Here is a 112,963-nt window from a genome sequence, read left to right on the forward strand (position 1 = left end):
GCCGGGCTTGGTCAGGAAGTACCGGAAGTTCGTGGTCGAGTGCCGGGCCTCGATCTCCCAGGTGAAGGTCTGCTGAGCGCCGGCCGTCACCTTGGTGGTCGGCCAGGCGCCGTTGCGCGGGTTGTCGAGCGGGGCCCAACGGGCGTCCGCCCCCGCGCAGATGGTGCCGTCCGCGGGACCTCGGGTCGGGAAGCCCTTCGGCCCCTCGACGCTCTGCGGCTCCCACTGGATGTCGCCGCAGTTCTTGACGACACCCGCACCGCACAGGGCCGAGCGGCTCGGCGGCAGGTTGATGAATCCGTGCGAGTTGGCCGGGACGGCCATCGCGAGCGGGACGGCGACGGCGGCCAGCGCCGCGCCGACGGCAAGACGTTTGCGCATGATGCTCCTCCGTGGGGGGATGGAGAGTGCGCCCGGCCCAGGACGCGCGCGTGGGGGTGCGCCGACCAAGGGGATCTTGGCATGCCTGCGCCAGGTGGATGCCCATACCGTAGGCAGCGCGCAGCCCCTCGTCAATGGTCTGGACCACTTGGTCGACGAACAATCAATCCGCCTGCACGACAGGCTGGTTGGCGCCCGACAGGCGGTGAAGTCCGAGCCAGTCGGCAATCGCCCGGCCGATGGCCTCCGGCCGGTCCTCGGGGGCATGGTGCCCGGCCGGGCCGCAGTGCTCCACGGTGAGCGCGGCGACGTGCTCGCGGGCCCAGGCGACCACTGCCTCGCCGACCAGCAGGGTCGGCGAGGAGTCGAAGGTCAGCAGCAGCTTCGGCACCTCCGCACTGCCGGCCAGCCACCCGCCGTACGCCTCCATCCGGGCGACCACCTCGGCCGGGTCGCCGTCGATCGGCGTCATCCGGGACCAGGCCAGCATCGGGCGGCGACTCTCCGGCGTCGGGAACGGCTCGCGGTAGGGCCGGACCTCGTCCTCGTCCAGCGGGTGGAGCACCCCGCCCTTGAAGGCCGTCTCGATGAAGATGTTCTGCTCCAGCACGAGTTCCTCGCCGACGCCGGGCGTACGGAACGCCTCCGCGCGGGCCCGGGCCGGCGGTGGCAGCTCCTCGGCGGCCAGCGGCTTGAGGAAGGTCTCCAGCAGCACGACCCCGGCCACCCGGTCCGGATACCGGGCGGCCCGGTCGAGGGCCAGCGCGCCGCCCCAGTCGTGGCCGACCAGGACGACCCGGTCGAGGTCCAGCGCCTCGAACCAGGCGTCCAGGTAGCGGGCCTGGTCGTCGAAGCCGTAGTCGACGGCCGGCTTTCCGGACGCGCCCATGCCGATCAGGTCGGGCGCGAGCACCCGGGACCGGTCGGCCAGGTGCGGGACGACGTTGCGCCAGAGGTGGGAGGAGGTGGGATTGCCGTGCAGGAGCACCACGGGCGGGCCGCCCGCGTCGGTTCCGGCGTCCAGGTAGGCGAGATGGGAGTCGATCACGGGGACGGTGGGCATCGGGGCGGTTCCTCTCGTCGCACGCGGGGCACGGCGGGGCGCTCGACCACCTCCGCCGAATCCGTTAGTCGCACTAACAGTCTGGGAGGCACGACGTTACATCGTTAGAGTGACTAACACAACGGCTAGACTGCGGGCGTGAAGAACGACGAGACGCCCCGCCACACCCCGGGCGCCATGACCGGCCACGCCGCCCCGGCCCGGGTCCGCGGCCTGCCCAGCCGGCTGCTGGCGGTCAACGCCCTGCACGCCGACCACCTGGTGAACGACGGCCTGGCGGCGGAGGGTGCCCGCAAATGGCACTTCGCCGCCCTCACCGCCCTCACCGAGGGCGGCCCGGCCAGCCAGTCGGACCTCAGCCGGCGCACCGGCATCTACCGCAGCGACATGGTCGCGGTGGTCAACGAACTCGCCGAACGCGGCCTGGTCGAGCGCACACCCGACCCGGCCGACCGCCGCCGCAACGTCATCACGGTGACCACCGAGGGGCGCGCCCACCTCCGGCGACTCGACACCGTGGTCGACGCGGCCCAGGACGCCCTGCTCGCCCCCCTCGACGCCGACGACCGCGCCCTCCTGACGGACCTGCTGACCCGCCTCCTGGACCACCACGAGCGGACGGCCGCCGTCGGGTCGGCGGCCGACGACGCCGATTCCTGATCCGGTTGTCGGCCACGTCCGGCCGGGCCAGTGGCCGTCAGTCGGCCGCCGACTCGACGGTCACCGCGACCGAGCGGCGACCGAGCGCGGCGGCCATGAGCTCCATCTCGACCAGCGTGCCCGTCAGCCCGGTCGTCATCAACTCGTCGGCCAGGGCACGTGCCTGCCCCAGCGACAGCCCGTGGGTCTCTCGCAGGGCCCGCAGGACGGCGACAGTACTCGCCCCGGGCACTGCCGGACGCAGGCGGGCAGTGCCGTGCTCCGCCAGCAGCGCCTGCCGGATCCCCTCCGGAGTCACCGCGCCGGTGTCCTGCTCGCACCATGCGTGGGGACAGGTCCGGCACCGCCCCTCGGTGCCCCACCACAGCTGTCCGCCGTCGATGAACTGGCCGATGTCGCGGATCAGCACACCTCCGCAGTCCTCGCACCGCGTCCTGACCGTCACGCCCTGAGTGATCACCGCACTCCCCCGCCTTCGGTCCTCGGTCTGCGGATCCTCCCGTATCCGGGTCCGCCCGTCGACCGTGATTTCTCGCGGAGCCGGCCTGCTCAAGCCGTGAGCGGGGCGGACGGGCCGGGTGTGCGGCCCGAGTCGGCGATCGCCATCGCCCAGGCCCGGAAGGCGGGGAAGCGGTCGGGCCCGACCCGGTACCGCTCCGGGGTCGAACCGCTGGTCGCGGCGTCGAGCAGGTCGGCCAGGCCCAGGTGGAACCAGTCCCGGTGAAGGGAGTTGTAGGCGAGCACGAGCGGGCCGACCTCGGCCCTGATGCCGGCCACGGCCGTCTCGTCGAGACCGACCCTCGCCAGCGCCTGCGCGGTCACGGCCCGGCGCCGGGGGGTGAACTCCGTGTCGAGGAAGGGTTCGAGCAGATCCCCCCACACGTCCGGCCTGGACACCAGCGGGATCCCGTGGGACCGGCAGAAACCCTCCAACTCGGCCTTCCGGGCGGCCGGGAAGAAGAGCGTCTCCCCCGTGACCGTGCGGACCTCCGGCGGTGTCGCCGTCGGGTCGGCGTCCCGGACGGCCGCTGCCGGGACGACGTCCGCGGGGGCGGTGGCACCGCTGCGGGCATCCGGCGTCGGACGAAGGATGTGGTCACCGGCGAGCACGCTGTGCAGCATCCCGCCATCCTCGCCGACGGTCGGCCGGAGCGGAACCCCGGCCGAGCGGCGGACAGGCGGTCAGGCGGTCAGGCGGTCAGGCGGTCGGGCGGTCAGCGGCGGATCGTCGGGACGGACTCGCCGTAGACGCGCAGGCGTTGGACGGCGTGCAGCCAGCGCAGTTCGGTGCCGCAGGCGCGCAGGGCGGTGCCGAGCGCGTGGCGCATCGCGGCGTCGACCGCCGCACGGGCGGTGGCGGCGGCGGGTGCCTCGGGGCGATCGCTGTCGGCCAGGTCGGCGAGTCGGCGGGACGGGTTCCAGCCGAGGTCCGCCGCGCCCACCGCACCCGGGTCCTCACCCGGGCCCGCAGCCGGGTCCTCGGCCGACGGGCACGGTGCCAGGGTGATGCCGGTGCCGCCGAGGTGGGCGGCGAGCGGCAGGCCGGCGAGCGCCGTGCTGCGCCGGAGAGCGTCCAGCAGGGCGGCGGGGACACCGAGTTCGGCCGGAGTCGGCCCGGCGGGCCGGGCGGCCAAGGCCCGGGGCGGGACGCGGAGCCCGGCGGCCGGGAGGGCCGGCGGGGCGACCCGCAGTTCCCGGCCGGAGCCGTCCCGGGCGGCCTCCAGCCCGAACGCCGGCAGGAACTCGGCGAGCGCGTTCTCCATCGCCGTCCCGACCACCTCGCGGGCCGGGCCGGCCGGTTGTCCCGGTTCGGCCATCGCGGCGGCGCCGGTCAGCCGGGGGGACGGCAGCCAGTCGAGCGCCGCCGCGCCCGCGCACCGGTCGGCGTCGCCGGCGGGCCGGGCCGGACGGATCCGCACGCCCGGTCCCTCCTCGCCGAAGGCGACCGGGAGCCCGGAGAGCAGTACCGCGTCGGTCAGGCGGTCGGCCAGGTCGGGATCGACCCGCCCCGGTGGCGGAGGAGTCAACGGTCCTGGCCCTTCGGTCGGTTGCTTCGACGCATTGTCGAACTCCCGTTCCCCGACCGCGCCGTGCCCAAACGCGACTCCGGCGCTCGGGCCGGCTCGACACTCAGTTGGGAGCCCAGCTCGCTGAACCCCAGCGCGACCGCGACGTTCCGCGAGGCCGGGACCCTGGCCCACCACTGCGGCAGCAGCCCCTGCGCGAGCGCGTGACGCACCGCCGAGGAGCCGGTCGCGCGCGCCAGACCCCGGCCGCGCCAGGCAGGCGCGGTCAGGACACCCACGTGGGCCGCGCGCCCCGGCCATTCCCGGTAACCGGCAGCGGCGACCACCTGGCCGGCCGCCCGGACGACGAACGCGGGAGAGGACATCTCGTCCAGCCCGGCCTCGTCGGCGTCCGCCGCTCCGGCCGCCCGTTCCAGCCCGGCCAGATCGACGGACCCGGCGGCGGCTTCCTCGACGCGCAGGCCCGTCGGCGGCGCGGCGGGCCGGAAGCCTTCCTCGGCGACATAGGCCAGCACCGCGGGCCCGAGCACCTCACGGGTCGGGAGCACTCCCCCGACCGATTCCGGATCGGTCAGCCGGTCGACCGGCAGCCCCGCCACGGCCACGCGGACGCGGTCGGCGGCCTCCCGGCTCGGAGCCGTCACGATGGCGGCCCCGCCCAGGAGCACGATGCCCACCCACCCGGGCGGGCAGATCCTCGACCCGGGCGACACGACGACGTCGATCTCGCCCGCCGTACCGAACGACACCGGCACCGACACCGAGCCCAGCTCCCGCCACACACCCTGGGCCCTGGCCAGTAAGGGATCTTTCGACATGGCCCGATCCTGCCAGCCGCACGGGATCGCACGCTCCCGGGATTTTTGGGTCGATCCTTCCTCGGAGGCGGCGGGGATCCGGCCGGATCCCCGAGCTGCGCGGCCCGGCGGTTAGGCTCACCGCGACCGGCACCGCGACCACGTCGGCGTCACGCATTGTCACTGACAGCAACGCCGGAGCGGCACCGGACAGCGTCCGGGGCCGGACCGGCGGGCGCCCGGCGGAGGCCGCGCGCGGGTCGGGTGGGGGCCGGGTGGGGGTCGTACGCACGGCCCCGCGCAGCAATGGGTAGTGGCCCCCATTGATCCCCGTACCATTCCGGGAGTCCGCTGGGTATCGGCCCGGTGGCCGCCGGGACTCGCCCCGGCCCAGCCCCTCCCCCACCTGCCGCCCGGTGCCCTCCGCCCCCACACGCACAGTGACCAGAGCCAGGTGAACGGCATGTACGACCTCCACCGACCGGCACGTCCGACGATGCGGCGGGCCGCGATGTACCTGCGGTGCCGGCCCTACGACGCCCGGGAGGCCGACTACATGCGGACCGCCATGGAGCAGCTGGCCGACCGGTTCGGGCTGCCGATGCCGGACGTGTACAGCGACCACGGGCTCAGCACCGACGGTCCGCTGCCGGCGCTGGAGAACCTGCTGGTCGCGGCCGAGCGCGGCTGGGTGGACGCGGTGCTGGTCCCGGGCCCGTTCGTGTTCGCGCTCGACGACCGGGCGGCCGAGGAGATCGTCCGGCGGTTCGCCCGGGCGGGCTGCGAGGTGATCGAGGCGCCGGGACGGGTCGTCCGGCCCGTCGGGGTGACGCGGCTGTCGGCCGTCCCCGGCTTCGGCCCGGTCCGGCCGCCCCGTCCCGCGCCGGACGAGGGCCCGGCCGCGTACCAGGCGGTCTAGGGATCCTCGAACCCCAGGCCGGGGGAGCCGCCCGGAGGGCGAGCGGGCGGCTCCCCCGGCCTTCGGCGTCCGACGAGCGGCCGGCGTGGGGGTCTCCCGGCCGAGGGCCGGGGTCCTGCGTAACCCCTCCGTCGCCCCGCGGGCGCGGGTTCGACGACGCACCCCTGGGCCGGGCCGCCGGCCGCTGCCCGACGCCGGACACCGGCCGACCCGACCGACCCGGCCGATGCCGCCGGGCCGGGCGCGGGCATCATAGGGGTATGCCCGCTCAGACTGGATCCGCCCCGCGCCGGGGTGCCGACGGCCGCGCCGGGCGTGGCCGGGCGCGGCGCCGATGAACCGGCCGTTGTCGCCGACCGCGCCGGAGGGGGGAGCCCCGGGGGCCGCCTTCGTGGGTCGGGTCGGCGCACTCGCCCGGCTGACCGATGCGCTCGCCCGGCCCCCGGCCGTCCTGCTCGTCGAGGGCGAGGCGGGCAGCGGCAAGTCGCGACTGGTCGCCGAGGCCGTCCGCGCCCTGGACGAAAGGTCCGGGAACGGGACGGCCCGGACCGGGACGCCCGCGCCTTCCGGCGACACCGCACCCCGCCGGCCGGTGCTGCTCGGCCGGTGCCACCCGCTGCGCGAACCGGAGCCGTTCGGACCGGTGGTCGACGCCCTGCGGGACGCCGCCGCGCTACTGCCCCCGCCCGCCGAGCTGCCGCCCAGCACCGGGGCGCTGCGCCTGGTGCTGCCCGATCTCGCCGCCCAGCTGCCGGCCGCGCCGCCGGACGGCGGGACGCTGCTGTCCGCGCGCCGGCTGCTCGCCCAGGGGGTGCGGGCGCTGCTCACCGCGCTCGACGCCCCGGTGCTGGTGGTCGAGGACCTCCAGTGGGCCGACGACGCGACCCTCGACCTGCTGGTCCGGCTGGCCCGTGACCTGCCGCCGCGGCTCGCGCTGGTGGTCACCTACCGCCCCGAGGACCTGCCGCCCGGCGCCCCGGCGCCCGGCGCGGCCTTCCGCCCGGCGCCCGCCCGGACCGGCGGACACGGGGCCGGTGCGGGGCACGGGGCCGTCGGCGCCCCGGTCCGGCTGGAGCGGCTGGAGCCCCTGGACGAGCGGGAGGTCACGGCGCTGGCCCGGTCGGTCCTGGGCCCGGCGGCGACCCCCGAACTCGCGCGGGTCCTGTACGAGCGCAGCCAAGGCCTGCCGCTGGCCGTCGAGGAGGACCTGCGGACCCTGGCCGAACGCGCCCCGAGCGAACGCACCCCGACCGGACCCGCGGCCGCCGGATCCGCCGCGACCGGAGCCACGGCGATCGAGCGGACCGGCGTCTCCGGCGGCCGTACCGCCACCGGCGACCTCGCCGCCGTCCTGGCCGCCGCCGAGGTCCCGCGCGGACTGCGCGACGCGGTGACCGAGCGGCTCGCCCGCCTCGGCGGCGACGGCGCGGCCGTCGTCGCGGCGGCCGCCGTCCTCGGCGTGCCCGCGGACGAGGCGCTGCTCACCGCCGTCGCCGGGCTGGACGCCGAGGCCGGGGCCGACGGCCTGACCGAGGCGCTGCACGCGGCCGTCCTGCGGGAGACCGCGCCCGACCGCTACGCCTTCCGCTCCCCGTCGGCCCGGCAGGTCGCGCAGGGGCGGGTCGCCGGGCCCCGGCGCCGGGTCCTGCACCAGCGGGCCGTGGCCGCGCTGGGGACCAGGGAGCCCCGGCCGCTCGCCCGGATCGCCGAGCACACCCTGGCCATGGGCGACCGCCCGGCCTGGCAGGACCTCGCCCAGGCCGCCGCCGACCAGGCCGCCGCCCTCGGCGATCCGGGCGGTGCCCGGCGGATGCTGCGCGGCCTGCTCGACGAGCCCGACCTCGACCCGCGCCGCCGCGGCCGGGCGGCCCTGGCGCTGGCCCGGCTCGCGGCCGACGACGTCGACCCGGCGGCCAGCGTGCAGGTGCTGAGCGGCATGGTGGCCGACCCCCGGCTGCCGGTCGCCGACCGGGGCGAGATCCGGCTCGCGCTCGGTTTCCTGATGGCGGTGCACAGCGGCAACCGGGCCGGTTTCGACCGGATCCGGGAGTCCCTGGAGGAGTTGGAGGAGCGCCCCGTGCGGGCGGCCCGGGCCATGGTGGCGATCGCCATGGACGAGCGGGACGGCGCCGGCCGCCGGGCCGGGGAGTGGCTCGCCCGGGCGGAGGGCCTGCTGGCGGCCAACCCGGACGAGGACGTGTCCGCGGCGGTGCGGGCCACCACGCTGACCTTCCAGGCCCGGGACGGCGATCCGGCGGTCTGGGACCGGCTGGACGAGCTGCCGCGCGACTCCGAGCGTCCCGAGGTGATGCGGCAGACCACCCGGGCGCTGTACAACGCGGGCGAGATCGCGATCGAGCTGGGCTACGACCGCCGGTCCGCGAACCTGCTGGAGGAGAGCCGTCGGCTGGCCCGGCTGACGGGCATTCCGTACCTGGAGTGCTACAGCCGACTCGCGCTGATCCGGCTCGACATGCTGGCCGGGCGCTGGGACCTGGTGGAACCCCGGTTCGCCCGGCTGGGCGCGGAGTTCGACGACCTGGCGATGGCCGGTGCCGAGCGCTCGCTGCTGTTCGGGCGGCTCGCGGCCGGGCGGGGCCGGCTGGCGCTGGCCCGGGAGGAGTTCGAGATCGCCGCCCGGTTCGGCCAGCGGGAGTCGCAGGTGACGGTGGCGCTGCGGGCGGCCGCCGGGCTCGGCGGCCTCCAACTGCTGGAGGGCGACACCGCCGGGGCCGCCGGCACGGTCGGGCCCGCGCTGGCCACGGCCCGGCAGGCCGACGCGTGGGCGCGCACCGCCGAGCTGCTGCCGGTCGCCGTCGAGGCCCTGCTCGCGACGGGCGGGCGGACCGAGGCCGGGGAGGTCACCGAGGAGGCGGCGGAGTCGCTCACCGACCGGGGCGCGCCGGCCGTGACGGCGTCGCTGCACCTCGCCCGGGGGCTGCTGCTGGGCGCGGACGGCGATCCGGAGGCGGCGGAGGCGTTCACCCGGGCCAGGGACCACTGGCAGGACATCGGGCGGCCGTACGAGGCGGCGCGGGCCGACGAGCGCATCGCGGCGGCACTGGCCGCGCGCGACCGGGCGCGGGCGGCGGAGCGGATGGCCGCCGCCGAGCGGGTCTACCTGGAGCTGGGGGCCACCACGGACACCGCCCGCTGCCGGAAGCTGCGCCGGGACCTCGATCTCGGCGGGATCGGCTCGCCGGGCCGCCGGGGCTACGGCAAGCGGCTGTCGCCTCGCGAACGGCAGGTGGCGGAACTGCTCGCCCAGGGGACCGGCAACCAGGACATCGCCCAGGCCCTCTTCCTGTCGCCGCGCACGGTGGAGCACCATGTGGCGAGCGTGCTGGCGAAGCTGGGCACCGGCCGGGCCGGGACGGCGCAGGCGCTGGCCCTGGCGGACGCCGAGGACGCGGCGGGCGAGGGCGGCGGGTGAGGCGGCGGGCAAGGGCGGCCGCGGGTCGGAGGGCCGGGCGCGGGTCGGAGGGCCGGGCGCGACGGGCCCGCGCGGACGCCCCGGACGGGGCCGGTGGGTGCCGCACGGCAGGCGCCCCCAGCGTTCCCGCCGGCCGATAGGTAGTCACCCGCATTGATCCGGCCGGTCCGGGCCGGTTCCCTGGTGGTCATTGGCGAGCGAGCGGGGCAGCCGCTCCCCGACCAGGAGGGATTTCGAGTGATGAGTGCACGTCACCACGCGCCGAGCGCGACCGCCGGACCGGCGACGGACGGCCCGGACCGGGCCGAGGCCACGGTCCGGCTCTCCCCCTCCCCCCGCAAGGCCGGGCACCACCCGGTCGCCCTGGTCCGTCTGGCCCGGCTCAGCCGGTCCGGCCCCGGACTCCACTGGGCGCACTGAACACCGGCCGGGACCGTGTGGGCGGTTCCCGGTCGGGAAGCGGGGGGAAGCGAGCGCCGGGACGGCCGGGAACGGCCCGGAACGGCTGACGCACCGAAGGAAACGGGCCCTGCCTGGCCGACCAGGCAGGGCCCTTTGCCGTGCGGACGTCTCTGCGGGGATCAGCAGGAAGCCGCGACGGAGAGGGTGACGGCGGCCGGCGGCCACCCCCACTGGGTGGTTTCGAGGGTCGCCTCGGCGGTGGAGCCGCACGGCAGGACGCCGGAGATCCGGCCCACCGGAGTGGCGGACCAGCTGACGTTGACGGTCGGCGTGACGGTGCCGAGCTCCGCGCCGTCGACGATCCTCGCGGTGAGGCGGAACGGCACCTGGCGCGGGGTCCAGCTGACGCTGGTCGGCGTCGTCCGGCCGTGGAAGGTCACCTGGTCGCCGCTGACGATGGCGCAGATCTCGTTGACCACCACACCCCGGTAGCTGGTGGCGCAGGTCCCCGGGACGCTCGGGGAGGCGGCCGCGTCGGCGGCGAGCGCGGTACCGGGGAGCACACCGGCGACGGTCAGGGCGGCGCTGGTGGCGAGGATGGCGAGGGGCCGATTCATCGGGTTTTTCCCGTTCGTGGGTAGGGACGGCAGAGTGAAGCCATGTGACATTTCATGCTTCACACCTCACATGGTGCCATCGATTCAAGCGGAGGATTACCGTCCAGCCTTCTCTTTGAAGCCGATTGCTGATTTCAGCCTTTCAATGACTGAATTTCATCGGTCCGGTCGGCCGGGCGACCACTCGACCGAGCGGGCGCCCGACCGGCCTTCCGGTCAGCCGCCCGAGCGCGGCTCCATGCGCAGTCCGAAGGCCGCCGTACCGGGATCCAGAGCGGTCACCCCACCGTCGACCGTGAGCACCGCGCCGTTCACATAACCCGCCGCCGGGGAGAGCAGCCAGCCGATCGCGGCGGCCACCTCCTCCGGCTCCCCCGGCCGGCCCGCCGGGGTCAGCGCCGTCGCCTCGCGGTATGCCTCCTCGACACCGCCGGCCAGCTCGGCCTCCTCGGCGAAGCGCGCCATCCTGCGGTCCGCCATCTCGGTGCGCACCCAGCTCGGACAGACGGTGTTGGCCCGCAGGCCGAGCCGGCCGTAGTCGACGGCCAGCGAGCGGCAGAGCTGGAGCAGCGCGGCCTTCGAGGTCGCGTAGGCGGCGCTGCCGGCACCGTTGCGCAGCGCGGAGACGGAGGCGACCGCCACCACCGCGCCGCGCGCGGCCAGCAGGTGCGGCAGCGCCTCGCGCAGCAGGAGGAAGGGGCCGGTGAGATTGGTCCGCATCACCAGCTCCCAGTCCTCCAGTGTCACCTCGCCCACCGAACCGCCCCGGCCCACACCGGCGTTGAGCACCAGGCCGTCGATCCGCCCGTAACCGGCGACGGCGGCCGCGACCAGGTCGCGGACACCGTCCGGCTCGGTGGTGTCGGAGACGTGCGCGAGCGCCCCCGTCTCCCGGGCGATCCGCTCCAGCGGCTCGCGCCGACGGCCGGACACCACCACGTGGTGGCCCTCGGCCCGCAGCAGCCGCGCGGTGGCCGCGCCGATGCCGCTGCCTCCGCCGGTGACGACGACTACACGCTGGTCCGACATTCCTGTGACCTCCGGGATCGATGTTTCGTGAACCGTCGATCCTAGGCGGAGCGACCCGACAGCCCGTCAGGACCGCCCGGTGGCAGCCTCGTGGCAGCCCCGGGGCCGTGGATTGTCGGAGGCGGGCCGTAGATTCGGCGCGACCGAGCACCAGTTGAGCGATTCGCGGACAGGACAGCGAGCCCCGATGAACCCCGTGACCCCGATCCCCCCGACCGCCGAGCACGGCATCGCGCTCACCGAGCGCGTGATCGCCTCCGTCGAGGCGGACCCGCACCGGCCGATCCTGGCCTACAGCGCGTGGGCCGGGCCGTGGTTGACGGGCGAGCCGCAGCCGCTGCCGGCCGGGCCGCTGGCCGAGGCGGTCTTCCCCAGCGGCCGGCCGCTGCCGCCGAGCCTGCGGCGCTGGCTGGCCTTCGACACCGGGCTGCTGCGCCGGTTCGGCTGGCTCGACGAGGACGACCGCTTCACGCCGAGGCCGTTGGGCGAGCTGGCGCGGGACGAGCTCGGCGAGCTCTGGGGCTCCTGCTTCGACGGCGTCTCGGACCGCTTCGACGAGTGCTTCCTGCTCCCGGGCGGTTCCGACTCGCGCCGGGTCCTGGCGACCGGTGCGGGCGACGCGCACGGCGAGTACCCGGTGCTCGCGCTCGACGTGGACGACATCCCGTGCGTCGAGCTGATGTACCCGGGGCTGGACGTCTATCTCGCCGACACCTGCGGGCTGCTGACCGTCGAGGGCGACGGCTACTCCGCCCTGGCCCGGAACCCGGTCTACGCCCGCCGGATGCTCACCCACGCGCACCAGGTGTTCGGCGGGGAGTTCGCCGAGGAGTGCTTCCCCGACCTCTGATCCGGCGGGGACGACGGCGGACCGGCGCGGACCGACGCGATCCGCCCGGGCACCGGCCGACCGGCGCTCCCGACCGCCCGCACGCCCCCGTCACCCGCTCCGCGCCGCTCCCGCCGCCGCCCCGCGGGTTCGTGCCAGACTGGCCCGCCATGGGAGAGAGCAGGACGGGCGAAACCGTCCCCGAGCTGCCGCTGCTCGTGGTGGACGGCGCCAACGTGGTGGGTTCGGTGCCCGACGGCTGGTGGCGGGACCGGCGCGGTGCGGCCGAGCGGCTGCGGGACGCGCTCGCACCCGTCGCCGGCCACGGGGTCCCGGGCGAGCGGGCCGACGTCCCGGACTGGGCGCGGACCGGCCCGCTGGAGGTGCTCCTCGTCGTCGAGGGCGCGGCCCGGGGCGTCACGGCCACACCCGAGGTACGCGTCGAGGCCGCCGGCGGCAGCGGTGACGATCTGATCGTCGCACTCGTCGCGGCGGCCCTCGCCGCCCGCCCCGGACGGAGCTGCCTGGTCGTCACGGCGGACCGGGGCCTGCGCGACCGGGTCACCGCGCTCGGTGCCGCCGTGACCGGCCCCCGCGCCGTCCGCCCCGCCTGACACCTCCCGCATCCTCTCCCGGCTCCCTGCTCCCGGCCCCTCCCGCCGGTCGAGCGGGCCCGCCAGCCTCCCCCGTCACCCGGCCGGCGGGCCCTCGACGGCTCATCATTTCGGTGGACACGGTCCGGCCCGCGCTGACGCCCCGGGTACCGCCCCCCACCGCCCGGATCCGGGCCCTAGCACGAAGTGCCCCTTGCTCGGGGCAAGTTCACCCGGAGACCGCTCGCATTGGCGAACCGGGCGCGAGCGCCGGTTCGGGGCGCGCGGGGCGCGGTAAACCTGGTGCCATCACCGGCCCGGCGACGGGCCCGGTCCGCACGACCAGCTCCCGCCACCGGCGTGCGCCCGCCGTCCCCGGGCGCCGCACGGCGGAGGCCCACCGTGCCGCGCACCACCCGCGCGCCCCCGCCCACCCCACCGCTCCGCTCCGAACCCCCGAGGCCCACCGGCCACCCGTCCCGTTCCCCCACTCTTCCGATCGTTTGAGGATTCTGAATGCATGGTGCTGGTTCGTCACCCGGACGCCGGCGCTCCGCCCCCGTGCTCGTCTGGCTCCTGCCCGCCGTCGTGACGGCCGCCGTGGCCGCCGCCGCCGTGGCCACGGCCACCCCCGACTCGCGCCTGCGCGTCGCCGTCTGCGCGGCGGTGGGCACCCTGGCCGTGGTCCTGGTCGCCGCCGAGGCCGCCCGCCGGGGCCGGGCGACGGAGGAACTGCGCGCACGGGCCGTCCAGCGCGAGGGTGAACTGATCCGCCGGCTCACCCGGCAGGAGACCGAGTACATCCGGCTGGCCAAGTCCGTCCTGCCCGCCGCCATGACCCGGCTCACCCGCGGCGAGGGCCTGGAGGACCTGGTCCACGCGTACGCCCTCCAGGACGTCACCGTCGGCGCGGAGTTCCGGGCCGCGCAGCAGACCCTGCTGCGCGCCGTACTGGAGACCGTCGAGAACGAGGAGGCGCTGCGCGAGTCGGCCCGGAACTCCTTCGTCAACATCGCCCGCCGCGTGCAGGCGATCGTCCACCGGCAGGCCGCCGAGCTGCGCGTCATGGAGCACCGGCACGGCAACGACCCCGCGGTCTTCGACGACCTGCTGCTGGTCGACCACGGCAACGCCCTCATCGGCCGCCTGGCCGACAGCATCGCCGTCCTCGGCGGCGCGCGGCCGGGCCGCCAGTGGAACCGGGCCGTGCCGCTGTACAGCGTCCTGCGCGGCGGCATGTCGCGGATCCTCGACTTCCAGCGGGTCGAGCTGCACCCGGTCTCCGACGTGGCGGTGACCGGCCCGGCGGTCGAGCCGCTGATCCACGCGGTCGCCGAGCTCCTCGACAACGCCACCCGCTACTCGCCCCCGCACACCAGCGTGCACCTGACCGCCGTCGAGGTGCAGACCGGCATCGCGATCGAGATCGAGGACGGCGGGCTCAGCCTCAGCGAGGAGGGCCGGGCCCGCGCCGAGCGGATGCTGCTGGAGGCACAGGCCGGCATCGACCTCAACGATCTCGGCGAGACCCCCCGGCTCGGCCTCGCCGTCGTCGGCCGGCTCTCCCGGGCGTACGGCTTCCAGGTCTCGCTGCGCCCCTCGGCCTACGGCGGGGTGCGGGCGGTGCTGGTCGTGCCGCAGGAGCTGATCACCACCGCGCCCGCCACCGGCCGCGCCCACGGCATCGGTGTCACCGGCTCGTCCGGTCCGGAGCCGGTCGACGACCGCCGTCCGCACACCTCGCCGCCGCCGCGGCGACCGCTCTCCGGCTCGCTGCCGGGGCCGCTCGGCGGTGGTGGGGAGGACGTCCCGGTGGTGACGGAGCGCACCGCCACCGGTCTGCCCCGCCGGCGCCGGCACGCCGCGCCGACCGCCCGGATCGGCGTCGCCCAGACGACCCGCACCACCACCGCCCGCTCCGGCGGCACGACCGGCCGGACGGCCGCGAGGGGCGGCGCGACGGGCCCGAACGGCACCTCGGCCGCGAACGGCGCGTCCGCGGTCAACGGCGCTTCAGCGGTGAACGGCCCGGCGGGCCCGAACGGCTCCGTGGCCCCGAACGGCCCGGCGGGCCCGACCGGTCGCGCCGACGGGTCCGGAGGCCCACCCGACCGGCCCGGTGCCGATCCCTCCACCCCGGCGGGGGCGGTGCAGCCGGGCCTCTGGCTGGCCGCCTTCACCGAAGGGGTCAACGGCACCGGCTCGGCCGACCACGACAACGGGGACCAGACGGGGAAGGACCAGCGGTGATTCAGCCACGGACCAACATGGACTGGCTGCTCAAGCAGCTGGCGGACGAAGTCCCGCACGTCCGGAACGTCATCGTGCTCTCCGCGGACGGACTGCGGATGGCCCAGCACGGCACCGAGACCGACACCGCCGACCGGCTCGCCGCCGCCTGCGCCGGGCTGCAGAGCCTGGCGGCGGCCGTGGGCCACGAGTTCCCGCACGGGGACGGCCGGATGCGGCTGGTGGTGATCGAGATGGGCGGCGGCTTCTTCTACCTGATGGCGGCCGGCGCCCGGGCCTACCTCGCGGTACTGGCCGACGAGGGCGTGGACGCCGGGCTGATGGGCCAGCGGATGCGCGACCTGGTCGCCCGGATCGGCGAGCACCTCAGTACGCCTCCCCGAAGGGGCGAGCCCGTCGCATGAGCACAGCCGGCCGGGACTGGGGCGAGGACGCCCCGGAACGCTTCTACGTGATCACGCGCGGCCACACCCAACCGGCCGGACGGGCCGCGTTGGACCTGGTCACGCTGATCGTCTCCCGTGCGGAGCCCACCCCCTCGATGCCGCCCGAGCACGCGGCGATCCTGCGTCTGTGCGGATCGCCGCTCTCGGTGGCCGAGATCTCCGCCTACCTGCGGCTGCCGGTCAGCGCGGTCACCGTGCTGCTGGCCGACCTCGTGGCCGAGGAGCGGGTCGAGGCACGCGCCTCCGTCCCGGCCGCGCTTCTCCCCGACCGTGCCCTGTTGGAGGCGGTGATGCATGGACTTCAGCGCCTCTGACACGGTGCGCGGGCCGGCCGACGAGGACCTGCTGCCGGACTCGGCCACCGCGGCCGTCAAGGTGGTCGTCGTCGGCGGCTTCGGCGTCGGCAAGACCACCCTGGTCGGCGCGGTCAGCGAGATCCGCCCGCTGACCACCGAGGAGACGATGACCCAGGCCGGGGCGGACGTCGACGACCTGGCCGGGATCGAGCGGAAGTCCGAGACCACGGTCGCGATGGACTTCGGCCGGATCAGCATCAGCGACGAGCTGGTGCTGTACCTCTTCGGCACCCCCGGGCAGGAGCGGTTCTGGTTCCTGTGGAACGGCCTGTTCGAGGGGGCGCTGGGCGCGGTGGTGCTGGTCGACACCCGCCGGCTGGAGGTCAGCTTCGACGTGATCGGGCGGCTGGAGGACCGGGGCGTGCCGTTCGTGGTCGCCGCCAACGCCTTCCCCGGCGCGCCCGCCCACCCGGACGAGGAACTGCGGCTCGCGCTGGACCTGCCGCCCGAGGTCCCGATCGTCGCCTGCGACGCCCGGGTCCGCGAGTCCGGACGGGACGTGCTGCTCGCGCTGATGCACTACCTCTACGACCTGGCGGGGTCTCGGACCGCGCGGTGAGCGCACCGCCCGTCCCCGCCCCGCTCCCCCACTCCCCCCGCCCGTCCGACCTCGTCCCGCCGACGACGACCCCCGGAGACACCGTGACCACCCCGTTCCGCGACGACGCCCCCCTCGCCCCGCCGGCCGGCTGCCCCGCCCACGGGGCCGACACCCCGGGTACCGACACCCCGGCGCTCGGGATCCCGAGGCCCGCCGGTCCGGCGGACGCCGAACCGGGGAGCGACCTGCCCTGCCTCGACGAGCTGCCCGTCGCCGAACTCCGCCGCCTCTACGGGCCCGAGGCCGAGGCCGACCCGTCCGGCCTGTACGAGAAGCTGCGCGCCGAGTACGGCGAGGTCGCGCCCGTCCTGCTGCACGGCGACCTGCCGGCCTGGCTGGTCCTCGGCCACTCGGCCAACCTCACCGTGATGCGCACGCCCTCCCGCTTCTCCCGGGACTCGCGCCGCTGGCGGGCGTTCCAGGAGGGACGGGTCGGGGCGGACTCGCCGCTGATGCCGGTCATCGCCTGGCAGCCGCTCTGCGTCTTCGCCGACGGCGCCGAGCACCGGCGGCTGCGCGGCGCCGTCACCGACGGTCTGAACGGCACCGACCGGCGTGGCGTCCGGCGCTTCGTCACCCGCTACACCGCCGAGCTGGTCGAGGAGTTCGGACCGGCCGGCGAGGCCGAACTCGTGAGCCGGTTCGCGGAGCACCTGCCGATGCTGGTGATGACCCAGCTGGTCGGCATGCCGGAGGAGTACGGCCCGCGCCTGGTCGAGGCCGCCCGGGACCTCATGAAGGGCACCGAGACCGCCATCGCCAGCAACGAGCACGTGGTGGCGGCCCTGCGCCGGCTGGTCGAGCGCAAGCGGACCGATCCCGGCGCCGACCTCTGCACCCGGCTGATGCAGCACGAGGCCGCGCTGACGGACGAGGAGGTGCTGGAGCACCTGCGGGTCGTGCTGCTGGCCGCGAACGAGACGACGGTCAACCTGATCGCCGACACGCTGAAGATGATCCTCACCGACGACCGGTTCCGGGCCCACCTGTCGGGCGGCCACATGACCGTGCCGGACGGGCTCGACCAAGTCCTGTGGGACGCCCCGCCGATGTCGCTGGTGGCCGGCCGCTGGGCCACCGGGGACACCCTGCTCGGCGGGCAGCGGATCCGGGCCGGGGACATGCTGCTGCTCGGCCTCGCCGCCGGGAACGTCGATCCGATCGTCCGGCCCGACCTGGCCAAGCCGCTGCACGGGAACCGCTCCCACCTGTCCTTCGGCAGCGGCCCGCACGAGTGCCCGGGCCAGGACATCGGGCGGGCGATCGCGGAGACCGGGATCGACTGCCTGCTCACCCTGCTGCCGGACCTCCGGCTCGCCGTGCCGGAGGAGGATCTGACCTGGACCTCGGCCTGGCTGTCGCGCCATCTGGTGGCGCTGCCGGTCGAGTTCACCCCGCGCGAGCGGCAGTCCGCCGAGGACTCCGCTCCGTCGTCCGCCGCGCCCGCCCCTGCCGCCACCGCCACCGCCACCGCCGCCCCGGGCGTCGACGGCCCGCAGCTCCCCCCGGCGGCGTCGGCCCCGTGGGCCGGAGCGACGCCGGCCGGGCCCTCCCCCGACCCCGTCGCCGAGCCCCGGCGCGGCTGGTGGGCCCGGCTCGTCGGATGGTTCCGGTACTGACGGGCGGGCACTGACGGGCCGGCGGGCACGGACCGGCGGACACGGGCGGGCCGACACCCACCGGCCGGGACGGCGTTCACCGGACGGGGCGGCGCCGACCGCTCGGGCGGCGCGCCCCCGGCCCAACCGGTCGGGCCCGGACTAAAGTCGGCGCGAGCCGGACGCGGCCCTTCCGCCGCGCCGAACCCCGCCCGCCCGCCGGAAGGTGCCCCGTGTCCCTGGTCCGCGTCCACAACTTCTCGGTCTCGCTCGACGGCTACGGCACGGGCGAGGGACAGAGCCTGGAGGCGCCGTTCGGCCACGCCGGCGACCGCCTGCACAGCTGGTTCTTCCACACCCACACCTTCCGCGCCATGCAGGGCGGCGAGGGCGGCGAGACCGGCGTGGACGACGCCATGGCGCGGGCCTGGGGCGACGGGATCGGCGCGGAGATCATGGGGCGCAACAAGTTCGGCCCGCAGCGCGGCCCCTGGCAGGACCACGAGTGGAACGGCTGGTGGGGCCCGCACCCGGTGTTCCGCACCCCGGTCTTCGTCCTCACCCATCACCTCCGGCCCACCGTGGAGATGGCGGGCGGCACCACCTTCCACTTCGTCGACGGCACCCCGCAGGAGGTCCTCGCCCTCGCCCGGGAGGCCGCCGGCGGCCTGGACGTCCGGATCGGCGGCGGCCCGAGCACCGTCCGCGCCTTCCTCGCCGCGGACCTGGTCGACCATCTGCACGTGGTCGTGGTGCCCGTCGTACTCGGCCGGGGCGAGCGCCTGTGGGACGGACTGGAGGGCTTGGAGAAGCGCTTCCGGATCGAGTCGGTCACCAGCCCGAGCGGGGTCACCCACCTCACCTTCACCCGGCCCTGACCGCCCGCCCCGGTCCGACCCCTGGGCGCCCCCCGGTCCGGCTCTGACGGACCCTCACCGACCCGACTCCCCCTGGGATCCCGGGCCTGCTTCCCGCTCCGGTCGAGCGGGAGACCGGCCCGGGATCCCAGCTTGCTGGGGGGCGCATCCGCTCCGCCCCCGGCCGTGCTCCCGTGCGCCGGGTTTGCCGCCCCCGGTGGCGGTGCCATATCCGAGGTTCGGGGGTGCGGTCCGGACGCGGCGGCGGGGAGCCGGTCCGGCCCGTCGAAGGGATTCGAAGGAGTCCAGGGATTCGTGGGAGGGGACGGCGGGATGACGGACGTGCGGCGAACGGCGCTGCGGTACACCGCGGACATCACCGTGGAGGACATCGACGGCCTGGCCGGGTTCATCGAGCGGCGGGTGGTGCTGCTCCGGGAGGCGGCCGCGAGGCCCGCCGGCGAGGAAGCCCTGGTCGGGGAGGCCCTGACCCACACGGTGACCGCCCTGACCGGGAGTGCCCGGGAGGTGCTCGGCACGCTCGCCGGGCACGCGGCGGAGGCGGCCGGGGTTACCTCGGGGCCCGACGCGGAGAGCGGGCCCGGCGGGCGGGACCGGCAGGTCAGCGCCTTCGACGAGGAGTTCGAGGAGCTGATGGCCAGGCTCAGCCGGCTCTGGCGGTACCTGCTGACGGCCGCCGAGGCGTGGAGCCACCTGCCCGACTACGACGTGGCGCGCTGGCGGCTGGACGGCCACCTGGACGCGGAGCACGAGGCCCGGGCCCGCTGGTCGGAGGCCGGGGACACCTGGTGAGCCGACCGGCCCGCTGGCCGGAAGGACCGGGTGACCGTCGCGCCCGGGCGACCGGAGAGGCCCGGTGAGCAGGAAGGCCCGTGAGCAGGACGCCGCGTGAGCGAGGAGGCCCGCTGACCGGCCGCGCGGGACCGGCCCCCGGCCCGGCTGGGCAGGGGGCCGGCCGCAGGGCGCGTGCGGCGGGACGGATCAGTTCCAGGGGTTGGCGTTCTGGTCGTTGATGTACGTCCAGAAGCGCACGCCCTGCGGCAGGCTGCCGGAGGCCCAGAAGGTCCAGCCGCCGGTGGAGGAGTAGTTCGGGCCGTAGTGGCCGTCGTGGAACTCGGCCTGCCGCCAGGTGCGCCCGAAGGTCGAGCGGCAGACCTCGTTGGCGGCCGCGGCGCTGGTCAGCTCCGAGCCCTTGACCGGGCGGCTCAGCGCCACGCTCCCCAGGGCCCAGCCGTTGTAGAAGCCGAGGCTGATGCCGGCCGGCGCGGGCCGGCCGTCCTTGTTGAGGCAGAGCACCGGCAGCGAGACCCAGGGAGCGGTGTCGCCCTGGTAGGCGTCGCTGGCCGTGCCGCCGGGGCCGCCGACCTGGACGGTGCCGCTCGGACCGTAGTTGAGGACCTCCCAGGTCATGCCGTAGTGGGTGGCTTCGGAGGTACGGGCCTGAGCGGCCGGGGCGACGGCCAGCGGGACGAGGGCGGCCACGGCGGCGGCGGTCGCGACGGCGGCGAGACGCTTGATGCGGGTCATGGTCCTGTTCCTCCAGGGAACTCCGGGAAAGAATGCGCACGACGCCGGTCGGACTGCGGACCGGCACGTCCCGACCATCTCAACCACGCACACGATTCTGGCATGATCTGGTCATCAGACCGTCACCAAACGCGACGGTCCGACAGCGGCGCGCAAGAACCCTGGGGAGGGGCAGCGCATGGAGTTCGCGATTCTGGGACCGCTGGAGGTCCGGACCCGCACGGGGAACCGGATCCGGCTGGGGGGCGCCCGACAGGAACGACTGCTGGCCGCACTGCTGCTGAACCAGGGCGGCGCGGTGCCGGTGCCCCGGCTGGTGGACGCCGTCTGGGAGGACCGGCCGCCCGCCACCGCCGACCGTCAGGTCCGCAACCTGGCCGGACTGCTCCGCCGGGCCTTCCGCAAGGCGGACCCGACCGGGCCGCCCGTCCTGCTCACCGACGGGCGCGGCTACCGCATCCCGCTCGACGACCACGGGCTGGACTCCCGCCTGTTCGCCGACACCGTCGCCCGGTCCCGCCGGACGGCCGCCGCCGGGCAGCAGTCGGCCGCCGCGGCAGGTCTGCGGCAGGCCCTGTCGCTCTGGCGCGGACCCGTGCTCGACGGCCTGGACGGGCAGTTGATCGACTCGGGTGCCGTGCCGCTGGACGAGCTGCGGCTCACCGCCTGGGAGGACTGCCTCGACCTGGACGCGGCACTCGGGCGGCACCGCACGAGCATCCCGGAGCTGACCGGTCTGGTCGCCGACCATCCGTTGCGGGAGCGGTTCGTCGGGCAGTTGATGCGGGCCCTGCACGCCTCCGGGCGGACGGCCGACGCGCTCACCGTGCACCGGCGGTTCACCGGCCGGCTGGCCGAGGAGCTGGGACTCGACCCCAGCCCCGAACTGCGGCGGCTGCACCTGGCGTTGCTCACCGCCGGCGTCGATCCGGCCCCCGGTCCGGGATCCGCCGAGGCCGGCCCGCCGACGGGACCGCCGGCCGCGGCACCCCGAACCGCCGTGTGCCGAACCGCCGTGCCCCGTACCGCCGCACGCCCGGGCGGGTCCGTCGAGGAGCGGGGCGGAACCGCCCTCGCCGTCGCCAGAGACACCGGCGCGGATCCCGGCCAGGCGGCCGCCCCCGGCGAGGGCGGGCCCGGGTCCCGCCCCGGTGTCCCGGTGCCCGTGCCCGCCCAACTGCCGCCCTCGCTCGCCACCTTCACCGGCCGCGAGGCGGAACTCGCCGCCCTCGACGCCTTCACCGAGGCGGCCACCTCGTCCCCCACCTCGGCCCACGCCCCGCACCCAGGACCGCACCCAGGACCGGGCAGCGCCTCGGCCGCCCGGATCTGCGCCGTGTCCGGCAGCGCCGGGATCGGCAAGAGCGCCCTGGTCGTCCAGTGGGCGCACCGGATCCGCGGCCGATTCCCCGGCGGCCAGCTCTACGCCGACCTGCACGGCTACTCCGCCGAGCCGCCGCTGACCCCGCACGCCGTCCTGGCCCGGTTCCTGCGCGCGCTCGGGGTGCCCGGCGAACAGGTCCCGGCCGTCCCCGAGGAGGCCGCCGCGCTGTACCGGTCGATGCTCGCGGACCGACGGGTGCTGGTCGTCCTGGACAACGCGCGCAGCGCGGAACAGGTCCGCCCGCTGCTGCCCGCCGCCCCGGAGTGCCTGACGGTGGTCACCAGCCGGGCCGGCCTGGCCGGGCTCACCGCCCGGGACGGCGCCCGCCCGCTGACCCTGGACCTGATGCCCGCACCGGACGCCGTCGCGCTGCTGGACCGCGTCATCGGTACCCGGAGGGCCCGGTCGGAGCCCGCCGCCGTCGCCGAACTCGCGGCCGTCTGCGGCCGGTTGCCGCTCGCGCTGGCGATCGCCGCCAGCCGGCTCGCCGAACGCCCCGGCCGCACCGTCGCCGACCACGTCGCCGAGCTGCGGGACAGCGGGAACCGGCTCACCGCGCTGGCGATCGACGACGACGCGGCCTCGGCCGTCCGCGCGACCCTCGACCTCTCCTACCGCACCCTCCCCGCCGCCGCGCGCACCCTGTTCCGGCTGCTGGCCCTGGCCCCCGGCTCCGGTCTGACGGCCGCGGCGGCCGCCGCGCTCTGCGGCGAGCGCGTCGCGGTCGTGCGGCCCGTCCTGGACCAGCTGGCCAACGCCCACCTGCTGACCCACGAGGGCGGCGACCAGTACCGGCTGCACGACCTGCTCCGCCTCTACGCCGCCGAACGCGCGGCCGCCGAGACCGGGCGGGCGGTGAGCACCGCCGCCCGCGAACGCCTCGGCACCTGGTACCTGCACCATGCCGACGCCGCCGCCCGGCTGCTCACCCCGCAGCGGCGGCGGATCCCGCTCGGCGCGCCGGGCCCGTGGTACGAACCGCCGGCCTTCACCACCGCCGCCGGGGCGCAGCGGTGGTGCGAGAGCGAGCACGGCCGGCTGCTGGACCTGGTGCGGTCGGCGGCCGAGCACGGTCCGGACGCGCTGGCCTGGCGGCTGCCGGTCGTCCTGTGGAGCCACTGGTTCACCAGCCCGCACCTGGACGACCGGGAGGAGGCGGCCCGCCTCGCGGTGGCGGCGGCCGTCCGGGCCGACGACCGGTACGGCGAGGGCCAGGCCCGCAACGACCTGGCGACGGCGCTGGGCGCGCTGGGCCGCCATGACGAGATGCTGGCCGAACTCCGGCTCGCCCGGGTGCTGTTCGCGGAGCTCGGCGACCGGGTCGGGGAGGCCCGCACGATCGGCAACCTCGGCGACCACTGTCTCGGCACGGGCGCCCACGGGCAGGCGCGGCTGCACTTCCAGGGGGCGCTCGCGCTGTTCCGGGCGCAGCCGGAGGAGCAGCGCGACGACTGGGCGGTCCGGGTCTGCGAGACCAACCTCGGGGTGGCCGCGATGCTGGCCGGCCGGGCCCGGGAGGCGGGCGAGCACCTGTACCGGGCCCTGGAGCGGCACCGGTCCACCGGTGATCCGGTACTGGAGAGCATCACGCTCCACCACCTGGGCGACCACCACCGACGGCTGGGCCGTCCGGCGGAGGCGGCGGCCCTGCTCCGGCAGTCCCTGGCGGTCCTCGACGCCACGGTCCGGAACCCCCGGCTGCGCGCCGAGGTGCTGGCGGCCCTGGCCCGCCTCGGCGAGGCCGCCGGGCCACCAGACGCCCAGGGCCCGCCCGGCGGGTAGCCCCCGACTGCGCCGCTCCGCCCGCCACGGGGCCCGCCGTACCACGCGCCCGAGCCTCCCGGGCCCGCCGGCGGCAGGTGTCGCCCGCGCGAGTGGTCGTCGCCGTGGGGCGGCACGGCGGGTGACCGGGCGGGGGGTGGTGCGTGGTCGGATGGTCCGTCGGTGGTGCGGGCGGGCGTCGGCCGGTACGGAGAGGCGGGACGGTGCGGCGACTGAGGGTGGTGGCGGCGGTGGCGGCCGTCGCGGTGCTCGCGACGGCGGCGGTCGCGCCCGGGACAGCGCCGCACCCCGGTGACCCGGCGGCCGCCCGACCGGTGGGCGGGGAGGGACCGGCGGCGGGCGGCGGCTTCGACGCGTTCGGGGGCTTCGACGACTTCGACGGCTACGGGGCCGTCGACCGGCCGCCCGGCCGAGGTGGCCCCGGCGGGTTCCCCGGGCCGGGCGGGCCGGGCGCGGGCCGGCTGCGGACGCTGGCCGGAGTCCTGCGGCAGGACCGGCCCGGCAGCGGCTGGTACCTGGTCGGCGGGGCGCATCTGGTGCTCGGTCTGGAGGTCGTGCACGCGGACCACCAGCAGATCGTGCTGCGCTTCCCGCCCGCGCGGCGGGTGGTGTCCGTGCTCTGCGGACCCGACGAGACCTACGCGCCGCTCGGCTACTCCTGCGGCGCCTCGGTGTCCTTGGACGAGGTGCGGGTCCGGCTGGGCCGGAACGGGCGCCCCGCCGACCCGACGGCCACGGCCGCCGGACGGTACGCCAACTTCTGGCTGCTGGGGCTCGTCGAGCAGCGCTGAGGCAGGTGCCGAGCGGCACATCCGGCCCCGGGGATCCGGGGACCGAGGGGCCGGGTGCGCCCGTCAGGCCAGGGTGCCCAGGTGGTCGGGGTGCTGGGCCGCGACGTCGTGGGCGACCCGGACGAAGGCGGCGACGGCTGCGGATCGCGAGGTCTCCGGCCAGGCGACCACGACCGCGCTCGGGCTGAGGCCGGTGACCGGCCGGTAGGCGATGTCCGGGCGCCGGTACCGCTCGGTGGTGGAGCGGGCCAGGAACGCCACCGCCTGCCCCAGCGCGACCACTTCCAGGAGTTGCTCGACACTGGCCACGAGCGGCCCCTCGGGAGTCCCGGCCGGCACCGGGGCCGGGCGGCCGTCGACCGCTCCCGCGCCGTCGTGTCCGGTGTAGTACGCGGTGCTGGAGGGGGCGGCGCCCTTCCAGCGCGGGACCGGTTCGCCCTCCAGGTCGGTCAGCCGCAGCCGTCGGCGTCCGGCCAGGCGGTGCGCGGCGGGGAGGACGGCCAGTCGCGGCTCGACCACGAGTGTCTCGGCGTCCAGCCCCCGGCCGTCGAACGGGCTGCGCAGCAGTGCCACGTCGGCGCGGCCGTCCCGCAGCATGGCGATCGGCTCCCCGCTGCCGCCGACGACGACTTCGGGCGGGGGCAGCCGCGCACCCGCGGCCCGGTAGGCGGCGAGGATCTCCCCCAGCAGCCCGGCGTCGCCTCCCGGTTTGACCGCCACGACGAGCCGGGGTGTCGGCTGACCGGCCCGGCGGGCCCGCCGGGCCGCCGCGTGCACCGCGTCGACCGCGATCCGGGCCTGGTCGAGCAGCACCTGACCGGCGTCGGTCAGCCTGACCTGCCGGGTGGTGCGCTCCAGCAGGCGGACCCCGAGCCGGGACTCCATCAGGGCGATCGCCTTAGACAGCGGGGGCTGTGCCATCCCCAGGCGTTGCGCGGCCCGGCTGAAGTTCAGTTCCTCGGCGACCGCGATGAAGTACCTCAGCTCCCGCACCTCCAGCTCATTCATATCCGTGGACTATAGATCCAGAGTCGTCCGGTCTTTCCCCGCCGCCCCTGGGCGGGGGGAGGCTGGGGCCATGACGACCCCGCAGAAGACTGCTCTGATCACCGGTGCGAACAAGGGCATCGGCAAGGAAACGGCGCGCCGGCTCGCCGCCCTCGGCATCACCGTGCTGATCGGCGCCCGCGACACCGAGCGTGGCGAGGCGGCGGCCGAGGAGCTCCGCGCCGACGGCGCCGACGTCCGGTTCGTTCCCCTGGACGTCACCGACGAGGTCTCGGTCCGGGCCGCCGCCGAGCACATCGACGCCACGTTCGGCCGCCTCGACATCCTCGTCAACAACGCCGCGATCGCCGCCGGGCCGCAGAAGCCGAGCGAGACCCCGGCCGCCGTCGTGCGGGAGGTCTACGAGACCAATGTGTTCGGCGTCGTCGCGGTGACCCACGCCATGCTCCCCCTGCTCCGCCGCTCCGCCGCCGCACGCATCGTCAACATGTCCAGCGAACTCGGCTCCCTCGCCCACCAGGCCGACCCGGGCAGCCCGTGGTCCGCCTACTACTCGATCCTCCTTCCCTACTGCACCTCGAAGAGCGCGCTGAACGCGGTCACCGTGCTCTACGCCAATGAGCTGCGCTCCGAAGGGATCCTGGTCAACGCGGTGAGTCCCGGCTACTGCGCGACCGACCTCAACCGCCACAGCGGGACCCGTACGCCGGAGGAGGGCGCGGCCGTGGCGGTCGACCTGGCGACGGCGGGCGAGGACGGCCCGACGGGCTCCTTCTTCGCGGAGGACGGGCCGATCCCCTGGTGAGACCGCGCCCCCACCGGGCGCGACCGCGGCCAGTGGGGGCGGCCCGTGACCGCAGCCCGTGACGGCGGCCCGTGACGGCGGCCACCGGCGCGGGCCGCCTTGACGGAATGGTCCACGGAAAGGTCTTCTGTACCACGCGGCCGAGCGCCCGACGGCCGCCCCGACCTGCGCGGTGATAGCTCCGGGCCGCATCCCCGGGTGACATCTCCCCGCCGGCGGAAGGGACTTCTACGGTTTCCGGCGACCCCCACACCGTGACCGCAGGAGACCCCCATGCTCCGACGACCCGTCAGGGCCGTGTGTGCCGTCCTGGCCACCGCCGCCCTGGGTCTGACCGCCCTCCAGGGCACCGCCGGTGCCGCCTCCCCCACGCCCGGACCCGCCGCGGCCGCCCGGGCCGCCGCCTCGGCCGCGCCGGAGACCCTCGGTGTCGCCGCCGCGCCCGAGCTGGTCGCGGCGCTGCGGCGCGACCTCGGCCTGACGGACGGTCAGGCCCGCGCCCGGATCGCCGCCGAGGCCAGGGCGGGCGCCCTGACCGGCGCGCTCGCCCAGGCGCTCGGCGGCGGCTGGGCCGGCTCCTGGCTGGAGGGCCCGGACGCCGCTCCGGCCGTCGCCACCACCCGGACCGCCGACCTCGCCGTGATCCGCGCGGCGGGTGCCCGGCCGGTCCTCGTCGACCGCCCGCTCGCCGCCCTGGACGCAGCGCTGGCCGCACTCGACCGGGCCGCCGAACGCGGCCCCGCCGGCCGGGCGGACGCGCTCGCCGCGCCGGTGCGCTACGTCGACGTGACCGCCAACACCGTCGTGGTGCAGGCCACCGACCGGGCCGCCGCCGAACGCCTGGTCGCCGGGGCCGGGCTGGACCGGGCGGCGGTGCGGGTGGAGACGGTGGCCGAGGCCCCGCGTCCGCTCTACGACCTCCGCGGCGGCGACGCCTACTACATCGACAACAGCAGCCGCTGCTCGATCGGCTTCCCGATCACCCGGGGGACCACCCAGGGCTTCGTCAGCGCGGGCCACTGCGGCCGGGCCGGGTCCAGTACGACCGGTGCCAACCGGGCCGCCCAGGGCAGCTTCCAGGCCTCGGTCTTCCCGGGCAACGACATGTCCTGGGTGGCCACCAACAGCAGCTGGACCGCCACCCCGTACGTGAACAGCGCCTCCGGCGCGGTGACCGGCTCGGTGCTGCAGCAGGTCGGGGCCTCGGTCTGCCGGTCCGGTTCCACCACCGGCTGGCACTGCGGCACGATCCAGCAGCACAACACCAGCGTCACCTACGCCGAGGGCACCGTCTCCGGCGTCACCCGGACCAATGTGTGCGCGGAGCCGGGCGACTCGGGCGGCTCCTTCATCTCGGGCACCCAGGCCCAGGGCGTGACCTCGGGCGGCACCGGGAACTGCTCCCAGGGCGGCACCACGTACTTCCAGCCGGTCAACCCGATCCTGCAGAGCTACGGGCTGACCCTGAAGACCGACGGCCAGGGCCCCGGCCCCGGCCCCGGTCCGGGCCCCGGCAACCCGGGCGGCACCTGGGCCGCCGGCACCGTCTACCAGGCCGGCGCCACCGTCACCTACGGCAGCACCTCCTACCGCTGCCTCCAGGGCCACCAGGCGCAGGTCGGCTGGGAGCCGCCGAACGCCCCGGCGCTCTGGCAGGCGGTGTGAGCCATGACCGTCCGCCGCGCCGCGGCCCGGGCCGAGCGGCCCGCCGCGCCCTCGATCGGAGCAACCGGCGGTGCCACGGTGGGCGCACCGTGTGAGACCTTGGACGGGGGGCCAACCCACCAAGGAGGCCCGATGTCCTCGAAGCGTCGCCGCAAGAAGAAGGCCCGTCGCAAGGGTGCCAACCACGGCAAGCGGCCGCAGTGCTGAACCGGCACCGGAACGCCGCCCGTGCCCGGACATCGGTCCGGGCACGGGCGGCGTTCCACCTCCGGAGCCTCGGTCGCACCCCGGCGGGCCTCGGTCACGCCCCGGCGGACTCCGCCGGCTCCGGGTCGTAGTAGAGGCTCGCCATGGTGGCCCGGAGCGTCCAGCCGAGGGTGCTGTAGAGCGCCTTCCCCTCGGGGGTCGCGACCAGGAGCCCGGTCGCGGCGCCGTGGCGGTGCCCGGCGTCCTCCAGCGCCCGCATCACCACCGAGCCCAGGCCCCGGCGGCGGTGCGCGGGCGCGGTCTCGATCTGGTCGGCCACGGCGACGGCCCCGTCCAGCCCCAGCTGGCCGCGCGCGGCGAAGTGGCCGGCCCCGGTACGGACCAGCGCCCGGACCACCCCGCCGCGCTCCCAGGTGGTGAGGGTGTACCCGGCCGGCACGACCGGACCGCCGGCGACGAGCGGCACGGTCATCAGATACCCGGGGACGTCGAACCGCCAGCCCGGCCCGAGCCAGGGACGGACGGTGTCGTCGTCGGTGAACACCTTCAGCCAGGTGCCCGGCGCGCTGGTGGCCGCCACCAGCTTGCGCACGTCGGGCTCGGTCGGCTCCGGCAGCACGTGCCGCGCCACCTGCGCCGACTGGCCGACGTCGACCGTCCAGCCCCACGGCTCGTCCACCGGCTCGGCCGCCCCCCGCGAGACCACCCAGCCCCCGACCCAGCTCCGTACCAGTCCGCTGACGCCGGACTCGCCCATCCTCGACCCCCGTAATAGTCATTAGTGGAGTTTATAGCTTACCGGAAGCCGACCCCCGTAATAGTCCGCTGACGCCGGACTCGCCCATCCTCGTTTATAGCTTACCGGAAGCCGCCGGCCTGCCAACCCCCCGACCTCGACGGGTGACCGCCGGAGGCGGATCCCGGCGCGCACCCGCGGTCGGTCGCACGCCGGACCCGCGGGATCCCCGGGCAGCGCCGAGCGGCCCCTGACTAACGCGCCGCGGGCGGCACGGCGGCGGGCCCGTCGGCCCCGTCAGCGCCGTCGGCCTCGTACGTCCCGTCGGCCCCGTACGTCCCCTCGAAGACGACGCGCCGGCGGGGGCGGCGACCGGGGTGGAGGCGGGTGCCGGCAGGGTGGCCGACGGAGACCAGCAGGGCGATGGCGAGGTCCTCGCGACCCTCGATGCCGATCACCTTCTTGACCTTCTCCTCGTCCCAGCCGTTCATCGGCGAGGTCGCCAACTCCATCGCGGTGGCCGCGAGCATTACGAAGGAGGCGGCGATGACCGCATCCTTGACCGCGTACTCGCGGAGCAGGCCGCGCTGTTCGAGGTCCTCCTGGAACTCCTGCGAGGCGGCCGAGAACATCTCGACGAACTCCTCGCTCCACGCCCCGTTCTGCCGCGCCTGCCGGTAGACGTCGCTGCGGTCCTCCCGCCACGCCTGCGGCTCGGCGACGAAGACCAGCACCACCGGCGCCTCGGTCGGCTGGGGCTGGCCCCCCGTGGCCCAGGCCAGACCGGCCCGGCCCTCCTCGCTCGACACCACCACGATCGAGCGGTCCTGGAGGTTCCAGCTGGTGGGCGCCTCCACCGCCAGGTCGAGCAGGGTGTCGAGCAGTTGCGGGGAGACCGGGTCGGGCCGGTAGTGGCGGACGGTACGGCGGGTGCGGATCGCTTCGGCAACGGACATCGTGCGAGTCGTCGTGTGGTTCGTCATGACGACAACTCTCGGAGAGTCACTCTCTTTCAGGAAGAAGGCACCTGAAAGTGCGTTACTCTCCCCGGATGAACACCACCGTGGCCTCCTCCGGCCTCCCGGCCGACGTCTACTCCGCGAAGTGCCCGACCCGACAGGTCCTCGACCACATCGCCGGCAAGTGGACCGTCCTGGTCGTGGACAGCCTGCTCGACGGCACCCTGCGCTACACCGAGCTGTTCCGGCGGATCGAGGGGGTGTCCCAGAAGATGCTCACCCAGACCCTGCGGCTGCTGGAGACCGACGGGTTCGTCACCCGCACCGTGCACCCGACCGTGCCGCCCCGCGTCGAGTACGGGCTGACCGAGCTCGGGCGCAGCCTCGCCGGACCGATCAGCGCCCTCCGCGAGTGGACCGAGGCCCACATCAACGACATCGAGCGGGCCCGGTCCGCCCGCCCGGCCGACCGGGGGCCACCCCTGACGGCCGGGCGGGCGGACCGGGCGGCGGCGGTCAGGCCTGCGCCAGCCACTCCTGGAGGGTCGGCCCGGCGAGCGTGGTGGCGGGACCGGCGACGAACGCGCCGTTCTCCAGGAGCTCGCGGTCGGGGGTGCCCTCCTCGCTGACCTCGACCACGGTGACGTCCTCGCCGCGGGCCGCGTAGACGAGTTCGGCGGCCTCGGCGAGGTTCTCCTCGCGCGGGCCGGCGATCTCGGGGAACGGCGCCGCGGCGCCCGGCTCGGGCGCGGGGCCCTCGGCGAGGTCGACGAGCGCCTCGGCCACCGCCGCGGCCGCGACGAGCTGGGTGCGCATCAGCGGCACGTACACGGTGTCGCCCTGGCGGCCCCAGCTGACCAGCGGCTCGACGAACTCGTGGAACTGCGCGGCCCGCAGGATCCGGACCGGCAGCGGACCGGCCGTCAGGGCCTTCTCGTGGGCGACCTTGGCGCGGTAGTAGCCGCCGGTCGACGCGTCGATGCCGAGGATGGACACCGAGACGATCAGCTCCACCCCGGCCCGGGCACCCGCCGCGTGCAGGTTGGCGGCGGCGGCGGTGAAGAACTCCGTCGCCACCGTCTCGTCGGCGGAGGGGGTGCCGGAGGTGTCGATGACGACATCGACGCCGGTCAGGGCCTTGTCGAGGCCCTCGCCGGTGATGATGTCGACACCCGCCGAGCGCGAGATCGCCACGACCTCGTGGCCGCGTTCCGCCAGCACGCGGACGACGTGCTCGCCCAGCCGCCCGGTCGCGCCGACCACCGCGACGGTCCTGCGGTTCGACATGGTTGTTCTCCTTCGTGGTGCGTCTGTCGTGGTACGTGTGCCGTCGAGCACGGGATGTGGTGCGTGCGTCGTCGAGCACGGGACGTGGTGCGTGTGCGTGGGACACCGACCCTAGGCGCGCGCGGCGCCGCGGGGTGTGCGAGGCGCGCAAGATCGTTCGTCAATGCGCGCAAGGCGGGCACGGCGGGGGATGTGTGGGATGCGGTCCGTCCGGACGGACCGCCGCCCCGTCCGGCATCACCCGTCCGGCCGCGCTCCCTCGGCCGGTGCCGACGGCTCGATGCGGACGGCGACCAGGCAGGTGTCGTCGTCGGTGTCGGCCGGACTCAGCTCCAGCAGCAGGTCCAGGTACCGCTCCAGGTCGGGGCCCGGCGGGCCCGCCGCCCGGATCAGCTGGTCCACGGACTCCTCGACCGGCCGGTCCCGGCGCTCGACCAGGCCGTCCGTGTAGAGCAGCAGCACGTCGCCCGGGACGAGCCCGGCGGTGTACTCCTCGTACTCGGCGTCCGCCAGCGCCCCGAGCAGCACCCCGTGCGGCAGTGGCAGCACCTCGGCGCCGCCGGGGGCCAGTCTGATCGGCGGCAGGTGACCGGCCCGGGCCCAGCGCAGCGAGCCGTCGTCCGGCCGGAGCAGCACGCAGACGGCGGTGGCGGTCACCTGCTCCGGTTCGCGCAGGGCAACGGTGTTGGCCCACTCCAGCAGTCGGCCAGGGCCCGCGCCGGTGACGGCCAGGCCGCGCAGCGCGTGCCGGAGCGCGACCATGCCGGTGGCCGCGCCGATGCCGTGCCCGGCCACGTCGCCGACGGCCAGCAGTACCTGACGGTCCGGCAGCACCATCACGTCGTACCAGTCGCCGCCGACCCGTTCCCGTTTGGCGGCGGGCCGGTAGCGGACGGCGGCGCGCAGCCCGGGGACGCCGAGCGGCCGCGGCACCGCGGGCAGGATCGCCTGCTGGAGCCGGAGGGCCAACTGCTCGCGCTCGGCGGTCTCCTGCTCGCTGTCGGCCAGCCGGGCCCGGGTGGCGCCGAGGGCGACCTCGGTCCAGTGCTGGGCGGACACGTCGTGGTAGGCGCCGCGGACGGTGTCGAGGCGGCCGTCCTCGTCCAGCACCGGTTCGGCCACCACCCGGGTGTAGCGCTGGGTGCCGTCCGGGCGGACCAGCCGGAACACCGCGGAGGCGGTGCGCAGACGGTGCTGGACGGTGTCCACCAGCCGGCGGACGGCGGGCCCGTCGTCCGGGTGGGCGTGCCGGGCGAGGCGGGCCAGCGGCACCACGGACTCCGGCGGCAGGCCGAACAGCTCGCTCAGTCCCTCGTTCCAGAGGATCCGGCCGCTCCCGGCCCGTTCCTCGAACCCGGCCACCCGGGCCAGGCGTTGGGCCTGGCGCAGCAGGTCGGTCTGCGCGGACTCGCCGGGCTGTTCGGTATCACGCTGCCAGCTGAGCAGGAGGCGCGGACCGAGCGGGGCGACGGCGATCCGCAGGACGGCGGGCACGGCGATCCCGCTGCCCTGGAAGACCAGGCGCAGCCGGTCGCCGGTCCGGGGTTCGCCGGTTTCGTGCGCCCGGAGCAGCGGTGCCAGCAGGCCGGTGGCGCAGGCCATCGGGTAGGTCTCCAGGAGGGAGGTGCCGTCCAGGCCGCTGCGGGGGCGGCCGAGCGGGTCCTGGAACAGCCGGTTGCTGCGCAGGACGGTGAAGTCCACGACGCGGCCGTCCCGCAGGACGGGTTCGAGCAACAGGGCCGGGTCGAGCAGGCCGTCGAGCAGGTCCGCGTCCCGGTCGGGCGGCACGGGGGGCTCCGGGTGGCCGAGGAGGGTGGCGCAGAGGTCGGCGAGGGCGCGGAGCCGGCGGCGCTGCGGGGGGCCGAGGGCGGGCGCGGGGCCGGGCCAGAGCACTTCGAGGGCCCCGAGGCGGCGGCCGTCGGCGAGCAGGGGGAGGACGGCCCGGGAGCTCGCGGTTCCTCCGGCGGCTCCTTCGGCGTTTCCTCCGACGGCGGGTCCGGCGGCGGGCCCGGGCGGCGGAGGTGCGTCCGGCCAGCGGTCCTCGCCGTCGGTGACGGCCTGCCGGGCGGGGGTGTCGACGCCGGGGGGCACCCGGCACCAGGCCTCGGCCTCGGCCAGCGGCAGGCCGGCCTGGGCGGCGAGGGCGAGGCTGCCGCCGGGCAGCCGTTGCCAGACCAGCACGGCGTGGGCGCCGAGCGGGGCGGCGCCCTGCCGGAGGACGGCCTCGACGGCGCCCGCGAGGTCGGGGACGGCGGCGAGCGCCCGGGCGGGGGCCGGTGGGGCGGTGGCGCCGGGTCCGGGCGGGGCGGGCCTGTCGTCCCGGGTGGGCGCCTCGGCCGCCCGGCCGACGATGTCGGCGGCCAGGGCGGCGACCGGCACCCCGGTCTCCTGGGCGAGCGCGGCCAGCCGGGCGGCGGCCTCGGTCGGGGACACGGTCAGCCGTTCGGCGAGCATGCCGGTGGCGAGGTCGACCAGGGCTCGGGTGCCCTCCTCGGCGCGCATCCGCTCCACGGTGTGCTGGAGCCGCCGGAGGGCGCCGGCGAGCTGCCGCGCGACGGCGTCCCGGACCTCGGCCGCGGCGGCGTCCGCCGCCGGGTCGGGGCCGGACGGGGGCGCTGCCGACGAGCCCGGCGGGCCAGGTGAGTCCGGTGGGCCCGGTGAGTCCGGTGGGCCCGGTGAGTCCGGTGGGCCCGGTGAGTCCGGCAGCGGGCCCGGCGGCGACCCCGGCGGGTCGGCCGGTTCCGGGACACCCGGCCGACCGCCGTACCGGGGTCCGTCGGTCATGACACGTCCAGCCAGTGCCGTATCCGCTCCAGCAGCAGCGCGGTGTCCACCGGCTTGCTGACATGGTCGTCGGCACCGGCGGCGAGGCTCTTGGCCCGGTCGGCGGCCATCGCCTTGGCGGTGACGGCGACGACCGGGATCCGGGCGAACCGCTCGTCGGCGCGGATGGCCGCGATGGTGGCGTAGCCGTCCAGGCCGGGCATCATCACGTCCATCAGCACCAGGTCCGTCTCCGGGTGGGCACGCAGCAGGTCGAGCCCGGCGCGGCCGTCGGCGGCGTGCAGGACGGTCAGTCCGTGCTCCTCCAGGGCGGCGGCGAGGGCGAAGACGTTGCGGACGTCGTCGTCGACGATCAGGGCGGTGCGTCCGGCGAGCGGCTCGTCGGCGGGGACGGCGTGCTCGTCGGGCTCGGCCCCGGCCGGCGGTCGGCCGCCGAGCAGGGTGATCAGGCGCTCGCGCAACCCGTCGAGCCCCGAGGGGAGTTCCAGGCCGGCGATGGCCGCCGTGGTGGCACCGACGGGGCCGCCCTCACCCTGGTGGCCGAGCACGGGCGTGCCCTCCGGGAGCGCGGTGAGCAGCAGCGGGGCGAGTTCGCCGGCGTGGGCGAGGTCGAGCACGGCGCAGCGGTACGGGCCGTCGGCGAGGGCGGCGCGCAGGTCCGCCTCGGTGCCGGCGCCGCGGACCGCGACCGGCGGGTCCTCGCCGAGCGCCGCGGCGGCGGTCCGGGCCAGCAGGGTGAGCAGGGCGGGCGGTTCGGCCTCGACCACCAGGATGCCGGTGCCGACTCCCGGCAGGACGGCCGGACGGTCCCGGCGGGCGAGCGGCAGGTAGAAGCTGAAGCGGCTGCCCCGGCCGGGGGTGGAGCGGACGGTGAGGACGCCGCCGAGCAGGCGGGCGAGTTCGCGGCTGATGGACAGACCGAGCCCGGTGCCGCCGAAGCGGCGGGCGGTGGTGCCGTCGGCCTGCTGGAAGGCGCCGAAGATGCTGTCGAGGTGGGCGGGCTCGATGCCGATGCCGGTGTCCTCGACGTGGAAGGCCACGGCGGCCTCGGCCGGGCCGAGTTCGGCCGGGAGTCGGTCGGCCTCCACCCGTTCGACGCGCAGCTCGACGTGGCCCACGTCGGTGAACTTGATCGCGTTGGACAGCAGGTTCCGCAGGACCTGCCGCAACCGGGCCTGGTCGGTGACGAGTTCGCCGGGCACCCGCTCGCCGACGCCGATCCGGAAGGCGAGGCCGCGCTGGTCGGCGAGCGGCTTGAACGCGGCCTCGACGTAGGCCAGCAGCTCCTGCACGGCGAAGGGTTCGGGGCTGAACTCCATCTTCCCGGCCTCGACCTTGGAGAGGTCGAGGATGTCGTTGATGAGCTGGAGCAGGTCGGAGCCGGCCGAGTGGATCACGCCCGCGTACTCGACCTGCTTGGGGGTGAGGTTGCCGGTGGGGTTCTGGGCCAGCAGCTGGGCGAGGATGAGCAGGCTGTTGAGCGGGGTGCGCAGTTCGTGGCTCATATTGGCGAGGAACTCCGACTTGTACATCGAGCTGATGCTCAACTGCCGTGCCCGCTCCTCCAGTTCCTGGCGGGCCTGCTCGATCTCCAGGTTCTTGGCCTCGATGTCGCGGTTGCGTTCGGCCAGCAGGGCGGCCTTCTCGCCGAGTTCGGCGTTGGAGCGCCGCAGCTCCTGCTGTCCGTCCTGCAGTTCCTCGGAGCGGGACTGCAGTTCGGCGGTGAGCCGCTGGGACTCGCCGAGCAGCTCGTCGGTGCGGGCGTTGGCCAGCAGGGTGCCGAGGTTGACGCCGCAGGCCTCGGTGAACTGCTCCAGGAGGTCGCGGTGGACGGCGCTGAAGGGGTGGACGGAGCCGAACTCCATCACGCCGAGCAGCCATTCCTCCAGGGCGATCGGCAGGATCAGCACGGACCGGACGTGGGTGGCACCGGCGCCGGAGCCGATGGTCGCGTAGTCGGGCGGCAGGTCGTCCACGGTGACGACGCGGCGGGAGCGGGCGGCCTGGCCGACCAGCGACTCGCCGAGCCGGACCCGCGCGGGTCCACCACGGTCGTCGGCCGGGGCGGGGTCGGCCGGTGGACCGTCGGCGGCCGCGGTGCCGGCGGACCCGCCGTCGGCCGCACGGCCGTAGGCGCTGATCCGGACCAGGACGGTGCCCTCCGGCCCCTCCTCCGCCAGGTAGAACGCCCCGTACTGGGCCCCGACCAGCGGCGTCAGCCCGTCGGTGATCAGCTCGGCGACGGACCGGATGTCGCGCCGCCCCTGCATGGTGCCGGTGAAACGGGCGAGGTTGGTCTTGAGCCAGTCCTGCTCCTGGTTGGCGCGGGTGGTCTCGCGCAGGGACTCCACCATGAAGTTGATGTTGTCCTTGAGGTCGGCGACCTCGCCGGAGGCGTCCACGGAGATCGAGCGGGTGAGGTCGCCGGCCGCGACCGCTCCGGTGACCTCGGCGATGGCCCGCACCTGGCGGGTGAGGTTGCCGGCCAGTTCGTTGACGTTCTCGGTCAGGCGCTTCCAGGTGCCGGAGACGCCCTCGACCTCGGCCTGTCCGCCGAGCCGCCCCTCGCTGCCGACCTCGCGGGCCACCCGGGTCACCTCGGCGGCGAACGAGCCGAGCTGGTCGACCATCGTGTTGACGGTGTTCTTGAGCTCCAGGATCTCGCCGCGCGCGTCGACGTCGATCTTGCGGGTGAGGTCGCCGTTGGCCACCGCGGTGGTGACCTGGGCGATGTTGCGGACCTGGCTGGTGAGGTTGTGGGCCATGAAGTTGACGTTGTCGGTGAGGTCCTTCCACGTCCCGGCGACGTTCGGGACGCGGGCCTGCCCGCCCAGCGTGCCCTCGGTGCCGACCTCGCGGGCGACCCGGGTCACCTCGCCGGCGAACACCGACAGGGTGTCGACCATGGTGTTGATCGCGTCCGCGAGCGCGGCCATCTCGCCCTTGGCCTCCACGATGATCTTCCGGGAGAGGTCGCCCCGGGCGACGGCCGTGGCCACCTCGGACATCGAGCGGACCTGGCCGGTCAGGTTCGAGGCCATCACATTGACGTTGTCGGTGAGGTCCTTCCACGTCCCGGAGACGTCCCGGACGTCGGCCTGGCCGCCGAGCCGGCCCTCGGAACCGACCTCCCGCGCCACCCGGGTCACCTCGCCCGCGAACGCCGACAGCTGGTCGACCATGGTGTTGACGGTGTTCTTGAGTTCGAGGAGTTCACCGCGCGCGTCGACCTCGATCTTCTGGGTGAGGTCCCCCCGCGCCACGGCCGTGGTCACCTGGGCGATGTTGCGCAGCTGCCGGGTGAGGTCGCCGGCCATCGCGTTGACCGCGTCCGTGAGGCCGAGCCACGTCCCGGCCGCGCCGGGCACGTCGGCCTGGCCGCCGAGCCGCCCCTCGGAGCCGACCTCCCGCGCCACCCGGGTCACCTCCGAGGTCACCCGGGCGAGCTGCTCGACCATGCCGTTGAAGACGGTGGCGATCTCCCCGGGCACGCCCGGCAGGTCGGACCCGAGCCGGGTGCGGAAGTCGCCGTCGCGGACCGCCGTCAGCCCGGCGAGCAGCTGCCGCAGGACCTGGTCCGGCCGGTCGGGCCCGTCCGCACGGCCCGCCGGAGTGTGCGGCGCTGGGTGTTCGTCCATCCGTCCACCGTCCGGATCGACCGCGCGGCCGGACCGCTCCGCGGCGGCTCCGACCGGTGGGAGCGGCGGCGCCGCTCCGCCTCCCACTGTGCCACCGTCCCGCCGCCGGTGACAGACGGGACGGGAGCGGCCTGCGGGGCCCGGGCCCGTTTTGCCCCCGCGCCGCCGGGTAGGCGCCACCCGCCGAGGGCGCGGCCCACGGGAGGAGCGGCGCCGCGCCCCGGGAAACGCCGTGCCCCGAGGGCCGAGCCCGGGCCGCCGACGGCCCGGGGGCGACCCCGAAGCCCGGTACGACCCCGAAGCCCAGTACGACCCCGGCGCCCGGCACAAGCCCGGGGCCCGGCCCAACAGCGGAAAGGAGGCGCGGTCGTCATGACCGTCCCGCCCCCCGTCCATCCGGACATCGAACCGTTCCCGCACCCCGACCCCGTGCCCACGCCGGTGCCGGACCCGGCACCGCCGCCCGTACCGCCCTTCCCCCGGCCGGGCCCCGACCCCGAGCCGCCCGGCCGACCGAAGCCGGGCCCACCGACGGAGCCCGGGCCGCTCGGCGGCTGAGCGGCGAGGGCCCGCCACTGCCCGCCCCGCGTCGTCGGGGCGGGCAGTGGCGGGCCCGGCCGGCCGTGGCGGGCCCGGCGGTCGGTGCGCGCCGGGCGGTCGGTGCGCGCCGGGCGTTCCCGGCCGGGCCGGGCAGCCCGGCTGCCCCTTCAGGCAGAAAGGCGGCCGAACGGAAACCGACCGGGTGAAGTCGGCGGGTCGTCGGGCAAGATGGGGCCCCCGGATCGGATTGGTACAGACCACAGCGGATTCGCTGCGACAGAAACCCACCCCCGGACAGTAGTTGGACTCGTGGCGCACGGAACTCCGCCACGGAGGGTGCCGAGGGGAGCAGTGGATGGGACTGGCGGGGGTGTGGCGCCGGATCAGCCGCCACGGTCTGGTGCTGGCAGCCGTCGCCGTGAGCGTCCTGGTGGCGACGGCGGTGCTGTCCGCGGTGGCCGGGCTGGCCCAGTCGGCGGCCACCGCAGGGGTCCGCCAGCGGCTCGCCGCCGACGCCGGCCGCTCGGTCGAGGTCACCGCGCGCTGGTCGGCCCCGGGCCTGTCCGAGGCCGACCGCGCGGTGCACTCGGCGCTGGTCCGGACGATGGCCGGCACCCCGTTCCGCACCGAGACCGCACAGCGCGGCATCAGCACCGTCGACCTCGCGCTGCCGCCCACCGGGCGTCGCTGGGCCACCGAGACCGCGCTCCCCTCCCTCCTGGCGGTGCTGCCGGACCCCGGCCGCCACGCCCGACTGCGCAGCGGCAGCTGGCCGGACGCGCCCGAGGCCGCCCCCGCCGCCGACGGCGGGCTGCGCGTCGCCCTTCCCGAGGCCGCGGCCGACCGGCTCGGCCTGGACAGCGGCGGCAGCACGGTCGTCCGCACACCCGGAACCGGCGAGCCGCTCAGGCTCACGGTGACCGGTGTCTACCGGCCGGACCCGGACGCCGCCGCGTTCTGGACCGGCCTCGGCGGCGCCGAGGCCGCGAGCCAGCCCCTCGTGCTCGTCGACGGCGCCCGGCTGGCCGGGCTGCCCGGGTTCGCCGACCGCATGCTCGCCGTCTGGGTCGCCCTGCCCGACACCGGGCGGTCGAGCCTCCCCGAACTCGCCGCGCTGCGCGACCGGGTGGCCGCCTTCGCCCGCTCCGACACCGCCCGCTCGGTCTACCGCGGCGCCGAACCGGCCCTGGCCGACACCTCGGTGCGCAGCGGACTGCCCGGTGCGGTCGACGGCCAGGTGGTGCCGGTCCTGACGGCCAGGGCCGAGACCGCCGTACCGCTCGGCCTGCTGGCCCTGCTCGCCGCCGCGGTGCTGGTGCTGACCGCCCGTCGGCTGGCCGACGCGTTCGCCGGCGAGCAGGCGCTCCGGAGCTCCCGGGGCGCCGGCACGGCGCGGCTGCTCGCGACGGCGGCCGGCGAGTGGGCGCTGGCCGCGGTGCCGGCGGCGGTCGGCGGGCTGCTGCTGACCGAGCCGCTGCTCGCCGCCGTGCTGCGCGTCGTCGGCGCGCAGGGCCTGGCCGCGGGCGACGGCCGGACCGCCCGGTGGGCCGCGGGCTTCGCACTCCTGGTGCACGGCACGGCTCTGCTGCTGCCGCTCGCCCGGCAGGCGGTGGACCCGGGTGCCCAGCGGACGCTGCGCGCGCGCAGCCCGCGCCGACCCGGTCTGCAGCGGGCCGGGGCGGACCTGGTGCTGCTCGCGCTGGCGGCCTTCGGCTTCCTCCAGCTCCGCCGCTACGAGGGGGTGGTGGTGAGCAACGCCGACGCCGGGTTCGACTCCTGGGTCGACCCGACGCTGGTGCTGGCCCCGGTGGTCATGGCGGTGGCCGGTGGCGTCCTGCTGCTGCGGTTGCTGCCGGCGGTGGGGCGGCTGCTGGAGCGGGCGGCCGGCCGGGCCCGCGGGCTGGTCCTGCCGCTGGGCGCCTGGCGGCTGAGCCGCGACACCGGCCGCCAGGCGCTGCCGGTACTGGTGACGCTGCTGGCGGTGGCCTGCAGCAGCCTGGCCGCCGGGGTGCTGGCCGCGCTCCCGGCCAGCGACCGCGACCGGGCGGCCTACACGGTCGGCGCCGACCTGCGGCTGTCCGGGGTGTCCGGCGAGCCCGGGCAGCGGCACGCCACGCTGGCCGCCCTGCCGGGCGTGACGGGGCTCACCCCGGTGGCCGAGCAGTCGGCCTTCCTGGGCACCGCCCTGGTCCGGACGGTCGCCCTGGACAGCACGGCGGCCTCCGCCGCGGGGCTGCCGCGCCTGCGCCCGGACCAGGCCGACCGCCCGGTGCCGGAGCTGCTGTCCCCCCTGACCGCCGTGCCCGCCCAGGGGATCGCGCTGCCGGGCGAGCCGGCCGCGCTGGAGGCGACCGTCCAGGCGAGCACCGATCTGCCGGTCCCGGCACCCGGCCTGCTCCTGAAGCTGTGGATCCAGGACGCCGACGGACTGACCGAGCAGCTGACGCTCCCGCTGACGGCCGACGGCCGCCCGCACTCGCTGACCTTCCCCCTGTCCGACGGCGGCCGGCGCGCCCGCCCGCTGACGCTCAGCCGGCTCGGTGTCCACTTCCCCGGCACGGTCGCCCTGCGCTCCACCCTCGACCTGCGCCTGCCGACGATCACGGCCGTCGGCGCCGCCGGCGGGCGGACCGATCTCACGCTGCCGCCCGGGCAGGGCTGGGCCCGCTCCGGCAAGGTCCTCGCGGCCCCGTCCGCGCTCGGCTGCCCCGGCACCGAACGCGGCCGCTCGGAGGAGGTCCCCGACCAGGCCGAGGCCTGCAGCTGGCAGAGCGAGGGGGCCGACCTGCTGCACACGGTGATCCGGTCCCACGAGCCGCCGGTCCCGCCCGACCCGGTGGGCGCGGACGCCGTCCTCGCCGTCCAGCCCGTGACCGGCGGCGCGCCCGTACTCCGCACCCTGCCGGGGGGCGCCGTCCTGCCGACGCCCCCCACGCTGCCCGCGGTCGCCGACCGCGCGCTGCTCGACGCGGTGGACGCCAGGGTCGGCGACACCCTTCCGCTCAACTGGGAGCGCGACGGGCGGAGCACCCAGCAGGTCCTGATCACCGGGGAGGTCGACGTGCTGCCCGGCTACGCCCGGGGCCAGGGCCACCTGTTGCTGGACCTGCGCGCGCTCGCCGCCAACCGCACGCTCACCGGCGCGGCCCCGCCCGTCGCCACCCACTGGTGGCTGGCCAGCTCGGACCCGGCGGCCACCTGGGCCGCCGTCGACGGCCACGGCGGGTTCGGCCGACCGGAGAGCGCCCTGCGGGTCGCCGAGGGTCTGGCGGACGACCCGTTCCGGGCCGGACTGCGCTGCGCCTGGCTGCTGGTCCTGGTCACGGCGCCGCTGTTCGCGGTGACCGCGCTGACCCTGCACGCGGTGGGCACGGTGCGCTCCCGCCGGCGGGAGTTCGCGGTGCTCCGCGCGCTGGGCGTGCGACGCGCCGAGCTGACCGCGCTGCTGCGCGCCGAACAGGTGGCGGTGACCGTGCTGCCGGTGCTGCTCGGAGGGCTGCTCGGCCTGCTGCTGGCGGCCCTTCTGCTGACACTCACCGTGCTGGACGACTACGCGCGCCCGGTCTTCCCGGCCATGGCCGCCGCCCCGGGCCGGCCCGCCGCCGTGCTCACGGCGCTGGCCGGCGGCCTGCTGCTCACCCTCGCGGTGCTGGTCCTCACCCGGCTGCTGGCCCGGGTCGACCTGGTCCGGGCCCTGCGCGCGGGGGACGACGGATGAGCCCGGCGGAGGACCGGCGGCGCGCGGGCCCGTCGCGGCGCGCGGACCTGTCGCGGCGCGCGGAGGGGCGGCGCAGGGTCCGGCGGCGCACGGTCCTGGGGCACGCCGTCCTGGGGCACGCCGTCCGACCGCGCCCGGACGGGCCCCGCGGCGTGCGCGAGGACGGACGCTTCGACGGGGGGAGCCCCACATGCTGACACTGCGCCTGATCCGGCGCGAGGCGCGGATCGCCTGGCCGGTCTCGGCCGTGCTCGCGCTGCTCGCCGCACTGCTCACGGCGGTCCCGCTGAGCTGGCCGCCGCGGTTCGACCGGCTGGCGGCCGACACGCTCGCGGACCGGGTGGTCCGCGCCCAGCGGGACGTGCCGCTGCTCTCCGCCGCCACCACCACCGTCCCGCTGGACGGGCTGGTGCCCCCGGACACCGGCTCGCTCGACCGTGATCTGGACCGGCTCGGCGAGCGGGTGCGCACCGCGGCGGGTCCGGGACTGGCCGCCGTGCTCGGCAAGCCGCAGGCCCGCGTCACCACCCTCGACGTGTCGGCGAGCGGACCCGAACTGCCCAGCCCCTACGGCAAACCGCCGCGTTTCGCTCTGGTGTACGCCCAGCCCGACGGCCCGGGCGGCACGGTCGAGTACCTCCAGGGCCGCGCGCCGCGGCAGCCCAGGGCCGAGCCGCGCGTTCCGTCCGCAGAGGCGGACCCGGTCGAGGTCGCGGTCTCCGAGGGCACCCGGGAGCGGCTCGGCCTGGCGGTCGGCCGGAGGTTCGACCTGTCGGGCCGCGGCTGGACCGCCCCGGTCCTCGTGGTCGGGGTCTTCCGGACCGACCGCGGTGCGGGCCGGCTCTGGCAGCAGTCCCCGATGCTGGTCTCCCCGTGGACCGTGGCGGTGGACCCCGGCCAGCAGCTGAGCGGCCAGCTGCTGACCAGCGCCGACGGGATCGAGACGATCGCGAAGCACGGCCTCGCGATCAAGGTGGCCTGGGAGCTGCCGACGGCCGTCGACCGGTCCGGTCCGGCCGCCACCCCGGCCGGGACCGCCGCCATGCAGTCCGCCCTGCGCGCACTGCGCGCCGCCGGACCGGACCGGCTCTGCGGGTCGAGCCTCGCGGACACCTGCATGCTGACCGGCCAGATCGTGCCCTCGCTCGACGTCACCGAGCGACTCGGCCCGGAACTGGACGCCTTCGCCGTCCAGCGCCGGCGCACCGAGCAGTTGCAGGGCTTCGCGCTCGCCGGACTGCTCGCCATGGTGGTGGCCACCGCGGTCGCCGCCGCCCGGCTCGGAGCCCGCCGCCGGGCCGGCGCCTTCGCGCTGCAACTCTCCCGCGGGGCGGGGCTGCCCCGGATCGCGGGCCGACTGCTGGCGGAGGCCGCGGTGGCGGTCGGCGCCGGGGTCGCGGCGGGCTGGGCGGTCGGCCGCGCGCTCGCGCCGCCGGGCGCCGCCCTCGGCTCGCCGGTGCCCGCCCTCGTCGCCGCCGTGCTGGTCTGGTGCGCGCCGGCCGCGGTGCTGCTGGCCTCCGCCGGACGGACCCGGCCCGCGCCGCGCTCGCGCCGGATCGTCCTGGAGGCCCTGGTGGTGCTCCTGGCCGCCGCCGGACTGCTCGCGCTGCGTACCCGCGGCGCCTACGCGGGCACCGGCACGGACCCCCTGCTCGCCCTCGCACCGGTCCTCCTGGCGCTGGTCACGGTGGGGGTCCTGATCCGGGTGCTGCCCCCGCTGGTGCGCCGGGCGACCCGCTCGGCACGGCGCTCGCGCGGCCTGGTCCCGCTGGTGGCGCTCGCCCGGGCCGGGGCGCAGAGCGGCGCGGCCGCGCTCTCCCTGCTGGTCCTGGTCCTGGCCATGGGCTACGGGGTCTACGGGGGGCTGATACCGCGCACCCTCGCGGACGGGCAGGCGCAGATCGCCGCCTGGCGCACCGGCGGGGCACCCGTCGCCCTGGTCGGGCCGAAGGACCGGCTCTCCGACGAGCTGCCGCCGGTCCCCGCCCTGGGGCACCGGGTGACGGTCACCGGCGCGAGCGGGGAACTCACCGCGCAGGACGACGGCACCACCTTCCCCGGCGCCCGGTTCGTCGGGCTGGACGCCGCCGCGCTGGGCGCCGCCGATCCCTCCTCCCCCGTCGCCCGGGCCCTGCTGGCCACCGCCGGGGCCGACGCGGCGGTCGGGCGGACCGGCACCGGAGGCGACGTCCCCGTGCTCACCGCGCTGGCCGATCCCGGACTCGCCGCCCGGTTCCCCGACGGCACCTTCGAACTGACCGCGCTGGGGACGGGCCGGTCCCTGGTCCACGTGGTCGGTGCCCTGCCCGAGGAGGCGCTGCGCGACCCGGTCCTCGGGCCGGTGCTCGGCGGCGGGCCCCGGTCCGGCGCCCTGCTGGTGTTCACCGGCCCGTCCGCCGAGCGCCTGCCCGCCCAGAAGAACCACGCCTCCGCCCTCCTGCTCTACCCGGCCGGCGGCGGACCGCCCCTGGACCCGGCCGCGGTGCGGGCCGCCGCCGGCGCACAGCTCGCTCCCACCGGCGTGCCCGGACCGCAGGTCGAACTCCGCGACCGGGGCGAGGAGCTCGACGCGCTGCGGTCGGACGGGCTGGCCCGCTCGGCCCGGCTCGCCTTCCGGGCCACCACCGCGCTCGGCCTGCTGCTCGCGCTCGGCACGTTCGCCCTGGACCTGCTGCTCAGCGCCACCGAACGCGCCCGGACCACGTCCTACCTGCGGACCCTGGGCATCGGCAGCCGAGCGGTGCTCGGGCTGCAACTGCTCCAGTTGCTGCCGCTGGCGCTGGCGGCGGCGGTCGGCGGCACCGCGCTCGGACTGCTGCTGCCCGCCGCGCTCGGCTCCGGCCTGCGGCTGGGGGCACTCACCGGCGGGCCGTTCGAGCCCGCCGTGCACATCGACTGGACGATCACCGCGGGCCTCGGCCTCGCGCTGGTCGTGCTGATGACGGCGGCTGCCGTCCTGGAGGCGGCGATCAGCCGCCGGCGCGGACTGGGCGCCGTGCTGCGACTGGGGGAGGCACTGTGACCGTCCGACCGAACGAACGACCCGGGGCCGGGACTGCGACCGGGACACGGACCGGGACAGCGACAGCGACAGCGACAGCGACAGCGACAGCGACAGGGTCCGGGACAGCGACCGGGACCGGAGGACCGATGGTGGCGTGCCAGAGCCTGGTGCGGATCTACCGCACCGGCACCCGCGCCCGTGACGGCGTCGAGGTGCAGGCCCTGCAGGGGCTCGACCTGACCGTGCGGGAGGGCGAGTTGACGGCCCTGGTCGGCGCCTCCGGCTCCGGCAAGTCCACCCTGCTCGGCATCCTGGCCGGCCTCGACACCCCCAGCGCGGGCACCGTCGAAGTGGCCGGCACCGACCTGGGCGGGCTCAAGCGCCGCGAACGGACCGCCTACCGCCGCCGCACCGTCGGGGTGATCCAGCAGCAGACCGCGCGCAACCTGCTGCCCTACCTGACGGCGCGCGAGAACGTGCAGCTGCCGATGGGCTACATCGGCGTGCCGCGCCGCCGCCGCGCCGCCCGGGCCATGGAGCTGCTCGACCTGATGGGCATCGCCCCGGCCGCCGACCGCACCCCGGCCGGCCTCTCCGGCGGCGAGCAGCAGCGGGTGGCGATCGCCGTCGCCCTGGCCAACGAACCCCGGCTGCTGCTCGCGGACGAACCCACCGGCGAACTGGACACCGCCACCTCGGAGGAGATCTTCGGCGCCCTGCGCACCGCCAACACCGAGCTGGGCACCACCGTGCTGATCGTCACCCACGACCCCCTGGTGGCCGACCAGGTCCGCCGCACGGTCCGGATCCGCGACGGGCGCACCTCCACCGAGGTGCTGCGCCACGCGGCCGACACCGGCACGGACGGCGCGCTCACCGCCCAGGAGTACACCGTGCTGGACCGCGTCGGCCGACTCCAGCTGCCGCGCGAGTTCACCGAGTCGCTGGGCCTGGCGCACCGCGTACGGCTGGTCCTGGAACGCGACCACGTCTCCGTGTGGCCCGACCTCGGACCCCCGGCGGCGGGCGCCGGGGCCACCGGTGACGTCGAGGGCGGGGGCGGCCCCGCCCGGAGCACACGTCGGGCCGACGGTTGAACGACGAGTTCAGGAGCGGTGGTTCAGGGGGGACGGCACCTCCAGCCAGACGGTCTTGCCACCGTCCTCGGGCCGGGAGCCCCAGGCGCGGGCGAGCCGGTCCACCACCCGCAGGCCGTGACCGCCCGGCTGCCCCGGGTCGGCGGAGGGGCGCAGCTCCGGGGGGACCGGGCTGGCGTCGCTGACCTCGACCCGCAGCCGGACGGTGTCCCAGCGCAGCCGCAGCTCGCGCGGACCGCCGGGGGCGTGCAGGCAGGCGTTGGTGACCAGTTCGGAGACCATCAGCAGGACGTCCTCGAAGACGGCGACCTGCTCCTCGTCGGGCCAGTCCGCGCCGTCGACGGCCAGCCAGTGCCAGTCGAGCAGGGCCTCGCGGCTGAAGTCCCGGCACCGCCGCACGGCGCCCTCGCTGCCGCTCAGGGTCAGCCGCCGGATCTGGTCGCGATCCGGCGCGGCGACTCCGTGGCCGTTCATCACGGCCGCTCGGGTGCCGCGGGTCCGGGGGGACGGGTGCGGTCGGTCGGGTCGGTGTCCTTCCGGCCGTCGTCCTTCCGGCCGTCGTCCGCCGCCGGCGCGAGGGCGACGCCGGGACGGACCTGCGGGACGGTGTCCGCCCCGGTGAGCGCGAGCAGCCGGACCACGACGGGGCGCGGCCCGGCGAGCTCCAGCGGGACACCGGCCCGTTCGGCGTCCTGCCGGGCCCGCAGCAGGACGTTCGGACCGGTCGAGTCGCAGAAGCTCGGCTCGGCGAGGTCGACCAGGATCCTGGTCGGACCGTCCTCCGGCAGCCCGGCGAGCGCCGCGCGCAGCCCGTCCGCCGAGTCGCGGTCGAACTCTCCCCCGACGGACACGATCCGCACCGGTCCGGCGCGCCGGACGTCGACGCGCAGCTCCCCCTCGTGCCGATCGTCGCCCGCTCCCCCGGCGTCCCCCGCGTCCTCCGCGTCCCCGGCAGGCAGATGCATGGCTGGCTCCCGGTCCGGTCGGAACGGCCTGATGCCGTCCGGACCATGATGCCGCGCGGCCCGTCGGACCGCACGGACGGCGGCCACCGGCCGGTGGCCCGTCCGGCAGGGCTTCCCCGGCGGTGGCCGGGTCGTCACGTCCATGCCGCGCGTTTACCCGGGCCCGGTACGGCTACACGCGAAGTGAAGCCGGGGCGGAGGTGAGCAGGATGCCACCGGGCACCACCGGGCCGCAGGACCCCGCCGCGACCCGCACGGGGCGGCGGGAGTCCGCCGAGGAGCGCGCCGACCGCCGGTGGGACGACCTGCTCCAGGAGGTGCGGGTCGCGCAGACCGGCTCGCAGATCCTGTTCGGCTTCCTGCTGAGCGTCGTCTTCATGCCCCGCTTCGCCCAGTTGGGCGACTTCGACCGGGACCTCTACGTGGTCACCGTGGTCCTCGGCGCGCTGGCCACGGGCGCGCTCGCCGCACCGGTCTCCTACCACCGGCTCTTCGCCGGCCACCGGCTCAAGCCGCAGTTGGTCGATGCCGCGGCCCGGCTGGTCGTGGTCGGCCTGGTGCTGTTGGCGCTCACCGTCGGTTCCGCGCTGCTCCTGCTGCTGCGGGTCGCCACCGGGAGTGCGGCGGCGGCCTGGATCGTGGCAGCGGTGATGGCCTGGTTCGCCGCCTGCTGGCTGCTGCTGCCGCTGCTCCACCTGCGCCGCCACCGCGACGACCGGCGGGACCGCGACGACCGGACCGACCCGACCGACCCGACCGACCGGGGGCCGGTGGACTGAGTCGGGGCCGGGGTCGGGGAGCCTGCCGCCGAGGCCGGTCCCGACCGCCACCGTTCCACCGCCGCGCCGACGGGCGGAACGACCCGACCGACGTACGGAACGACCCGGCCGACGCATGGAACGGCCCGGCGGGGGCAGACGCGGCTCGGGCGGGCACCGGCCCGTCCACCGAAGGGAGGCAGGACCATGGCCACCGACGACAAGATGCGCAACATGGCCGAGAAGGCCCGTGGCAAGGCCAAGGAGGTCGCCGGACGGGCGACGGGCGACCGGACGATGGAAGCCAAGGGCCGCGGCACCCAGATGAAGAGCGACCTCAAGCAGGCCGCCGAGAAGATCAAGGACGCGGGCAAGGACTGACGCTCGCGGACGACGGAGCGCGACGGAGCGCATCGCAGCGAAGCGGAGGTGACCGCCATGACCGACCGCACGACCGGCGCGGACGAGTCCGTGCCCGACCCCGGGGGCCCTCGGGGCCATCCACGGGACCCCTGGGACCCGCCCGTACGGACCGAGACCCCCGAGTCACGGATGACCGGCGAGGGCGGTCCGCCGCCGGAGCACGACGAGGACAAGGGCCCGGCGGACGGCCCCGAGTACGCCGCGACCGACCCGGGCGGACCGGCCGGACCGAGCGGACCGGGCGGACCGGGCGGACAGGGCGGGGCCTCGGCGCCGGACTGATCCCGGCCCACCACGTCGTGCGGCCCCGGTGCCAGGTCTGGCACCGGGGCCGCACGGCTTGCCGCCGTCAGCCGGCCGGGTCCTCCGGCGTCGGCCAGGTGATCACCGAGAACGCCCCGCCCTGCGGGTCGGCGAGGACGGCCAGCCGGTTGGCGGCCATGTCGAAGGCCGGGGTGAGAACGGTGCCGCCCGCACGGACGACGGCCGCCTGGATGGCGTCGACGTCCTCCACGTTGAAGTACGGCTGCCAGTGCGGCGGGACCCCCGGCGGGAAGGTGGACAGGTCCATCATCCCGCCGACCGCGCGACCGTCGACCTGGAACTCGATGTACCCCTCGGCGCCGGGCGCCTCGGAGCGGCCGGTGGTGACCGGCAGCACGGCCGAGTAGAAGGCCGCGGCCGCCGCGCGGTCGCGGGTGGCCAGCTCGTTCCAGATGAGCGCGCCGTGCTCGTTGACGATGCCCGCGCCGTCGAAGGTCCCGGGCTGCCAGAGGCCGACGACGGCGCCGGTCGGGTCGGCGATCACGGCCATCCGCCCGAGATCCATGACGTCCATCGGCCCCACCACCACCGAGCCGCCGGCGTCGGTGACGGTCTTGAGGGCGGCGTCGAGGGAGTCCGTGGACAGGTACGTGGTCCACACCGTCGGCGGCATCGGGTCGGGCACGGTGCCGTCCGGGTTCATCGCCTTCATGATCCCGGCGACCGGCTTGCCCTTCAGCGTGCAGACCGAGTACCCGCCCTGCTCGGCGGGCCCGATCTCGCCCTGCCATCCGAACACCTCCCCGTAGAAGTCGAGGGCCGCCTGCTGGTCGGGCACCATCAGGTCGATCCAGCACGGGGTGCCGGGCTTGTAGGGGCCGTTCATGTCGGGCACGGATGCCTCCGGGGGCGCGTTCGGGCGACGGACAGGGGGACGGACGGGCGGTCCCGTACCCGCCCGGAGGCCCCGGAATCGGGCTGCACGGGTGAAAACGGCGTTCGGCGCCCGGGCCGACGGAGACTGTCGGGGTGGGACGTGCCGACGGAGGCAGGCGAGGTGGACCGTGCTGCCGGCCCGCTTGTCGTGCACGAGGCCGTCAGCGGTCCGGGAGGTCGCCGCCGGGGTCCTCCGAATCGCCGGGGTCCTCCCAGTGGCCGCGCTCCTCGGGGTCGCCGTACCGGGCGCGCCACTCGCGGGCGCGGGCGTTGTGCCAGTCCACGCCCTGCTGGGCCTGGTCCTCGGACAGGCCGCAGAGGGCGGCGACCACACTGAGCGGCACCGGCTCGTCGTAGTCGGCGAGGGTGCGACTGACCTTGCCCGCGTACTGCTCCTCGGGGACGAACGGGCGGCTGCGGTAGACCTCGACCAGCATGGCCAGGTGCCCGGCCGAACACGCCGTGACGACCCGCCTGCCGTCGAGCTCCGGGTCCGAGGCGTGAACGGCGGAGGAGTCCGGGACGAGCGCGCCGAGCAGGTCCTGGGCGAGGACGGCCAGCCCGCAGTGGTCGCAGATGTCGTACGCCGACGCGTCACCCAGGTCGGCCGCGTCGTCGCCGCCGTCCGCCGGGGGTTCGAAGTGCTCCACGCCCGACGCCTACCCGGTGAACCGCCGGACAACCGCCGCAGTCCGGGCGGCCCGGCCGGTCCGCCCGGGGTTCCGGCCGAACGCTTCCGGCCGGAGACGGAACCGCCCCCGAACCTCAAACCTCGGCGCCCCCGAACCGTCCCACTGGGTGCCACCCGGTGGCCGACCGGCCCGGCCCGGGATTGCATGGGAGAGCCCGAACCCCTGCTCAGGGAGGCAGTCGTGTACGAGATGTGGGCCGAGACCGATGCGGCGGAGGAGCCGTCGGGTCTGATGTGGCACGTGGTGTCGAAGGACGACGCGTCGACGGCGCTCTGCGGGCAGTCGCTGGAACTGTCCCGCCGGGTCGTGCCGAACGGCATGGAGACGCCCCTCGGGGCGCCGGACCGCTACTGCGATCCGTGCCTGCTGTCGGTGCGCGAGACCATGGCGGCCGCCGGTAACTGAGCGCCCCGGGGATCGCCGCCACCGGCCGGTTCCGGGGCCGGTTCCGCGGACCGGTTGCGGGCGGGCGGGCCCGTCGGGCGGGCCGGCCGCGACCAGGTCCGGCAGGGCCGCGGACAGCGGTCCCCGGACGGCCGGTGGCAGCCGCCTCATCGTCCGTCGGCCCCGCCGCCGGAACGGCGCACGGCGCGGGTCCGGCCACCGCTCCCGACCGGCCGGCGGAGCAGCAGCCCGGCCAGGCCGAGGGCAAGTACCCAGCCTCCGATCAGCGCCCACAGCACCGGCGCCGGCTCGGCGGCGAGTCCTCCGGCCAGCAGCACCGGGGGCAGGAGTCCCAGCGCGGGCAGGGCCCGTGGGCGGGTCCCGCTCGTCACCGCCCACACCCGCCCGCGCACCGCCAGCCCCCGGGCACGTGCGCCGGCCACGATCCGTCGTCCTCGCTGGCTCATCCCGCCGGCCTCCCTCTGCTCCTGCGCCACCTGATCCCCGGCCCTGCGAGTTCCCCGAACGGCGGCCCCCGAACGCCGCCCCACCGTTTCGCCCCGGCATCGCCCCACCGCCTCCGCAATCCCGCGCCGTCCCCGCGTGGAGCCGGCGCGGGACCGCGGAGGCGGTGGCTGGTGTCCAGCAGCGTTCCGTCGACGTCGAGGAGCGCCGCCTCCTCGGAGGGGCGGCCGTGCCCGGGCCCAGGTACGCCGGGCGGGGCGCAGGGGTCACGGCAAGACGTCACGGACGGGAAACGCGTCGGTGGCACCCGTGATCTCGAGGACACGGCGGACGATCGGCCGGGGGCGGGCGAGTTCGATCCGGCTGCCGTGCTCGCGCGCCCTGATGGCGGCTTCGAGCAGTTCGGACAGGCCGGTGGAGTCGCAGAAGGCGAGGTCGCCGCAGTCGATCAGGACGACCGTGCCGGGGGTGGCCAGCGCCGGATCGAGCGCCTCGCGCAGCACGGCGACGGAGTCGAGGTCGAGCTCCCCGTTCAGGGTGAGGACGGTGCCGCGGGCCCACGGTCGGGCGTGGGTGGTGAGTCCGACCGGCTGGTCCGGGGCGGGCGCGGTGCCGGTGGCGGGCGGTCGGGGCGGGCGAGGCGGGCGGCGGCTCATGACGGTCCTCCTCTTCGTTCTCGGCGGACGGCCGGTCCCGGAGTCGGGTCCGGGACCGGAGCACCCGGCGCAGCAGACGCGCTCTTCTCCTCCGCCTTCTCCTCCTCCGTACCGACGGCCCCCCTCAGCGCGGCTGACCGCTGTGGGGGCCGGAAACACGGGGAGGCGGGCAGGTGGTCGGATTCTCGGGGGTTCGGGGCCCTCGGGAGTTCCGGAACACCGGGGTCGGCACGTTCTCAGGCGGGCCCGCGGTCCCGGCAGGCGCCGGGCCCGAGTGGGGCGCCAGGGCCGGGGCCGGGGTCGGGGTCGGGGTCGGGGTCGGGGTCGGGGTCGGGGTCGGTCGGAGCGTCGCTCCAACCGGACGCGTCGCGGTCGTCCAGTTGTCCGCGCAGGCGCGCGAGGGTGGTGGAGAGCAGTCTGGACACGTGCATCTGGGAGACGCCGATCCGCTCGGCGATCTCGGACTGCGTCCGGTCCTCCCAGAACCGCAGTTCGAGCACCAGTTGCTCACGCCGGGGCAGTTGTCCGAGCAAGGGTCGGACGGCGGTGCGGAACTCGGCGAGTTCGAGGCCCGGGTCGCAGGCCCCGAGCCGGTCCAGCAGTGCGCTGCCGGACTCGTCGGAGTCCTGCTCGCGCAAGGCGTCGAGGGAATCGGGCCGGTAGACCCGGCCGGCGACCAGGCCCTCGACGACCTCCTCCACGCCGAGGTCGAGCGCCTTCGCGATCTCCTCGGGGTGCGGCAGCCGGCCGAGTTCCTGCTCCAGCCGGTCCGAGCCGCGCGCGACCCTGAGGTAGCACTCCTGCATCCGCCGCGGCACCCGTACCGGCCAGGAGGTGTCCCGGAAGAACCGCTTGATCTCCCCGGCGATGGTGGGGATGGCGTAGGTGACGAACTCGACGCCGCGCCCGGGGTCGTAACCGTCGACCGCCTTGATCAGACCGACGGTGCCGACCTGGAGGATGTCGTCCATGTCCTCGCGGCGGTGACGGAAGCGGCCGGCGATGAACCGCACCAGCGGCATGTTGAGTTCGATGACGGTGCCACGCACGTAGCTGTAGGCCTGGGTCTCGCGGGCCAGCCCGGCGAGGCGCTCGAAGAGCTCGTCGCTCAGTCGGCGGGCCTCGCTCTTGCCCATGGCACGCAACTGCGCCTCACCGGGGCGCGCGGGCACGCCCGGCGGAGGGCCGGAGGAGACGGGCGGCGGGCCGGTCCGGTGGCCGGTTCCCTCGATGGTTGTGGACACGGCGATTCTCCTGGGCAGCGGGAACCCCTCGGACCGCGGGAGGGGTGGGCGTCATCGCCCGCGCACTGCGGCCCCTCTTCCCGAAGACCTCTGCCCGGCTCCTTCGAAGCCACGGTCCAGGCGACGCCCGACATGGGCGCGGGAGCAGCCTGCGGCGCTGTGCGGCCGCTCCGTTGGTTCTGGTACCCGACATGGGGCGTTTCATTCACTTTCGCCCCTTTCACTCCCGCGGACCCGAGCAACCCTGCCGGGCCGTCCATCACCGCCACCTCCGCACCGCAGTGCCCCGGCCCCCTGACCCAAGAGCCGCGACTGGTGGACATCAGCGACAACCTCATCGCCCGCGTCACCGACTCCGAACGCGCAGGTCTTGGGCGGCGGAGTCGACCTCGCCTCGGCCACCACCACGGCGGCCGAGGACCCGCGACAGCTCGGAATATCCGTGGCCACGGAGAACCCGCAGCACCTACGCTCCACCCATGCGCGCCGTGTTGATCTTCCCTGCAGGCGAACGAGCCGAGACCGTCGCCCCACTCGATCGGCATCTGCCCCAGCAGCGGTGACAGCCCCGGCCCGACCAGCACTCAAGAACAAGTTCAGGGAAGGCAAGTCAGGATATGACCAGCCAGGAGCTCCACTTCGACTGCAGACGCCACGCTGGACACGGCGTGCTCGAAGTCGTTCCGTGCATCGACCGAATACCACTCACCGAATTGATCGACCAGTTCGAGGCGGACGCGGGGATGCAGCCGGCCGGAGACGCCTACGGTGGACTTCTCCCGGAGTTCTTTCGGTTCGGCCCGATGGAAGACCATTTCCATGGACGATCCACCGGAGCCATGGGACCGGGGACGCCCCTGCTCGGCTGTGAATGCGGAGAGTGGGGATGTTGGCCACTGATGGCCAACATCACCGTGACCTCCGACCGCGTGACCTGGGACTCCTTCGAACAGCCCCACCGCAGGACACGCGACTACTCGGGATTCGGCCCGTTCCACTTCGATCGCCGTCACTACGATGACGCCGTGAAGGCCCTGGACGCAGTAGTCAGCTCCAACGGGACGCGAGTACAACGTGCCGGCGCGACACAAGAAGGAAGCAGTCGTGTTTGACCACGTGATCGGACTGCGTCCCGAGGAAGCCGCACGCTGGACCGCGCTTGTCGAGGAGTCCCGGCCGGTCCTCGAGAGCAATGGAATGGAGGCTGTCCAGACCCTCCTGGCCGAGCGCGGCATGAGCACCATCCAGGCGATCGCGATCACCCGGGCGCTGCTGGGGAATGCGGAGACACCACTCCGAGTCGCCATCGACATCGTGGCTACCAGCAAGGCTCGGCAGTAGCTCCAGAAAAGGCGCCGGAAGGAAGTGGTTGCGGCGGAAGCAGCCGCCCTGCCCCTCGACGGCGCCCTCCTCCTGGGGGCACCTCGATGCCGGGCCCGTCGGCGAACACCACCGATCGCCCGAAGGTCGTGCAGGTGACCCTCGGGGAACCCCTCCCCGCCCACAGGAAGCGAAGCCCCTTCTCCCTACCATGAGGGTGGCTGAGCGGATCCCGGTCAGAGCGCGATCGGGAGCTCATCGATCCAGCCCACGCAGTCGGGCTCGCCCCGGCTCTCCAGAACCGGTACGCGATCGTCCCGACCGGAGGACATGCCGGCGTGATCGGCCTTGACCTGCTCGCTCCCGGCCTCGGTCTCGGTCTCGTCTCGGATCGCCGAGCCGCGACAGTCGGTACCGATTTTCACGCCGGTGGCGACCGGCTGACGGGCCGTCGGCTCCGACCCTGTCGTTCGGCAGGGGTGGAGCGCGCGGGTGAGCTCGGTAAATGTGCCGATCGGCACATGTGCGGGTGGGGGTGCGGCGACCAGGATTGGGGGCATCGAGAGGGCGGCCGACCGGGCCGCCGGGGAGGGAGACCCACCATGTTCCGCATTCGTAATCGCATTCGCACCAGCAACCGTGCCGCCGTCCGGACCGCCCGGGCCACCGCTGCTGCCGGGCTGGCCCTCGCGGCGCTCACCGGCGTCGTGCCGGCCTCCGCCGATGCCCTGTCCGTCGGCAGCTCCGGGTCCGACAGCTCCGCGTCCGACGGCCGCGACGGCCGGACCGCGGGGCCGGCGAGCGTCAGCGGCAAGGCCCGGGTCTGGTACGCCTTCTCCCCGGACGACGAGATCTGGTTCACCGTCGACGCCCGGGCGAAGCCGTACTCCCGCCCCCTTCCGGGCACCAAGGCGCCCGACGGACTGCCCACCGACGCCGTCGGCACGGTCCGCTACTCCCACCGCGTGGCCGCCACCGGGGTCGTCTACAACGCCGTGGCCGAGGTGGACTGCCTCAGCACCGGCGGCCCGGTCGCCACCCTGACCGCCGTCGTCACCACCTCGGACATCGGGAATGCCAACGAAAGGATCGGTCTGAGCGTCTACCGGGGCGGCGGCCGTGACGGCGACCGCCTCGGCTTCTCCTGGGGCGTGGCCAACCTCGACATGGGTCCCGACCAGCAGCCCTACCAGCCGGTGGTCGGCACCTGCATGGCCCCGGCCCCGTTCGCCCCGGTGGTGCGGGGCGGATTCAGCGTCCACCACGTGGAGTTGGAGGCCCCGAAGACGCCCGGCCAGTAGGGCACGACACCGTAGCAACGCCGTGAGAACGCCCGGCCGACCCCCGGCCGAGCGTCCGTACGGAGAACCCGCCGAGCGGGTCCGAGGTCAGGGCGCGGTGATGCCCGGCTGGGCACCGGCGCCGAAGGACCAGCCCTCGACCTCGCCCGGAGCCGGGTTGCAGGAGCCCGCACCGAGGTTGCTGTAGGACCACGGGCCGCCGTGCGCGGCGTGCCAGTACGACCAGTAGGCGGTGCCGGTGGGGTTGGTGCAGGTCGTCGGCAGGGTGTTGATCTTGCAGACGAAGCCCGGGAAGCGCGGGTGGAAGGAGTAGGAGAAACCGGCACCGGTCAGCGCGGCGAGGCCGCTGGCCGGGTCTCCCGCGGCGCAGCCGGTCTCGATGCCGCCACCGAGGGCGGTGAAGTCGACGACCACGGTGACGCCGGAGGTGCCGGTGCAGGCGGCGGCCCGGGCCGGCGGGGCGGTCGCGGTGGAGACGCCGAGCAGGCCGGCGGTGAGGGCCGCGGCGGCGGCGAAGGCGCCGAGGGTACGGCGGGTGGGACGGGCGGAGGTGGTGGTCATGGGCGTGCTCCTCGGATGCGGCGGGCGGCGGTGCGGGGTCACGGGCGGGCCGCCGTCAGGGGCGCGCGGCCGGGGCCGGGCAGGCCAGGGTGGGGGCGGACGGGCGGGCGCCGTGGGCGCTGAGACCGGCGAGGCCCTGACCGGAGAGACCGAGGACGGCCTGGGCGGTGGCCCGGGTGGCGTTGGCGGAGTTGAAGCCGCTCGCGTCGTAGGCGACGGCGCCGCGCACGGCGGGGTCGGCCGAGCAGCCCTGCTGGAGCTTCACCAGGCTGCTCCAGCCCTTGAGGCCGCTGATGAACCGGCCGCCGGGGAGCAGGGCGGAGGTGGCCAGGCCGGTGCTGTTGGCGTTGGAGGTGGTGGCACCGGCCGCGGCGAAACCGCCGTCGGTGTTCTGGTGGGCCGTCAGCCAGTCCAGCCCCGCCTTGGCCTTGGCGCTGCGGCCGGTCGCGGCGAGGGCCTGGGCCGCGAGGGCGGTGGCGTCGGTGTCGGCGGTGCAGGTCGGCTGCCCGAAGGCGATCGGGAAGCCGCCGTCGGCGCACTGGGCGGCGGCCAGGAAGTCGACGGCGGAGGCCGGGGCCCCGCCGGGGGTGCGCTGGAGGGCGATCAGGGCCAGGGACTGGCCGAAGGCGTTGCTGTAGTCGCCCCACTGCGAGCGGTCGGAGAAACGGCCGCTCGGCGTCAGCAGGGAGCGCAGTCGGGCGGGCAGGTCGACGCCGCCGAAGGCCGACGGGGAGGTACCGCGCACCTCGGCGGCGAGCAGGAGCTTGGCGGTGGCTCCGGCGTAGGCCTCGGCGGTGCCGTCGCCGAGGTAGCCGACCAGGATGTCGGGGCGGGCGAGCCAGGCGGTGTCGCGCGCGGCGGCCTGGTCGGCGCTGCCGGCGGCGGCGAAGGCGAGCACGGCGTCGATGGTGAGGCCCTGGTCGGGGTAGGCGGTGCCGTCGAAGACCGACTCGAAGTGGTCGCCGTTGACGAGTTGGCGGGCCAGCCAGCCGGCCGCGGCGGCGTCCGGGCGGTAGGTGGTGGCAGCGTCGCCGGAGGCCGACGAGGTGATGGAGGTCGGGGCGGTGGCGGTCGGCGCCGGGGCGGCCGCCCGGGCGGCGGTGGCGGCCGGGAGGGTGGCGGTCAGCGCCAGCGCGGATATCGCGAGCAGGCGGAGCGGGCGGCGGCGGAGCGCGGAGGCGGACATGCGAGGCCTTTCCGGGCCTGGGCGCACGGGCGGCCGCCGGCGACCGCGCGGGGTGAACGGCCCGACGGCTCCGGGAGCCCCTGGCCGCAGACCACGACGGGAGGAGGGGACACACCTCCGCCGACGGGTACTCGGGCTCGCCACCGACGTGCCGTCGGCGGCCTACCGTTGCGGGTCAGCGCCGGAATTCGACCGGACTTCCCCCGACGGCGGAGTCAGAACATGACGGCTCATGATGTCGGCTCGGCTGAGAGGGGGTCAAGGCCGGTTCGAGGGCGGATCGCCATCGGTGCGGCAGCGCGGTGGCTGGGCGTGGGCGCGGCGGCAGGGCCTCAGCGGCCGGAGCGCTGCACTCCTCGCGTACGGACCGGGACCGGCACCGCGACGGACCGGGACCGGCACGGCGACGGCTGGGTTCGGCACCGCGGCGGCCCGGTGACGACAAGGACCCGCCCGGCCGCCGCAGGGATGCGGCGGCCGGGCGGGAGACCGGGGCGGACGGGGTCCGGGCTTCGGGGTCGAGAGCCCTGGTGCGGACCCCGGGGCAGCCGCCTCCGGTCAGCAGGTGCCGGCCGCGCGCTCGCGCACGACCAGATCGGTGCGGCCCGCCGTGGCGTCCAGCCAGACCACCCGGGTGCCCCGGTCGGCCACCGGGGAGTACTGGCCGCCCCGGTTGCAGGACATCCGCTCGGGGGTGCCGCCGGTGAGCGGGAGCTGCCAGAGCTTGGGCAGATCGGTGTTCTTGGGGGCACCCGTCACCTGACGGGCGGCCTCGGCGAAGGTGACCGCCCGGTCCGAGGCGGTGAGGCCGACGATCCGGCGCGGCTCGGTGCCGCTGCCACTGCCGCTGCCACTGCCGGTGCCGGTGCCGGTGCCGGACCGGGGGCCTGCGGGCAGGAGGTCGGTCACGCCGGAGCCGTCCAGCGCGCCGGAGCGGATCGTGCTGCCCTTCGTCCGGTCGAAGGGCGTCTCGACCCAGAGCAGCCGGCCGCCGGCCATCCTGAGGCTGGCCACCGAGGTCCCGGCGGTGCCGTTCGCGTCGTCGACCACGTACTGGGCGACGACCTTGCCGGCGGCGAGCGAGTAGACGGTCGGCGCACTCACCGTCCGCTCACCGACCTGCCAGCTCTCGGTCCAGGCGAGCAGGCCGTCGTGGAGGGCGAGACCGGCGGCCTGGTGGCCCTCGGGCAGCGCGATCAGCGTCTCCGGAGCCCCGTCGCGGGAGAGCACGGGCCCGCTGCGGCCGGTCGTGTGGTCCGACATCAGGAAGGCGACGTCTCCCCCGGAGACCCGCACGTCACCGAGGTACTGGTTCGGGCCGCGGTGAACGCTGCGCACCGGGCCGCCGTCGAGCGGCCGGGCCAGCACCTCCATGCCCCAGGTCCCGTCGGCCCCCGGCCCCATCGCCACCCACGCGGCGGTCGTTCCGTCGGTGGTGGGCCAGCCGTGCGAGCGGCCGTCCTCCGGGCTGAGCCGGGCGGGCTCGGCGGAGCCGGTGACAGCGCCCGCGTACACGGCCATGCTGCCCTTGGCCCCCTTGCCCGCGGTGGCCACCACCCAGCGGCCGGCGGCGACATCCGGCGCCACGCTCTCGGTGGAGAGTTCGCGCAGCAGCGGCCGGCTGTCCACGCCGATCCGGCGCTGCCAGCCGTCCTTGATCCCGTGGGCGTCGAAGGCCCCGGCCACGGTGCGGAGTTGGGCACGGTCGAGACCGAGCGCCCGCCCCGCGGCGAGCACCGCGTTGCGGGCGTCGACGAAGTCGTCCAGCGGGGTGAGGTACTCGGCGAGCGCGCGGTAGACCAGGCGGTCGGCGAGGAGCGGGTCGAGGGTGCGCCGGATGTCCCACAACGCGCCCGAGACGATGGTGGAGTTGTAGTGCACGCCGCCGCTGTCGACCCCGGCGGGCACCCCGAGGTAGTCGGCCACGGTGGTGCGGCGGTCGTCCAGCCTGCGGCCGGCGCAGGCCTCGGGGGTTCCGGTGCGGCAGAGGTCCTCGCCGAGCAGCGCGGCCCTGGGGTCGGTCATCGGGATGCCTCGGCTGGTCACCTCGATGGCATTGCCGAAGTAGTCGGCGACGGCCTCGTTGAGGGCACCGGACTGGCCGAAGTCGACGAAGCCGGCGGTGTACTTGACGACGCCGTGGGTCATCTCGTGGCCGGCCACGTCGCGGGCGGCGGAGAACGGGCGGTAGTTGCCGCTGCCGCCTCCGTAGAGCATCTTCTCGCCGTCCCACTGCGCGTTGTTCATGGGCTCGTCGAAGCTGGTGACATTGACGACGGAGATGATCGGTCCGGCCTTGCCGTCGATCCCGTCGCGGCCCAGACGGTCGCGGTAGAAGTCGTACACGGCGGCGGCGTTGAGGTGGGCGTCGGTGGCGCCGCTGGTGCCGGTGGCGGCCGGGAAGTCGGTGGTCGCCGAGGCGGCCGGGCGGGCGTCGGCGGGCAGTTTGCGGAAGTCCAGCACGTCCCGGCCGGCCGCGTCGTAGGTGGTGACGGTGGCGGGACGGGTGAGGTCGACGAGCTGGTAGGTGCCGTCCGGGAGTCGGCCGATATTCACCCGGGCGGGCCGACCGAGGGCATCGGGCGCGGTCCCGACGGCGGGCTCGACGGCCGGGACCGAGGCCGGGGCCGGAGCGGCAGCGGCGGCGGCCGGGGCGCCGAGCAGGTACGGGGCGCGCACCTCGTAGGAGAGCGCGACCTCCCCGACCGAGGCGTCCACGAACACCTCCTGCGCCTTCGTCGCCCAGACCGCCGGGTCGCTCCCGCGCACGGTGAAGTGGCGGGCGAGCCGGCCGGCGCCGCCGGGCAGCACCACCAGGCCGTGGTCCTCGGCCGCCGTGCCCGCGCGGGCCGCCGGCTCCTGGACCGCGTCGATCGCGAGCCGTCGCAGCGCCTCGTCCGGCACGCTCTGCACGGTCGGGGCGGTGAGCCCGGTGAAGTACTTGCCGCCGGCCGACTCGACCCGCTGGTCGGCGCCTTCGCCGACCAGGTGGACCAGGTAGCGAGCCCCGAAGACGGGTATGCCACCGTGCCGCTGCTCGAACCTGACGGTGCGCCGGCCGTCGGTGGCGCGCTCCACGCCGGCCTCGGCGAGCTGCCCGGGGTCGACCCGGTAGCGGTCCTGATGGGTGGCCAGATAGGCGCGGGCCGCCTCGGCCGGGTTGTCGCCGGGGGCCGCCTCGGCGAGGCCGGTGACCAGCTGCGGAGCTGCGGTGTCCGAGCCGGCGACCAGTCCGGGCACCGGGTCGGCGTCGGCGGACGGCCCGGCGGACGATCCGGCGAACGCGGGTGGCACGGCCACCCCGAGGCCGAGCACTGCCGCGATCGCGACGCCGAGCAGCTTGGGTCCGGGTGTACGGGAACGGTGATGCACTGCGGTCCTCCCACGGGAAGCGGCCGGCCTGACGGCATGCCAGGCCATGCATGGACGGCGGACGCCCACCCCCACGGCTCGTCCGTTCTCCGGAGCCGGCGGTCCGTCCTGCGACCAACATAGGCCATCTCTCTGCATATGTCGATCGACTGCATATGCAGACCGACCGAGGCCACTCGCCCCCGACCCGAACCGGCACCCACCACCCCGCCCCACCCGGGCAATTGACCCGGCGACCGACTCCCGCCCCACAAAGGTCTACATATAAGTAGACGAATTAGGACGCCCTTAGTAAGGTTCACCTAATCTTCCCGGCCGCCGTCCGCACGTCGTCCGCGACGTCACCGAGCACGCCCCCGACCCTGACCGCTGGAGCCCGCATGTCCGCCCGTCGTTCCACCGCAGCCACACTGCTCACCCTCGCCGTGGCGACCGCCGCGCTGGCCGGCTGCTCGCAGAAGAAGGACGACAAGACCGCGGCCGACGCCGTCAAGGTCAACGCCACCGACACCGCCTGCGAGGTCTCGAAGACCACGTTCCCGGCCGGTCACGTCAGCATCGACATCGCCAACAAGGGATCCAAGGTCACCGAGGTCTACGTCTACGCCGCCGGCGACAAGATCGTCACCGAGCGCGAGAACATCGGCCCCGGCACCAAGGCCACCATCACCGCCGAGATCAAGGCCGGCACCTACGAGGTCGCCTGCAAGCCCGGCATGGTCGGCGACGGCATCCGCCAGAAGATCACCGTCACCGGCGACAGCTCCGCCGCCCCCGCCGACCCCCGCCTGACCGCGGCCGTCGACGCCTACCGCACGTACGCCCAGGAGCAGGCCGACGCCACCATCCCGGCCGTCGAGGCCTTCGCCGCCGCGATCAACGCCGGCGACCTGGACAAGGCCAAGTCCCTCTTCGCGCCCTCGCGCACCGGCTGGGAGCGCACCGAGCCCGTCGCCGAGAGCTTCGGCGACGTCGACCCCAAGACCGACACCCGCGAGGACAAGCTGGAGCCCGGCCAGGAGTGGACCGGCTGGCACAAGCTGGAGAAGTCCCTCTGGGCCGATGCGAAGATCGGCGACGCCGAGAAGAAGCTCGCCGACCAGCTGGTCGCCGACCTCAAGGACTGGCAGAAGAAGATCCCCGAGGCCGAGATCACCGCCACCAGCATGGCCAACGGCGCCAAGGAGCTCCTCGACGAGGTCGCCACCAACAAGGTCACCGGCGAGGAGGACCGCTACAGCCACACCGACCTCGCCGACTTCCTCGCCAACGTCGAGGGCGCCAAGAAGGCCTACGAGCTGCTCAAGCCCGTCGCCGCCGAGAAGGACGCCGAGCTCGCCAAGACCCTGGACTCCGAGTTCGCCGCCATCCAGACCCTGCTCGCCAAGTACAAGCAGGCCGACGGCAGCTACACCTCCTACGACAAGGTCACCGAGACCGAGCGCAAGACCTTCTCCGACGCCGTCAACTCCCTCGGCGAGCCCCTGTCGAAGCTCGCCGCCGCCGTGGTCGTCAAGTAACCACCGCAGACCGTCCCACCACAACCTCGATGGAGCCGGCGTGTTCGCCAACTATCTGATCGGCCTGCGCGAAGGACTCGAAGCCAGCCTGGTCGTCTGCATCCTCATCGCCTACCTGGTCAAGACCGGCCGCCGGGACAAGCTCCCGCCGGTGTGGACCGGCGTCGGCGCGGCCGTGCTGCTGTCCATGGCCTTCGGCGCGGTCCTGCAGTTCGGCTCCTCCCAGCTGTCCTTCGAGGCCCAGGAAGCCCTCGGCGGCTCCCTGTCGATCATCTCGGTCGGCCTGGTCACCTGGATGGTCTTCTGGATGCGCCGCACCGCCCGCCACCTCAAGAGCGAGCTCCAGGGCAAGCTCGACGCCGCACTCGCCATGGGCACCGGCGCGCTCGTCGCCACCGCCTTCCTCGCGGTGGGCCGCGAGGGCCTGGAGACCGCGCTGTTCATCTGGACCGCCGTCCAGGCCACCGAGGACGGCTACAACCCGATCGTCGGCGCCGCCCTCGGCCTGCTCACCGCCGCCTTCCTCGGCTGGCTGTTCTACCGCGGCGCGCTGAGGATCAACCTCGCGAAGTTCTTCACCTGGACCGGCGCCATGCTCGTCGTCGTCGCCGCCGGCGTCCTCGCCTACGGCGTCCACGACCTCCAGGAGGCCGGCTGGCTGCCCGGCCTGCACAACCTCGCCTTCGACATCTCCAGCACGATCCCCAAGGACAGCTGGTACGGCACCCTCCTCAAGGGCGTCTTCAACTTCCAGCCCGACCCCAGCGTCCTCCAGATCGTCGTCTGGCTCGCCTACCTCGCCCCCACCCTGGCCTTCTTCTTCGGCCTCCTCGGCGGCCCCGCCAAGCCCACCGCCCCCAAGCCCACCGGCACCACCGGCACCACCGAGGCCCGCCCCACCGCCTGACACCACCGGCCCGCGCCACCCGGCGCACCCACGCCACCGCACCACGCCCCGCCCGGCACCCCGGGCGGGGCGTCCGCGTTCCCGGACCGGTCGAGGGCCGCCCGGCGGACGGTCGGGCACGGACGCGAACCGGCCTGGACGGACCCGAGGTCCACAGAGTTCGACGCCTTCCGCCAGCCCGGGCGAGGGCCCGGCCCGACCGCGCCGAGGCTCCCCCGGGAGCACGAAACCCCCGGCCCGGCCACCTCCGTGAGGTGGTCGGGCCGGGGGTCACCGGTCCTGCCGAACGACTGTGCCGAACGCTTCCGCCGACAGCGGGGCTGCAACGGACCGCCGAACGCGGTCGGGCCGTCAGACCGCCGGAGCGGGGAGCGGACGGCGGGCGAGGAGGTCGGAGACCTTGGCCGTCGCGTAGAGGGAGACCGCGAGGGCGACCACCAGCGCGGCACCGGCGGCGAGGATGCTGCCGGAGAAGACCGCCTTGGGGCTGCCGGCCTCGGTGCGGGCCGACCCGGCGATGAAGGGCAGGACCAGCAGGACGGCGACACCCAGCGCGACCTCGCCCCACACGACCTTGGGGAAGTGGCCGAGGGTCAGGTCGCGCAGCGTGGCGGTGTCGTCGGCGAGGCGGGCCCGGGTGATCCGGGGCATCAGCCAGAACTGGTTGAAGGCGCCGGCGGCCACCAGCCCGGCCACCAGCAGGACCTTGACCAGCAGTGCGATGCCGTACCCGGTGGTCCACAGCTGCGGGACGCTGCCGACGTGCTTCCAGCTCAGCCACAGGCCGGAGACGGTGATCGCGCCGACGCAGACCATCGCGACGAGGCCGAAGCGCTGCCACAGCTGGGCCCAGAGCAGCCCGGCGCCGTCGCCGAGGCGGCCGCGGGTACCGGCCAGGGCGACCAGCAGCGCCAGCCCGCCGAGCCAGACCGTGCCGGACACGATGTGGACCTGGTCGAGGACGAGGTCGAGCCAGCGGTCGAAGGTGGTCGGGGTGACCGACGGGGCGGCGCCGACCAGGGTCACGGCCAGCGCCGCGGGCAGCGCGGCGAGGACGACGCGGTCGGTGTGCCGACGGACGGCCGGGACGAACAGGGCGATCATCACGGCCGAGGTGACGACGAGGACGATGTTCTGCACGAGGTAGACGGTGCCCTGCGCGATCCAGGCGCCCTTCGCGGCGGGGAGGCGGAGGAAGTGCCAGATCCGGTCGGGGGCCAGGGCGTCGCCGAAGGGCATTCCCTTGCCGGCGCGGGCGACGCGGGCGGCGAGCTGGAAGTAGCCGGCGATCAGCAGCACCAGGCCCGCCCAGGCGACGTAGGCCGCCGATCTCGATCTCAGCACCGAGGCGTCGGGGCCGGCTCCGTTGCGCTCGACGTTCCTGAGCGCGGGGCGCACCGCGGCGGCGTAACCGACGGTGGCGCCGATGGCACCGCTGAGGCCGAGGAAGTAGCCGGCCTTGGTGAGGATCCGCCAGGTCTGGGGCATGGTGTATCCGGCCGTGTCCGCGGCCAGCATCAGGCTGTTCATGAGGGAAGGCTAACCTTAGAAAGGTAAGCCTTCCCTCACTTTTTACGGACTGATTGTTCTACTGGAATCAACCCGTTATGCCCCGGGAGGACTCCTGGAATCGGTCGGACGCGAACCGGCCTTCATGGCCTTGACCAGGGCATTCGAAGGCCCGGAAAGGTCAGGCGGACCGGGGACCGGCCGTCAGCGTCCGGCTTCCGTCGCCCGGGTTCTCGCCCAGTCCGCCGGCGCCTCGGGCGGCGGCCGCGCACACGCGCCGGAGCAGCGAGTTGAGCTCGACGCGCTGGCCCCTCGTCAGTGCGGCCAGCAGGCCGTCCTGCGCGGCGGAGGCGTCGGAGTGCAGCAGGTCCAGCGCGGCCCGGCCCGGGTCGGTGATCGCCAGCAGTTCCTGGCGCCCCCCGATGTGGACCACCGTCGACTGCAGCAGGCCCCGGGAGAGCAGGTCGTCGAGGGCCCGGTCGGCGTCCGTCCCGGGCAGCGCGAGCCGTTCCACGAGATCCCGTCGGCCGTGCGGGCCCAGGGTGGCCAGGGTCGACAGCAGCGCCTGGTGGGCCGGGGCCAGTCCGCGGTGTTCCAGCCGCTCCGCGAGCAGGCGGTCGACGGCGCGGCCGGCCTCGGAGAGGAGGTAGACGGTCTGCTCGAACGGACTCGAGGATCCCTTCCGTCCGTCGTACAAACCGTGTCCCCATCGTCGAGAGCGTGCGACGTCCCGCGGCCGGGACGGTAAGCCGAGGCTCACCATATCCGCGCTTCCGAGCATTGGTCTACATCGATGTCGTCACATGCCTGGGCGCCCGAGCTGCGGCACCGTCCGAGCTCCCGCCCCGACCGGCCTCGCCGTCCGAGCCCGCCTCGCCGTCCGACCCGCGTCACCGACCGACCCGCGTCACCGACCGGTGAGCGCCTCCGCCGCGTACTCGACGTATTCGTGCAGGCCGTACGCCAGCCCCAGGGCCAGCACGGTCGAGGCCAGCACCGCGGCGACGAGCCCGGCGGCGGCGAGCCACGAGCTCCGCCCCTCCGGTCCGGCGGGCGCCGGTGCCAGCAGGGCCTGGACCCGCAGGGGCACCGGTCCCGAACTCACGGACAGCGGCCGGGCGCCGTGGCGTCCGGGCCCGGACGCGCCCGCCAGGGCGGCGCGCGCGATCGCGGTCGCGGCGAGCCTCCGGTCGGACACCGAGCGGGCGGCCGTTTCGTCGGCCCACCGCTCCAGGTGGAACTCCAGGCCGGTCCGCAGCCGCCCGAGGGCCGGATGGACGGCGGCGGCGAGGTCGGCGGCCGCCGAGAACAGGTGGTGGCGCCCACGGAGGTGGGCCCGCTCGTGCGCGAGCAGGACGGCGCACTCCGACGCCCCCAGGGTTTCGAGCATGCCCTCCGTCACGACCACCCGGCCGGCCCGCCCCCGGTGGCGCGGCAGCGCGAAGGCCTCCGCCTCGGCCCCCGGCACGATGAGCACATCGCCCTCCGCCGTCGCCCCGCCGGTCAGCCGCCACGCCCGCGACAGCACGGCGCGGTGGCGGCGCACGGCCCGGACCAGCCGGACGACCTGCGCGACGAGCAGCGCCCCGGCGACGCCCGCGACCGGCAGCACCGCCGGCCAGTGCGTGGTCACCCCGGTGAGCGGCAGCTGTTCGAGGCCCGCCAGGAACGGCACATGGAGGAGGGCGACCAGGACCGCGACGGTGCCGCCCGCCAACAGGACCGCCGCGCCCGCGAGGGCCAGGGAGGCTTCCCGCGGCGCGAGCAGCCGAGCGAGCCGCGACGCCGCGGGCACCGCGCCCCAGGGCAGCAGGACGGCCAGTGCGACGACCACCAGGACCGGCGTCATCCCTCGTCCGCCGGAGCCGGACCGTCCGCCGGAGCCGGGTCCTCCGCCGCGGCAAGCGGTTCGCTCGCCGGGTCCTCCGCCCCGGAGAGCTGTTCGCCCTCAGCGGCGAGCAGGAGGCTTCGCAGCACGTCCTCGTCGTCCGCGGACAAGGAGGACACGAACCGCTTCAGGACGAGATCCCGCTGCGGCTCCTTCTCCAGCTCCCGGCGCATCCGGCCCGCGGCCAGCCCGGCGGCGTCCGCCACCGGCGCGTAGGCGAAGGAACGCCCCGGACGCGTCCGGTCCAGCGTCCCCTTCTCGTGCAGGCGGGCGAGGATCGTCGCCACCGTCGTCCGGGCGAGGTCCTGCCGCAGCGCGCCCTTGACCTCCTGGGCGGTCATCGGCTCGGCCGACGCCCACAGCACCGCCAGGACGTCCGCGACCAGCTCCCCGTGCGGACGCCTCGCCTCCTGCCTGCCCCTCACCATCTCGCTCCCTGTTCCCGCCCTGTCCCGACGCGCTCGACCGGCACACCTCGCGCCGACGAGGCGGACGCCACGGCCGACGGCCCAGCCCCCGGACCGGCGCGGTGAAGAGCGCGGCCGACGTGGGTGAGGTGTGCCTCGGTCGACTCTACGCGGACCGTCGGCGCACGCCGCAAGGCAGTCGGCCCCGGCGGGCGACCGGCCCCGGCCGTGCTCGCCGGACCGCGCGACCGGGGCACGAACCGGGCGACCGGGGCACGGACCGGACGGCCACCACACGGCCCGGACGGATCAGGCGCGGGCCGCGCCCGGGCGGTGCTCCCCGCAGAACCACCCCCCGGGGTAGAGCCGGGCACCCCGGCCGCAGGCAGTGCCGTGTCCCGCCGAACAGACCCCGCGCCGGACCGGGCCGATCTCCGGGCGCGGGATCGGCGCGGGGGCCGCCGTCGGCTCGGGGAACCAGATCGCCTCTCCGCTGTCGCGGGCGGGCAGGCCGGCGAACCGTCGCCGTCGCTCGGCCCGGTCCGCCCGGTCGACGAGGCAGCGGGTACCCCGGCGGGAGTGGTGGCGCGGACCGGAGGCGGTGGAACGGTGCGGCGCCGGCGCGCGGTCGGCGGTATCGGCGTCCGCCTCGTCGGCGGGCGCGAGCGTGCCCCCGCTGTCGAGAAAGGCCTCGCGGTCCTCGACCGAGGACCAGAAGCGGTGCACGCTCCGGCCCGCCCGCACCGTCAGCGGGACGCAGTTCCCGGCGGCGATGTCGCGGACGAGGTCGTCGAACTGCCGGGGCCGGGGCCCCCACCGCGCGTGGCGGCGCCCGCAGCTGCCCTGCCTGCGGGTGGGACACGGCGTCGGCATCCGGTCGCAGAGTTCCAGGGAGAGGGCCCGAACCCCGCCGCGGACCAGCAGGTCGCGCTCCGCGCGCACGGCGGCCGCGGGCAGGTCGTCCGTCCTGGTCCAGGGGACCGCGTCGATCAACGGCGACCTCGGGTCCACGGCGTGCCAGACCGCCGTGATGCCGTCGGCCCGGGCGGCGGCGGCCCGGGCGCGGGCCGCCGCCGCGGAAAGGTACGACAACTGTGCTTCGAACCCGTACCGTTGCCCGCCCGCACCGGTGACGAGCACATCGGTGCGCCGCCTGCCGTTCGCGTCGACCACCCCCACCTCGGCGGTGTGGCCGGCGCTCTCGGCCGCCCGGACGTACCGCTCCCGGTAGGCGTCGGACACGTCCCTCCCACCGGACGGACGGCGGTGCGGATTGTGGTGCGCGGCAATGCGCAGGCCCTGCCGCTCGAAGACGTACATCCAGGCCCGGGCGCCGCGGTCCGCCCGGCAGTCCGGGCAGTGGAGTCCGCGCTGGTCGACCGGCCTGCGGTCGCCGATCAGCCGCTCCCACAGGCCGGGGTGGGCCGGGTGCCCGAGGTCGTCGCGGTCCAGGTCCAGAGGGGCATCGACGAGAGCGCAGAAGACGGGGTTGCGTTTGGAGGTTTCGCCGTCGAAATCATCCATGGCATCTCTTTCTCTGCCTTCGGCCACCGGGGTAGGCTCGGGTGAAAGGGTCCGCAGCTGCCATTCCAACGCGCGAACTCCCTTGGGGCTCCCGGATTCCGCTCCCCCACCGAAAGTTGTCCTGATTCGCTCGGGGATTCATCGGCGATTCGCCGGTGAATCGGCTGCCCGCCCCGGGAATGCGGTAATTCCCCGCAGTTGCCCGATATTCACCGCGCCGGAATCGGCCATCCACCGCCGGCCCTCGGGTAGTCCTGACGGTGGACGGCGGCTCCGACCGTGGGGTGACGGGTCGTGGCGGCCACCGGCCGTATGGTCGAAGGCATGAGCCGAGCCCTGCATCTCTCCGGCTACCTGCTGGCCTTCGACACCCGGTCCCAGTCCCTGCAGGACCGCACCCGCGCCGGATTCCTGGTCCGTGCCGCCGCCCTCGCCGAACTCGCCCACCGGGGCGCGGTCGCCGAGGACGCGGCGGGGCACGTCCGGGTCGTCTCCGCCGAACCCACCGGGGACGACGTCCTCGATGCCCTGCTCGCGGAGGCGGGCGGCGCGTCACGCGGTTGGAAGTCCTGGATCCGGCGCGACCGCGAGGACACCCTGGAGGCCGTCGAGCAGCGGCTCGCGGTGCTCGGCGTGCTGACCGTCGCGGACCGCGACCCCCACGGCCGGGTCGTGCCGCATCGGCCGGTCGCGATGGACGACCCGCGCGAGGCGCTGGACCTCCAGGTACGGGTGGCCGAGCTGGTCCGCGGCAGCACCCCGCCCGCCGAGGCACCGTTCGCGGACGCGGTGCTCGCGGCCCTCGCCGCCCACGGACACCTGCGCCTGGTCCTCTCCCGCCACGACCGGAAGGACCACGCCGACCGCGTCACCGCCCTCACCGACCGCCTCGCCGCCGACACGCCCGGCCTGGCCCGCGCGGTGTCCGGGCTGAACCTGACCATGGTCGCCGCCCAGGGCGGCATGGGCGGCGGCTGACCGGACCACCGACCCGCCGCGCGGCCCGGCGCCGCCGCGGCGAAACCTGCTCGCCCTCGGGGACCTGCGGGACCGGACTGTCCCGGTGGACACCCGTCGCCCCTGCCCCTGCTGCGGCCGTCTCGTCCTCGATGCCGAGGAGGGCCGGCCCGGCTCCTCCGTCGTCTGCCCGGTCTGCTCCTGGGAGGACGACGCGGTGCAGTTCCGTTGGCCGTTCGCACCGGGCGCCAACAGCGTCCCGCTCGTCGAGGCGCAGCGGAACGTCCGGGCGTACGGCGCGTGCGACCAGCGCGGGCGGTTCTACGCCCGCCCGTCGGCGGCGGACGAGCCCGTCGATCCCGACTGGCGTCCGATCGACCCCGCGACGGACGTCTTCGAGGAGTCCCGGGGCGACGGCTCCGCCCGCCCGTGGCCCGAGGACCGGACCGTTCTGTGCTGGTGGCTCCCGACCTTCTGGGGTGCCCCCGAGGTTCCGGAGCCGGACCCGGCCCCGGACCGGCGGGTGGTGATCGACGTCGGCGCCGTCCTCGACGACCGGGGCCTGCACGCCGCGTTGCAGCGGGAGCTCGGTCTCCCCGCGTTCTACGGCAGGAACCGGGACGCCTTCTGGGACGCGATCACCGGCCTGGTCGTCCTCCCCGCCGAGCTCCGGTTCATCGGGTGGCCCGCTCTGGAACGTCGTGCCCCGCGGTCGGCGGCCGCACTGCGGGAGCAGTTGGCGCGGTACCGGGAGGCCTTCGGGCGCTGCGTCGTCCACGACGACGGCGTGTACGGGACACCGGCGGCGGACCGGACGACCGCGCGGGGCGCCGAGGGACGCTGAGGCCCGGTCCGCAGGTCCGCGTCAATGTTTCCGGGGGGTCCGACGCCCGGCGGCCGCGACCCGTTATTGGAAAGCCGCAGGTCAGAGTGGTGACGGGGGCGTCCGCCACGGCGCTGCGGGCGGCGTGGCGTGCGTCTCATCACAGGCCCGACCAAGTTCGTTTCCGTCTCAATGTGGTGGGATGTGCGCACACAAGGTGATGACCGTTGGACAGGGGGTGTTCCATGCGGAACGGACTGTTCGGGCTCGGGCCCGACGCGGGGGCTGCGGATCTGGTGGCCGTGGGGCTGGTCCGGCTGGCCGTGGAGGAGCGGTTGGGGCTCGTGGAGGGCGCACCGCCGTGGCTGGGGCAGATGCGGGCCGCCTCGTTCGCGGACGCCTGGCTGGCGTTCGCCGACCCGGCCGCGCCGGGGCTGCGGGTGCCCGCCGAGACGGTGCTGCGCGCGGTGGTGCTGCGCGCGGCCGAGCTGGTGCTCCGGCGCGAGGACGGCGACGGTCCGGCGGCGCTGGAGCGGCTGGGGCAGGAGTCGGCCGGGGCCCGGGAGTGGGCGGAGCTCACCGAGGTGTCGCACCCGGCCGAGCCGGACGCGCTCGTCCTGGTCTGGTACGGGGTGAAGATGGCGATGGCCGGTGCCGATCCGGTCGCGGCGGCCGAGCGGGAGACGCTCGGCGCCTGCATCCTCGAGCGTGCCCGGGCCTACGTCCGCGAGCACCGGCGGCGCCAGGACATGCTCGCGCTCGTCCTGGCCTGTGCCCGCTCGGCGGCCGCGACGCTGGCGGAGCTCAGCGACGGCGACCGGGACCGGGCGCTGGCCGTCCTCGACGAGCACGCCGCGCGGCACATGGCGCCCACCGCCCCGGTGCCGCTGTGGGTCCCCGGCCGGCCGGGCCAGCTCGCGGGCTGAGCAGCACGCGGGCCGAGCGGGCCGAGCGGGGCGCAGCAGGTGGGCTCAGGCGCTCGTGCCGCGGACGAGGGCGTACTGCTCCTCGGTGACCGGCTCCAGCCAGGTCGTCTCGGGGCTGCCGTCCTCGGTGCCCTCCCAGGTCGCCAGGTGTTCCATGGAGCCGTCCGGTGCCGCGCCGTGCCAGTGCTCCTCCCCCGGCGGGCAGACCACCAGTTCGCCCGGCCGGGCCGCGAAGACCGCGCCGTCGCGGGTGCCGATCAGCGCGGCCCCGGAGACCACGTGCAGACTCTGGCCCAGCGCGTGGGAGTGCCAGTGGGTGCGTGCCCCGGGCGCGAAGCGGACCAGGTTGGCGCGCTTCCGGGGCAGTGCCCCGCCCGGGTGGACGACGTCCCACCACACCTCGCCGGTGAACCACTCGGCCGGGGCCCTGCCGGTGGCCGGGGGCTGGGCGAACTCCATGATCATGTTCTCCAGAAGGGGCGTGCCGAAGGAACTCCGCCGTTCGCACCGCCGTCGTCCACACCCGCCGCCGGTCGCGCCACGACGCTCGCACGCCGCACCGCCGCCGAAAAGGGGACACTTCCGTCACGCGCGGATTTCACCGGGGGAGAAAACTCTCCCTCCCGGCGGACTTGCCGCGGGCGCCGGTGCGCGGGCACGCTTCTGGCTGCCGATCCCGCCCCCACCAACGGCCGCCGCTGCCACACTGGGGGCATGAGCACCTCAGGCGGTCGCCCGAAGGAACTCGGGGCGTTCCTCCGCACCCGCCGGGCCGAGCTGACGCCCCAGCAGGTCGGACTGCCGTCCGACGGCGCGCCGAGGCGGGTCGCGGGGCTGCGGCGCGCCGAGGTCGCGCGGCTGGCCTCGATCAGCACCGACTACTACACCCGCGTCGAGCAGGGCCGGATGCCCGCCTCCACCCCCGTGCTGGAGGCCCTCGCCCGGGCCCTGCGCCTCTCCTCCGACCAACGGGCCTATCTGCTCGGCCTGGCCGGACGGCAACCGGCCGAACCCCCGGCCCGCGCCACGGCCGAGGTCACCGAGCACAACCGCCGGCTGCTCGCCCAGCTCGCCACGGGTCCGGCCCTCGTCCTCACCCGCACCATGGACGTGCTCGCCTGGAACCCGGCGGCCGCCGCGCTGCTCACCGACTTCGGCCGCCACCCCGTCCGGGACCGCAACTACGTGTGGCTGCTCTTCAACGACCCCGTGCTGCGGTCCCGTTACCGCGACTGGGCGGACGGCGCCCGGGCCTGCGTGGCCCATCTGCGGATGCACACGGCCCGCCGCCCGGACGATCCGCGCCTGCACCGCCTGCTCGCGCGGATGGCCGACCACGTCGACTTCCAGCGCTGGTGGCAGGCCCGCGAGGTCGCCGTCCACGCCTCCGGGAACAAGCGGTTCCGGCACCCGCTGGTCGGTGACCTCGCCCTGGACTGGGACACCCTGACCAGTGCCACGGCACCGGACCAGCACATCGTGGTGTGGACCGCCGAGCCGGGCAGTGCCTCCGAGCACCGGCTGCACGCGCTCGCGGCGCACACCGCCGCCGCTCCCCCGGGGCCGGCCGCCGACCCGACCGTCGATCCAGGCACCGACCCGAGCACCGATCCGACCACCGACACGGCTGCCGATCCGAGCACCGACACGGCTGCCGACCCGAGCACCGATCCGAGCAACGACCGGAGCACCGACCCGAGCACCGATCCGAGCACCGACCCGACCACCGGCACCCGCCACGGCTCGCCCGGACCGGCCTGAGACGCCGCGCCCGCCATCGGCCCGGGCAGCGGGACGGCCGCCGCCCCGACCGGAGTGCCCGGCCGGGGCGGCGGCGACTCCGCCCGGGTCAGCCCTGGGGGCAGTGCTTCCACGCGAAGTGGTAGACGGTGTTGATGCTGCCGTCGGTGGAGTCCATCGTCATGAAGCTGGTGGTCCTGGTCGGGTCCGAGCTTCCGGCGGCCACCCGCAGCTCGGTGTTGATGTTGAAGTTGCGCAGTTCGCCGCACGGCGCCCAGACCAGGGCCTCGACCGCGACGGTGTCGGTCGCCTGCCAGCTGTCGTCGAGCGCGCCGGTGAAGCTGTGGCTGGAGTAGGTGGTCTGCGGCGAGCCCTGGAAGTAGTAGTTGGCGCGCTGGACTGCGGTCGCGCCCTTCTCCAGGTGGGCGAAGCCCCGGTAGTCGGCGGCGGCGACGGCGTAGGTGAAGCCCTGCGGGACGTGCACGTTCAGGTTGAGCTGACAGTTCTTGCGGAAGTCCGTCGGCTTCGATCCGAGGCCGACCTGGGCCACGTAGTTGCTGTAGGTCACGGTGAACGCGGTGTTGTCCGGGGACACGGCGACCGCGGCCGTCCCGGCCGGGCAGCCGGAACCGTTCACGGTGGCGACGGAGATGACGATCTTGTCCGGCGGCGGGGTGTCCCACCCGGTGGCGAAGGCGGTGCCGGCGGTACCGACCGTGCCGACGAGGGCCGTGCCGAGCAGCGCTGCGGCGGCGGTGCCGGCGGACAGGGTGCGAAGGGACATGGGCGTTTCCTCCCTCTCGCCCGTCGGCTCCTGGCCGCGCACCCCCTCGTGCGGGACCACCGACGAGCTTGACGCGTCCATGTCAGCACGCACTCCCGGCCCCGTACAGCGGCGCGGCGGGGCGCACACCGGGGCGCCCGGGCGGAAGCCCCCGGCCCGGCGCGCGCGGTACGCCCCGGAGTGCACACCGACCGCGCGCCCGCCGGGCCCTCCGCACGCCTGCACGCACACCCGCCGGGCCGGCTCCTCCCGGGAGGAGCCCTCGTCACGCTCCGGCGTCGCCGATCGACAGCACCTCCGCGGTGGTCCGACCGCCGGGAGCGTCGTACTCGACGGTCTCGCCGACCCTGCGGCCGAGCAGGACCTGACCGAGCGGGCTGTCGTCGGTCACCAGCTCCGGGTCCAGCTCCTCGGCCAGTTCGCCGATCCGGACGGTCAACTCGGCGGCGTCCTGGAAGCGCAGGGTCACCGTGCTGCCGACACCGACCGTCTCGGTGCTCGGCGCGCCCGCGACCGCCGCCTCCCGCAGTCGGCCCTCGATCACGGTGATCCTGTCGTCCAACCGGTCGAGGACGTCGGCCCGTTGCAGTTCGTCGGCCTGGTCGGCCCGGTCGCCGACCTCCTCACCGCCCCGCAGCGTGGCGGCGACGGCCTCGCGTTCCGTGCGCAAGTCGGCCAGGTCCCGCTCCAGCACGGCACGGCCGGCGTCGCTGATGGGTTCGGGTGCACCGGTCATTCCGGCCTCCCTGGTCGAGCCGCCCGATCGGGCGGCGCAGGCTGATTCCGGCAATCCGAACATAACAGGACTCCTCGGTGCTCGGCTCGGCGACAAGGTCGCCCCTGATCGGTAACGACTTGCCCGTCCGTCTTCCCGCACCCGTCCGATGATCGGTAGAACAGCCGTACCACCACTTCCGAGGCAGGGAACCAGCCAGGATGAGCACCAACGGCCCCACCGGGTACGGCCAGAACGAGAACCCGTACGACGGGTCCAACCCCTACGGACAGCAGAACCCCTACGGACAGCAGCCCCCGGCCGGCCAGCAGCCGCCCTACGGACAGCAGCCCCCGTACGACCAGCAGGCGTACAAGCAGGAGGCCCCGTACGGGCAGCCCGGTTACGGCGTTCCCCCGCAGCAGCCCTACGGCCAGCAGCCGCAGGCCGGCCTGCCGCACTGGCTCGGCCAGCCCGGCGGGTACGGCGGCGCCCCGGTGCCGGGGACGCGTCAGCTCGCGCCGATCGGGGAGCGCCTGGTCGCCCGGCTGATCGACGTCGCCGTGCTCATCGTCCCGACCCTGCTGGTCTTCGTCGTCCTCGGCGCCTCGATCCTCTACTACGTCGTGGCGGGCCTGCTCGCCTTCGGCTACGAGGCGGCGATGCTGCTCACCCAGGGCGGCCAGACGGTCGGCAAGAAGGTGATGAAGCTTCGGGTCGTGGACCTCGGGCACGGCGGGAAGCCGGCCGAGAACTCGCTGCTGATCCGCGCGGCCGTGTACACGCTGCCCAACGCGGTCTACTGCATCGGCTCCCTCTTCGCGCTCGTCAACGTCCTGTTCCCGCTCTGGGACAAGCCGCTCCAGCAGGCCCTGCACGACAAGGCGGCGAAGACCGTGGTGGTCAAGGAGTCCTGAGCCGCGGCCTCCCGCGAACGCCCCCGACCGGACGTCGGGACGGGCGCCGGTCCGGTCCTCGGCCGGCGGCCCGTCCGACGTCCGGTACCGGTTCCGGCCCGGTACCGGCCCTGGCCCTCGCCCGGTACCGGCCCTCGCCCGGTACCGGTTCCGGCGGCTTGCGGGAAGCCCCCGAAGAGGTGACACCTCGTCGGATCCGCGGGCCCGGCGGCGGCCCGTGGACACAGTCCGAGCCGGAACGTCAACATTTACATTCCCCGCGCGTCCTCGCATAGTGACAGGCCGAACCCGAGAGGAGCGCTGCCTTGCCGCAGGTCGAGGACAACGTGGTACACCAAGTGGAGCTGGAGCGGGCGGAGGTGGCCGCCGTCGTCGCGCTGTTCGACGAACGCCTCGCCGACACCAGGGCCCGGCTCGTCGGGACACTCGCCGAGAAGGCGGACGGCGCCACCGGGGCGTACGAGAGGGACCTGGCCGCCGAACAGCTCGCCCGGGAGGTGCGGCGGCTCGAAGGTGCCGAGGGCGGCCTGGTGTTCGGCCGGATCGACCTGGCCGACGGCACGGCGCTGCGGATCGGCCGGCTGAGCCTCCAGCGCGACGAGGACGAGCTGCCCGCCCTGGTCGACTGGCGGGCCGACGCCGCCCGCGCGTTCTACGAAGCGACACCCGTGCACCCGATGGGCCTGCGACGACGACGCCACCTGCGGCTGACGGAGCGCACGGTGGTCGGGGTGAGCGACGAACTGCTCGACGGCTCCGAGCCCACCGCCGAGGATGTGGTCGGCGACGGCCCGCTCGCGGCCGCGCTGGAGGCCCGCCGCACCGGCCGGATGGGCACCGCGGTGGCCACCCTCCAGACCGAGCAGGACGCGATCGTCCGCTCCCAGCACCGCGGCGTCACCGTGGTCCAGGGCGGTCCCGGCACCGGGAAGACGGTGGTCGCGCTGCACCGCGCCGCCTATGTGCTCTACGCCTTCCCGAAGGCCGCCGAGCGGGGCGTGCTGGTGCCCAACGCCCGCTTCCTGGAGTACATCTCGCACGTGCTGCCCTCGCTCGGCGAGAGCGAGGTCGTGCTCGCGACCTGCGCCGAACTGGCCGCACCGGGCTGGGGGAACGGAACGGGGTCGAGGGCTCCGGCGGCTCCCGCCGCCGCCGTCGAACGGCCGGGGGCGGCCAGACTCAAGGGCGACGTCGCGCTGGTCGGGGCGCTCGCGGCGACGGTGCGCGAACGGCAGGCGCCCGGCGGGGAGTTCGCCGTGCGGGTCGGGCAGGACGACGTGTGTCTGGGCGAGGCGGAGGTCGCCCGGACGCGTGACGCCGCACTGATGGGCGGTCTCCCGCACCACCGGGCCCGCGGACTGTTCAAGGAGATGCTGGTCGACGCGGTGACCAGGGACCTGGCCCGCGGGGCCGCCGAGACGCTGGAGCGGATCGACGCCGAGGTGGCCGAGCTGACCGGCCTGGACCTCGACCGGGCCACCGCGGCGGACCTGCGCAACCTGGGCATCGAGGCCGATCCGGTGGCCGGCGGGGCGGAGTTCGACCAGGACGCGATGCGGGCCGCCCTGCTCGACGACGACCTGGTCGAGCGCACGGTCGAGGAGCTGTGGCCGCACCTGACGCCCGACGCGGTGGTGGACGCCCTGCTCGGGGACCTCGGGACGCTGGCCGCGCGCCTGCCGGGGTTCACCGCCGAGGAGCACCGCGTCCTGCTGCGGACCCCGGGCTCGCCGTGGACCGACGCGGACCTGCCGCTGCTGGACGAGGCGGCGGCGCTGCTGGACGGCCCGCCGGCCCGGACCTTCGGCCATGTGGTGGTGGACGAGGCGCAGGAGTTCACCGCGCTCCAGTGGCGGACGGTCCTGCGCCGCTGCCCGGCCCGGTCGATGACCCTGGTCGGCGACTTCGCCCAGGCCGGCCCGGCCACCACGGCGCGCGGCTGGCACGAGGCGCTGGACCCGCACCTCGGGGGCCGGTTCGACCTGCGCACGCTGACCGTCAGCTACCGGACCACCGAGGAGATCCTCGCCACCACCCGCGAGCTGCTGGCCCGGATCGCGCCGGACCAGGCCCCGATCGGCTCGATCCGGCACGGCGAGGAGCCCCGCAGCCGCGACGCCTCGCCCGCCGGGCTCACGGACACCCTGCTCGCCGAACTGCGCGAGCAGTCGGCCGCCCACCCCGGCGAACTCATCGGCGTGATCTGCCCGGACGGCTCGGTGGACGCCCTGACGGCGGCGGGCGCGGACCGGCTCGCCCGACTGGTCCCGGCCTCCGAGGCGCGCGGGCTGGAGTTCGACACGGCCGTCGTGCTCGACCCCGACGCGATCGCCTCGGCCCGGCCCGGCGGCGACCGCGACCTGTACGTCGCGCTCACCCGGGCCACCAAGCGCCTCTGCACGATCGTGGTGCGCGAGGACTGACCCGGACCGGACGTGCCCCGGGGGCGGCGGGCTGCGCGCCTGCCGCCCCCGGGATCCCGGTCCCCGGTCAGGCGCGGTAGGCGAGCAGCCCCATCATCCCCGCCTCGCCGTGGTAGGCGTTGTGACAGTGCGTCATCCACTGCCCCGGGTTGTCCGCCTCGAAGTCGCAGACCACCGTCCGCCCGGGCAGCACGATCACGGTGTCCTTGCGCGGGCCGTCGTCGCCCACCTGGAAGGTGTGGCCGTGCAGGTGCATCGGGTGCCACATGTCGGTCCGGTTCACGAACTCCAGCCGCACCCGCTCGCCGTCGCCGACGAGGAAGGGTCGCGCGGCCGGGTCGGCCATGTCGAAGGGGCGCCCGTTCAGCGCCCAGTCGTACGCGGCCATCCCGCCGGTCAGTTCGATCCGGTGGGTGCGGTCGGGCGTCCGCTTCGGCAGCCCGGCCTCCTCCGCCGCCCGCAGGTCGGTGGCGGCGAGGAGCCGGCCGTTCAGCTCGGCGGGGCGGAAGGCGGCGGCGGGCGCCTCGCCCGTGCCCGTGCGGACCAGGGCGCGTCCGGCGGCCTCCTTCCCCTCGGCGAGCGCGGTCAGCGGGAAGACGCCGTCCTGGAGGGTGACCAGGACGTCGTAGCGCTCGCCCATCCCGACCAGCAGGGCGTCCACCTCCTCGTGGCGGACCGGGAAGCCGTCGGTGTGGGTCACGGTCAGCCGGTGGCCGCCCAGCGCGAGGCGGTAGGCGGTGTCGGCGCCCGCGTTGACGATCCGCAGCCGCACCCGCCGACCCGGCGCCGACCGGTACACCTCGGGATCGTCGGCGATCCGGCCGTTCACCAGGTGGTGCGGGTGCCGGACGTCCCCGGCGTCGCCGCCGAGCAGCGCGCTGGTGGCGCCCATGAGCATGAACGACCCGGCGCCGCCGCCCTTGCCGCCGGTGCTGCTGCCACCGCTGCCGGGCATGTTGTGGCCGCCCATGTCGTGGCCGCCGGAGCCACCGCCGCCGCCCATCCCCTTGCGGAGTTCGGCGAAGGCCTGGTCGGGCGTGCCGGTGACGCCGTCCAGCCAGTCGTCCAGCACGACCACCCACTCCTCGTCGTAGCCCAGCGGCTCCCCCGGGTCCTCGACGATCAGCGGCGCGTACAGGCCCCGGTCGAGCTGGACCCCGACGTGCGGATGGAACCAGTAGGTGCCCGGCCGGTCGGTGACGAAGCGGTAGGTGAAGCTGCCGCCCGGCGGGACCGGCCGCATGGTGACCGGAGGTACGCCGTCCATGTCGTTGCGCAGCGCCAGACCGTGCCAGTGGAGCGAGGTCGGGTCGGGCAGGTGGTTGTTGAGCGTGGCGACCAGGGTGTCCCCGGCCGTGGTGCGGACCGGGGTGCCCGGCAGGGACCCGAAGGTCCAGGTCCGGGCGGTGGTCCCGCCGCCCAGGTCGACGGTGTCGGCCGTCGCGGTGACGGTCACGGGGCGTTCCCGGCCGGTGCCGCCGCGGGCGGCCTCCGCCCGGGCGACGGGGCTGCCGGAGGGGTCGACGAGCGGCGGCGGCGCGGGGCTGTCCGAACAGGCGGCGAGCAGGCCGGCGCCGGCGGCGCCGAGGCCCGCGAGCAGGAGGGAACGACGGTTGACGGTGAACTCGGGCATCGAGGTCTCTCGGTGGGTGCGCGTGGTGGCACGGTGGTCGCCCGTGCCGGTGGACGGGTCCGCCCGGCGGCGAGGGGCCGGAGTTCCGGCTCCCGGCCGCCGAGGGGCGCCTATCTGCGCGCGACGGAGAGGACGTCGAGGTCGGGGGGTGGTGCGCCCGGCCAGGGCAGGCCGGGGTGGGCGACCGCCGGGCGGGGCGCCGGGTCGGGGTGACCGGGTGCGGCGAGGGCGGCGGCGGGCGGGGCGGCGAGGGCCGCGCCGCGCGCGGGCACGGTCGAGGAGCAGATCCGGTGTTCGGCGCAGGCCCGGACGGGGTCGGTGACGACGGGCGCCGTGGTGGCCCCGACGGGAGCGGCGTGCGGCGTTGTGCCGTGCGCCGCTGTGCCGTGCGCCGCCGGACGGTGCGCCGCCGTGCTCTGCACCGCTGGACTCTGCACCGCCGTACTGTGCACCGCTGGACTCTGCGCCGCCGGACCGTGCGCCATGACGACCGGGGCGTGCGAGGCCGGCGTCACGCCCGGCGGCAGGGTGTGGTGGCCGATCAGCCCGAGGGCCGTCAGCAGCAGCACCAGGACGGCCGCCCCCGTCCACCGCCGGTGGTTCCGGTACGGACGCCCGGCCGCCCCGGTACGGGCGGCGGGCCCGTGGGGGGAGGCTTCGGCGTCCGGGCGGCTCATGGCGGTCACCATACCCCGCCCCGGTATATGCGCGCCGTAAGGCCCACGGACCCGCCGCGACGGTCAGGACCGCCCTTCGCCGGCCCCGGTCGCGCTCTCCGCCGACCAGGTCACCAGGGGCGGACGGACCGCCGCGCACAGCGGCAGCCCCTTGGCGTCCGTCAGCCCGAGCCGGGCGACCAGCCGCCCGGCGGTCACCGCCTCGGCGAGGACCTGCCCGTCCACCCCGTCGAGCATGAGCTTCGCCCGCCGGAACATGGTGAACTGCCCGTCCGGGTCGACGTTCCCCCACACCAGGTAGACGAAGCGCTGCCCGGGCCGCCCCTGCACATAGGGGCCCTTGAGGTCGATGCCCTCCGCCAGCGGACTCGCCGTGCACTCCAGCGTCCAGACGGCCGAGGCCGCGTCACCGGGGTGGACGTCCAGCAACTCACCGGGCCGCTCGCGCCGCTGCACGGCCACCCGCACGTCGAGGAGATCGGGAGCGTCCGGCTCCGGCCCGCCGGGGCAGGAACGGCCGGGAAGGTCGACGGCTTCGATTCGGATCTGCACGGGGACAGTCTCCCCGCCCGGGCCGCCCGGACGCACCCCCGGCCCGGCCTCCCCCGGCTCCGGATCCGCCCTCCCCGCACCGGAGCTGAAGACCTCTTCAGGTCTTCAGCGAGGCTTCAGCCCGCTCACGCCATGCTGGGCCCCGATCGACCGGGCACGGGGCCCGGCGACGTCGGGGAGCCGGGGTGAGCACGGTGGACGAGTCCATGGGTGAGCGGGAGTTCCAGGAGCCGAAGCGGGAGCCGAAGCAGGCGCAGGCGCAGGCGGCTCAGGCGCCGTCGCGGCGGTGGCGGCCAGGCCGCCGGGCGCGATGGGGCGGCGCCGTCGCGGCGACGGTCCTGCTGGCCGGCGGCGCTGCGACGGCCGCAGCGCACCACGGCTTCGAGGAGAGGGACGACCGGGCCTCCGCCCACGCCGACGGTCGTGGCCACGACCACGACCACGGCCGCACCCGGGCGGACCGCGCGGACGGCCACGACGGCCACGACGGCCACGACAGCGAGCGGAACGGCGAGCGGAACGACGACCGGCCCGCCGACGGTACCGGCCCGCACCCGGCACCCGCGCCGCTGCCGTCCGCCGACGCGGCGGACGCCGCGGTCAAGGCCTCCTCCGCGGTGCCCGGCGGCAAGGTCGAGTCCCTGCGCCCGGTGTCCGCCACCGGCGGCGGCCGCGCCTGGCAAGCGGTGGTCCTCGGCCCGGACGGCGTCCGGCACGCGGTCACCGTCGACGGCACCACCCTGGCGCTCACCTCCAACACCGTCACCGGTGGCTGACACCCCCTCGCACGGCGGCGCGGGACGGCCGCGCCGCGGAAGGAGCACGCCGCGGTGAGCGACACGAGGACGACCGGCACACCCGGGCTCCGGCGCCGGCCCCGGGAGACCCCAGCGGCGGTGGGCCGGAACAAGGTGCCCGCCGTCACCGCCTCGTTCTGGGCCGTGAAGATCCTCACCACCGGCATGGGCGAGACCACCTCCGACTACCTCGCCCGCGCCCTCGGTCCCGTCCCGGCCGTGGCCGGCGCCGCCGTGCTGCTCGCGGCGGCGCTGGCCGCCCAGGCCCGGGCGGATCGTCACCGGCCCGCCGTGTACTGGGCGGCGGTGGTGATGGTCAGCGTCTTCGGCACCATGGCCGCCGATGTCGCGCACGTGGCCCTCGGCGTCCCGTACGCCGTCTCGGCCACCGCGTTCGCCCTGGCGCTCGCCGGGGTCTTCGGGCTGTGGCACCGCCTGGAGGGCACCCTCGCCGTGGACACCGTGCGCGGCGGGCGTCGCGAAGTCCTCTACTGGGCGGCGGTGATGACGACCTTCGCCCTCGGCACCGCCGTCGGCGATCTGACGGCCGCCGGCCTCGGCTGGGGCTACCTGGCCTCGGGGCTGCTGTTCGCCGCCCTCATCGCCGTGCCGGCACTCGGCCACCGGGTACTGCGCCTGCCGTCGGTCCTGGCGTTCTGGTGGGCGTACGTCCTCACCCGCCCGCTCGGTGCCTGCTTCGCCGACTGGGTGGGCGTGGGCCGGGAGCGCGGCGGCCTCGGCTTCGGCACCGGCCCGGTCAGCCTGGTCCTCGGTGCCGTGATCGCCGTCGCCGTCCTGTGGCTCGCCACCCGGTCCCGACAGCCGGCCCGGGCGGCAGTCTGACCGATCGCCCGACCGACCGCGCCCCACCCGGGACGACGGCGGCGCCGGGGCGTGGCCCGCCGCGGGCCACGCCCCGGCGGCAACCCCACCAGGCCCTCCCCCTCCGAGCGGAACAGGAAGACACGATGCGAAGCGAACGACGGACCTGCGTGGCGGGTGTCCGGTGACCGAGTGGTTCCACGCGGCCGTCCTCGGCCTGATCCAGGGACTCACCGAGTTCCTGCCGGTCTCCTCCAGCGCCCATCTGCGGGTCTTCTCCGCACTGCTGGGCTGGGACGACCCCGGCGCGGCCTTCACCGCCGTCACCCAGCTCGGCACCGAGTCCGCGGTCCTGATCTACTTCCGCAAGGACATCACCGCGATCGTCACCACCTGGACCCGCTCGCTGTGGACCCCGGCCCTGCGACGCGACCCGAACGCCCGGATCGGCTGGTTCGTGATCGTCGGCACGCTGCCGATCGCGATCCTCGGCAAGCTGTTCCAGACCACGATCGAGACCCAGCTGCGGGATCTGCGGATCATCGGCACCACGCTGATCGTCTTCGGCCTGGTCCTGGCGGCCGCGGACCGCAGCCGGGCCGTCCGCGGTGCCCGGCAGATCGACTCGCTGACCTTCCCGCACGCGGTGGTCTACGGCGCGGCCCAGTCACTGGCGCTGATACCGGGCGTCTCGCGGTCGGGCGGCACCATCAGCGCGGGCTTGTTCCTCGGCTACAGCCGGGAGGCGGCCGCACGCTACTCCTTCCTGCTGGCGGTCCCGGCGGTGCTCGCCTCGGGCACGCTGGAGCTGTTCAAGATCGGCGAGGGCCCGGCGCCCGCCTGGGGGCCGACGGCCCTCGCCACCCTGATCGCCTTCGCGGTCGGCTACGCGGCGATCGCCTGGTTCCTGAAGTACATCTCGCACCACAGCTTCCTACCGTTCGTGGTGTACCGGATCCTGCTCGGCGTCCTGATCATCGGCCTGGTCACCGCGGGCGTCCTCGCCCCGAACGCCGGGGCGGCCCACTAGGGTCCCGGGACTCAGAGTTCCCAGAGCCCCTTGCCGAGGGTGACCAGGCCGCCGGCCAGGGCCAGGGTCAGTACCACCAGCCGGGCGGGGCGTTCGGTCACGCGTTCCGTCAGGGCGTGCCCGACGCCCGCGCCCAGGACGATCCCGGCCGCCGTCGCCGACCAGGCGGGGGCGGCCAGGTGGGGCACTCCCTTGGCGGCGATCGAGAAGACGTTGACGACCACTCCGTAGAGCTGCGCGTTGGGCACGAACTCGCGGGCGGTCCAACCGGTGTTGACCGCGTAGAGCGACACGGCCGGGCCGCCGACGCCGGCTGCGGAGTTCATGAACCCGCTCGCCGCGCCGGCCGCCACCGCGCCGCGGAGACCGCGCAGCGAGGAGGCCCGGACTCCGCGGATGACCAGCAGGGCCGCCGCGGTGACCAGCAGTCCGATGCCGATCAGCAGGGTCGGCGGCGGTATCCGGTCCGCGACCCACGCTCCCATCGGGACGGTGCAGGCGGCCGCCGCCATCAGGGGCAGCATCCGGCCGAGCCGGACCTGCCGCCAACTGCCGGCCAGGCCGACGGCGCTGATGGCGCAGGCCGCGCAGTTGGAGAGCGTCACCCCGTCGCCCGGCCCCAGCAGCAGGACCAGTGCCGGTCCGCAGACGAGCGCGAAGCCCATGCCCGCCAGTCGCTGCACGGACGACCCCACCAGCACCAACAGCCCCAACAGCACCGCCGCACCCCAGCCGTCAGCCACGTCTCCCCCTTCACCCGTGTGCAGCCACCCAACCGCATGCCCGGTCGGCACCGCGCACCGGGTTCGGTGTTGGACCCCCACGAACTACTACAGATCTGTAGAGTCGTTCCCGGCGACCCGCGCCGCAGGCAGCAGCAGCCAGTAGGGGGAGACATGGCAGACCGTCCGCACCACGACACCCGCACCGGCCCCGCCACCGGCCCGGCCGACGGAGCCGGGTGGCAGCCGCCGGAACACGAGGTCGAACCGGCGTACCAGCCGGTCCAGATCAACCGGGCGGACGGCAGTTGGACGGTCGGCCGGATCAACGGCTGGTGGCGGCCGTCGGCCGGCGAGCGGGCCTGGTGCCGGGTCCGGGCGCTGGGCCGGGGCGAGGCCCCGACCTGGGTCCCGTTCGACCCCGAGCGCCTGCTGCTGCTCCCGGCCTGCGGGACCTGAACCGGCGACCGACCGGCAACCCGCTCAGCTCCGCGGGCCAGGCGGTAATAGACCAAAACGACCCCCCTACTCCTACCCCGGTGATCTTGCTCTGCCCATAACATGATCCGCACAACCGATCATCAATTGACAGGCGGGGACAGGGACATGACCGTAAAGGTCGCAGTCATCCACTACAGCGCCACCGGTACCGTGCACGCGCTCGCGCAGGCGGTCGTCGAAGGAGCGGCCTCGACCGGGGCCGAGGTCCGGCTGCGGCGGGTCGCCGAACTGGCGCCCGACAAGGCCATCGACAGCAATCCGCTCTGGCGGCAGCACGCCGACGCCACCGCGGCCCTCGAAGAGGCCACCCTGGACGACCTGGAGTGGGCCGACGCCTACGCGTTCGGCACACCCTCGCGCTTCGGCGCGCCGGCGGCGCAGCTCAAGCAGTTCATCGACCAGGCCAGCGGGCTCTGGCAGGCGGGGCAGCTGGCGGACAAGCCGGTGACGGTCTTCACCGCCGCGTACAACCGGCACGGCGGCGCCGAGGCCACCATCCTGTCGCTGTCCAACGTCTTCTACCACTGGGGCGCACTGATCGTCCCGCCCGGCTACACCGACCCGCTCGTGTTCGCGGCCGGCGGCAACCCGTACGGCACCGCCGCGACCGGCGACGCCGAGGACGGCCCCGAGCCCTCCATCCTGGCCGCGGCCCGCTACCAGGGCGAGCGTCTGGCCCGCACCACGCTCCGCCTCCAGGCGGGCACCCAGGCCCTCGCCGCCCCCGACGCCGTCGAGGACGCCGCGGACGCCGCGGACGCCGCGGACGCCGACAGCGGACTCGGCGCCCACAGCGGCTGACCGGCCGCCGGAGAACTCCGAGGCGAACGGGGCCGCCGCCGTCGGGCGGCGGCCCCCACCGGGTCCGGATCTCAGGAGGGGTTCCGGCGGGGCCGCGGTGGGCGGGGACGGACTCCGTGGAACGCGCCGGTGAGGTGGTGGCGCCCGAGGGCGGGGACGCCGTCGACGGCGACGGCGGCCCAGGTGGTGCGGCCGGCCGGGGCGAGGGCGTCCGGGGCGAGGGCGTCCGGGGCGAGCCTCCAGCCCGGTGGGAGGGGCGCGCCGGTACGGAGGGCGGTGAGCAGCGGTTCGACGCGGGCGGCCGGGCGCCAGTGGGAATCCTCCAGGTCGCAGCACGCGCCGAAGCGGTTCAGCTCGAAGGCCACCAGGAGCGGCAGCAGGGCGGCGAACAGGAAGGCCGGGCCGGGGCCCGCTCCGGCGGCCGCGGCGACCCGGACGGTGCCGACCGCGAGGAGGACCAGCAGCAGGACGGCCAGCCAGGTCGGCAGCAGCAGTGGACGGCCCCGGTCGGGACCGGTTCTGCCGCCGACGATCAGGCCCCGGTCGCGCAGGCCGTCCTCCAGCCGGCAGGCCGGCGCGCTGGTGCCGAAGGCCGCGCGCGGGGCGCCGAGCCACCCGCTGCCGGACGGGCCCAGCGCGGCGAGCAGTACGGCCTCCACCTCGTCGCGGGGGCGGGGACGGACCACCCGGACCGTCCCGTGCCGGTCGATCTCCACCCTGGCGTCCAGCAGCATCCGGGCCAGCGCCGTCTCGGCGACCCGCCAGGCCCCGCCGGCCAGCAGGGCGAGCTCGTGGAGCGTCAGTTCCTCGCCGTTCGAGGGCTCTTGGCCCACCGTCCGGTCCTGCGGTCCGCGCACGGCCACCACCCCGCCCCGTCGATCGGCGCACCCGCGACGCCGACGCCAACGCCGACGCCGACGCCGACGCCCGCCAGAGTATCCGGGCCCGGTTCCGCATCGGCGGGCGGCCGCGGGGGTACACGGACCGTTCGGGGGTGGAGCCCGTCCGCCCTCCGGTCCTCATGCCCTTCCGGTCCTCACGGTCCTTCCGGTCCTCACGGTCCTTCCGGGCTTCCCGGGCCGCCCGACGACGTACGGAGCCCGCGTGCCGGCAGCACCCGTCGATCCGAGCATTCCCGACGCCTTCCTCACCCCCGTCGGCCAGGTCTTCCGCCGCAGCCACCTCGGGCCGCCACCCCGACTCGACGCCGACGCCTGGACACTGACCGTCGAGGGCCTGGTGGACCGGCCGCTGCGGCTGGACCTCCCGGCCCTGGGCGCACTGCCGCGCACGGACCTCACCGCCTTCCACGAGTGCTTCGGCCACCCCTCCCACCCCGACGTGCCGACCCGGGCCGTCGCCAACCTCGCCTGGTCCGGGGTGCCGCTGTCCGCCGTACTGGACCTGGCGGGTGTGCGCCCGCAGGCCCGTCACCTCTGGCTGGAGGGGGCCGACCGGGGCGCGTTCGCGGGCGAACAGGGCCTGGCCTACCTCAAGGACCTCCCGCTGGACGTGGCCCGCGCCGAGGTGCTGCTCGCCGACACCGTGAACGGCGCGCCGCTGCCGATAGAGCACGGCTTCCCGCTGCGCGCGGTGGTCCCCCGCTTCTTCGGCACCAACTCGGTCAAGTGGCTGACCCGCGTCGTGCTGGCCGACCACCGGCCCGAGCACCTCTTCACCACCCGGCTGTACACCCGGGTCCCGCCGGGCGGCGGCGCCGCTCGGCCGGTGCGGGAGGTCGAGGTCAACAGCAGGCTGGTCGGGGCACGCGACGGGGACGCCGTCCCGGCCGGGCCGTTCCAGGTGACCGGCCGGGCCTGGGGCTTCGACCCGGTCGTCGCGGTGGAGGTCGCCGTCGACGACGACGGCTGGCGCCCGGCCCGGCTGGAGTCGCGCGGCCCGCAGCCCGTCTGGCAGCGGTTCACCCTGCCCTGCGCGCTCGCCCCGGGCCGGCACCTGATCCGCTGCCGGGCCACCGACGCCCGGGGCCGCGTCCAACCGCCCGGCGGCGCGCGGAACGCCGTGCACGGGATCGAGCTGGTGGCCCGCTGAGTCCTCTCAGGGTCCCCGGGCCCGGAGGTGCCACTGGCCCGCCGGTTGCCACAACTGCCGCCCTCGTGCGTAGGGTCGGGGAGAAGCCCGATGGTCCCGGTCGAGCACCTGCCCGGCCGGAGGGGCAGAGCCGAGGAGCGGTGACAGTGGCGATGCGGGACTATCCGCTGGTGGACGGGCCGGTCGAGATCCGGGGTGCGCTGGACCTGGAGGCGACACCTGTGGGAGTGATGCCGCGCCGACTGCCGGCGTGGACCAAGGAGCAGTACCAGGATCCAACGGTCTTCGGGGGCACGGTGATGCCTTCGGGGGTGCGGTTGGTGTTCCGCACCGACGCACGGGTGCTCGAGTTCGTGGTGCTCACCTCCACGGGGCAGCTCGACGGCGCCCCGGAGCCCCGGCCGACCGGGATGCTCGAACTGAGGGTGGACGGTGCCCTGGTCGCGCGGCAGCGGGCGCCGTTGGGCCATGTCGTGCGAATGGCGGGCCCCGGCACCGCACAACGGCTGGTACCGGGCGAGCCGGCAACGGCACGTTTCGACGCCCTGCCGGCCGGGATGAAGGACGTCGAGCTGTGGCTGCCGCAGCAGACTCCCACCGAACTGGTGGCGCTCCGCGCCGACGGCGAGGTCCTGGCACCGCTGCCCGACGGCCGACCCCGGTGGGTGCACCACGGAAGCTCCATCAGCCACTGCCTCGAAGCCGACGGCCCCACCGGCACCTGGCCGGTGGTGGCGGCGTCGCTCGGCGGCGCGGAGGTGACCAACCTCAGCCAGCCGGGAAACGACATGCTGGACCCCTACGTCGCCCGGACGATCCGCGACCTGCCCGCCGACCTGATCAGCCTGGAGACGGGCATCAACATCGTGGCCCGGGCCACCTTCCGGCTGCGCACCTTCGGCCCGGCGGTGCACGGATTCCTGGACACGATCCGCGACGGGCACCCGGACACTCCGCTGCTGGTGGTCTCACCGGTGAGCTGCCCGGCCCTCGACGGGTGCCCCGGCCCGACCTCGGTGGGCCGGGACGGGAGGATCACAGCGCTCGGGGACCCGGCCGAGGTGGCCCTCGGGGCACTCTCGCTCCAGGTGGTCCGTGACGAGCTGGCCAGGATCGTGGCGGCCCGCCGGGCCCGCGACCCCCACCTGCACTACCTCGACGGACGCGAACTGCTCGGCCCCGCCGAGGTGGACGACCTTCCCGACGGGCTGCACCCGTCGGCGGCCGCGTACCGCCGGATGGGAGAGCGGTTCGCGCGCCACGCCTTCGCCGACGGGGGTCCGTTCCGCGGCTGACCGCAGACACGGGCGGCCGACCGGTCAGTGCTCCGACCGCATGGGCTCGCCGGGTTGCGCAGCCGCCGGCTGCGTTTTGTCCTCACCGCCGGCGCGGAACCAGCATGCGTCCGGTCACAGCACCAACGGCTCACGGCCGAGTGGAGTCAGGGACGGCATGCAGGGAGAGGACCGCGACGTCGCCGCCGAAGCCCACCACGAGCGAGCCTTCCGGGGTCACGGTCAGCGCATGGACCGGCGCGGGAAACACCAGCTCCCGGCCGATCTGCCGCCCGGCGGCCGGCTCCCACAGGCACACCGTTCCGTCCGAACCACCGGTGACGACCCGGAGTTCTCCACCGATCACCGCGGTCACCACTGCGGACACGGTGCCTTCGTGGCCGACCAGCCTGCCGACTTCCCGTCCCATGACCAGGTCCCACACGCGCACGGTGGCGTCGTAACCTGCCGTGATCGCGTGGGCTCTGCCGCCGACGACCGCTGTCGCGACCGCCCATGCCTCGCCGTCGTGGCCCGGCAGGGGCTCCCCGACCGGTTGTCCGGTGGTCAGGTCCCACCACCAGACCTTGCCACCGCTCGTACAGCCCACCGCATGGGGCCTGTCATCGATCACCAGCGTGTCGACGGCCATCAGGAAGTCGTCGTGTCCGGTGAGCTCGCCGACCTGTTCCCCACCGGCCAGATCCCAGACCCGCACGGACACGTCGTCGTCGCTGGCGAGCGCACACGGTCGCCCCCGGACGACAGCCGTGGCCAGACACCACACCTCACCGTTGATCCCCGGCAGCTCGCCCGTCTGCCGACGGGTGGCCAGGTCCCACGCGAGTACCGCCCAGTCGCTGGCCGTGACGACGCACGGCCGACCGTCCACGACCTCCGTCGCCACCGCCCACACTCTGCCGTCGAGGTCGCTCATGGGCCCGCCGACCGGTCGGCCGGTCTCAAGGTCCCGCACCCTGACCGTCTGGTCCTTGCTGCCGGTGATCACGACGTGGCGGCCGTCCAGGACGGTTGTCACCACCGCGTCAACACCGCCGGTGTGACCGGACGGGTTCGTCCGGAAGCCCGGGTCACTCCGCGCGCCGGTGGACCACAGCACCTGCCATGGCTCGGTGTCGACACCCTCCACTGACACGGCGGCAATCCGTGCCGACAACTCCCGGTCCCCGTACCGAGCCGCGTCCAGGGCCAGCAGCTGCCGCCGCGCCCACGGTGGCGCGTCCCGGTGTACGTCCACCGACGCCCGATAAACCGCAGCCATCAGTCGCGCATCAGCATCCGCCTCGGAAGCCGGCAACCCCAGAACCCGCTCCGGATCAGCGTTCACCAGCCATGGCAGGTCCGTCCACCACCCTTCCGCCCCCGACGGATCCGATGCCGAAGCGGTCATATGAACGTCGTCCCTCATGGCCGAGACTCTAGTGATGCGGCCGGACAGGTCCGCCAGGTCGGATCAAGCTGCGCTCCTGAGAGGCCGTCCGCCCCGGCGGATGCCTTTCTCGCTTCGGATGTCGAGGATCACGTGGATCGGGGCGCCGGCTCGCAGCGAACGCGAACTGCAGTGGCGGACGATCTGCTGCAGTTTCTGCCCTTCCTGGTGGGTCGGTCTGCGCACACGGACAGGCTCGGCCACCGCACGTCCAGCGGTCGGATCGGACGTCACCGCACGTCCCACCGCCATCACGTCCAACGCGGCGAACCTGTGCGGTCAGAGCCCTAGCGTCCTTCGAGCAACCGCAGGACGTCGTCCAGGGCCCGGCGGGTGATCTGCGTGTTGTGGTGGTCGGGTCCCAGTCGCTCGGTCTCTACAGCGAGGACCGCTTCCAGCTCCACGCGGGCCTGCGTCAGGTCGCCCTGATCGCGAAGAACCAGGGCGCGGCTGTACCGGGTGACGAGAGTGTTGGGGTGTATGGCGCCCAGCCGCTCCCGCTCGACGGCGAGGACCGTCTCGAACTCCGCCCGGGCCTGCGCCAACTCCCCCTGGTCACGCAGGACCAGGGCGCGACTGTACCGGGTGGCCAGCAGGTGGGGATGGTGGTCCGGGAACTGCTGTCGCCAGGCGGCTATGACGGCTTCGTACTCTGCACGGGCCATGGCCAGTTCACCCTGTACATGCAGGGTCCGCGCGAGTTCGTGACGGGTGACGAGACAGCTGGGGTGGGTCTCACCGACCCGCTGTCGCGCGACGGCGAGCGCCGCCTCCAACTCAGCTCGGGCCAAATCCAGTTCGCCCTGTGCGCGCAGCAGGCAGGCAAGCTCGTGCCGAGTGGCGAGGGTACTCGGGTCGCTGTCCCCCAGCTCGCGCCGCCGAACGGCCAGCACTGCCTCGAACTCGGTCCGGGCCGAGTCGACTTCCCCCTGGTCACGGAGAACTGAGGCCAGCTCGTGACGGGTATTGAGCGTCGCGACATGCGTGTCACCGCGAAGGGCCCGCCGGGCTTCGAGAACCACCTCGAACTCCGCCCGGGCGAGGGACAGTTCTCCCAACTCGCGCAGAGCCACGGCGAGGTTGTGCCGAGTGATGAAGGTGTAGGGGTGAGCGGGTTCGACATATTCGCACTCGGCGGCGCGCAAGGCTTCGAACACCGACCGAGCCTGGGCGTGGAGACCGTCGATCAGCAGCTGACGGCCAGCCACATTTACGGCCAGAGTGAGCTCCACCAAGGCCGACTCGTCGAGGCCTGCGAGGTCGGCCTGCTCGAAGGCGTCCATGATGAGCGGGACGAGCGACCGAAGGGCGGCCGTGACCTCGGAGTCCATCACATCCTCGAACTCGTCGGCATGCGCCGTCGCGGTCAAAATTCCGGTGGCGACAGGCACCGTCCCGGGCGTGCGCGAGGCGTCCCGCACCAGGGGATGCATCCGCAGCACCGCGGGGACACCAGGCACCGGTTCCAACAACTCGACCAGGCCCAGCCCCGCGAGGGCCGTGAGGTGCTGCCAGATCGCCGGGCCGTCCAGGGCAGCCAGCGGTCCGGCCTCGGTGAGGCGGTCGGGGGTGAGGAGGTGGGTGTACGGGAGGTCGGCGTCGGCGAAGGCGGCGAGGAGTTCGAGCAGGGCCCGGGCATGGCCGTGGCCGCGCTGTTCGAGCAGGGCGACGGACATCGCCCAGGTCCGGGCGAGGGCTTGACCCTGGTCCAGCCGGTCCAGGCCGTCCTCCCAGGCCCGCAGGTAGCCGGTGTAGGTGGTCGGGGTGGCGGGGGCCCGGAACGGCGGCGGGGTGCGGTTCGCCTGGTCGAGGTAGGTGCCGGCCAGCCGCAGGGCGAGCGGGAGGCCGCCCAGGCGGGCCGCGAGCGCGTGCGCCTCGGCGGGGGTGCCGGCGCTCGCGGGGGCGTGGTCGCGCAGGATCCGGGCGGCGGCGTCGAGCCGGCCGCCGGTCAGCGGCCGCAGCAGGTGGAGCCGGGCGACCTGGCCCCAGGTGGCCCGGGTGCTGTCGCGCGTGGTGACCAGCACGGCGCCGGGGCCGGTGGCGGGCCGGATCCACCCGGTACCGGCGCTGAGCGAGCCGGGGCCGTCCAGCAGGGCGGGGTCGTCGGCGTTGTCGACGACCAGCAGCCACGGCGTGTCCAGGCGGGCCAGCCTGGACCAGAGGAGGTCGGCGGTGTCGCCGCGCTCCAACTCCTCCTGTGTCGCACCGGCCTGGCGGGCGACGGCGCGCAGGGCGGCCTCCAGGGCGGGCCCGTTGCGCGCCTCGACCCACCACACCCGGCCGCCGGCGGCGCTCCGGCGGGCGGCGATCTCCAGGGCGATGGCGGTCTTGCCGCAGCCGCCCATCCCGCACAGGGCCAGCAGCCGGCCCTCCGCGCCCGGTTCGGCGGCGAGTTCGGCCTCCAGGCGTTCCAGGGTCTCCTCGCGGCCGCGCAGTGGGCGGCCGGGGTCGCGCAGCCCCAGGGGCGGGGCGACGGTCACCGCCACGGCGGCCGGTGCGGCCGGGTCGGACATCCTCAGGGTGATGTCGGCGCGGCCCGCCTGGACGACGTGGCCGTGCACGGTGCCGCCAGTCAGCCGGTTGTCCGCCCGGCCGACCGCGCCGCCCGTCTGTTCCTGCTCGCCGGCCACTCACAACTCCCAACCCCGACACGCATGTTCGTCGGCCTACATCCTGGCGCACCGGCGACTCGTCGACCGGAGAACGGCGAGATCCCCGCCGGACCCCCCGGCGAAACCCGTGCCGGAGCGTCAGCCGAGCAGCTGTGCGCCGAGGACGGTGCCGGGCGGGGCACCCGGCAGGACGTAGGCGACGGCGGAGGCGGTGTGGGTGAGGAAGGGGTTGAGGGCGTCGCGTTCGGCCAGACGGCTCTGGACGCGGGTGAACTGGGCCGTGTCGCGCACGAAGGCGGCGAAGAGCAGCCCCCGGTCGTCCGGAGCGTCGTCGTAGCCGTAGCCGCGCCGGAGCATCCGGGCGCCGCCGTCGAGGCGGGGGCCGGTGAGCCGGACGTGGGCGGTGGCCGGGATGACGTAGGCGCCGTCCGGGTGCTTGGCGTAGAGGTCGGGCTCGTCGTGCTCGGCGGTGCCGGTCAGCGGAGCACCGTCGGCGGCGCGGCGGCCCATCGCGGCCTCCTGCCGTTCCGCGGGGAGGGCGGCGAAGGCGGCGGTGTCCATCCGGATCCGCCGGTAGACCAGCACGGTGGCGTTCTCGTGCGGGCCGGGCGGGCCCCAGACCCACTGGCGGGCGGCGTCCTCGTCCGGATTGGCGGTGCCGTCCTTGAAGCCGAACAGGTTGCGCGGGGTGGCGCCCGGACGGGTCGGGGGCAGGAAGCCGGACTGCGACCAGCGGGGCACGGCACCGGCGGACCGGGCGGCCGCATCGGCGAGTTCGGTGAGGACGGCGAGCGTCCAGGGGTCCGCGGCGGAGAGCTGGAGCAGCAGGTCGCCGCCGCCGCGCGCGGGGTCGAGGCGGTCGCCGGGGAACGCGGGCGGCTCGGCCAGTCCGCCGGGGACGGCGAGGGCCAGCCTGGCGGCGAGGGCCGGTCCGAGGCCGACCAGTGAGGCGGTGCGGGGCGGGCCGTCGTCACCGCGCAGTCGGGGGTCCGGGGGCGTCCCGGCCGCCGTGGCGGAGAGCAGACCGGTCCAGTCGGTGAGCAGGGTGCGCAGGGAAGCCCGTTCGGCGGCCGGGGAGTTCGGCGGGAGGTCGAAGGCGAGCAGTCTGGTCGAAGGGAGTTGAGGGCTGGTCAGGCCGGACTGGCGCGCCCCGTGGAAGGGGATCGCGGCCTCGGCCGGCGGCGCGGCGTCAGGGGTCCGGCCCGAGCCGGTAGAACCGCCGAACAGGGAGCCGCCGTGGGCGAGTTCACCGACCGCCGCGCCGAGGCCGGCGGCCAGCACCGCCCCGGCCGTCAGCAGGGCCCGGCGCCGTCCGGGAGCGCTCGCAAGCGGACCGGGGGGCGAACCGGCGGGCGGATCCGACGGCGGCGCGTTCTCCGGTTCGGTGGGCATGCGCCCTATTGGAGACGATAGAACACGTCCTATGCAAATCACGTTTCGTGTTCGTCAGTTGACTCTCGGGGTGGTGGTGGCGGCGCTGGCCGCCGGGACGACCACCGGGTGCTCCTCCAGCGGTTCGGACTCCGGCGACGCCGCGCACCCGGCCGGGACCGTGGTCCGGGTGCCGGAGGACTTCCCCACCGTCCAGCGGGCCGTGGACGTCGCGCGCGACGGCGACACGGTGCTGATCGGCCCCGGCACCTACCGCGAGAGCGTGCGCGTCGCCAGGAGCAACCTGGTGCTGCGCGGGACCGACCGCTCCACCGTGGTCCTCGACGGCGGGCTCAAGCTGGCCAACGGCATCACCGTCACCGGCCCGGGCTCGGTGGTGGAGAACCTCACCGTGCACCACTACCTGGCCAACGGCGTGCTGTTCACCGGCGTCACCGACGAGAAGCTGCAACAGCGCGGCGCGGGCGGCTCGGCCTACGACCCGCTGGACACCGCCCGCTTCCCGCCCGTCCAGGGCTTCCGGGCGACCGCGGTGACGGCGTACAACAACGGCCTGTACGGCATCTACGCGTTCGACGCGCGCGGCGGCGTGATCGAGGACTCCTACGCCTCCGGGCACGCCGACTCCGGCATCTACGTCGGCCAGTGCAAGCCCTGCGACACCTTGGTGCGCGGCAACACGGTGGAGCGCAACGCGGTCGGGGTCGAGCTGACCAACGCCTCCGACGGCCTGTCGATCCTGGGCAACCGGGTGGCCGGGAACCGGGTGGGCGTCACGGTGAACTCCAACGACCTGGAGGCGCTGGCGCCGCAGCACGGCGCGGTGATCGCGGGCAACGTGGTCGTCGACAACAACGCCGCCGACACCCCGCAGCAGGCGGACGGGGGCTTCGGCATCGGGATCGGGATCGGCGGCGGGACGGCGAACCGGGTGGAGCGCAACCTCGTCCGGGGCAACCGCGCGGCCGGGGTGGTCGTCACCGATCCGGCGGGCCACCCGGCGAGCGGCAACCGGGTCGAGGGCAACCAGGTGGACGGCAACGGCGCGGACCTCGTGCTCGCCTCGACCGATCCCGGCAACTGCTTCACCGGCAACCGGCCCGGTACCCAGAGTCCGGACGGACTGGAGGCGGCGGCACCCTGCGGCGGCCAGGGGCGCGGGCCGCTGGCCGCCGGGCGTCCGGCGCCGGTGCAGGCACCGCCGGGGGTGCCGTTCAGCCAGGTGGCGGCCCCGCCCGCGTTGCCGTCCCGGGTCGACCCGGCGGCGCCGGCCCGTCCGGCGACCGGGCTGCCGGGGCCGGTGGACCCGGCGGCGTACCCGCTGCCGACGGACGCCGGCTCGCTCCCGCCGCGCCCGGCGGGGTGAGGCAGGAGCCCGACGGGGTGGCGCGGTCGGCACCCGCGGGGGTGGCGACGGTCAGCCGGTGAGCCAGGGGGCTTCGGGCAGCTTGGCCCCGCCGTCCTGCCCGGAGAACTCCACCGCGGTCGGCGTGCCCAGGCCGGGCATCCGCATGGTGACCCGCCGCAGGCCGCCGTCGCCGTCCACCCAGTAGGTCAGCGGCGAGCGCTCGCCGTCGGGGGCGGCGCCCTGGGCGCGCGGGCCGGCGAACCGGTCGTAGTCCCGGCCGTCCAGCCGCTCCCCGCCGAGCCGGCGGGCCCCGGACTGCGCGAGCAGCAGCGGGTTGTCGGGCCGGTCGGCGCCGAGCTGGACGACCAGTTGGAGCCCGGCGTCCAGCGGGTCGGCGGTGTAGGAGCGGGGGGACCAGCCCTGCCGGGGGACGCGTTCGGCCTGCTCCCAGGCCGGGCCGTCGACCCCGGCGGGTTCGGGGGCGAGCCCGAGGCCGCCCGCGTCCCACACCACCAGGCCGTGGTCGAGCGGGCCGCTCGCGCCGGTGACCCGGTAGCGGCCGACGCCCCGGCGGACGCGGTAGTCCACCACGCCCTCGACCCGCACGGTGACGTCGCCGCCCTCGGCGGCGGTCAGGGTGAGCGCGACCGGGCTGGCCTGGAACAGGTTGAGCCGTGACAGGGCCAGCCGGGAGGCCTCGTCGACGGTGACCGGACGTTCGCCGGTGCCGGCGGTGGCGGTCCGGTAGGCGACCGTTCCGCCGACGGCGGCGGCGACCGCCACCAGGGCGGCGAGGATCCTGAGGCGGACGGTGCGGCGGCGCGGGCCCGGTCCGGGGCTGCCGTCCGGCGCGGTCCGGGGCGTCCGCCGCCCGGGGTCGTCCTTCCCCGGCCGAGCCTTCGCGGAGGTCTTCGCCCTCCCGGGCTCCCCCGTCGTCGACGCCTGCTTCGCGGCCTCCGGGTTCCGGGCCGGGGTCGTCCGGGCCATACGGGTTCCTTCTCTCGTCGGTCGGCCGGCCGGTCTGCCGGTGCGCCGGTGCGCGGGCGCGGGCCGGTGCGTAGCTGCGTGCGTGCGTGAGCGGGCGGGCCCGCGGACCCGGAGGTCCTGGACCCGCCCGCTCGGCGACGGCCCGTCAGGGCCGCCACCCGGGCTGTGCCACTACTGCTGGTACCGCTCTCCTACTGGTGCCGCGCCCGACGTCGGCGGGACAGCAGCAGGAGCGCCGCGCCGAGCAGCGTCAGCGTTCCCGCGCCGGCCAGCATCACCGGGATGCCCTCGCTCGCACCGGTGCTGGGCAGGTGCGATCCGGGGGCCGGAGCCGGCGGGGCGGGCGGCGGCACGGCCGGGCCCGGCTGCACCGGCGGCCAGGTCTGGGGCGGCGTCACCACGGTGGGCGCCGGGGTCGGCGTGTCCGTCGGGGTGGGCGTCGCCGTCGGGCTCGGCGTGGACGTCGGGGTCGGGGTCGGGGTGACCGTCGGCGTCGGGGTGGGCGTGGGCGTGGGCGTCGGGATCAGCTTGTTGACGGCCGTCACCGAGACCCCGGTGGCGAGGTTGTCGGTGGTCAGCTTCAGCGGGCCGAACACCGTCACCTCCGGCGCCGAGTAGCCGTCCGGCGGGCTGGTCTCCTGCCAGTAGTACGTCCCGAACGTGCCGGTGCCCTGGCAGATGCCGTCGGCCCCGGTCGTGCACGGGTCGCCCACCGCCGTGTCGGGCTTGTCGCCGGTGCTCTGCAGCCCGTCGGTACCGTTGGTGTCCTTCCACAGCCGGAACTTCGCGCCCGCCAGCGGCTTGCCGTCCTGGTCGTTCTTGACCAGGCGCAGCACGCCCTCCTGCTGCCGGAACCCGAAGTCGTAGGTGTGGTCGTTCTCCCCCGGTCCGCCGGTGGTGAGGGCCCGTTCGACGTACTGCCCGCCCGCCGGGACGACGCCCTTGGAGTCGACGAAGTGGTTGTCGCCGACGTCCGCGGTGGTGGGCACCCACTGGTACAGGGGGCCGTCCTTGGCGTAGTCGGCCGGGTTGTCGAGCTTGACGGTGTACTTGGTGCGCGGCTTGAGGCCGCCGGTGACGTTGGAGTCGTCGAAGTAGTACTCGCCGCGCGCGGTGGTCTTCGTGGTGCCGACGAGCTTCCCCGACCCGTCGTACAGGTTGACCGTGGCCCCCGGCACCGGGCGCTGGCCCGGCAGTTGGAGGCCGGAGCGCTCGGGGTCGTACCAGACCCGGTTGCCGATCTGGAGCGGGGCCTGGTCGCAGAGCACTTCGAGGTCGCCCATCGAGGCGCCCTTGCCGAACGGCGCAGCCGTCCCCGCCGGGTTGAGCCGCAGGCCGAACTTCGGGTCCTGCTGGCCGTTCCGCTGGAGGAAGGAGGTGCCGTAGCCGTAGGCGGTGTGGTTGGGGTCGAACGCGGAGGTCGCGATGGTGTTCTCGACCTTGGAGAAGGCCATGCCGGCGAAGGCCGTGTTGCGGTGGCCGCCCCAGCTGGTGTCGAAGAACCGGGTGCCCCGGGGGGACAGCCCGCAGCCGTTGTTGGTGTCCATCACGTAGCTGCCGTTGACCGGGCAGGCCTTGTTGAGGTCACCGCCCGACATGACGACGGCGACGGAGCCCGGCGTCGGTCCGGCCGGGGCGCGGTCGCCGAAGCGGTCCCGGAAGGACAGCAGCATCGAGCCGTCGGTCTCGAAGGCGATCTCGCCCAACTCCGGCTCGGGGTTGGCGATGGTGCTGGCACCGCAGGGGTTGCCGTTCTGCGAGGTCGGATAGGTGTTGGTCCACGGGAACCAGCCCGCCCCGTCGCAGGGCCCGCCGCCGACGGTGCTCTGGCGCGGGTAGTCCAGCGGCTGCGTGAGCACCGCCCCCGCGAAGGCGCCGGTGCCGAGGTCGAACGGCAGCACGACCGCGCGCAGGTCGGAGACCTTGCCGGTGGACTCGCCCGAGCAGACGCCGCCGAGGTAGCCGGTGCCGTCCTGCAGGCCGAGGCCGAACGGCCGCCAGTCCACGGCCGCCGGACAGCCGGGGTCGGGGATCGGGTAACTGGCCTTCGGCGCGGCGGCCGTGGGCCCGGTGGCGTCGTAGCGGTAGAGCTTGCGGTCGTTGAGGTTGACGACGAAGAGGTCCTTGCCGTCGTCGGTGATCTTGATGCCGCCGAGGCTCTCCTTGCCCGGCACCGCCAGGAACCCGTCGTCGGTGCCGCCGCCGTGGGCGGTCGCGCCGGCGTTCGGGACGGTGGTGAAGAGCTTCGTGGTCTTCGTGGCCAGGTCGGTCACGTAGATCGCGCCCGCGCCGCCGGGGCCGTAGTCCGTGGTGCGCTTGGCGACGGCGGAGGAGAACAGCCGGCGGTCCGCCCGGTTCCAGGCGATGCCGAACAGGGTGCCGGTGTCGGCGTTGGTGGCGAGGTCGGTGGCGTCGACGTCCACGCCCTCCTGGCCGCGCGCGCTGTACGGGAAGGACAGCAGCGTGCGCTGCGCCCCGCCCTCGCGCGTGGTGGGCTGGCAGGCCGAGACCAGCGGGGCGTTCTTCTGGCAGTAGTCGCCGGGGCTCCACAGCCCGGTGGTGTAGGAGACGTTCTTGCCGCCGGAGAGGTCGACGAACTCCTCGTTGCTGCTCAGCTGGTTGGGCGCGCCGGTCAGGCCCTGCCGGGAGGCAAAGGCCGGGTAGAGCTTGCCGGGCTTCGGATTCACCACCTGGACGCGGTACTTGCCGCCGGTCGGCTTGGCCGCGGCCGGCGCCAGGGTCACCGTGCCGTCCGCCGCCGTGGTGCCCTCGATGCTCGCGCCGGCGTCGTCGGTGAGGGTCACCCTGACTCCGGCCAGCCCGGGTTCCAGCGCGGGCGTCCACACCCCGGTGGTGTCGACGGCCCGCACCACGCGGACCGTCACGGTGCCGTCCCCCGCCTGCGGGAAGGCCTGCGGCGCGGCCACCAGCGAGACCGCGCCGATGCCGACGGCCAGCGCCGCCGCTCCGCCGAGGGTCCGGCGGCCGGGCACCCCCGGCCGTCGTCGTTCCGGGCCGCGAACGGCGCCCGGCTCCTGTGCACGTGTCGTTGTCATCCCTGCTCTCATGGTGGAGTTGGGCCTGCCGCCCCGACCTCGAATGAGAGTCGCGTATGGCGGAAAGCCGCCGTTGGTAAGGGGAGCTTAAAGGGGGCTTATGGAAGTTCGCAGGAGAACCAGGAACTTTGACGTTCCATCAGATGTTCTGCCGCATCCTGCCTGATGGATCGTCAATTATGGCTGCCGGGAGCGCACGCAGGCGCACGAGTTGCGGCCGCCCGCGCCCCCGACACGCGCCCGGTACCGGGTGCGGTCCGGACGAGAGGGGATCACCGATGCGGGACATCGTGCGGGAGTCGGCGGCGGCCGGACGCCTGGTGGTGTGGGAGGAGTCGGCGCGCGACGGCGCACAGGCCAAGACGTTGATGCCGGGCGGCTTCCGGGTGCGGCTCGCCCGGGAGCACGGCGCGGTGTTCGGCGCGGACGGCCCGCGCCATGTGGTGTTCGCCGCCGGATTCCCCGCCGTGTGCGCCGAGGAGTTCGAGGCGGTACGGCGGGTCGCCGTCGAGACCGAGGGGCAGGTTTCGGCCGCGGCCGTCTGCCGGGGCACCGAGGCCGACGTCCGGCAGGCGGTCGCCTCGGTCCGCGGCGTCGCGCACGCCCGGATACTGGCCGTCGTCCCGGCCTCCGAGGCGATGGCCCGGGTGATGACGCACCGGGGCGCCCGCGAGGCGCTCGCGCACGGCACGGACCTGGTGAAGAGGGCACGCGACCTGGACGGAGGCGTGGCGATAGACCTGTGCCTGGCCGACGCCTCCCGGGCCGACCACGGCCTGATGGCCGAAGCGGCGGGCGACTTCACCGCCGCCGGGGCCGGCACGGTGCTCCTCGCCGACACCGTCGGGCGCCAACTCCCGGGCGAGACGGCCGAGATGTTCGACCGGGTGACCGCCGCGGCCGGGCCCGGGGTGGTGCTGGGCTCGCACCTGCACAACGACCTCGGCCTCGGGCTCGCCAACACCGTCCAGGCCGTGCGTCACGGCGCCCGGGTGGTGGCCAGTTCGTGGCTCGGCCTGGCCGAGCGCTCCGGGCTGGTCGCCACCGAGCAGTTGCTGTTCCTGCTCGCCCACGACCCGGAGCGCGCGGCGGCCCTGCTCGGCGCCGACGGGCGCGCCGCCGAACTGTGGTGGCGGGCACCGGACCTCACCCGGCTGCCGGGCATCGCCGCGCTGGTCTCGGAGCAGACCGGGGTACCGCTGACGGTCACCACCCCGGTGGTCGGCACCGGGGTCGCCACCATCTCCACCGGCACGCCCTTCGTCGACCCCGATCTGTTCCAGCCCTACGACCCGGCGGCCCTGCTCGGGGTCGAACCCACGATCGTGCTCACCCAGTTGGCGAGCGCGCGGGTCGTCACGGCGGTCGCCGAGCGGCTCGGCCACCGGCTGGACGCCGCCGGGGCCCGCGCGGCCACGGCCTGGGTGAAGCGCCGGGCGTTCCGCACCGGCCGGGCCGTCGTCGACGAGGAGCTGTTCGCCGCCTATCTGGACGGCCTCGCCCCCACCACCACCGAGGACACCCCGTGACGCCGACGCCGCCCGCCCGCGAACTGTCCGAACTCCCGGCCGTCCGCGCCGCCCTGGCCCGGGGGCGGGCCGTGGTGCTGCCCAACCCCGCCCCGCTGACCTGCGTCGTCGCCGCCGTCCGGCCCGACGCCGTCAACACCGCGAAGCAGCGCCCGGCGGAGCAGGCCGTCGCACTCTGGGCCCACCACCCGCGGACCCTGGACGCGCTGACCGAGCGGCTCGACCTCGGCCCGGACGCGCTGCGGCTGGCCCGGCGGCTGCTCGCCGAGGAGCACCTCACCGTGCTGGCCCCCGTACGCCGCCCCGAGCAGGCGCCGCCCTGGCTGGCACCGGCCACCCAGGACGGCTGGACGCTGCTGTTCGGCGCCCGCTGGCAGCCGCTGGCCGGCCTGCTGGACGCCTTCCCGGTGCTGTACGTCAGCAGCGCCAACCGGACCGGCCACAACCCGGCACCCGGACCCGCCGAGGCCCTCGCGATGTTCCCGCCCGACGTGCCCGTCCTCCGCTCCCCCGGGCCCGACGACCACCACGACGTCCCCGGAGGAGCGGGCAGGGCCGCCACCACCACCGTCCGCCTGCACCCGGACGGCCGGCTCGGCCTCCACCGGCACGGCGCCCAGGACCGCGCCTTCGCCGACCCCGAGCAGTACCTGGCCCGACTCCGGCGCGGCCACGGACGGTGACGGACCGTCGGGGACCGGCGCGCGCCGACGGCTGCCGGGGACTGGTGCGCCCCGGCAGCCGTCGGGGAGACTTCCGACGGGGGTGAGCGCGTTGGAGCGTCGGGCGGTGTCGGGGCGGGGACGGGCCGAGGTCGAGCTGGACCTCCCGGATCCCGCCCGGCTGGTACTGGTCACGGTGGAGACGGAGTCCAGGACGCGGATCACGCTCAGGGCGGCCGGGCCGGGCCCGGCGCGCGGACACGACACGGTCGAGGGGCGGGGGCACGCCGCGCTGCTGCTCCCGCCGGGACGCCAGTGGGCCGTCCGTCGGGTGGCCGTCGACTCGGAGGCACGGTGGACCCTGCGGATCCACGCCCCGGACAGCATCGACGACTTGGGTACGCACACCCGCGGCTTCGGACCACGGATCCTGGAACACCGCCGCGGGACCGCGCGGGCGGTGGTGAGCCATATCGAGGACACCAATGGCGTCCTGCGGGTGGTGCGCTACCCCGACGGCCCGGACGGCCCGCCGACCGTGGTCGTGGACGAGGTCCACTTGACTTCCGGCGCCACCCCGTGGGGCGGATTCGTGCTCGACCGACCGCAACTCGTGGTTGTCGAGTGCGGCGGCTTCTGGTTCCTCAAGGCCGCCCCGACCGACCTCCTGACCCCGACCCCTCTGACACGGCAGGGCTTCGGCCCCACCACCGAGTACTTCGACCGGCCGCACCCGGGACAGCCGGCGGTGCTGGAACTGGTGGCGGAATTCGAGTCCTGCCACATGACGGTGGTGGACGGGACCGGCCGGGAGCTCGGCAGGCACCGGGTTGCCGCCGACGCGGAACCACTGCGGGTCCCGCTCTGGGCCGGCCCGGAGGACCACGCCCTCGACCGGATCGGCGTCGAGGTGGGGTACCGACGCGCGGCCTGGCGGATGACCCTACGACCGGACGGGCCGAGCCGGTCACTGACCGGCCCGACCGAGGGCTCCGGCGACGAACTGCTCCGCTACGACGGCCCGCCCGCCGTCCTGCACGTCCGCCTCCCGCCCGGGCCGGGCCACCCGCTCGTGGTGGACACCGCGTACGGGGCCGCCCGCAGCCGCCGCAGGCAGGAGTGGTGCGGGGCGCTGCTGGTCGGTGCGGCGGGCCACCCCGAGGTGGTGACCGTGCGGGGCGAGGGCCGATGGCTGCTGGAACCGGCCCCGCTGGACGGACTGCGCGCCTTCGACGAACGGCTGACCGGTCGCGGGTCGGAGGTGGTCCGCTGGACCGGCACCCGGGAACGGCTCGTCGTCCGCGACCGGTTGGGTCTGCCCCGCCCCGGGTGGTTCAGCCCCGTCTCCACCACCGGCTGGCCGGGGCTGCTCCCCGACGGGCCGACGGGAGGCTGTGTGGTGGTCGTCCGCGACCCGCGCCACTGCGGCTGGCGGCTCACCGCCCGCTGATTCGCCACCGTCCGAGGGGCTTACCCCCGGTCCAGTGCCGAGACCAGGCTCGCCACCGTCACCGTGTTGAAGACGAAGGCGATGACGGCGTTGGCCGCCACCGTGCGCCGCATCTCCCGGGAGGTCACGTTGACGTCGGTGGTGCCGAAGGTGGTCATGACGGACACGGCGAAGTACATGTAGTCGGCCCAGACGGCGGACTCCGCCCCGGCACCGCTGCCGCTGCCGCTGCCCGGGAACTCCAGCGCCCGCTCGTCCTCCACCAGGTTGTCGGCGTGGAAGGCGACGGCGAAGGAGACGAGCACGCACACCCAGGCCTCGACCACCAGGGCCAGCGCGATCGCCACCCGAACGCCGACCGGGAGCGCCGACCCCAGGTGGCCGGGGCGCCAGACCAGGGACACCACCAGCGCGGCCGCCGCGACGAAGACCGACACCCCCGGCCCCGGGGCGCTGCCGAGGAGGTAGCGCTGCACGACGGTGCCGCGTTCGGAGCGCCGCGCCCAGTCCCGGATCCGCTCCGGCGAGGCGCCGGCGAAGGCCACCAGGGTGGCGGTCAGATAGGCCGACAGATAGGCGAACAGCACCAGCACGGCGACATCCGCCCCGGAGAGCGGCGCCGGCCCCTCGTGGAGCGCGAGCAGCAGGACGAGCACGGCCGCCGCGACGGCCGCGACCAGCAGGCTCGCGGCCGAGCGGCGGCGTTCGGAGAGCCAGGAGTGCACCGGCGGGATCCTCCGGAAGGGCGCGGGCGGGGCGGGCCGCCAGTGTAAGGGGCCGGGCACCCTCGGTCCCGGTAGGCGGGTCCTGGCACGCGAGGCCGTCGACAGCTGACCGCGCGTCCCGCCGGGGGTCGGCCCGGAGAGCATCGACGAGATCCTCGCCGCACTCCGGGCCGCCCTCCGTTCCGTCCGCCGAGCTGTCAGGGCGCGATCGGCAGCTGCCGCTTGTGCTCGGTGAGCCGGTACCGGCGGACGATCGTCGCGAACGCCTCCTCCGCCACCGGCTTGCCCTCCAGGAAGTCGTCGATGTCGTCGTAGGTCACGCCGAGCGCGTCCTCGTCCGGCAGTCCCGGACTCAGCGTCTCCAGGTCGGCGGTCGGCGTCTTCCAGACCAGCGCGGCCGGCGCGCCCAGCGCGTCCGCCACGGCGCGCACCCGGCGCTTGGTCAGCCCGGTCAGCGGGACCACGTCCGCCGCGCCGTCGCCGAACTTGGTGAAGAAGCCCGACACCGCCTCCGCCGCGTGGTCGGTGCCCACCACCAGGCCGTCGTGCGCGCCGGCCACCGCGTACTGGGCGATCATCCGCTGCCGGGCCTTGATGTTGCCCTGCACGAAGTCCTCGTGGTGCGCGTCCCGGAACCGCGTCCCGCCCGCCAGCACCGCGGCCAGGGCCGCGTCGCTCGCCGCCTTCACGTCGACCGTGAGCACCTGGTCCGCACGGATGAACCCCAGCGCGAGCTGGGCGTCCGCCTCGTCCGCCTGCGTGCCGTACGGCAGGCGCATCGCGTAGAACGTCGCCTCGTGCCCGGCCGCCCGCGCCCGCTCCACCGCCAGCTGGCACAGCCGGCCCGCCGTCGTCGAGTCCACGCCGCCGCTGATCCCGAGCACCAGCGACCGCAGTCCGGTCGAGGTCAGCCGCTCCGCCAGGAACGCCACCCGCCGCTCGATCTCCACCTCCGCGTCGAACTCCGACTCCACCTGGAGTTCCCGCGCGATCTCCCGCTGCACAGCCGCCGCGTCGCTCACGACCTGCTCCTCACTAGACCCACCGGCCCTCGTCACCGGACCGGCCCCCAACTCTAGAGGAGCCCCCGGACCGCCCGTGACCTCCCCCGACACTCCCTCCCCCGACGTTCCCTCCACCCGGGCCGCGACCAGCGCCGCGCACCACGCGGTCGGGTGCGTGCCGGTGTCGACCGTCAGGTCGTAGCCGATGCCCCGGTGCACGGCGAGCGCCTGGGCGGCCGCCATCCCCGCCGGGCGGTCGCCGCGGGCGGCCTCGCGGGCGGCGGCGGTCCCGGGGGCGCAGTGGACGCCGACCCAGAGGACGGCCAGGCCGTCCAGGGCGTCCCGCCAGCGCTGCTGGGAGGCCGGGCCGCCGAGGAAGACGTCGTCGACGACGATCCGGGCGCCGGCCCGGGCCATGGCGGCGAGGCCGTGGGCCCAGGCGGTGTCGAGCAGCCGGAAGGTGTCGCCGACGGTGACGGTGTCGGTGTCGGCGGCGATGCCGTCGGCTCCGTCGGTGCCGTCCCGCAGCCGGGTGGGCAGGGCGTCGACGAGGGTGTCGACGCTGAAGGCGAGCCACGGGTCGGGCAGAAGGTTCTGGAGGGTCCGGGCGAGGGTGGTCTTGCCGGAACTGGAGCCCCCGTTGAGGACGATCACCTGGGTACGCACAGGGCGCAGCCTCCCACGCGGAGCCTCCCACGCGCAGCGCCGGAGCGACCACGCACGCACCACCGCCACCGCCGAGTCCGGTCCCGACCTCGACCCCGACCGCCCGACCGCTGGTTCTCCGCGGTCGACCGACCGGCGGGCCCGGGATCGTCCGGGTCGGGCAGGGAGCACGGCCCGAACGGTGCACTTTCGGGGGTGGGAGCGGCGGGTACCGGCGGTGTAGGGAGGAAGGCAAGGACAGTGGTGGGCGAGTGGGAGGGCCAGTGCGCGCGAGGGCGGACGATCGCAGGGGGAACGGCGGCGAGCGGGCCGACGGAGGTGACCGCAGGGCCCGGGAGACGCGGGTGAGCGGGCCCGTGGCGGAGGTGATGTCCCCGGAGCAGGCTCGTGAGCTGCAGCGGAGCATCGGGAACGCGGTCGTGGCCCGGATGGCGCGGGGCGGCCGGGAGGAGCAGGGCCCGGACCAGGTCCAGCGGTCCGGCGTGCACGAGGTCCTGCGGGGCGGCGGGCGGCCGTTGCAGGGGGCGGTGCGCGCGGAGATGGAGGGGCGCCTCGGGGCGGACTTCTCCGACGTGCGGCTGCACACCGGCGCGGCCGCCCAGCGGTCGGCCGCCGAGATCGGCGCGCGCGCCTACACGTCCGGCCGGGACGTCGTCATCGGGCACGGCGGCGGCGACAAACACACCCTCGCGCACGAGCTGACCCATGTGATCCAGCAGCGGAAGGGGGCCGTCGCCGGTACCGACCGGGGCGACGGACTGCGGGTCAGCGATCCCCGGGACTCCTTCGAGCGCGAGGCCGAGGCCAACGCGCGACGGGTGATGGCACGCCCGGCCCGCGGGCCGGAGGCGGTGCAGCGGGCGGAGGCGGCGCAGCGGGCGGAACCGGGTCACGCCGCGGGGGCCGCCGAGCCCGCCGTGCAGCGGAAGCTGGGGTTCGAGACGGAGATCGACATGCCCGTCGAGAACTCCAGGGGCGAGAAGTACGAGGGCGACACCGACCTGGCCCAGAGCACCGCGGCCGACTTCAAGCTGGTCTCCGACTCGCGGTCGTTGAACGACGGCGCCGCCTACTCGAACCTGGAGTTCGTGACCGGAGCGGTCGCGGTCGTCGGCACCGCCGGCGAGTCCGGGCCGGAGACCCTCGAACAGATGGTCGACGAGATCAGGGCGGTGCGCGAGGCGTTCTACCAGCGGACCGGGAAGACCCCGCTGGCGGGCATGGGCCTGCAACTGGAGATCCTGCCCGCGGGGGAGGACGCCCGGATCGCCCCGGACCTCGACTTCCCGAACTACGCCGGCGCCCAGGGCATGGGCGACGGGCTGTTCGTCCACTACTCGGTCGGTGTGCCGCTGGCCGGGATGCCGATGTTCTTCGACCACCTCCGGGAGGCCGCTCCCCAGGCCCCGGGCGCGCCGCTCCCCCGCGCCCGGTTCCGGCTCTCGCAGTCGAGGACCTTCGCCGCGCAGGTCGTGGCCCGGTACGAGCAGGGGCAGGAGTCGGTGCGCAAGCGCAAGCGGCTGGAGACGGACGCCCTGGACGGCTACAGCCAGCTGTTCTTCATGCAGGTCGCGGCCATGGCCGACTACCTCGCGCAGGACGAGGACCGGGGCCAGATCAAGAACCTGACGGTCGTGCTGTCCCGCTCGCAGCTCACGGACGTCCGCGCGCTCCTCGACCCCGGGTTCCAGGACTTCCTGTCGGCCAACAGCGAGGTGATCGTCGACCTGCTCGCACAGTTCCAGGAGGATCCCGGCGACGGCGGCGCGAACCTGGAGTTCCGCGACGAGGCCACCCGGGAGATCGACGGCCTCCCGGTCTCCCTCCTCTCCTTCGCCGAGTCGACGCTGAAGGGCGTCCCCCAGATCCCCCAGCAGAGCGTGTTCGGCGGCATGAACCAGATCGCCCCGCACGAGGAGGAGGGCGCCATGATGGTCCCCTTCGAGATCCGGACCATGGGCTCGCTGATGAAGACCTGGGACGAGCTCAAGGCCGAGCTGCGCGACCTCGCGAGCTGGGCGGAGGAGGCGTACCGGCACGACCGGTCGCTGGCCGGCGACTCGGCCCGCACGCGCACCGGTTCGTGACGCGTACCGGCATACGACGAGGGCCGGCCCTCGGTACTCGCCGACACTCCTGGGACGGCTGCTGTCCTGCCTCGTGGGCGCCCGAACGGTCGGGCGGGTGCCGGGATGGATCGGATCCGGCCTTATTTGAATGATCGTCAGGTTCACATTCGAACGACGGGCCGGAGCCGCCCAGAGCCGCCGGAATGAGGATGTACGGTCACGAGCAGGACGCCCTCCCGGCATCCGAACCGTCGTTTTTCGGCCGGAATGACGCAGGCTCACCTTTTCTCACGGCACAACCTGACAGACGATGCGTACGGCATCTGTTCACCTGAGGTCGCTCAACACGCCACTCACGTTGAGGACCTCGTGGCACTCCTGGGCCTGGACGCCAGTGGCCGGAGTGCCCGGTTTCGCACAGGTCACCTGGACCGTCACGGTCTGGTTCTCAGTGATCCTGATGGGGGTGACCCAGTGGTAGTCCTGGTTACGGAACGTCTCCAGCGCGATCGTCGTGATCTTGCGGTCGCCGAAACCGATCGTCACGACGCCCTCGTCGCCCTGGAAGTTGGCGACAACGATGTCCGTGATGCCGAACGCCTTGCCCACGGGAACGGTGTAGGTGCCGACCTTGGTCTCCCCGGTGGCCGTCGCCTGGTCGATGGTGGCCGAACTCTGCTGCCCGGCCCCCGATCCGGCCCCGCCGCCCGTTCCCGTTCCCGTGCCGGTTCCGGTTCCCGATCCCGTTCCGGTGCCGCCCGCGCCCGCGCCGGACGGGGTGCTCCCGACGCCGGAGCCCGGCTGACCGGGGCTCGGCTGCTGCCCGGAGCCCGCCGCCGGGGTCCGGCCGACGAGCGGCGCCTCGCTGGCGGTCGCCTGCTGCTGGACCGCCTGGTCGGCGGCCTCCTTGGCGGTGCTGCGCACGGCGGGACGCACCAGCAGGAACCAGGCCAGCAGCAGCGCGAGGACGGCCGCCAGGACCGCCAGCAGCCAGGTCGGGAAGATCGGTATCTGGACGAACTCGGCCTCCGGCCGCGGCCGTTCCCGGTCGTCCTCACCCGCGTCCGCCCCGGCGTCCTCGGCCCGGGCCCCGGCCTTCGCGACGGTCTCCGTTCCGGCCTTCGCCCCGGCCTTCGCGACGGTCTCCGTTCCGGCCTTCGCCCCGGCCTTCGCGACGGTCTCCGTACCGGCCTTCGTGACGGTCTCCGCCACGGTGATCGTGAACGGCCAGGTGACCGGCTTCCCGAACCACACCGGCTTCCCGGCGCGGACCCGCAGCGCCACCTCCACCGACTCGCCCGGCTCCAGCTTCGGAGCCGCGGGGCGGAGGTCGAACTTCAGGTCCTCACCGGGCTGGGCCGGCGTGAATCCCACCTGGACCGGACGGTTGCCCTCGTTGTGGACGGCGAGGCGGTAGCGTCCGCGCAGCCAGCCGCGGCGGCGCCCCGGCACGCTCCGGGCCCGGAGCTGCCGGAATCCCTCGACCCGCACGGTGGTCTCGGGGACCCTGACCGCCTCGGGGTGCTCGGCCGGCAGGACCCGTACGGCCAGCGGCACCTCGCCCGCCCGCACCCGCGGCGAACGCGGGGGCGCCAGGCGAATGGTCACCGTTTCCGAGGTGCCGGGGTAGAGCGAGACACGGTCGGGCTCGACCGTCGTCCAGGCAGCACAGTCACCGACGACTTCCAGGCGGTACGCCTCGACGATGTCGCCGTCGTTGCGAACGGTCAGGCTGGTGGTCGCGGTACCGCCCGGCGTCACCGTCACCGACGGGATGTCGAGGCCGGTCGCCCCGGGGCTGGGAGTGGCTGCTGGAGTCGTCACGCCGCGACGCTACGCCGCCGCCCGGCCCGCCTCCACGGGCGCGGGGGCAAGGCCCGGGCAGCCCCGGTGCCCCCGAGAACTCGTCCCAACTCCCCTGTCCAGAGGCTTCGTTGCCCTCGGCTCCCGCATGACACCCTCATACGCATCACGGAACAGGTACGCCTCATGCTCCACACCGACCTCATCGGCACCGTCCACCCGTCGGGCACCGGCACCGCACGGCCGAGCGTCCCGCCCCAGGGCCGCCCCCCGGCCCACGGCCCGGCCGCCCACGGCCCGGCCCACGCCCGGGCCGCGCAGGACGCGGCGGCCGGCGGGCCCGGCGGCCGGGTCACCGTGGCCGTGTACGCCTCGGACCCGGTCCTGCACGTCGGGATCGTCCAACAGCTGCGCCAGCGGCCCGAGGTGGAACTGGTCGACGACGCCCACGCGCACGAGGCACGGGTCTCGCTCGTCGCCGTGGACAGCGTGGACGACGAGACGACCGCCCTGCTGTACCGGCTGCGCCACAACTCCGCCACCCGCACCGGGCTCGTGGTCGGCACCTTCGACTCGGGCGACGCCCTGCAACGCGCCATCGAGTGCGGGGTCACCGCCGTGCTGCGGCGCGCGGAGGCCGACCAGGACCGGCTGCTGAAGCTGGTCCTGGCGATGGCGAACGGTGAGGGCGTCCTGCCCGGCGACCTGCTCGCGAAGCTCCTCGACCACGTCGGCAGCCTGCAGCGGTCGGCCCTCGACCCGCACGCCGCGTCCCTGTCCACGCTGACCCCGCGCGAGGCGGACATGCTGCGCCTGGTGTCGGAGGGCCTGGACACCGCGGAGATCGCGCGCAACACCTCGTACTCCGAACGGACCGTCAAGAACGTCCTGCACGAGGTCATCACCCGGCTGCAGTTGCGCAACCGCTCCCACGCCGTCGGCTACGCGCTGCGCAACGGGCTGATCTGACCGGACGGGCCGATCCGACCCGACCGGCCGGGCTGCCCCAAAGCGCAGCCGGTGCTTCCCCCGGGCACGGCCCCGGGGCCCTGCCGGGACGCGGCCGCGTCCCGGCAGGGTGGCAGCGTCGGACATGGATGCTGGACCGGACTGTGAGGTGGACCGTGATGGGCACGGGTGGCTCCGGCCGTCGGCGACACCGCTGGGGCAGGGCCGGTGCGGCCCTGCTGCTGCTGGTGCCCCTGCTCGCGCTGACGACGGCCGCCGGCCCGGGCGGCGCCGGGGACCGGCCCCCCGCCGCCGGCAGCGGGACCCGGACCGCGGCGGCCGACGCCGGGGAGAGCCGGATCGCGTACGCCGGTACCCGCCACCGGAGCCTCGGCCGGGTGGCGACGGACACGACCAGCCCCCCGCTGTTCGGCGAGGGCCCGGCGCACTTCGACGTCCAGCCCGCCGCCCTGGGCGACCGGCTGGTCTTCGCGAGCCGCCGCGACGAGCAGACCCCGCAGATCTACCTGCGCTCCGCCGACGGCTCGGTGCACCGCCTGACCAGCGGTCTGGACGCGGCGAACCCGCGGCTGACGCCGGACGGCCGGTCGGTCGTCTTCGACGCGGCCCGGCCCGCCGGGGCCGGTGGGACGCAGCGCGACCTGTGGCTGGTGCGCACCGACGGCACCGGCCTCACCCGGCTGACCGACACCCCCGCGAACGAGGAGCACCCCACCGTCTCGCCGGACGGCGCGCGGCTGGCGTACTCCTCCGACGCCGACCGGACCGCCGGCCGGCAGGTCTACGTCCGGCCGCTCCGGGGCGGGCCCGCCACCCGGGTCTCCGACCCCGCCGACGGCGCGGGCACCGAACCGGTGTGGAACCCGGTGGACGGGCCGGCGACCCGGGACCGGATCGCCTACACCGCCACCGGACCGGACGGGCCCCGGCTGCGGTGGACCGACGGGCGCACCGGCGGACCGCTGCTGGCGGGCCCGCGGGCACAGTGGCGCACGCACGGGGCAAGCTGGCTGCCCGACGGGACCGACCTGCTCTTCCTCAGCCCGGACCGGACCTGTACCTGCGAGGGCGACTGGGACCACGTGTTCCGGGTGAAGGCGCTCGCGGAGGACGAACCGACGGTGGTGCTCAGCGAGGACCGCGAGGTCGGACCGGCCACCTGGCTCGGCCCGCTCCAGGGCGGTGGCGCGGTGGTCGAACGCGTCTCGGCGGACGGCCCGCACGTGGTGACCCTCCAGGACGTCCGGCCGGACGGCTCCGACCCCCGTGACCTCGGCCGGACCGTCCTCAAGGAGGACCCGGCGGCCGACACCGAGACCGATCCGGCGAAGGACCCGCTGTTCCGTCCCGCCGCCGGGTACGACCCCTGGACCGAGCGGCAGAACTACACGCCCGACGGCCGCCGGATCGTGGTGACCCGCTTCGAGGACGCGCCGGCCGGACCGGGCCTGCCGGCCGGGCGGATCGAACGGATCTGGATCGCGGACGCCGACGGCTCCGGCCCGACGGCGCTCCCGCTGGCGGACCGCGGTCCCCGGGACTGGGACACCGATCCGACGTTCTCCCCGGACGGCCGGTACCTGGCCTTCACCCGGACCTCGCCCGGCGGGGTCGGCGGCGCCTCCGGCCCCGGACGGATCCTGATCGCGGACGCCGCCACCGGCGCGGTCCGGGGCGTGATCGTCCCGCCCGAGGGGCAGCTCCGGGGCGGCGACGCCCAGCCCACCTGGTCCTCCGACGGCACCACCCTGGCGTTCACCCGCAACCAGGTGATCAACGGCGGCGGGGGCAACAAACACGTGTGGACGGTGCCGGTGGACCGGCTGGACCGGCAGCGCGACCTGAGCGCCGCCCACTGCCCCGGCGCCTGCGAGGTCGTCGACGACAGCCCGGCGTTCTCGCCGGACGGCACCACCGTCGCCTTCAACCGCAAGAACGGGGCCGGCCGGGTCGACGAGCGCAACGGGATCCTGCTGGCCGCGGCCGCGGGCGGCGCCTGCCGGGTACTGCTGCCCGACGCGGCCCGCGACCGGCCGGGAGCCTGCGGCCGGGAGCTGCCCGACACCACCGCCACCGGGCCGTTCCAGCCCCGCGACGCCGCCTGGAGCTCCGACGGCAGGACGCTGGTGATCAGCTCCCGGGCCGCCCTGGCCGCCAACAGCCCGGAGAAACTGTCCCTGGTGGACGTCGCCTCCGGGGCCCGCACCCCGCTCACCGCCGGACTGCCGGGCCGTCAGAAGGAACCGGGCGTCCAGCAGTCCGTGGACCTCGCGGTCCGGGCACCCGGTGCGGCCCCGCCGCTCACCGCGGGCGAGTCCGGGACCGTCCGGGTGGACGTCGTCAACCACGGCCCGGCCGCCTCGCCCGGGACGAGGCTGACCGTCGCTCCCCCGGCCGGGGTGACCGTCACGGGCCTCGCCGCGCCCGGCGCCACCTGTGACGCGGCGGCGCTGGTCTGCGCCCTGGGCGTGGTGCGCCCGGGCGACACCGTGCCGGTCACGGTCACCGTCACCGGGGTCGAGCCCGGCGACCAGCCCGTGGACTGGTCGGTCACCGGTACCGTCCTCGACCCCCGTCCGAGCGACAACACCGGCCGGACCGTGGTGCCGGTACGCCCGGCACCGACGCCCACGCCGACGCCGACCGCGACACCGACGGCGACCCCGACCCCGACTTCGACCCCGACCCCGACGGCAGATCCGCCGTCGACCCCGGCACCGCCGCCGCCCCCGGCACCTGCCCCCGCGCCGCCTGCCCCGGTACCGCCACCGGCACCGGCACCGGCCCCCGTCCCGCCTGCTCCGTCGCCGATCGGCACGCCCCCGCCGCTGCCGCCCGCGCCGCCGGCCGGCCCCGGGCTGAGCCTCACGGCGCAGCCGAACCCCGGCTACGTGGGTGGTCGCGTGGTCCTCACGTACACCGTCCGCAACGGCCGCGAAGGGCTGGCCACCGGTCTGCGGCTCCGCGTGGGGCTGCCCGAGGGCGTGCCCCACGACGCACCG

Annotated in this window: 97 protein-coding genes, 1 pseudogene and 1 riboswitch (2 of these 99 only partly in view); of the genes and pseudogenes, 50 read left to right on the forward strand and 48 right to left on the reverse strand. The window is 75.3% G+C overall.

The window, feature by feature from the left end; all coding sequences use genetic code 11:
- Both ACW14Y_RS02335 and ACW14Y_RS02340 read right to left on the reverse strand, forming a co-directional pair.
- Positions 1–381 carry the 5' portion of a lytic polysaccharide monooxygenase gene (locus ACW14Y_RS02335; protein WP_380312416.1) on the reverse strand. It extends 207 nt beyond the left edge of the window, so the window shows 381 of its 588 coding nt (coding positions 1–381); the start codon lies at positions 379–381; the stop codon falls past the left edge of the window.
- Between the two features lie 163 nt (positions 382–544).
- The gene (locus tag ACW14Y_RS02340) at positions 545–1,444 is read right to left on the reverse strand and encodes a haloalkane dehalogenase (protein ID WP_456985683.1); all 900 of its coding nucleotides are present in this window, start codon (positions 1,442–1,444) and stop codon (positions 545–547) included.
- 177 nt (positions 1,445–1,621) lie between these two features.
- On the opposite strand from ACW14Y_RS02340, the gene ACW14Y_RS02345 reads away from it, so the two are divergent.
- Positions 1,622–2,104: a MarR family winged helix-turn-helix transcriptional regulator gene (locus tag ACW14Y_RS02345; RefSeq protein WP_380312433.1), complete on the forward strand. Its 483-nt coding sequence runs from the start codon at positions 1,622–1,624 to the stop codon at positions 2,102–2,104.
- A 37-nt stretch (positions 2,105–2,141) separates the two neighbouring features.
- Here ACW14Y_RS02345 and ACW14Y_RS02350 read toward each other — a convergent pair whose 3' ends face one another.
- The 4 genes from ACW14Y_RS02350 to ACW14Y_RS02365 form a co-directional block, all read right to left on the reverse strand.
- Positions 2,142–2,513, reverse strand: a complete 372-nt coding sequence (locus ACW14Y_RS02350; protein ID WP_456985684.1) for a hypothetical protein — start codon at positions 2,511–2,513, stop codon at positions 2,142–2,144.
- Positions 2,514–2,653: 140 nt separating this feature from the next.
- On the reverse strand, positions 2,654–3,226 hold the full coding sequence (locus tag ACW14Y_RS02355) for a hypothetical protein (protein WP_380312424.1): 573 nt from the start codon (positions 3,224–3,226) through the stop codon (positions 2,654–2,656).
- 92 nt (positions 3,227–3,318) lie between these two features.
- Entirely contained in the window at positions 3,319–4,131 is an 813-nt protein-coding gene (locus ACW14Y_RS02360; RefSeq protein ID WP_456985685.1) for a hypothetical protein, read from the reverse strand.
- Positions 4,128–4,949, reverse strand: a complete 822-nt coding sequence (locus ACW14Y_RS02365) for a GNAT family N-acetyltransferase (RefSeq protein WP_456985686.1) — start codon at positions 4,947–4,949, stop codon at positions 4,128–4,130. The genes ACW14Y_RS02360 and ACW14Y_RS02365 overlap by 4 nt, the downstream gene beginning before the upstream one ends.
- Before the next feature lie 442 nt (positions 4,950–5,391).
- Here ACW14Y_RS02365 and ACW14Y_RS02370 point away from each other — a divergent pair, with 442 nt between their 5' ends.
- The 3 genes from ACW14Y_RS02370 to ACW14Y_RS02380 all read left to right on the forward strand — a co-directional run bounded on the left by ACW14Y_RS02370 (position 5,392) and on the right by ACW14Y_RS02380 (position 9,700).
- Positions 5,392–5,847, forward strand: a complete 456-nt coding sequence (locus ACW14Y_RS02370; protein WP_380312431.1) for a serine integrase family protein — start codon at positions 5,392–5,394, stop codon at positions 5,845–5,847.
- A 334-nt stretch (positions 5,848–6,181) separates the two neighbouring features.
- Complete coding sequence (locus ACW14Y_RS02375) at positions 6,182–9,280, forward strand: AAA family ATPase (RefSeq protein WP_402724742.1); 3,099 nt, start codon at positions 6,182–6,184, stop codon at positions 9,278–9,280.
- 240 nt (positions 9,281–9,520) lie between these two features.
- Positions 9,521–9,700 (forward strand): hypothetical protein, encoded by a 180-nt coding sequence (locus ACW14Y_RS02380; RefSeq protein ID WP_266309170.1) that lies wholly within the window; start codon positions 9,521–9,523, stop codon positions 9,698–9,700.
- A 161-nt stretch (positions 9,701–9,861) separates the two neighbouring features.
- On the opposite strand, the gene ACW14Y_RS02385 is transcribed toward ACW14Y_RS02380, so the two are convergent.
- Both ACW14Y_RS02385 and ACW14Y_RS02390 read right to left on the reverse strand, forming a co-directional pair.
- Complete coding sequence (locus ACW14Y_RS02385; protein ID WP_380311286.1) at positions 9,862–10,299, reverse strand: hypothetical protein; 438 nt, start codon at positions 10,297–10,299, stop codon at positions 9,862–9,864.
- Between the two features lie 216 nt (positions 10,300–10,515).
- Positions 10,516–11,328, reverse strand: coding sequence for an SDR family NAD(P)-dependent oxidoreductase (locus ACW14Y_RS02390; RefSeq protein WP_380311288.1), 813 nt, complete (start codon positions 11,326–11,328; stop codon positions 10,516–10,518).
- Positions 11,329–11,524: 196 nt separating this feature from the next.
- Here ACW14Y_RS02390 and ACW14Y_RS02395 point away from each other — a divergent pair, with 196 nt between their 5' ends.
- The 9 genes from ACW14Y_RS02395 to ACW14Y_RS02435 all read left to right on the forward strand — a co-directional run bounded on the left by ACW14Y_RS02395 (position 11,525) and on the right by ACW14Y_RS02435 (position 19,671).
- The gene (locus ACW14Y_RS02395; protein WP_380311290.1) at positions 11,525–12,178 is read left to right on the forward strand and encodes a hypothetical protein; all 654 of its coding nucleotides are present in this window, start codon (positions 11,525–11,527) and stop codon (positions 12,176–12,178) included.
- Positions 12,179–12,327: 149 nt separating this feature from the next.
- Positions 12,328–12,771 carry an NTP pyrophosphohydrolase gene (locus ACW14Y_RS02400; RefSeq protein ID WP_456985687.1) on the forward strand — a complete coding sequence of 148 codons (444 nt, stop codon included), beginning with the start codon at positions 12,328–12,330 and terminating at the stop codon, positions 12,769–12,771.
- A gap of 540 nt (positions 12,772–13,311) precedes the next feature.
- On the forward strand, positions 13,312–15,000 hold the full coding sequence (locus ACW14Y_RS02405) for an ATP-binding protein (protein ID WP_456985688.1): 1,689 nt from the start codon (positions 13,312–13,314) through the stop codon (positions 14,998–15,000).
- Positions 15,001–15,017: 17 nt separating this feature from the next.
- Positions 15,018–15,404 carry a roadblock/LC7 domain-containing protein gene (locus ACW14Y_RS02410; RefSeq protein ID WP_380311302.1) on the forward strand — a complete coding sequence of 129 codons (387 nt, stop codon included), beginning with the start codon at positions 15,018–15,020 and terminating at the stop codon, positions 15,402–15,404.
- Positions 15,401–15,760, forward strand: a complete 360-nt coding sequence (locus tag ACW14Y_RS02415) for a DUF742 domain-containing protein (RefSeq protein ID WP_045945116.1) — start codon at positions 15,401–15,403, stop codon at positions 15,758–15,760. The genes ACW14Y_RS02410 and ACW14Y_RS02415 overlap by 4 nt, the downstream gene beginning before the upstream one ends.
- The gene (locus ACW14Y_RS02420; RefSeq protein ID WP_266309176.1) at positions 15,741–16,361 is read left to right on the forward strand and encodes a GTP-binding protein; all 621 of its coding nucleotides are present in this window, start codon (positions 15,741–15,743) and stop codon (positions 16,359–16,361) included. Before ACW14Y_RS02415 ends, ACW14Y_RS02420 begins: the two co-directional genes overlap by 20 nt.
- Positions 16,362–16,444: 83 nt before the next feature.
- Positions 16,445–18,022, forward strand: coding sequence for a cytochrome P450 (locus ACW14Y_RS02425; protein ID WP_456985689.1), 1,578 nt, complete (start codon positions 16,445–16,447; stop codon positions 18,020–18,022).
- A 212-nt stretch (positions 18,023–18,234) separates the two neighbouring features.
- Positions 18,235–18,879 carry a dihydrofolate reductase family protein gene (locus ACW14Y_RS02430; protein WP_380311300.1) on the forward strand — a complete coding sequence of 215 codons (645 nt, stop codon included), beginning with the start codon at positions 18,235–18,237 and terminating at the stop codon, positions 18,877–18,879.
- Positions 18,880–19,191: 312 nt separating this feature from the next.
- Entirely contained in the window at positions 19,192–19,671 is a 480-nt protein-coding gene (locus tag ACW14Y_RS02435) for a hypothetical protein (protein WP_456985690.1), read from the forward strand.
- Between the two features lie 189 nt (positions 19,672–19,860).
- Here ACW14Y_RS02435 and ACW14Y_RS02440 read toward each other — a convergent pair whose 3' ends face one another.
- Positions 19,861–20,406, reverse strand: coding sequence for a hypothetical protein (locus tag ACW14Y_RS02440; protein WP_380394910.1), 546 nt, complete (start codon positions 20,404–20,406; stop codon positions 19,861–19,863).
- A gap of 178 nt (positions 20,407–20,584) precedes the next feature.
- Here ACW14Y_RS02440 and ACW14Y_RS02445 point away from each other — a divergent pair, with 178 nt between their 5' ends.
- Complete coding sequence (locus ACW14Y_RS02445) at positions 20,585–23,572, forward strand: AfsR/SARP family transcriptional regulator (RefSeq protein ID WP_456985691.1); 2,988 nt, start codon at positions 20,585–20,587, stop codon at positions 23,570–23,572.
- A gap of 203 nt (positions 23,573–23,775) precedes the next feature.
- Complete coding sequence (locus tag ACW14Y_RS02450; RefSeq protein ID WP_456985692.1) at positions 23,776–24,363, forward strand: hypothetical protein; 588 nt, start codon at positions 23,776–23,778, stop codon at positions 24,361–24,363.
- A gap of 63 nt (positions 24,364–24,426) precedes the next feature.
- Here the strand turns inward: ACW14Y_RS02450 and ACW14Y_RS02455 are convergent, their stop codons facing one another.
- A complete protein-coding gene (locus tag ACW14Y_RS02455; RefSeq protein ID WP_380312852.1) occupies positions 24,427–25,371 on the reverse strand; it encodes a LysR family transcriptional regulator in 945 nt (314 codons plus the stop codon).
- Between the two features lie 70 nt (positions 25,372–25,441).
- Here ACW14Y_RS02455 and ACW14Y_RS02460 point away from each other — a divergent pair, with 70 nt between their 5' ends.
- A complete protein-coding gene (locus tag ACW14Y_RS02460; RefSeq protein ID WP_380312849.1) occupies positions 25,442–26,176 on the forward strand; it encodes an SDR family oxidoreductase in 735 nt (244 codons plus the stop codon).
- 273 nt (positions 26,177–26,449) lie between these two features.
- Positions 26,450–27,841, forward strand: coding sequence for a carbohydrate-binding protein (locus tag ACW14Y_RS02465; RefSeq protein WP_456985693.1), 1,392 nt, complete (start codon positions 26,450–26,452; stop codon positions 27,839–27,841).
- A 301-nt stretch (positions 27,842–28,142) separates the two neighbouring features.
- Here ACW14Y_RS02465 and ACW14Y_RS02470 read toward each other — a convergent pair whose 3' ends face one another.
- Complete coding sequence (locus ACW14Y_RS02470) at positions 28,143–28,805, reverse strand: GNAT family N-acetyltransferase (RefSeq protein ID WP_380444453.1); 663 nt, start codon at positions 28,803–28,805, stop codon at positions 28,143–28,145.
- Positions 28,806–29,038: 233 nt separating this feature from the next.
- Complete coding sequence (locus ACW14Y_RS02475; RefSeq protein WP_456985694.1) at positions 29,039–29,767, reverse strand: nitroreductase family protein; 729 nt, start codon at positions 29,765–29,767, stop codon at positions 29,039–29,041.
- Positions 29,768–29,835: 68 nt separating this feature from the next.
- On the opposite strand from ACW14Y_RS02475, the gene ACW14Y_RS02480 reads away from it, so the two are divergent.
- Positions 29,836–30,372 (forward strand): winged helix-turn-helix transcriptional regulator, encoded by a 537-nt coding sequence (locus ACW14Y_RS02480; protein WP_456985695.1) that lies wholly within the window; start codon positions 29,836–29,838, stop codon positions 30,370–30,372.
- Here ACW14Y_RS02480 and ACW14Y_RS02485 read toward each other — a convergent pair.
- The 3 genes from ACW14Y_RS02485 to ACW14Y_RS02495 form a co-directional block, all read right to left on the reverse strand.
- Positions 30,260–31,030: an SDR family oxidoreductase gene (locus ACW14Y_RS02485; protein WP_380312513.1), complete on the reverse strand. Its 771-nt coding sequence runs from the start codon at positions 31,028–31,030 to the stop codon at positions 30,260–30,262. The genes ACW14Y_RS02480 and ACW14Y_RS02485 overlap by 113 nt on opposite strands.
- 237 nt (positions 31,031–31,267) lie before the next feature.
- Entirely contained in the window at positions 31,268–33,532 is a 2,265-nt protein-coding gene (locus ACW14Y_RS02490; RefSeq protein WP_456985696.1) for a PP2C family protein-serine/threonine phosphatase, read from the reverse strand.
- A 278-nt stretch (positions 33,533–33,810) separates the two neighbouring features.
- Positions 33,811–37,452: a HAMP domain-containing protein gene (locus ACW14Y_RS02495; protein WP_456985697.1), complete on the reverse strand. Its 3,642-nt coding sequence runs from the start codon at positions 37,450–37,452 to the stop codon at positions 33,811–33,813.
- Between the two features lie 895 nt (positions 37,453–38,347).
- On the opposite strand from ACW14Y_RS02495, the gene ACW14Y_RS02500 reads away from it, so the two are divergent.
- The 3 genes from ACW14Y_RS02500 (at position 38,348) to ACW14Y_RS02510 (ending at position 45,811) form a co-directional block, all read left to right on the forward strand.
- Positions 38,348–41,710 carry an FtsX-like permease family protein gene (locus ACW14Y_RS02500; RefSeq protein WP_456985698.1) on the forward strand — a complete coding sequence of 1,121 codons (3,363 nt, stop codon included), beginning with the start codon at positions 38,348–38,350 and terminating at the stop codon, positions 41,708–41,710.
- A gap of 190 nt (positions 41,711–41,900) precedes the next feature.
- Positions 41,901–44,732 carry a hypothetical protein gene (locus ACW14Y_RS02505; protein WP_456985699.1) on the forward strand — a complete coding sequence of 944 codons (2,832 nt, stop codon included), beginning with the start codon at positions 41,901–41,903 and terminating at the stop codon, positions 44,730–44,732.
- Positions 44,733–44,860: 128 nt separating this feature from the next.
- Positions 44,861–45,811: an ABC transporter ATP-binding protein gene (locus ACW14Y_RS02510; protein WP_456985700.1), complete on the forward strand. Its 951-nt coding sequence runs from the start codon at positions 44,861–44,863 to the stop codon at positions 45,809–45,811.
- A gap of 9 nt (positions 45,812–45,820) precedes the next feature.
- Here ACW14Y_RS02510 and ACW14Y_RS02515 read toward each other — a convergent pair whose 3' ends face one another.
- On the reverse strand, positions 45,821–46,285 hold the full coding sequence (locus ACW14Y_RS02515) for an ATP-binding protein (protein WP_380311016.1): 465 nt from the start codon (positions 46,283–46,285) through the stop codon (positions 45,821–45,823).
- Complete coding sequence (locus tag ACW14Y_RS02520) at positions 46,285–46,776, reverse strand: STAS domain-containing protein (protein ID WP_456985701.1); 492 nt, start codon at positions 46,774–46,776, stop codon at positions 46,285–46,287. Before ACW14Y_RS02520 ends, ACW14Y_RS02515 begins: the two co-directional genes overlap by 1 nt.
- A gap of 209 nt (positions 46,777–46,985) precedes the next feature.
- On the opposite strand from ACW14Y_RS02520, the gene ACW14Y_RS02525 reads away from it, so the two are divergent.
- From ACW14Y_RS02525 to ACW14Y_RS02535, 3 genes are all read left to right on the forward strand, one after another.
- A complete protein-coding gene (locus ACW14Y_RS02525; protein ID WP_456985702.1) occupies positions 46,986–47,555 on the forward strand; it encodes a DUF6328 family protein in 570 nt (189 codons plus the stop codon).
- A gap of 186 nt (positions 47,556–47,741) precedes the next feature.
- The gene (locus ACW14Y_RS02530) at positions 47,742–47,915 is read left to right on the forward strand and encodes a CsbD family protein (protein ID WP_266309199.1); all 174 of its coding nucleotides are present in this window, start codon (positions 47,742–47,744) and stop codon (positions 47,913–47,915) included.
- Between the two features lie 57 nt (positions 47,916–47,972).
- Positions 47,973–48,239 (forward strand): hypothetical protein, encoded by a 267-nt coding sequence (locus ACW14Y_RS02535; RefSeq protein WP_456985703.1) that lies wholly within the window; start codon positions 47,973–47,975, stop codon positions 48,237–48,239.
- Positions 48,240–48,306: 67 nt separating this feature from the next.
- Here the strand turns inward: ACW14Y_RS02535 and ACW14Y_RS02540 are convergent, their stop codons facing one another.
- Together ACW14Y_RS02540 and ACW14Y_RS02545 are read right to left on the reverse strand one after the other, a co-directional pair.
- Positions 48,307–49,107: a VOC family protein gene (locus tag ACW14Y_RS02540; protein ID WP_380311028.1), complete on the reverse strand. Its 801-nt coding sequence runs from the start codon at positions 49,105–49,107 to the stop codon at positions 48,307–48,309.
- 211 nt (positions 49,108–49,318) lie between these two features.
- Positions 49,319–49,807: a hypothetical protein gene (locus tag ACW14Y_RS02545; protein WP_456985704.1), complete on the reverse strand. Its 489-nt coding sequence runs from the start codon at positions 49,805–49,807 to the stop codon at positions 49,319–49,321.
- A gap of 222 nt (positions 49,808–50,029) precedes the next feature.
- Here ACW14Y_RS02545 and ACW14Y_RS02550 point away from each other — a divergent pair, with 222 nt between their 5' ends.
- Entirely contained in the window at positions 50,030–50,254 is a 225-nt protein-coding gene (locus ACW14Y_RS02550; RefSeq protein ID WP_266309204.1) for a hypothetical protein, read from the forward strand.
- Positions 50,255–50,400: 146 nt separating this feature from the next.
- Here the strand turns inward: ACW14Y_RS02550 and ACW14Y_RS02555 are convergent, their stop codons facing one another.
- The 3 genes from ACW14Y_RS02555 to ACW14Y_RS02565 all read right to left on the reverse strand — a co-directional run bounded on the left by ACW14Y_RS02555 (position 50,401) and on the right by ACW14Y_RS02565 (position 52,598).
- The gene (locus ACW14Y_RS02555; protein WP_456985705.1) at positions 50,401–50,676 is read right to left on the reverse strand and encodes a hypothetical protein; all 276 of its coding nucleotides are present in this window, start codon (positions 50,674–50,676) and stop codon (positions 50,401–50,403) included.
- 288 nt (positions 50,677–50,964) lie between these two features.
- Positions 50,965–51,354 (reverse strand): STAS domain-containing protein, encoded by a 390-nt coding sequence (locus ACW14Y_RS02560; RefSeq protein ID WP_380394941.1) that lies wholly within the window; start codon positions 51,352–51,354, stop codon positions 50,965–50,967.
- 236 nt (positions 51,355–51,590) lie between these two features.
- A complete protein-coding gene (locus tag ACW14Y_RS02565) occupies positions 51,591–52,598 on the reverse strand; it encodes a SigB/SigF/SigG family RNA polymerase sigma factor (protein WP_456985706.1) in 1,008 nt (335 codons plus the stop codon).
- A 617-nt stretch (positions 52,599–53,215) separates the two neighbouring features.
- On the opposite strand from ACW14Y_RS02565, the gene ACW14Y_RS02570 reads away from it, so the two are divergent.
- Entirely contained in the window at positions 53,216–53,710 is a 495-nt protein-coding gene (locus ACW14Y_RS02570) for a hypothetical protein (RefSeq protein WP_380442743.1), read from the forward strand.
- On the forward strand, positions 53,703–53,939 hold the full coding sequence (locus tag ACW14Y_RS02575; RefSeq protein ID WP_380442744.1) for a hypothetical protein: 237 nt from the start codon (positions 53,703–53,705) through the stop codon (positions 53,937–53,939). The genes ACW14Y_RS02570 and ACW14Y_RS02575 overlap by 8 nt, the downstream gene beginning before the upstream one ends.
- Positions 53,940–54,154: 215 nt before the next feature.
- Here ACW14Y_RS02575 and ACW14Y_RS02580 read toward each other — a convergent pair whose 3' ends face one another.
- Positions 54,155–54,439, reverse strand: a complete 285-nt coding sequence (locus ACW14Y_RS02580; protein ID WP_456985707.1) for a hypothetical protein — start codon at positions 54,437–54,439, stop codon at positions 54,155–54,157.
- Positions 54,440–54,520: 81 nt separating this feature from the next.
- Here ACW14Y_RS02580 and ACW14Y_RS02585 point away from each other — a divergent pair, with 81 nt between their 5' ends.
- The gene (locus ACW14Y_RS02585; protein WP_456985708.1) at positions 54,521–55,219 is read left to right on the forward strand and encodes a hypothetical protein; all 699 of its coding nucleotides are present in this window, start codon (positions 54,521–54,523) and stop codon (positions 55,217–55,219) included.
- Between the two features lie 87 nt (positions 55,220–55,306).
- Here the strand turns inward: ACW14Y_RS02585 and ACW14Y_RS02590 are convergent, their stop codons facing one another.
- The 3 genes from ACW14Y_RS02590 to ACW14Y_RS02600 all read right to left on the reverse strand — a co-directional run bounded on the left by ACW14Y_RS02590 (position 55,307) and on the right by ACW14Y_RS02600 (position 60,338).
- Positions 55,307–55,780 (reverse strand): flagellar hook-length control protein FliK, encoded by a 474-nt coding sequence (locus ACW14Y_RS02590; protein WP_456985709.1) that lies wholly within the window; start codon positions 55,778–55,780, stop codon positions 55,307–55,309.
- 55 nt (positions 55,781–55,835) lie between these two features.
- Positions 55,836–56,966, reverse strand: coding sequence for a peptidase (locus ACW14Y_RS02595; protein WP_456985710.1), 1,131 nt, complete (start codon positions 56,964–56,966; stop codon positions 55,836–55,838).
- Positions 56,967–57,071: 105 nt separating this feature from the next.
- A riboswitch (cobalamin riboswitch) is annotated at positions 57,072–57,192 on the reverse strand.
- Positions 57,193–57,524: 332 nt separating this feature from the next.
- The gene (locus ACW14Y_RS02600; protein WP_456985711.1) at positions 57,525–60,338 is read right to left on the reverse strand and encodes a M4 family metallopeptidase; all 2,814 of its coding nucleotides are present in this window, start codon (positions 60,336–60,338) and stop codon (positions 57,525–57,527) included.
- A gap of 380 nt (positions 60,339–60,718) precedes the next feature.
- On the opposite strand from ACW14Y_RS02600, the gene efeO reads away from it, so the two are divergent.
- Positions 60,719–61,858 (forward strand): iron uptake system protein EfeO, encoded by a 1,140-nt coding sequence (gene efeO, locus ACW14Y_RS02605; protein WP_456985712.1) that lies wholly within the window; start codon positions 60,719–60,721, stop codon positions 61,856–61,858.
- 40 nt (positions 61,859–61,898) lie between these two features.
- Complete coding sequence (gene efeU / locus ACW14Y_RS02610; protein ID WP_456985713.1) at positions 61,899–62,765, forward strand: iron uptake transporter permease EfeU; 867 nt, start codon at positions 61,899–61,901, stop codon at positions 62,763–62,765.
- Positions 62,766–63,116: 351 nt separating this feature from the next.
- Here the strand turns inward: efeU and ACW14Y_RS02615 are convergent, their stop codons facing one another.
- From ACW14Y_RS02615 to ACW14Y_RS02635, 5 genes are all read right to left on the reverse strand, one after another.
- The gene (locus ACW14Y_RS02615; RefSeq protein ID WP_456985714.1) at positions 63,117–64,295 is read right to left on the reverse strand and encodes a copper resistance D family protein; all 1,179 of its coding nucleotides are present in this window, start codon (positions 64,293–64,295) and stop codon (positions 63,117–63,119) included.
- 160 nt (positions 64,296–64,455) lie between these two features.
- On the reverse strand, positions 64,456–64,971 hold the full coding sequence (locus ACW14Y_RS02620; protein WP_380306652.1) for a MarR family winged helix-turn-helix transcriptional regulator: 516 nt from the start codon (positions 64,969–64,971) through the stop codon (positions 64,456–64,458).
- 210 nt (positions 64,972–65,181) lie between these two features.
- Entirely contained in the window at positions 65,182–66,123 is a 942-nt protein-coding gene (locus ACW14Y_RS02625) for a M48 family metalloprotease (protein WP_380444336.1), read from the reverse strand.
- The gene (locus ACW14Y_RS02630) at positions 66,120–66,590 is read right to left on the reverse strand and encodes a BlaI/MecI/CopY family transcriptional regulator (RefSeq protein ID WP_380306648.1); all 471 of its coding nucleotides are present in this window, start codon (positions 66,588–66,590) and stop codon (positions 66,120–66,122) included. Before ACW14Y_RS02630 ends, ACW14Y_RS02625 begins: the two co-directional genes overlap by 4 nt.
- Positions 66,591–66,878: 288 nt before the next feature.
- Positions 66,879–68,093 (reverse strand): hypothetical protein, encoded by a 1,215-nt coding sequence (locus tag ACW14Y_RS02635; protein ID WP_456985715.1) that lies wholly within the window; start codon positions 68,091–68,093, stop codon positions 66,879–66,881.
- Between the two features lie 324 nt (positions 68,094–68,417).
- Between ACW14Y_RS02635 and ACW14Y_RS02640 the strand changes: the two genes are divergently transcribed.
- The 3 genes from ACW14Y_RS02640 (at position 68,418) to ACW14Y_RS02650 (ending at position 70,799) form a co-directional block, all read left to right on the forward strand.
- On the forward strand, positions 68,418–69,071 hold the full coding sequence (locus ACW14Y_RS02640; RefSeq protein WP_380394857.1) for a GOLPH3/VPS74 family protein: 654 nt from the start codon (positions 68,418–68,420) through the stop codon (positions 69,069–69,071).
- 85 nt (positions 69,072–69,156) lie between these two features.
- Positions 69,157–69,894, forward strand: coding sequence for a CPCC family cysteine-rich protein (locus tag ACW14Y_RS02645; RefSeq protein ID WP_456985716.1), 738 nt, complete (start codon positions 69,157–69,159; stop codon positions 69,892–69,894).
- A 224-nt stretch (positions 69,895–70,118) separates the two neighbouring features.
- Complete coding sequence (locus ACW14Y_RS02650; protein ID WP_456985717.1) at positions 70,119–70,799, forward strand: hypothetical protein; 681 nt, start codon at positions 70,119–70,121, stop codon at positions 70,797–70,799.
- 45 nt (positions 70,800–70,844) lie between these two features.
- On the opposite strand, the gene ACW14Y_RS02655 is transcribed toward ACW14Y_RS02650, so the two are convergent.
- The gene (locus ACW14Y_RS02655; protein WP_456985718.1) at positions 70,845–71,258 is read right to left on the reverse strand and encodes a (R)-mandelonitrile lyase; all 414 of its coding nucleotides are present in this window, start codon (positions 71,256–71,258) and stop codon (positions 70,845–70,847) included.
- Between the two features lie 255 nt (positions 71,259–71,513).
- Between ACW14Y_RS02655 and ACW14Y_RS02660 the strand changes: the two genes are divergently transcribed.
- Positions 71,514–72,560 carry a helix-turn-helix domain-containing protein gene (locus ACW14Y_RS02660; protein WP_456985719.1) on the forward strand — a complete coding sequence of 349 codons (1,047 nt, stop codon included), beginning with the start codon at positions 71,514–71,516 and terminating at the stop codon, positions 72,558–72,560.
- An 88-nt stretch (positions 72,561–72,648) separates the two neighbouring features.
- On the opposite strand, the gene ACW14Y_RS02665 is transcribed toward ACW14Y_RS02660, so the two are convergent.
- On the reverse strand, positions 72,649–73,323 hold the full coding sequence (locus ACW14Y_RS02665; RefSeq protein ID WP_456985720.1) for a DUF4360 domain-containing protein: 675 nt from the start codon (positions 73,321–73,323) through the stop codon (positions 72,649–72,651).
- A gap of 265 nt (positions 73,324–73,588) precedes the next feature.
- The gene (locus tag ACW14Y_RS02670; RefSeq protein WP_380306632.1) at positions 73,589–74,059 is read right to left on the reverse strand and encodes a GreA/GreB family elongation factor; all 471 of its coding nucleotides are present in this window, start codon (positions 74,057–74,059) and stop codon (positions 73,589–73,591) included.
- A 200-nt stretch (positions 74,060–74,259) separates the two neighbouring features.
- Here ACW14Y_RS02670 and ACW14Y_RS02675 point away from each other — a divergent pair, with 200 nt between their 5' ends.
- Complete coding sequence (locus ACW14Y_RS02675; RefSeq protein ID WP_380389727.1) at positions 74,260–74,955, forward strand: RDD family protein; 696 nt, start codon at positions 74,260–74,262, stop codon at positions 74,953–74,955.
- Between the two features lie 305 nt (positions 74,956–75,260).
- Entirely contained in the window at positions 75,261–77,378 is a 2,118-nt protein-coding gene (locus ACW14Y_RS02680; RefSeq protein ID WP_456985721.1) for a HelD family protein, read from the forward strand.
- A gap of 67 nt (positions 77,379–77,445) precedes the next feature.
- Here the strand turns inward: ACW14Y_RS02680 and ACW14Y_RS02685 are convergent, their stop codons facing one another.
- The 3 genes from ACW14Y_RS02685 to ACW14Y_RS02695 all read right to left on the reverse strand — a co-directional run bounded on the left by ACW14Y_RS02685 (position 77,446) and on the right by ACW14Y_RS02695 (position 80,240).
- The gene (locus ACW14Y_RS02685) at positions 77,446–79,011 is read right to left on the reverse strand and encodes a multicopper oxidase family protein (RefSeq protein WP_456985722.1); all 1,566 of its coding nucleotides are present in this window, start codon (positions 79,009–79,011) and stop codon (positions 77,446–77,448) included.
- 110 nt (positions 79,012–79,121) lie between these two features.
- Positions 79,122–79,688, reverse strand: coding sequence for a hypothetical protein (locus tag ACW14Y_RS02690; protein WP_456985723.1), 567 nt, complete (start codon positions 79,686–79,688; stop codon positions 79,122–79,124).
- A 63-nt stretch (positions 79,689–79,751) separates the two neighbouring features.
- Entirely contained in the window at positions 79,752–80,240 is a 489-nt protein-coding gene (locus ACW14Y_RS02695) for a DUF5990 family protein (protein ID WP_456985724.1), read from the reverse strand.
- A gap of 185 nt (positions 80,241–80,425) precedes the next feature.
- Between ACW14Y_RS02695 and ACW14Y_RS02700 the strand changes: the two genes are divergently transcribed.
- From ACW14Y_RS02700 to ACW14Y_RS02710, 3 genes are all read left to right on the forward strand, one after another.
- Positions 80,426–81,016, forward strand: a complete 591-nt coding sequence (locus ACW14Y_RS02700; RefSeq protein ID WP_456985725.1) for a hypothetical protein — start codon at positions 80,426–80,428, stop codon at positions 81,014–81,016.
- Positions 81,017–81,070: 54 nt separating this feature from the next.
- Positions 81,071–81,880: a COG4705 family protein gene (locus ACW14Y_RS02705; protein WP_456985726.1), complete on the forward strand. Its 810-nt coding sequence runs from the start codon at positions 81,071–81,073 to the stop codon at positions 81,878–81,880.
- Positions 81,881–82,043: 163 nt separating this feature from the next.
- On the forward strand, positions 82,044–82,889 hold the full coding sequence (locus ACW14Y_RS02710) for an undecaprenyl-diphosphate phosphatase (protein WP_456985727.1): 846 nt from the start codon (positions 82,044–82,046) through the stop codon (positions 82,887–82,889).
- Positions 82,890–82,900: 11 nt separating this feature from the next.
- Here ACW14Y_RS02710 and ACW14Y_RS02715 read toward each other — a convergent pair whose 3' ends face one another.
- Positions 82,901–83,632: a TSUP family transporter gene (locus tag ACW14Y_RS02715; RefSeq protein WP_380306616.1), complete on the reverse strand. Its 732-nt coding sequence runs from the start codon at positions 83,630–83,632 to the stop codon at positions 82,901–82,903.
- Between the two features lie 153 nt (positions 83,633–83,785).
- On the opposite strand from ACW14Y_RS02715, the gene ACW14Y_RS02720 reads away from it, so the two are divergent.
- Positions 83,786–84,070, forward strand: a complete 285-nt coding sequence (locus tag ACW14Y_RS02720; RefSeq protein ID WP_380306614.1) for a hypothetical protein — start codon at positions 83,786–83,788, stop codon at positions 84,068–84,070.
- 147 nt (positions 84,071–84,217) lie between these two features.
- Complete coding sequence (gene wrbA / locus ACW14Y_RS02725) at positions 84,218–84,913, forward strand: NAD(P)H:quinone oxidoreductase (RefSeq protein ID WP_456985728.1); 696 nt, start codon at positions 84,218–84,220, stop codon at positions 84,911–84,913.
- Between the two features lie 71 nt (positions 84,914–84,984).
- On the opposite strand, the gene ACW14Y_RS02730 is transcribed toward wrbA, so the two are convergent.
- Entirely contained in the window at positions 84,985–85,746 is a 762-nt protein-coding gene (locus ACW14Y_RS02730; RefSeq protein WP_456985729.1) for a TIGR04222 domain-containing membrane protein, read from the reverse strand.
- Positions 85,747–86,017: 271 nt separating this feature from the next.
- Between ACW14Y_RS02730 and ACW14Y_RS02735 the strand changes: the two genes are divergently transcribed.
- Together ACW14Y_RS02735 and ACW14Y_RS02740 are read left to right on the forward strand one after the other, a co-directional pair.
- Entirely contained in the window at positions 86,018–86,965 is a 948-nt protein-coding gene (locus tag ACW14Y_RS02735; RefSeq protein WP_456985730.1) for a molybdopterin-dependent oxidoreductase, read from the forward strand.
- 152 nt (positions 86,966–87,117) lie between these two features.
- Positions 87,118–88,260, forward strand: a complete 1,143-nt coding sequence (locus ACW14Y_RS02740) for a GDSL-type esterase/lipase family protein (RefSeq protein ID WP_380439673.1) — start codon at positions 87,118–87,120, stop codon at positions 88,258–88,260.
- Between the two features lie 130 nt (positions 88,261–88,390).
- Here the strand turns inward: ACW14Y_RS02740 and ACW14Y_RS02745 are convergent, their stop codons facing one another.
- The 3 genes from ACW14Y_RS02745 to ACW14Y_RS02755 all read right to left on the reverse strand — a co-directional run bounded on the left by ACW14Y_RS02745 (position 88,391) and on the right by ACW14Y_RS02755 (position 93,693).
- Positions 88,391–89,668: a WD40 repeat domain-containing protein gene (locus ACW14Y_RS02745; RefSeq protein ID WP_456985731.1), complete on the reverse strand. Its 1,278-nt coding sequence runs from the start codon at positions 89,666–89,668 to the stop codon at positions 88,391–88,393.
- 308 nt (positions 89,669–89,976) lie between these two features.
- Complete coding sequence (locus tag ACW14Y_RS02750; RefSeq protein ID WP_456985732.1) at positions 89,977–92,319, reverse strand: tetratricopeptide repeat protein; 2,343 nt, start codon at positions 92,317–92,319, stop codon at positions 89,977–89,979.
- A gap of 120 nt (positions 92,320–92,439) precedes the next feature.
- On the reverse strand, positions 92,440–93,693 hold the full coding sequence (locus tag ACW14Y_RS02755) for a Dyp-type peroxidase (RefSeq protein ID WP_456985733.1): 1,254 nt from the start codon (positions 93,691–93,693) through the stop codon (positions 92,440–92,442).
- A gap of 58 nt (positions 93,694–93,751) precedes the next feature.
- Here ACW14Y_RS02755 and ACW14Y_RS02760 point away from each other — a divergent pair, with 58 nt between their 5' ends.
- Positions 93,752–95,059, forward strand: a complete 1,308-nt coding sequence (locus ACW14Y_RS02760) for a right-handed parallel beta-helix repeat-containing protein (RefSeq protein ID WP_456985734.1) — start codon at positions 93,752–93,754, stop codon at positions 95,057–95,059.
- A 51-nt stretch (positions 95,060–95,110) separates the two neighbouring features.
- On the opposite strand, the gene ACW14Y_RS02765 is transcribed toward ACW14Y_RS02760, so the two are convergent.
- Both ACW14Y_RS02765 and ACW14Y_RS02770 read right to left on the reverse strand, forming a co-directional pair.
- Positions 95,111–96,028: a hypothetical protein gene (locus ACW14Y_RS02765; protein ID WP_380439640.1), complete on the reverse strand. Its 918-nt coding sequence runs from the start codon at positions 96,026–96,028 to the stop codon at positions 95,111–95,113.
- A gap of 191 nt (positions 96,029–96,219) precedes the next feature.
- Complete coding sequence (locus ACW14Y_RS02770; protein ID WP_456985735.1) at positions 96,220–99,084, reverse strand: SdrD B-like domain-containing protein; 2,865 nt, start codon at positions 99,082–99,084, stop codon at positions 96,220–96,222.
- Between the two features lie 278 nt (positions 99,085–99,362).
- Here ACW14Y_RS02770 and ACW14Y_RS02775 point away from each other — a divergent pair, with 278 nt between their 5' ends.
- The 3 genes from ACW14Y_RS02775 to ACW14Y_RS02785 all read left to right on the forward strand — a co-directional run bounded on the left by ACW14Y_RS02775 (position 99,363) and on the right by ACW14Y_RS02785 (position 102,725).
- Positions 99,363–100,613, forward strand: coding sequence for a 2-isopropylmalate synthase (locus ACW14Y_RS02775; protein ID WP_456985736.1), 1,251 nt, complete (start codon positions 99,363–99,365; stop codon positions 100,611–100,613).
- Positions 100,610–101,296, forward strand: coding sequence for a hypothetical protein (locus ACW14Y_RS02780; RefSeq protein WP_456985737.1), 687 nt, complete (start codon positions 100,610–100,612; stop codon positions 101,294–101,296). Before ACW14Y_RS02775 ends, ACW14Y_RS02780 begins: the two co-directional genes overlap by 4 nt.
- A 106-nt stretch (positions 101,297–101,402) precedes the next feature.
- The gene (locus ACW14Y_RS02785; protein WP_456985738.1) at positions 101,403–102,725 is read left to right on the forward strand and encodes a hypothetical protein; all 1,323 of its coding nucleotides are present in this window, start codon (positions 101,403–101,405) and stop codon (positions 102,723–102,725) included.
- 20 nt (positions 102,726–102,745) lie between these two features.
- Here the strand turns inward: ACW14Y_RS02785 and ACW14Y_RS02790 are convergent, their stop codons facing one another.
- The 3 genes and pseudogenes from ACW14Y_RS02790 to ACW14Y_RS02800 all read right to left on the reverse strand — a co-directional run.
- Positions 102,746–103,450 carry a DUF1345 domain-containing protein gene (locus ACW14Y_RS02790; protein WP_456985739.1) on the reverse strand — a complete coding sequence of 235 codons (705 nt, stop codon included), beginning with the start codon at positions 103,448–103,450 and terminating at the stop codon, positions 102,746–102,748.
- Positions 103,451–103,647: 197 nt separating this feature from the next.
- Positions 103,648–104,472, reverse strand: a complete 825-nt coding sequence (gene nadE / locus ACW14Y_RS02795; protein WP_380309638.1) for an ammonia-dependent NAD(+) synthetase — start codon at positions 104,470–104,472, stop codon at positions 103,648–103,650.
- A gap of 126 nt (positions 104,473–104,598) precedes the next feature.
- Positions 104,599–105,291 (reverse strand): annotated as a pseudogene (locus tag ACW14Y_RS02800) (chloramphenicol phosphotransferase CPT family protein); the annotation flags it as partial.
- Between the two features lie 173 nt (positions 105,292–105,464).
- On the opposite strand from ACW14Y_RS02800, the gene ACW14Y_RS02805 reads away from it, so the two are divergent.
- On the forward strand, positions 105,465–107,207 hold the full coding sequence (locus ACW14Y_RS02805; RefSeq protein WP_456985740.1) for an eCIS core domain-containing protein: 1,743 nt from the start codon (positions 105,465–105,467) through the stop codon (positions 107,205–107,207).
- Between the two features lie 309 nt (positions 107,208–107,516).
- Here ACW14Y_RS02805 and ACW14Y_RS02810 read toward each other — a convergent pair whose 3' ends face one another.
- Positions 107,517–109,013, reverse strand: a complete 1,497-nt coding sequence (locus tag ACW14Y_RS02810) for a COG1470 family protein (protein WP_456985741.1) — start codon at positions 109,011–109,013, stop codon at positions 107,517–107,519.
- 165 nt (positions 109,014–109,178) lie between these two features.
- On the opposite strand from ACW14Y_RS02810, the gene ACW14Y_RS02815 reads away from it, so the two are divergent.
- Positions 109,179–109,961: a helix-turn-helix transcriptional regulator gene (locus ACW14Y_RS02815; protein WP_402723703.1), complete on the forward strand. Its 783-nt coding sequence runs from the start codon at positions 109,179–109,181 to the stop codon at positions 109,959–109,961.
- A gap of 158 nt (positions 109,962–110,119) precedes the next feature.
- Positions 110,120–112,963 carry the 5' portion of a hypothetical protein gene (locus ACW14Y_RS02820; protein ID WP_456985742.1) on the forward strand. The gene runs 489 nt beyond the window's last position, so only the first 2,844 of its 3,333 coding nucleotides appear in the window; it begins with the start codon at positions 110,120–110,122; its stop codon lies off the right edge, out of view.

Source organism: Kitasatospora sp. cg17-2 (genome assembly GCF_054031055.1).

What these genes read in the sequence shown, in the direction of transcription:
- ACW14Y_RS02340 (WP_456985683.1), bottom strand. Translation starts at nt 1,444, where the DNA reads ATGCCCACCGTCCCCGTGATCGACTCCCATCTCGCCTACCTGGACGCC.
- ACW14Y_RS02345 (WP_380312433.1), top strand. Translation starts at nt 1,622, where the DNA reads ATGACCGGCCACGCCGCCCCGGCCCGGGTCCGCGGCCTGCCCAGCCGG.
- ACW14Y_RS02355 (WP_380312424.1), bottom strand. Translation starts at nt 3,226, where the DNA reads ATGCTGCACAGCGTGCTCGCCGGTGACCACATCCTTCGTCCGACGCCG.
- ACW14Y_RS02365 (WP_456985686.1), bottom strand. Translation starts at nt 4,949, where the DNA reads ATGTCGAAAGATCCCTTACTGGCCAGGGCCCAGGGTGTGTGGCGGGAG.
- ACW14Y_RS02370 (WP_380312431.1), top strand. Translation starts at nt 5,392, where the DNA reads ATGTACGACCTCCACCGACCGGCACGTCCGACGATGCGGCGGGCCGCG.
- ACW14Y_RS02375 (WP_402724742.1), top strand. Translation starts at nt 6,182, where the DNA reads ATGAACCGGCCGTTGTCGCCGACCGCGCCGGAGGGGGGAGCCCCGGGG.
- ACW14Y_RS02380 (WP_266309170.1), top strand. Translation starts at nt 9,521, where the DNA reads ATGAGTGCACGTCACCACGCGCCGAGCGCGACCGCCGGACCGGCGACG.
- ACW14Y_RS02385 (WP_380311286.1), bottom strand. Translation starts at nt 10,299, where the DNA reads ATGAATCGGCCCCTCGCCATCCTCGCCACCAGCGCCGCCCTGACCGTC.
- ACW14Y_RS02390 (WP_380311288.1), bottom strand. Translation starts at nt 11,328, where the DNA reads ATGTCGGACCAGCGTGTAGTCGTCGTCACCGGCGGAGGCAGCGGCATC.
- ACW14Y_RS02400 (WP_456985687.1), top strand. Translation starts at nt 12,328, where the DNA reads ATGGGAGAGAGCAGGACGGGCGAAACCGTCCCCGAGCTGCCGCTGCTC.
- ACW14Y_RS02410 (WP_380311302.1), top strand. Translation starts at nt 15,018, where the DNA reads ATGGACTGGCTGCTCAAGCAGCTGGCGGACGAAGTCCCGCACGTCCGG.
- ACW14Y_RS02415 (WP_045945116.1), top strand. Translation starts at nt 15,401, where the DNA reads ATGAGCACAGCCGGCCGGGACTGGGGCGAGGACGCCCCGGAACGCTTC.
- ACW14Y_RS02420 (WP_266309176.1), top strand. Translation starts at nt 15,741, where the DNA reads ATGGACTTCAGCGCCTCTGACACGGTGCGCGGGCCGGCCGACGAGGAC.
- ACW14Y_RS02435 (WP_456985690.1), top strand. Translation starts at nt 19,192, where the DNA reads ATGACGGACGTGCGGCGAACGGCGCTGCGGTACACCGCGGACATCACC.
- ACW14Y_RS02440 (WP_380394910.1), bottom strand. Translation starts at nt 20,406, where the DNA reads ATGACCCGCATCAAGCGTCTCGCCGCCGTCGCGACCGCCGCCGCCGTG.
- ACW14Y_RS02445 (WP_456985691.1), top strand. Translation starts at nt 20,585, where the DNA reads ATGGAGTTCGCGATTCTGGGACCGCTGGAGGTCCGGACCCGCACGGGG.
- ACW14Y_RS02455 (WP_380312852.1), bottom strand. Translation starts at nt 25,371, where the DNA reads ATGAATGAGCTGGAGGTGCGGGAGCTGAGGTACTTCATCGCGGTCGCC.
- ACW14Y_RS02460 (WP_380312849.1), top strand. Translation starts at nt 25,442, where the DNA reads ATGACGACCCCGCAGAAGACTGCTCTGATCACCGGTGCGAACAAGGGC.
- ACW14Y_RS02465 (WP_456985693.1), top strand. Translation starts at nt 26,450, where the DNA reads ATGCTCCGACGACCCGTCAGGGCCGTGTGTGCCGTCCTGGCCACCGCC.
- ACW14Y_RS02470 (WP_380444453.1), bottom strand. Translation starts at nt 28,805, where the DNA reads ATGGGCGAGTCCGGCGTCAGCGGACTGGTACGGAGCTGGGTCGGGGGC.
- ACW14Y_RS02475 (WP_456985694.1), bottom strand. Translation starts at nt 29,767, where the DNA reads ATGACGAACCACACGACGACTCGCACGATGTCCGTTGCCGAAGCGATC.
- ACW14Y_RS02480 (WP_456985695.1), top strand. Translation starts at nt 29,836, where the DNA reads ATGAACACCACCGTGGCCTCCTCCGGCCTCCCGGCCGACGTCTACTCC.
- ACW14Y_RS02485 (WP_380312513.1), bottom strand. Translation starts at nt 31,030, where the DNA reads ATGTCGAACCGCAGGACCGTCGCGGTGGTCGGCGCGACCGGGCGGCTG.
- ACW14Y_RS02490 (WP_456985696.1), bottom strand. Translation starts at nt 33,532, where the DNA reads ATGCGCGCCGAGGAGGGCACCCGAGCCCTGGTCGACCTCGCCACCGGC.
- ACW14Y_RS02495 (WP_456985697.1), bottom strand. Translation starts at nt 37,452, where the DNA reads ATGGACGAACACCCAGCGCCGCACACTCCGGCGGGCCGTGCGGACGGG.
- ACW14Y_RS02500 (WP_456985698.1), top strand. Translation starts at nt 38,348, where the DNA reads ATGGGACTGGCGGGGGTGTGGCGCCGGATCAGCCGCCACGGTCTGGTG.
- ACW14Y_RS02505 (WP_456985699.1), top strand. Translation starts at nt 41,901, where the DNA reads ATGCTGACACTGCGCCTGATCCGGCGCGAGGCGCGGATCGCCTGGCCG.
- ACW14Y_RS02510 (WP_456985700.1), top strand. Translation starts at nt 44,861, where the DNA reads ATGGTGGCGTGCCAGAGCCTGGTGCGGATCTACCGCACCGGCACCCGC.
- ACW14Y_RS02515 (WP_380311016.1), bottom strand. Translation starts at nt 46,285, where the DNA reads ATGAACGGCCACGGAGTCGCCGCGCCGGATCGCGACCAGATCCGGCGG.
- ACW14Y_RS02520 (WP_456985701.1), bottom strand. Translation starts at nt 46,776, where the DNA reads ATGCATCTGCCTGCCGGGGACGCGGAGGACGCGGGGGACGCCGGGGGA.
- ACW14Y_RS02525 (WP_456985702.1), top strand. Translation starts at nt 46,986, where the DNA reads ATGCCACCGGGCACCACCGGGCCGCAGGACCCCGCCGCGACCCGCACG.
- ACW14Y_RS02530 (WP_266309199.1), top strand. Translation starts at nt 47,742, where the DNA reads ATGGCCACCGACGACAAGATGCGCAACATGGCCGAGAAGGCCCGTGGC.
- ACW14Y_RS02535 (WP_456985703.1), top strand. Translation starts at nt 47,973, where the DNA reads ATGACCGACCGCACGACCGGCGCGGACGAGTCCGTGCCCGACCCCGGG.
- ACW14Y_RS02540 (WP_380311028.1), bottom strand. Translation starts at nt 49,107, where the DNA reads ATGAACGGCCCCTACAAGCCCGGCACCCCGTGCTGGATCGACCTGATG.
- ACW14Y_RS02560 (WP_380394941.1), bottom strand. Translation starts at nt 51,354, where the DNA reads ATGAGCCGCCGCCCGCCTCGCCCGCCCCGACCGCCCGCCACCGGCACC.
- ACW14Y_RS02570 (WP_380442743.1), top strand. Translation starts at nt 53,216, where the DNA reads ATGACCAGCCAGGAGCTCCACTTCGACTGCAGACGCCACGCTGGACAC.
- ACW14Y_RS02585 (WP_456985708.1), top strand. Translation starts at nt 54,521, where the DNA reads ATGTTCCGCATTCGTAATCGCATTCGCACCAGCAACCGTGCCGCCGTC.
- ACW14Y_RS02590 (WP_456985709.1), bottom strand. Translation starts at nt 55,780, where the DNA reads ATGACCACCACCTCCGCCCGTCCCACCCGCCGTACCCTCGGCGCCTTC.
- ACW14Y_RS02595 (WP_456985710.1), bottom strand. Translation starts at nt 56,966, where the DNA reads ATGTCCGCCTCCGCGCTCCGCCGCCGCCCGCTCCGCCTGCTCGCGATA.
- efeO (WP_456985712.1), top strand. Translation starts at nt 60,719, where the DNA reads ATGTCCGCCCGTCGTTCCACCGCAGCCACACTGCTCACCCTCGCCGTG.
- ACW14Y_RS02615 (WP_456985714.1), bottom strand. Translation starts at nt 64,295, where the DNA reads ATGAACAGCCTGATGCTGGCCGCGGACACGGCCGGATACACCATGCCC.
- ACW14Y_RS02625 (WP_380444336.1), bottom strand. Translation starts at nt 66,123, where the DNA reads ATGACGCCGGTCCTGGTGGTCGTCGCACTGGCCGTCCTGCTGCCCTGG.
- ACW14Y_RS02630 (WP_380306648.1), bottom strand. Translation starts at nt 66,590, where the DNA reads ATGGTGAGGGGCAGGCAGGAGGCGAGGCGTCCGCACGGGGAGCTGGTC.
- ACW14Y_RS02635 (WP_456985715.1), bottom strand. Translation starts at nt 68,093, where the DNA reads ATGGATGATTTCGACGGCGAAACCTCCAAACGCAACCCCGTCTTCTGC.
- ACW14Y_RS02640 (WP_380394857.1), top strand. Translation starts at nt 68,418, where the DNA reads ATGAGCCGAGCCCTGCATCTCTCCGGCTACCTGCTGGCCTTCGACACC.
- ACW14Y_RS02650 (WP_456985717.1), top strand. Translation starts at nt 70,119, where the DNA reads ATGCGGAACGGACTGTTCGGGCTCGGGCCCGACGCGGGGGCTGCGGAT.
- ACW14Y_RS02655 (WP_456985718.1), bottom strand. Translation starts at nt 71,258, where the DNA reads ATGGAGTTCGCCCAGCCCCCGGCCACCGGCAGGGCCCCGGCCGAGTGG.
- ACW14Y_RS02660 (WP_456985719.1), top strand. Translation starts at nt 71,514, where the DNA reads ATGAGCACCTCAGGCGGTCGCCCGAAGGAACTCGGGGCGTTCCTCCGC.
- ACW14Y_RS02665 (WP_456985720.1), bottom strand. Translation starts at nt 73,323, where the DNA reads ATGTCCCTTCGCACCCTGTCCGCCGGCACCGCCGCCGCAGCGCTGCTC.
- ACW14Y_RS02670 (WP_380306632.1), bottom strand. Translation starts at nt 74,059, where the DNA reads ATGACCGGTGCACCCGAACCCATCAGCGACGCCGGCCGTGCCGTGCTG.
- ACW14Y_RS02675 (WP_380389727.1), top strand. Translation starts at nt 74,260, where the DNA reads ATGAGCACCAACGGCCCCACCGGGTACGGCCAGAACGAGAACCCGTAC.
- ACW14Y_RS02685 (WP_456985722.1), bottom strand. Translation starts at nt 79,011, where the DNA reads ATGCCCGAGTTCACCGTCAACCGTCGTTCCCTCCTGCTCGCGGGCCTC.
- ACW14Y_RS02690 (WP_456985723.1), bottom strand. Translation starts at nt 79,688, where the DNA reads ATGAGCCGCCCGGACGCCGAAGCCTCCCCCCACGGGCCCGCCGCCCGT.
- ACW14Y_RS02720 (WP_380306614.1), top strand. Translation starts at nt 83,786, where the DNA reads ATGGCAGACCGTCCGCACCACGACACCCGCACCGGCCCCGCCACCGGC.
- wrbA (WP_456985728.1), top strand. Translation starts at nt 84,218, where the DNA reads ATGACCGTAAAGGTCGCAGTCATCCACTACAGCGCCACCGGTACCGTG.
- ACW14Y_RS02740 (WP_380439673.1), top strand. Translation starts at nt 87,118, where the DNA reads ATGCGGGACTATCCGCTGGTGGACGGGCCGGTCGAGATCCGGGGTGCG.
- ACW14Y_RS02745 (WP_456985731.1), bottom strand. Translation starts at nt 89,668, where the DNA reads ATGAGGGACGACGTTCATATGACCGCTTCGGCATCGGATCCGTCGGGG.
- ACW14Y_RS02755 (WP_456985733.1), bottom strand. Translation starts at nt 93,693, where the DNA reads ATGCCCACCGAACCGGAGAACGCGCCGCCGTCGGATCCGCCCGCCGGT.
- ACW14Y_RS02765 (WP_380439640.1), bottom strand. Translation starts at nt 96,028, where the DNA reads ATGGCCCGGACGACCCCGGCCCGGAACCCGGAGGCCGCGAAGCAGGCG.
- ACW14Y_RS02770 (WP_456985735.1), bottom strand. Translation starts at nt 99,084, where the DNA reads ATGACAACGACACGTGCACAGGAGCCGGGCGCCGTTCGCGGCCCGGAA.
- ACW14Y_RS02775 (WP_456985736.1), top strand. Translation starts at nt 99,363, where the DNA reads ATGCGGGACATCGTGCGGGAGTCGGCGGCGGCCGGACGCCTGGTGGTG.
- ACW14Y_RS02815 (WP_402723703.1), top strand. Translation starts at nt 109,179, where the DNA reads ATGCTCCACACCGACCTCATCGGCACCGTCCACCCGTCGGGCACCGGC.